This is a genomic window from Variovorax sp. RCC_210 (genome assembly GCF_041355175.1).
In the GTDB taxonomy this organism is placed as follows: domain Bacteria; phylum Pseudomonadota; class Gammaproteobacteria; order Burkholderiales; family Burkholderiaceae_C; genus Variovorax.
In genome coordinates this window covers 1-109,297 of record NZ_JBFUPJ010000014.1, presented here as the reverse complement: position 1 = coordinate 109,297, position 109,297 = coordinate 1, and the positions used below count along the sequence as shown (strand labels likewise).

General features: G+C 68.5%; 112 protein-coding genes and 1 pseudogene (1 of these 113 cut by a window edge). 47 read left to right on the top strand and 66 right to left on the bottom strand.

The window, feature by feature from the left end:
• A protein-coding gene (locus AB6807_RS30245; protein ID WP_371087451.1) for an amino acid ABC transporter substrate-binding protein crosses the window boundary here: on the bottom strand, positions 1 to 886 show its 5' portion. 20 nt of this gene lie to the left of the window's left edge; 886 of the gene's 906 nt are visible here — the first part of the coding sequence; the start codon lies at positions 884 to 886; the stop codon falls past the left edge of the window.
• A gap of 20 nt (positions 887 to 906) precedes the next feature.
• Entirely contained in the window at positions 907 to 1,695 is a 789-nt protein-coding gene (locus AB6807_RS30240; RefSeq protein WP_371087450.1) for an aldolase, read from the bottom strand.
• A 167-nt stretch (positions 1,696 to 1,862) separates the two neighbouring features.
• Between AB6807_RS30240 and AB6807_RS30235 the strand changes: the two genes are divergently transcribed.
• Both AB6807_RS30235 and AB6807_RS30230 read left to right on the top strand, forming a co-directional pair.
• Positions 1,863 to 2,771 (top strand): LysR family transcriptional regulator, encoded by a 909-nt coding sequence (locus AB6807_RS30235; protein WP_371087449.1) that lies wholly within the window; start codon positions 1,863 to 1,865, stop codon positions 2,769 to 2,771.
• Between the two features lie 254 nt (positions 2,772 to 3,025).
• Entirely contained in the window at positions 3,026 to 3,952 is a 927-nt protein-coding gene (locus tag AB6807_RS30230) for a DUF2272 domain-containing protein (RefSeq protein WP_371087448.1), read from the top strand.
• 15 nt (positions 3,953 to 3,967) lie between these two features.
• Here the strand turns inward: AB6807_RS30230 and AB6807_RS30225 are convergent, their stop codons facing one another.
• The 6 genes from AB6807_RS30225 to AB6807_RS30200 all read right to left on the bottom strand — a co-directional run bounded on the left by AB6807_RS30225 (position 3,968) and on the right by AB6807_RS30200 (position 8,637).
• Entirely contained in the window at positions 3,968 to 4,216 is a 249-nt protein-coding gene (locus AB6807_RS30225; RefSeq protein ID WP_116912020.1) for a DUF3297 family protein, read from the bottom strand.
• 111 nt (positions 4,217 to 4,327) lie between these two features.
• Positions 4,328 to 4,834, bottom strand: a complete 507-nt coding sequence (locus tag AB6807_RS30220) for a ribonuclease HI family protein (protein WP_371087447.1) — start codon at positions 4,832 to 4,834, stop codon at positions 4,328 to 4,330.
• Between the two features lie 7 nt (positions 4,835 to 4,841).
• Positions 4,842 to 5,327: a hypothetical protein gene (locus AB6807_RS30215; protein WP_371087446.1), complete on the bottom strand. Its 486-nt coding sequence runs from the start codon at positions 5,325 to 5,327 to the stop codon at positions 4,842 to 4,844.
• Positions 5,328 to 5,444: 117 nt separating this feature from the next.
• Entirely contained in the window at positions 5,445 to 6,443 is a 999-nt protein-coding gene (locus AB6807_RS30210) for a Bug family tripartite tricarboxylate transporter substrate binding protein (protein ID WP_371087445.1), read from the bottom strand.
• A 57-nt stretch (positions 6,444 to 6,500) separates the two neighbouring features.
• The gene (locus tag AB6807_RS30205) at positions 6,501 to 7,445 is read right to left on the bottom strand and encodes a hydroxymethylglutaryl-CoA lyase (protein WP_371087444.1); all 945 of its coding nucleotides are present in this window, start codon (positions 7,443 to 7,445) and stop codon (positions 6,501 to 6,503) included.
• Positions 7,438 to 8,637 (bottom strand): CaiB/BaiF CoA transferase family protein, encoded by a 1,200-nt coding sequence (locus AB6807_RS30200; RefSeq protein WP_371087443.1) that lies wholly within the window; start codon positions 8,635 to 8,637, stop codon positions 7,438 to 7,440. The genes AB6807_RS30205 and AB6807_RS30200 overlap by 8 nt, the downstream gene beginning before the upstream one ends.
• 142 nt (positions 8,638 to 8,779) lie before the next feature.
• Here AB6807_RS30200 and AB6807_RS30195 point away from each other — a divergent pair, with 142 nt between their 5' ends.
• The 8 genes from AB6807_RS30195 (at position 8,780) to AB6807_RS30160 (ending at position 16,516) form a co-directional block, all read left to right on the top strand.
• A complete protein-coding gene (locus AB6807_RS30195) occupies positions 8,780 to 9,679 on the top strand; it encodes a LysR family transcriptional regulator (protein WP_132748931.1) in 900 nt (299 codons plus the stop codon).
• A gap of 34 nt (positions 9,680 to 9,713) precedes the next feature.
• Positions 9,714 to 10,502, top strand: coding sequence for a glutamine amidotransferase (locus AB6807_RS30190; protein ID WP_371087442.1), 789 nt, complete (start codon positions 9,714 to 9,716; stop codon positions 10,500 to 10,502).
• Positions 10,503 to 10,646: 144 nt separating this feature from the next.
• Positions 10,647 to 11,279, top strand: a complete 633-nt coding sequence (locus AB6807_RS30185) for a phosphatidylcholine/phosphatidylserine synthase (protein WP_286516637.1) — start codon at positions 10,647 to 10,649, stop codon at positions 11,277 to 11,279.
• Between the two features lie 75 nt (positions 11,280 to 11,354).
• Entirely contained in the window at positions 11,355 to 11,930 is a 576-nt protein-coding gene (locus AB6807_RS30180; RefSeq protein WP_116912026.1) for a glutathione S-transferase family protein, read from the top strand.
• 96 nt (positions 11,931 to 12,026) lie between these two features.
• Positions 12,027 to 14,486 carry a penicillin acylase family protein gene (locus AB6807_RS30175; protein ID WP_371087441.1) on the top strand — a complete coding sequence of 820 codons (2,460 nt, stop codon included), beginning with the start codon at positions 12,027 to 12,029 and terminating at the stop codon, positions 14,484 to 14,486.
• A gap of 15 nt (positions 14,487 to 14,501) precedes the next feature.
• Complete coding sequence (locus AB6807_RS30170) at positions 14,502 to 15,152, top strand: histidine phosphatase family protein (protein WP_371087440.1); 651 nt, start codon at positions 14,502 to 14,504, stop codon at positions 15,150 to 15,152.
• Between the two features lie 81 nt (positions 15,153 to 15,233).
• A complete protein-coding gene (locus AB6807_RS30165; protein WP_116912028.1) occupies positions 15,234 to 16,196 on the top strand; it encodes a DnaJ C-terminal domain-containing protein in 963 nt (320 codons plus the stop codon).
• A 2-nt stretch (positions 16,197 to 16,198) separates the two neighbouring features.
• Positions 16,199 to 16,516: a chaperone modulator CbpM gene (locus AB6807_RS30160; RefSeq protein ID WP_371087439.1), complete on the top strand. Its 318-nt coding sequence runs from the start codon at positions 16,199 to 16,201 to the stop codon at positions 16,514 to 16,516.
• Positions 16,517 to 16,562: 46 nt separating this feature from the next.
• Here the strand turns inward: AB6807_RS30160 and AB6807_RS30155 are convergent, their stop codons facing one another.
• Positions 16,563 to 18,314: a dipeptidase gene (locus AB6807_RS30155; protein ID WP_371087557.1), complete on the bottom strand. Its 1,752-nt coding sequence runs from the start codon at positions 18,312 to 18,314 to the stop codon at positions 16,563 to 16,565.
• A 105-nt stretch (positions 18,315 to 18,419) separates the two neighbouring features.
• Between AB6807_RS30155 and AB6807_RS30150 the strand changes: the two genes are divergently transcribed.
• Positions 18,420 to 18,995 carry a DNA-3-methyladenine glycosylase I gene (locus AB6807_RS30150; RefSeq protein WP_371087438.1) on the top strand — a complete coding sequence of 192 codons (576 nt, stop codon included), beginning with the start codon at positions 18,420 to 18,422 and terminating at the stop codon, positions 18,993 to 18,995.
• 31 nt (positions 18,996 to 19,026) lie between these two features.
• Here the strand turns inward: AB6807_RS30150 and AB6807_RS30145 are convergent, their stop codons facing one another.
• Positions 19,027 to 20,193 carry a serine hydrolase domain-containing protein gene (locus AB6807_RS30145; protein WP_371087437.1) on the bottom strand — a complete coding sequence of 389 codons (1,167 nt, stop codon included), beginning with the start codon at positions 20,191 to 20,193 and terminating at the stop codon, positions 19,027 to 19,029.
• Positions 20,194 to 20,201: 8 nt separating this feature from the next.
• Entirely contained in the window at positions 20,202 to 21,185 is a 984-nt protein-coding gene (locus AB6807_RS30140; protein ID WP_371087436.1) for a Bug family tripartite tricarboxylate transporter substrate binding protein, read from the bottom strand.
• Between the two features lie 117 nt (positions 21,186 to 21,302).
• Here AB6807_RS30140 and AB6807_RS30135 point away from each other — a divergent pair, with 117 nt between their 5' ends.
• Positions 21,303 to 22,211, top strand: coding sequence for a LysR family transcriptional regulator (locus AB6807_RS30135; protein WP_116912034.1), 909 nt, complete (start codon positions 21,303 to 21,305; stop codon positions 22,209 to 22,211).
• A 122-nt stretch (positions 22,212 to 22,333) separates the two neighbouring features.
• On the opposite strand, the gene AB6807_RS30130 is transcribed toward AB6807_RS30135, so the two are convergent.
• From AB6807_RS30130 to gcvA, 6 genes are all read right to left on the bottom strand, one after another.
• Positions 22,334 to 22,681 (bottom strand): alpha/beta hydrolase, encoded by a 348-nt coding sequence (locus tag AB6807_RS30130; RefSeq protein ID WP_371087435.1) that lies wholly within the window; start codon positions 22,679 to 22,681, stop codon positions 22,334 to 22,336.
• 280 nt (positions 22,682 to 22,961) lie between these two features.
• On the bottom strand, positions 22,962 to 23,945 hold the full coding sequence (locus AB6807_RS30125; RefSeq protein ID WP_371087434.1) for a tripartite tricarboxylate transporter substrate binding protein: 984 nt from the start codon (positions 23,943 to 23,945) through the stop codon (positions 22,962 to 22,964).
• Between the two features lie 144 nt (positions 23,946 to 24,089).
• On the bottom strand, positions 24,090 to 24,911 hold the full coding sequence (locus AB6807_RS30120) for a hypothetical protein (protein ID WP_371087433.1): 822 nt from the start codon (positions 24,909 to 24,911) through the stop codon (positions 24,090 to 24,092).
• 153 nt (positions 24,912 to 25,064) lie between these two features.
• Positions 25,065 to 25,805: a hypothetical protein gene (locus AB6807_RS30115; protein WP_371087432.1), complete on the bottom strand. Its 741-nt coding sequence runs from the start codon at positions 25,803 to 25,805 to the stop codon at positions 25,065 to 25,067.
• Between the two features lie 14 nt (positions 25,806 to 25,819).
• On the bottom strand, positions 25,820 to 26,491 hold the full coding sequence (locus AB6807_RS30110; protein ID WP_286516648.1) for a DUF1345 domain-containing protein: 672 nt from the start codon (positions 26,489 to 26,491) through the stop codon (positions 25,820 to 25,822).
• The gene (gcvA, locus tag AB6807_RS30105) at positions 26,488 to 27,492 is read right to left on the bottom strand and encodes a transcriptional regulator GcvA (protein ID WP_371087431.1); all 1,005 of its coding nucleotides are present in this window, start codon (positions 27,490 to 27,492) and stop codon (positions 26,488 to 26,490) included. Before gcvA ends, AB6807_RS30110 begins: the two co-directional genes overlap by 4 nt.
• Positions 27,493 to 27,590: 98 nt before the next feature.
• On the opposite strand from gcvA, the gene AB6807_RS30100 reads away from it, so the two are divergent.
• On the top strand, positions 27,591 to 28,850 hold the full coding sequence (locus AB6807_RS30100; RefSeq protein ID WP_371087430.1) for an MFS transporter: 1,260 nt from the start codon (positions 27,591 to 27,593) through the stop codon (positions 28,848 to 28,850).
• A gap of 250 nt (positions 28,851 to 29,100) precedes the next feature.
• Here the strand turns inward: AB6807_RS30100 and mmsB are convergent, their stop codons facing one another.
• From mmsB to AB6807_RS30075, 5 genes are read right to left on the bottom strand one after another with little or no spacing between them, the layout of a single operon-like run.
• Complete coding sequence (gene mmsB, locus AB6807_RS30095) at positions 29,101 to 29,997, bottom strand: 3-hydroxyisobutyrate dehydrogenase (protein ID WP_371087429.1); 897 nt, start codon at positions 29,995 to 29,997, stop codon at positions 29,101 to 29,103.
• Positions 29,998 to 30,054: 57 nt separating this feature from the next.
• The gene (locus AB6807_RS30090; protein WP_371087428.1) at positions 30,055 to 31,170 is read right to left on the bottom strand and encodes an enoyl-CoA hydratase/isomerase family protein; all 1,116 of its coding nucleotides are present in this window, start codon (positions 31,168 to 31,170) and stop codon (positions 30,055 to 30,057) included.
• A gap of 37 nt (positions 31,171 to 31,207) precedes the next feature.
• The gene (locus AB6807_RS30085; protein WP_116912043.1) at positions 31,208 to 32,362 is read right to left on the bottom strand and encodes an acyl-CoA dehydrogenase family protein; all 1,155 of its coding nucleotides are present in this window, start codon (positions 32,360 to 32,362) and stop codon (positions 31,208 to 31,210) included.
• The gene (locus AB6807_RS30080; RefSeq protein WP_371087427.1) at positions 32,359 to 32,772 is read right to left on the bottom strand and encodes a lysozyme inhibitor LprI family protein; all 414 of its coding nucleotides are present in this window, start codon (positions 32,770 to 32,772) and stop codon (positions 32,359 to 32,361) included. The genes AB6807_RS30085 and AB6807_RS30080 overlap by 4 nt, the downstream gene beginning before the upstream one ends.
• A complete protein-coding gene (locus AB6807_RS30075; RefSeq protein ID WP_116912045.1) occupies positions 32,769 to 34,292 on the bottom strand; it encodes a CoA-acylating methylmalonate-semialdehyde dehydrogenase in 1,524 nt (507 codons plus the stop codon). Before AB6807_RS30075 ends, AB6807_RS30080 begins: the two co-directional genes overlap by 4 nt.
• Before the next feature lie 187 nt (positions 34,293 to 34,479).
• On the opposite strand from AB6807_RS30075, the gene AB6807_RS30070 reads away from it, so the two are divergent.
• Entirely contained in the window at positions 34,480 to 35,373 is an 894-nt protein-coding gene (locus tag AB6807_RS30070; protein ID WP_371087426.1) for a LysR substrate-binding domain-containing protein, read from the top strand.
• Positions 35,374 to 35,391: 18 nt separating this feature from the next.
• On the opposite strand, the gene AB6807_RS30065 is transcribed toward AB6807_RS30070, so the two are convergent.
• A complete protein-coding gene (locus AB6807_RS30065; protein ID WP_116912047.1) occupies positions 35,392 to 35,715 on the bottom strand; it encodes a hypothetical protein in 324 nt (107 codons plus the stop codon).
• 50 nt (positions 35,716 to 35,765) lie between these two features.
• Positions 35,766 to 36,782 carry a LysR family transcriptional regulator gene (locus AB6807_RS30060; protein ID WP_371087425.1) on the bottom strand — a complete coding sequence of 339 codons (1,017 nt, stop codon included), beginning with the start codon at positions 36,780 to 36,782 and terminating at the stop codon, positions 35,766 to 35,768.
• Positions 36,783 to 36,956: 174 nt separating this feature from the next.
• Here AB6807_RS30060 and AB6807_RS30055 point away from each other — a divergent pair, with 174 nt between their 5' ends.
• The 3 genes from AB6807_RS30055 to AB6807_RS30045 all read left to right on the top strand — a co-directional run bounded on the left by AB6807_RS30055 (position 36,957) and on the right by AB6807_RS30045 (position 39,268).
• A complete protein-coding gene (locus AB6807_RS30055) occupies positions 36,957 to 38,234 on the top strand; it encodes an aminotransferase class V-fold PLP-dependent enzyme (RefSeq protein ID WP_371087424.1) in 1,278 nt (425 codons plus the stop codon).
• Positions 38,235 to 38,357: 123 nt separating this feature from the next.
• Positions 38,358 to 38,966, top strand: coding sequence for a hypothetical protein (locus tag AB6807_RS30050; RefSeq protein ID WP_371087423.1), 609 nt, complete (start codon positions 38,358 to 38,360; stop codon positions 38,964 to 38,966).
• Positions 38,963 to 39,268 (top strand): hypothetical protein, encoded by a 306-nt coding sequence (locus AB6807_RS30045; RefSeq protein ID WP_371087422.1) that lies wholly within the window; start codon positions 38,963 to 38,965, stop codon positions 39,266 to 39,268. Before AB6807_RS30050 ends, AB6807_RS30045 begins: the two co-directional genes overlap by 4 nt.
• A 9-nt stretch (positions 39,269 to 39,277) precedes the next feature.
• On the opposite strand, the gene AB6807_RS30040 is transcribed toward AB6807_RS30045, so the two are convergent.
• The 4 genes from AB6807_RS30040 to AB6807_RS30025 all read right to left on the bottom strand — a co-directional run bounded on the left by AB6807_RS30040 (position 39,278) and on the right by AB6807_RS30025 (position 43,283).
• Positions 39,278 to 40,333 carry a DUF4241 domain-containing protein gene (locus tag AB6807_RS30040; protein WP_371087421.1) on the bottom strand — a complete coding sequence of 352 codons (1,056 nt, stop codon included), beginning with the start codon at positions 40,331 to 40,333 and terminating at the stop codon, positions 39,278 to 39,280.
• A 12-nt stretch (positions 40,334 to 40,345) separates the two neighbouring features.
• On the bottom strand, positions 40,346 to 41,740 hold the full coding sequence (locus tag AB6807_RS30035; RefSeq protein WP_371087420.1) for a CoA transferase: 1,395 nt from the start codon (positions 41,738 to 41,740) through the stop codon (positions 40,346 to 40,348).
• A gap of 90 nt (positions 41,741 to 41,830) precedes the next feature.
• Positions 41,831 to 42,469 carry a 3-oxoacid CoA-transferase subunit B gene (locus AB6807_RS30030; RefSeq protein WP_116912053.1) on the bottom strand — a complete coding sequence of 213 codons (639 nt, stop codon included), beginning with the start codon at positions 42,467 to 42,469 and terminating at the stop codon, positions 41,831 to 41,833.
• A gap of 1 nt (position 42,470) precedes the next feature.
• Complete coding sequence (locus tag AB6807_RS30025) at positions 42,471 to 43,283, bottom strand: CoA transferase subunit A (RefSeq protein WP_116912054.1); 813 nt, start codon at positions 43,281 to 43,283, stop codon at positions 42,471 to 42,473.
• Between the two features lie 94 nt (positions 43,284 to 43,377).
• Here AB6807_RS30025 and AB6807_RS30020 point away from each other — a divergent pair, with 94 nt between their 5' ends.
• Positions 43,378 to 43,944: a LuxR C-terminal-related transcriptional regulator gene (locus tag AB6807_RS30020; protein WP_116912055.1), complete on the top strand. Its 567-nt coding sequence runs from the start codon at positions 43,378 to 43,380 to the stop codon at positions 43,942 to 43,944.
• Between the two features lie 44 nt (positions 43,945 to 43,988).
• Here AB6807_RS30020 and AB6807_RS30015 read toward each other — a convergent pair whose 3' ends face one another.
• Complete coding sequence (locus tag AB6807_RS30015) at positions 43,989 to 44,963, bottom strand: AraC family transcriptional regulator N-terminal domain-containing protein (RefSeq protein WP_371087419.1); 975 nt, start codon at positions 44,961 to 44,963, stop codon at positions 43,989 to 43,991.
• Positions 44,964 to 45,120: 157 nt separating this feature from the next.
• Between AB6807_RS30015 and AB6807_RS30010 the strand changes: the two genes are divergently transcribed.
• Positions 45,121 to 45,963 carry an oxidoreductase gene (locus tag AB6807_RS30010; protein ID WP_371087418.1) on the top strand — a complete coding sequence of 281 codons (843 nt, stop codon included), beginning with the start codon at positions 45,121 to 45,123 and terminating at the stop codon, positions 45,961 to 45,963.
• Between the two features lie 160 nt (positions 45,964 to 46,123).
• Positions 46,124 to 46,270 (top strand): hypothetical protein, encoded by a 147-nt coding sequence (locus tag AB6807_RS30005; RefSeq protein ID WP_371087417.1) that lies wholly within the window; start codon positions 46,124 to 46,126, stop codon positions 46,268 to 46,270.
• Here AB6807_RS30005 and AB6807_RS30000 read toward each other — a convergent pair.
• Entirely contained in the window at positions 46,260 to 47,270 is a 1,011-nt protein-coding gene (locus tag AB6807_RS30000; RefSeq protein WP_371087556.1) for an AraC family transcriptional regulator, read from the bottom strand. The two genes, AB6807_RS30005 and AB6807_RS30000, sit on opposite strands and share 11 nt — an antisense overlap.
• Before the next feature lie 7 nt (positions 47,271 to 47,277).
• Here AB6807_RS30000 and AB6807_RS29995 point away from each other — a divergent pair, with 7 nt between their 5' ends.
• Positions 47,278 to 48,201: an SDR family NAD(P)-dependent oxidoreductase gene (locus AB6807_RS29995; RefSeq protein ID WP_371087416.1), complete on the top strand. Its 924-nt coding sequence runs from the start codon at positions 47,278 to 47,280 to the stop codon at positions 48,199 to 48,201.
• 84 nt (positions 48,202 to 48,285) lie between these two features.
• Here the strand turns inward: AB6807_RS29995 and AB6807_RS29990 are convergent, their stop codons facing one another.
• The 4 genes from AB6807_RS29990 to adh form a co-directional block, all read right to left on the bottom strand.
• Positions 48,286 to 49,038 (bottom strand): competence protein CoiA, encoded by a 753-nt coding sequence (locus AB6807_RS29990; protein WP_371087415.1) that lies wholly within the window; start codon positions 49,036 to 49,038, stop codon positions 48,286 to 48,288.
• A 177-nt stretch (positions 49,039 to 49,215) separates the two neighbouring features.
• The gene (locus AB6807_RS29985) at positions 49,216 to 49,596 is read right to left on the bottom strand and encodes a VOC family protein (RefSeq protein ID WP_371087414.1); all 381 of its coding nucleotides are present in this window, start codon (positions 49,594 to 49,596) and stop codon (positions 49,216 to 49,218) included.
• Positions 49,597 to 49,881: 285 nt separating this feature from the next.
• Positions 49,882 to 50,259 (bottom strand): DUF779 domain-containing protein, encoded by a 378-nt coding sequence (locus AB6807_RS29980; RefSeq protein WP_371087413.1) that lies wholly within the window; start codon positions 50,257 to 50,259, stop codon positions 49,882 to 49,884.
• A complete protein-coding gene (adh, locus tag AB6807_RS29975; protein WP_371087412.1) occupies positions 50,259 to 51,779 on the bottom strand; it encodes an aldehyde dehydrogenase in 1,521 nt (506 codons plus the stop codon). Before adh ends, AB6807_RS29980 begins: the two co-directional genes overlap by 1 nt.
• Before the next feature lie 225 nt (positions 51,780 to 52,004).
• Here adh and AB6807_RS29970 point away from each other — a divergent pair, with 225 nt between their 5' ends.
• The 5 genes from AB6807_RS29970 to AB6807_RS29950 all read left to right on the top strand — a co-directional run bounded on the left by AB6807_RS29970 (position 52,005) and on the right by AB6807_RS29950 (position 58,867).
• Positions 52,005 to 53,930 (top strand): sigma-54-dependent Fis family transcriptional regulator, encoded by a 1,926-nt coding sequence (locus AB6807_RS29970; RefSeq protein WP_371087411.1) that lies wholly within the window; start codon positions 52,005 to 52,007, stop codon positions 53,928 to 53,930.
• Positions 53,931 to 54,078: 148 nt separating this feature from the next.
• Entirely contained in the window at positions 54,079 to 54,996 is a 918-nt protein-coding gene (locus AB6807_RS29965) for a nitroreductase family protein (protein ID WP_371087410.1), read from the top strand.
• A gap of 15 nt (positions 54,997 to 55,011) precedes the next feature.
• Positions 55,012 to 56,097, top strand: coding sequence for a M24 family metallopeptidase (locus AB6807_RS29960; protein ID WP_371087409.1), 1,086 nt, complete (start codon positions 55,012 to 55,014; stop codon positions 56,095 to 56,097).
• A 66-nt stretch (positions 56,098 to 56,163) separates the two neighbouring features.
• Positions 56,164 to 57,006, top strand: a complete 843-nt coding sequence (locus AB6807_RS29955; RefSeq protein WP_371087408.1) for a class I SAM-dependent methyltransferase — start codon at positions 56,164 to 56,166, stop codon at positions 57,004 to 57,006.
• Between the two features lie 262 nt (positions 57,007 to 57,268).
• On the top strand, positions 57,269 to 58,867 hold the full coding sequence (locus AB6807_RS29950) for a glucan biosynthesis protein (RefSeq protein WP_286516674.1): 1,599 nt from the start codon (positions 57,269 to 57,271) through the stop codon (positions 58,865 to 58,867).
• 7 nt (positions 58,868 to 58,874) lie between these two features.
• Here the strand turns inward: AB6807_RS29950 and AB6807_RS29945 are convergent, their stop codons facing one another.
• Positions 58,875 to 59,792 carry a LysR substrate-binding domain-containing protein gene (locus tag AB6807_RS29945; protein ID WP_371087407.1) on the bottom strand — a complete coding sequence of 306 codons (918 nt, stop codon included), beginning with the start codon at positions 59,790 to 59,792 and terminating at the stop codon, positions 58,875 to 58,877.
• Between the two features lie 124 nt (positions 59,793 to 59,916).
• Here AB6807_RS29945 and AB6807_RS29940 point away from each other — a divergent pair, with 124 nt between their 5' ends.
• Positions 59,917 to 60,669, top strand: a complete 753-nt coding sequence (locus tag AB6807_RS29940) for a glucose 1-dehydrogenase (protein WP_116912067.1) — start codon at positions 59,917 to 59,919, stop codon at positions 60,667 to 60,669.
• Positions 60,670 to 60,672: 3 nt separating this feature from the next.
• Here AB6807_RS29940 and AB6807_RS29935 read toward each other — a convergent pair whose 3' ends face one another.
• On the bottom strand, positions 60,673 to 61,083 hold the full coding sequence (locus AB6807_RS29935; RefSeq protein WP_116912068.1) for an FKBP-type peptidyl-prolyl cis-trans isomerase: 411 nt from the start codon (positions 61,081 to 61,083) through the stop codon (positions 60,673 to 60,675).
• 168 nt (positions 61,084 to 61,251) lie between these two features.
• Between AB6807_RS29935 and eat the strand changes: the two genes are divergently transcribed.
• From eat to AB6807_RS29910, 5 genes are all read left to right on the top strand, one after another.
• Positions 61,252 to 62,685 carry an ethanolamine permease gene (eat, locus tag AB6807_RS29930; protein WP_371087406.1) on the top strand — a complete coding sequence of 478 codons (1,434 nt, stop codon included), beginning with the start codon at positions 61,252 to 61,254 and terminating at the stop codon, positions 62,683 to 62,685.
• A 16-nt stretch (positions 62,686 to 62,701) separates the two neighbouring features.
• Positions 62,702 to 64,096, top strand: coding sequence for an ethanolamine ammonia-lyase subunit EutB (locus tag AB6807_RS29925; protein WP_371087405.1), 1,395 nt, complete (start codon positions 62,702 to 62,704; stop codon positions 64,094 to 64,096).
• The gene (gene eutC / locus AB6807_RS29920) at positions 64,093 to 64,914 is read left to right on the top strand and encodes an ethanolamine ammonia-lyase subunit EutC (RefSeq protein WP_371087404.1); all 822 of its coding nucleotides are present in this window, start codon (positions 64,093 to 64,095) and stop codon (positions 64,912 to 64,914) included. Before AB6807_RS29925 ends, eutC begins: the two co-directional genes overlap by 4 nt.
• Positions 64,915 to 65,015: 101 nt before the next feature.
• The gene (locus tag AB6807_RS29915) at positions 65,016 to 65,312 is read left to right on the top strand and encodes a helix-turn-helix transcriptional regulator (RefSeq protein WP_371087403.1); all 297 of its coding nucleotides are present in this window, start codon (positions 65,016 to 65,018) and stop codon (positions 65,310 to 65,312) included.
• Entirely contained in the window at positions 65,302 to 66,555 is a 1,254-nt protein-coding gene (locus AB6807_RS29910) for a type II toxin-antitoxin system HipA family toxin (protein WP_371087402.1), read from the top strand. Before AB6807_RS29915 ends, AB6807_RS29910 begins: the two co-directional genes overlap by 11 nt.
• 75 nt (positions 66,556 to 66,630) lie before the next feature.
• Here the strand turns inward: AB6807_RS29910 and AB6807_RS29905 are convergent, their stop codons facing one another.
• Positions 66,631 to 67,332, bottom strand: coding sequence for a phosphatase PAP2 family protein (locus tag AB6807_RS29905; RefSeq protein WP_371087401.1), 702 nt, complete (start codon positions 67,330 to 67,332; stop codon positions 66,631 to 66,633).
• Between the two features lie 346 nt (positions 67,333 to 67,678).
• Between AB6807_RS29905 and AB6807_RS29900 the strand changes: the two genes are divergently transcribed.
• Positions 67,679 to 67,933, top strand: coding sequence for a hypothetical protein (locus AB6807_RS29900; protein WP_371087400.1), 255 nt, complete (start codon positions 67,679 to 67,681; stop codon positions 67,931 to 67,933).
• A gap of 64 nt (positions 67,934 to 67,997) precedes the next feature.
• On the opposite strand, the gene AB6807_RS29895 is transcribed toward AB6807_RS29900, so the two are convergent.
• A complete protein-coding gene (locus AB6807_RS29895) occupies positions 67,998 to 68,579 on the bottom strand; it encodes a dihydrofolate reductase family protein (RefSeq protein WP_371087399.1) in 582 nt (193 codons plus the stop codon).
• Between the two features lie 194 nt (positions 68,580 to 68,773).
• Between AB6807_RS29895 and AB6807_RS29890 the strand changes: the two genes are divergently transcribed.
• The gene (locus AB6807_RS29890; RefSeq protein WP_116912077.1) at positions 68,774 to 69,043 is read left to right on the top strand and encodes a hypothetical protein; all 270 of its coding nucleotides are present in this window, start codon (positions 68,774 to 68,776) and stop codon (positions 69,041 to 69,043) included.
• A gap of 57 nt (positions 69,044 to 69,100) precedes the next feature.
• Here the strand turns inward: AB6807_RS29890 and AB6807_RS29885 are convergent, their stop codons facing one another.
• From AB6807_RS29885 to AB6807_RS29850, 8 genes are all read right to left on the bottom strand, one after another.
• A complete protein-coding gene (locus AB6807_RS29885) occupies positions 69,101 to 69,457 on the bottom strand; it encodes a hypothetical protein (protein WP_371087398.1) in 357 nt (118 codons plus the stop codon).
• 117 nt (positions 69,458 to 69,574) lie between these two features.
• Complete coding sequence (locus AB6807_RS29880) at positions 69,575 to 69,859, bottom strand: hypothetical protein (RefSeq protein WP_371087397.1); 285 nt, start codon at positions 69,857 to 69,859, stop codon at positions 69,575 to 69,577.
• Between the two features lie 376 nt (positions 69,860 to 70,235).
• The gene (locus AB6807_RS29875; protein WP_165840432.1) at positions 70,236 to 70,712 is read right to left on the bottom strand and encodes a Fur family transcriptional regulator; all 477 of its coding nucleotides are present in this window, start codon (positions 70,710 to 70,712) and stop codon (positions 70,236 to 70,238) included.
• Positions 70,709 to 72,109 (bottom strand): efflux transporter outer membrane subunit, encoded by a 1,401-nt coding sequence (locus AB6807_RS29870; RefSeq protein WP_371087396.1) that lies wholly within the window; start codon positions 72,107 to 72,109, stop codon positions 70,709 to 70,711. The genes AB6807_RS29875 and AB6807_RS29870 overlap by 4 nt, the downstream gene beginning before the upstream one ends.
• 8 nt (positions 72,110 to 72,117) lie before the next feature.
• Positions 72,118 to 74,127 carry an ABC transporter permease gene (locus AB6807_RS29865; protein WP_371087395.1) on the bottom strand — a complete coding sequence of 670 codons (2,010 nt, stop codon included), beginning with the start codon at positions 74,125 to 74,127 and terminating at the stop codon, positions 72,118 to 72,120.
• Complete coding sequence (locus AB6807_RS29860) at positions 74,121 to 75,326, bottom strand: efflux RND transporter periplasmic adaptor subunit (protein WP_371087394.1); 1,206 nt, start codon at positions 75,324 to 75,326, stop codon at positions 74,121 to 74,123. Before AB6807_RS29860 ends, AB6807_RS29865 begins: the two co-directional genes overlap by 7 nt.
• Positions 75,326 to 75,982, bottom strand: coding sequence for a hypothetical protein (locus tag AB6807_RS29855; protein ID WP_371087393.1), 657 nt, complete (start codon positions 75,980 to 75,982; stop codon positions 75,326 to 75,328). Before AB6807_RS29855 ends, AB6807_RS29860 begins: the two co-directional genes overlap by 1 nt.
• Positions 75,983 to 76,098: 116 nt before the next feature.
• The gene (locus tag AB6807_RS29850; RefSeq protein ID WP_371087392.1) at positions 76,099 to 76,776 is read right to left on the bottom strand and encodes a nickel uptake transporter family protein; all 678 of its coding nucleotides are present in this window, start codon (positions 76,774 to 76,776) and stop codon (positions 76,099 to 76,101) included.
• 367 nt (positions 76,777 to 77,143) lie between these two features.
• Here AB6807_RS29850 and AB6807_RS29845 point away from each other — a divergent pair, with 367 nt between their 5' ends.
• Together AB6807_RS29845 and AB6807_RS29840 are read left to right on the top strand one after the other, a co-directional pair.
• Positions 77,144 to 77,677 carry an RNA polymerase sigma factor gene (locus AB6807_RS29845; RefSeq protein WP_371087555.1) on the top strand — a complete coding sequence of 178 codons (534 nt, stop codon included), beginning with the start codon at positions 77,144 to 77,146 and terminating at the stop codon, positions 77,675 to 77,677.
• A 73-nt stretch (positions 77,678 to 77,750) separates the two neighbouring features.
• Complete coding sequence (locus AB6807_RS29840) at positions 77,751 to 78,965, top strand: FecR domain-containing protein (RefSeq protein ID WP_371087391.1); 1,215 nt, start codon at positions 77,751 to 77,753, stop codon at positions 78,963 to 78,965.
• Between the two features lie 33 nt (positions 78,966 to 78,998).
• Here AB6807_RS29840 and AB6807_RS29835 read toward each other — a convergent pair whose 3' ends face one another.
• The 3 genes from AB6807_RS29835 to AB6807_RS29825 are packed head-to-tail and all read right to left on the bottom strand — an operon-like array spanning position 78,999 to position 82,971.
• Positions 78,999 to 80,441, bottom strand: coding sequence for a cytochrome c (locus AB6807_RS29835; RefSeq protein WP_371087390.1), 1,443 nt, complete (start codon positions 80,439 to 80,441; stop codon positions 78,999 to 79,001).
• On the bottom strand, positions 80,438 to 82,210 hold the full coding sequence (locus tag AB6807_RS29830; RefSeq protein WP_371087389.1) for a GMC family oxidoreductase: 1,773 nt from the start codon (positions 82,208 to 82,210) through the stop codon (positions 80,438 to 80,440). Before AB6807_RS29830 ends, AB6807_RS29835 begins: the two co-directional genes overlap by 4 nt.
• A gap of 14 nt (positions 82,211 to 82,224) precedes the next feature.
• Positions 82,225 to 82,971 (bottom strand): gluconate 2-dehydrogenase subunit 3 family protein, encoded by a 747-nt coding sequence (locus AB6807_RS29825; protein ID WP_371087388.1) that lies wholly within the window; start codon positions 82,969 to 82,971, stop codon positions 82,225 to 82,227.
• Positions 82,972 to 83,157: 186 nt separating this feature from the next.
• Between AB6807_RS29825 and AB6807_RS29820 the strand changes: the two genes are divergently transcribed.
• Entirely contained in the window at positions 83,158 to 83,739 is a 582-nt protein-coding gene (locus tag AB6807_RS29820; protein WP_116912088.1) for a peroxidase-related enzyme, read from the top strand.
• 126 nt (positions 83,740 to 83,865) lie between these two features.
• Here AB6807_RS29820 and AB6807_RS29815 read toward each other — a convergent pair whose 3' ends face one another.
• From AB6807_RS29815 to AB6807_RS29800, 4 genes are all read right to left on the bottom strand, one after another.
• Positions 83,866 to 85,617 (bottom strand): phosphoethanolamine transferase, encoded by a 1,752-nt coding sequence (locus tag AB6807_RS29815; RefSeq protein WP_371087387.1) that lies wholly within the window; start codon positions 85,615 to 85,617, stop codon positions 83,866 to 83,868.
• Between the two features lie 111 nt (positions 85,618 to 85,728).
• Positions 85,729 to 86,106 (bottom strand): phosphatase PAP2 family protein, encoded by a 378-nt coding sequence (locus AB6807_RS29810; protein WP_371087386.1) that lies wholly within the window; start codon positions 86,104 to 86,106, stop codon positions 85,729 to 85,731.
• Between the two features lie 6 nt (positions 86,107 to 86,112).
• A complete protein-coding gene (locus AB6807_RS29805) occupies positions 86,113 to 86,310 on the bottom strand; it encodes a hypothetical protein (RefSeq protein WP_371087385.1) in 198 nt (65 codons plus the stop codon).
• The gene (locus AB6807_RS29800; protein ID WP_371087384.1) at positions 86,297 to 87,013 is read right to left on the bottom strand and encodes a phosphatase PAP2 family protein; all 717 of its coding nucleotides are present in this window, start codon (positions 87,011 to 87,013) and stop codon (positions 86,297 to 86,299) included. Before AB6807_RS29800 ends, AB6807_RS29805 begins: the two co-directional genes overlap by 14 nt.
• Before the next feature lie 163 nt (positions 87,014 to 87,176).
• Here AB6807_RS29800 and AB6807_RS29795 point away from each other — a divergent pair, with 163 nt between their 5' ends.
• Positions 87,177 to 87,851 carry a response regulator transcription factor gene (locus AB6807_RS29795; RefSeq protein WP_116912092.1) on the top strand — a complete coding sequence of 225 codons (675 nt, stop codon included), beginning with the start codon at positions 87,177 to 87,179 and terminating at the stop codon, positions 87,849 to 87,851.
• Positions 87,848 to 89,260, top strand: coding sequence for an ATP-binding protein (locus AB6807_RS29790; RefSeq protein WP_371087383.1), 1,413 nt, complete (start codon positions 87,848 to 87,850; stop codon positions 89,258 to 89,260). The genes AB6807_RS29795 and AB6807_RS29790 overlap by 4 nt, the downstream gene beginning before the upstream one ends.
• A gap of 47 nt (positions 89,261 to 89,307) precedes the next feature.
• Here AB6807_RS29790 and AB6807_RS29785 read toward each other — a convergent pair whose 3' ends face one another.
• The 6 genes from AB6807_RS29785 to AB6807_RS29760 form a co-directional block, all read right to left on the bottom strand.
• On the bottom strand, positions 89,308 to 89,949 hold the full coding sequence (locus AB6807_RS29785) for a LysE/ArgO family amino acid transporter (RefSeq protein ID WP_371087382.1): 642 nt from the start codon (positions 89,947 to 89,949) through the stop codon (positions 89,308 to 89,310).
• Between the two features lie 62 nt (positions 89,950 to 90,011).
• A complete protein-coding gene (locus AB6807_RS29780; RefSeq protein ID WP_371087381.1) occupies positions 90,012 to 90,851 on the bottom strand; it encodes a 2OG-Fe(II) oxygenase in 840 nt (279 codons plus the stop codon).
• Positions 90,852 to 91,222: 371 nt separating this feature from the next.
• Positions 91,223 to 91,627 (bottom strand): hypothetical protein, encoded by a 405-nt coding sequence (locus tag AB6807_RS29775; protein ID WP_371087380.1) that lies wholly within the window; start codon positions 91,625 to 91,627, stop codon positions 91,223 to 91,225.
• Between the two features lie 76 nt (positions 91,628 to 91,703).
• A complete protein-coding gene (locus AB6807_RS29770) occupies positions 91,704 to 92,126 on the bottom strand; it encodes an acyl-CoA thioesterase (protein WP_116912095.1) in 423 nt (140 codons plus the stop codon).
• Positions 92,123 to 93,016, bottom strand: coding sequence for a DMT family transporter (locus AB6807_RS29765; RefSeq protein WP_371087554.1), 894 nt, complete (start codon positions 93,014 to 93,016; stop codon positions 92,123 to 92,125). The genes AB6807_RS29770 and AB6807_RS29765 overlap by 4 nt, the downstream gene beginning before the upstream one ends.
• 14 nt (positions 93,017 to 93,030) lie before the next feature.
• Positions 93,031 to 93,813, bottom strand: coding sequence for an SDR family oxidoreductase (locus AB6807_RS29760; RefSeq protein WP_286516703.1), 783 nt, complete (start codon positions 93,811 to 93,813; stop codon positions 93,031 to 93,033).
• 145 nt (positions 93,814 to 93,958) lie between these two features.
• On the opposite strand from AB6807_RS29760, the gene AB6807_RS29755 reads away from it, so the two are divergent.
• The 5 genes from AB6807_RS29755 (at position 93,959) to AB6807_RS29735 (ending at position 99,824) form a co-directional block, all read left to right on the top strand.
• Positions 93,959 to 95,656 (top strand): electron transfer flavoprotein-ubiquinone oxidoreductase, encoded by a 1,698-nt coding sequence (locus AB6807_RS29755; protein ID WP_371087379.1) that lies wholly within the window; start codon positions 93,959 to 93,961, stop codon positions 95,654 to 95,656.
• Between the two features lie 157 nt (positions 95,657 to 95,813).
• The gene (gene denD, locus AB6807_RS29750) at positions 95,814 to 96,851 is read left to right on the top strand and encodes a D-erythronate dehydrogenase (RefSeq protein WP_371087378.1); all 1,038 of its coding nucleotides are present in this window, start codon (positions 95,814 to 95,816) and stop codon (positions 96,849 to 96,851) included.
• A gap of 43 nt (positions 96,852 to 96,894) precedes the next feature.
• The gene (locus AB6807_RS29745) at positions 96,895 to 97,881 is read left to right on the top strand and encodes a TRAP transporter substrate-binding protein (protein ID WP_116912099.1); all 987 of its coding nucleotides are present in this window, start codon (positions 96,895 to 96,897) and stop codon (positions 97,879 to 97,881) included.
• 127 nt (positions 97,882 to 98,008) lie between these two features.
• Positions 98,009 to 98,521, top strand: a complete 513-nt coding sequence (locus AB6807_RS29740; protein ID WP_286516709.1) for a TRAP transporter small permease — start codon at positions 98,009 to 98,011, stop codon at positions 98,519 to 98,521.
• A 10-nt stretch (positions 98,522 to 98,531) separates the two neighbouring features.
• Positions 98,532 to 99,824 carry a TRAP transporter large permease gene (locus AB6807_RS29735; RefSeq protein ID WP_371087377.1) on the top strand — a complete coding sequence of 431 codons (1,293 nt, stop codon included), beginning with the start codon at positions 98,532 to 98,534 and terminating at the stop codon, positions 99,822 to 99,824.
• An 81-nt stretch (positions 99,825 to 99,905) separates the two neighbouring features.
• Here the strand turns inward: AB6807_RS29735 and AB6807_RS29730 are convergent, their stop codons facing one another.
• The 5 genes from AB6807_RS29730 to AB6807_RS29710 all read right to left on the bottom strand — a co-directional run bounded on the left by AB6807_RS29730 (position 99,906) and on the right by AB6807_RS29710 (position 105,569).
• Entirely contained in the window at positions 99,906 to 100,424 is a 519-nt protein-coding gene (locus AB6807_RS29730; protein ID WP_371087376.1) for a hypothetical protein, read from the bottom strand.
• A gap of 229 nt (positions 100,425 to 100,653) precedes the next feature.
• Positions 100,654 to 101,388, bottom strand: a complete 735-nt coding sequence (locus AB6807_RS29725) for a DUF4198 domain-containing protein (protein ID WP_371087375.1) — start codon at positions 101,386 to 101,388, stop codon at positions 100,654 to 100,656.
• Positions 101,389 to 101,399: 11 nt separating this feature from the next.
• On the bottom strand, positions 101,400 to 103,841 hold the full coding sequence (locus AB6807_RS29720) for a TonB-dependent siderophore receptor (protein ID WP_371087374.1): 2,442 nt from the start codon (positions 103,839 to 103,841) through the stop codon (positions 101,400 to 101,402).
• A 170-nt stretch (positions 103,842 to 104,011) separates the two neighbouring features.
• On the bottom strand, positions 104,012 to 105,070 hold the full coding sequence (locus AB6807_RS29715; protein ID WP_371087373.1) for a FecR domain-containing protein: 1,059 nt from the start codon (positions 105,068 to 105,070) through the stop codon (positions 104,012 to 104,014).
• Positions 105,060 to 105,569, bottom strand: coding sequence for a sigma-70 family RNA polymerase sigma factor (locus AB6807_RS29710; protein ID WP_371087372.1), 510 nt, complete (start codon positions 105,567 to 105,569; stop codon positions 105,060 to 105,062). The genes AB6807_RS29715 and AB6807_RS29710 overlap by 11 nt, the downstream gene beginning before the upstream one ends.
• A gap of 133 nt (positions 105,570 to 105,702) precedes the next feature.
• On the opposite strand from AB6807_RS29710, the gene AB6807_RS29705 reads away from it, so the two are divergent.
• The 3 genes from AB6807_RS29705 (at position 105,703) to AB6807_RS29695 (ending at position 108,648) form a co-directional block, all read left to right on the top strand.
• Positions 105,703 to 106,263 carry a hypothetical protein gene (locus AB6807_RS29705; protein ID WP_371087371.1) on the top strand — a complete coding sequence of 187 codons (561 nt, stop codon included), beginning with the start codon at positions 105,703 to 105,705 and terminating at the stop codon, positions 106,261 to 106,263.
• A 178-nt stretch (positions 106,264 to 106,441) separates the two neighbouring features.
• Complete coding sequence (locus tag AB6807_RS29700; RefSeq protein WP_371087370.1) at positions 106,442 to 107,026, top strand: phosphatase PAP2 family protein; 585 nt, start codon at positions 106,442 to 106,444, stop codon at positions 107,024 to 107,026.
• A complete protein-coding gene (locus AB6807_RS29695) occupies positions 107,023 to 108,648 on the top strand; it encodes an ArnT family glycosyltransferase (RefSeq protein WP_371087369.1) in 1,626 nt (541 codons plus the stop codon). The genes AB6807_RS29700 and AB6807_RS29695 overlap by 4 nt, the downstream gene beginning before the upstream one ends.
• Positions 108,649 to 108,705: 57 nt before the next feature.
• On the opposite strand, the gene AB6807_RS29690 is transcribed toward AB6807_RS29695, so the two are convergent.
• A complete protein-coding gene (locus tag AB6807_RS29690) occupies positions 108,706 to 108,849 on the bottom strand; it encodes a hypothetical protein (protein ID WP_371087368.1) in 144 nt (47 codons plus the stop codon).
• A gap of 70 nt (positions 108,850 to 108,919) precedes the next feature.
• Positions 108,920 to 109,297 (bottom strand): annotated as a pseudogene (locus AB6807_RS29685) (iron ABC transporter substrate-binding protein); the annotation flags it as partial.

The window sequence follows — 109,297 nt, the reverse complement described above, 5'->3', positions numbered from 1 at the left end:
GTGAATCGGTCGGCTTGGCTATCACCTTTGCCAGCGCTTCGCTCATCGGGAAGTGCAGGTTCACGCCACGCGGGGGGATCGGCGACTGGAACCACTTGTCGTACAGCGCTTTTATTTCTCCGCTTGCAAACAATTTGGCAATGGCTTTGTCGGCAATGGCTTTGAATTCAGGCTCGCCACGGGGCAACATCACTGCATAGGGGTCGCGGCTCAATGCGTCGGAACTCAGAGAAAAATCGGCGGGGTTTTGTGAGAACGAAATTTGCCCGACGAGATTGATGTCGTCTTCGAAAAACACATCGGCTCGGCCTGATGTGAAGGTCAGCATGCTGTCTGAGAAATCTTTGGCCTGAATGAGGTTGAGGCTTAGATTATCTTTTTTGTCTAGCGCTCGGAGTTTCAGAACCGTGTTTGAGCCGGTGGTCGCGACGACCGTTTTTCCTTTCAGGTCCTTGATTGCGTTGAGCTTGTCTGACTTGCGCGACACGAATTTGGTGCCGACCACAAAATACGTATTGCTGAAACTCACCAGCGCTTGGCGTTCCGGGTTATTGACCGTCGTGCCGCATTCGAGGTCTATGGTTCCATTCTGAATCAGCGGAATTCTGTTCTGCGATGTGACTGCCTGCCTTTTGACAGACAGATTGGGGCTGCCGATGGCGGTCTTGACGTCTTCTACAATTTTCTGGCAAATGTCTTGCGCATAGCCGATGGGCTGGCCGTTTCCGCCGAGGTAAGAAAACGGAATCGAAGATTCGCGGTACGCGACTGTGATGAAGTTTCTTTCCTTGATCTCTTTCAATCGTCCGGTCAATTCGGCTGCGTTCGACTGAATGGAGACGAGCGAACAGGCGGCTGCGGCAATGCAAACAATAAGGGGCTTCATTTTTTATTGGGGTATGGAGTTCAAGAAGAAAAATCCGGGTCGGTTTTCTGGAGCCTTCGCTTCACGCTCTCCAGATGCTGTACGGCGCTCTCGTCTCCCCCGGCACGCATCTGGGCGTAGGTGGCCGCGGCCACCTTCGGGTGAACGGGAACGAGTTTTCTGCCCGTCGACTCCGCCAGCACCTGCACTTCGCATGCCCGTTCGAGGTAATACAGGTCGTTCCAGGCCTGCGCAATGGTTTTGCCGACGACCATCACGCCGTGATTTCGCATGAACACGACATCGGCATCGCCAATTGCAGCCGCAATTCGGTCGCCCTCCTGCGCATCGAGCGCCAAGCCGTTGAACTCATCGACGGCGGTGCGTCCGTAGAATTTCAGCGAGGTCTGGCCGGCCCATTGAAGCGGCTGGCCCTCGACCATTGCAAGGCTTGTGGCGTAAGGCATGTGGGTGTGAAATGCCACCCGGGCACGCGGCAGGTTCTTGTGAACCCGGGCATGAATGTAGTAGGCGGTAATTTCAGGTGCCCTGTCGCCTTGAACGACATTGCCTTCGAAATCGCAAATGATCAGGTCGGACGCGCGAATTTCTTCGAATGCCAGGCCGAACGGGTTGACCAAAAAATAATCGTCGATGCCGGGCACCACGGCTGAAAAATGGTTGCAAATTCCCTCTTCCATGCCAAGATTCGATGCCATGCGAAAGCAGGCGGCCAAATCGATACGGGCTTGCTGCACCTCGAAATTCTCGAACATGCGGGGGTCAGCTTTTTTCGGTGCGGTGTTGCCTGCCGCCAATGAGTGGGCCATTTTTTAATTCAGGATTTAATTCGAGAGTCCGGCTGAAATTTCATTCGTTGCGTCGTGGATCGCTCAAGAAATGGAGGTTTCTTGACGCAATGAAGTCTGCGGCCGCGCCGTTTGACCGTCAAATTAGAAGATGACGGAACGCGATAAGCTTTTCTTATGGGTTCGCTATGAGGCTCAAACACATCGAAGTTTTCAACGCCATCATGCTGTCGGGCAGCGTGAGCGCCGCGGCGCGCATCCTCAACGTCACGCAACCTGCGGTCACGCAAACGCTCAAGCACGCGGAGCAGCAACTCGGCTACGCGCTGTTCCTGCGAGAAAAAGGAGGGCTGAAGCCGACGCCGGAAGCGCGGCATCTGTATCTCCGCTCGAAGGAAATATTCGAGCAGGTAGACGAACTGAGGCGCTTGGCGCAGTCTTTGAAGACAAGCAACCTGTCGCAATTTCGAATCGCCATCGTGCCGTCGCTGTCCACCAAATGCCTGTCCACCGCCTTGAGCCTTTTCAAGACGCGGCATCCAAACAGCGCGGTGTCCATCAAGATCCTTCATTCCGACGAAATCGCCAGGGCGGTGGCGTTGCAGGAATTCGACCTGGGTATCGCCTACGGCGAAATTGACTTGCCTTCGGTGGATTCCGAAGTGCTGGGGGTCGGCCATCTGGTCTGGGTCGAGGCCGCGCCTGCCGGGACGGCCGGGCACGTCGAGACCACCGACATATCGATTGCCGAAATGGCCAGCCGCGAGTTCATCGGCATCGACAAGGACGACCCGGTCGGCAAGGTGCTGCTCGGGCACCTGTCCGAGAGCGCGGTGTTCTCGCAGATTCGCCTTTCGGCGCAGACCTACCAGTCGGCCTTGCTGCTGACGCTCGATGGTTTCGGCCCGTGTGTGATCGACTCTTTCACCGCCGGCTTTTCGCGCGACCCGACGCTGTCATGCCGAAGCGTCTCGCCGCGCATTCCGGTGGCGGTGTCGGCGGTGTCCGTTGCCCAAGGGCGGCAACGCGGAGATTTCGACGACTTCTTGCAGGCCTTCAAAACAGCGTTGATTGGGGGCGGGGACAACGCACCCTAGTGGCGGCAACCGCACGCTGCAACGCGCACGGTCGACCGATCGCGGTGCGGCGTGGGCTCGGTAGGCCCACGGCTATGCTCGCGCCCATGCCGCCCTACGACACGACTTTCAGCGCGCGACGCTGCTTCGCCACCCTTGCCTGCACCCTCGTTCTCACCGCGGCTTTTCCCGCCCTCGCGTCCCCCTCGTCACCGTCCTCGTCTTCCTGCATCGACACCGCCACCCAGCTCCCCTCCCCCGCCCGCGCCCTCGCGATGGCCACCTACGCCACGCAGGAGCACCAGGCCTTCGGCGGCCAGGCCATGGACGCCGAAGGCCGCATGACCGAGGCGGGCGACTCCGAAGCCGAAGACACGCGCCACACCATTCCCAGCCTCGCCCCGTGGCAGCGCGTGCTCGCCTATTGGCAGGCGGTCGACCCGCGCCTGCCCACGCAGGTGCGCTACGGCGGGCTGCGCCCGGCCAACCGGCACCTGCTGCTGCAGGCGCTGAACGAGGCGACGGCCGGGCGGCTGCAAGGCATGGGCGTGGGGCCCGACGAGGGGCTGGCGTCCGACGAGCTGCGCGCGGTGCAGGTGGCGCTGGCGCGCGTGTCCATCGTCGACACGCCGTGGTCGGCCGCCTTCATCAGCTGGCTGGCGCGGCAGGCCGGGCTGGCGGACGACGAGTTCGTGTTTTCCGAAGCGCATGTGGACTACGCGGGCGCCGCGTGGCAAGCCGGCACCGACGAGGCCGCCGGCCGGCCGACGCGCTACGCGATGCGCGCCTGCGACCTGATGCGCACGCCGCCGCGCGTGGGCGACCTGGTGTGCCAGGCGCGCGGCGCGGGCGCCGAGCTGAACACCTTCGACAAGATCGGCGAGGTGCTGGCCACGCGCGACACCGGCGGCGACGCGCTGCCCATGCATTGCGATGTGGTGGTGAACGTGGAGGCCGCGGGCTTCGACACGGTGGGCGGCAACGTGCTGCAGTCGGTCACCCGGCGCCGGCTCGACTTCGCGCCGGGCACGCGGCTGCTGGACCCGAGCTACCTGCCGGAGGGGTGCGCGCCGGCGTCTGGCGCACCTGGTGCACCTGGTGCATCCGGCACATCAAGCGCCTCTGGTGCATCTGGCGCGGCCGGCTGCATCGATCGCCACATGAGCCGGCAGCCTTGGTCGCTGCTGCTGCAGTGGCGCTGATCTCAAAAAGAAAGATTACTTGTAGAAGGCCTCGACGGTGCCCTTGAGCTTGAGCAGCAGGGGCTTGCCCTTGCGGTCGAGGGTCTTGCCGGCGGGCACCTTGATCCAGCCTTCGCTGATGCAGTATTCCTCAACGTCGAGGCGTTCCTTGCCGTTGAAGCGAATGCCGATGTCGTGCTCGAAAGCGGCAGCCAGGTGGTGCGGGCTGCGCGAATCGCTGGAGAGGTGGTCGGGGAGTGGGGGGCGGGGAGTGGCTTCTGTCATGGCGCGTGATGATAGGGGCTCCGCGCGGCCCTGGGGCTGACTCCGGGCCTGGCCCCGGGTTGCGGTGGGCCCGGCGCCGCTTCTCTGACGCCGCTTTCTAACGCCGCAGCTCTAGCGCCGCTTCTTCTTCGCCGGGCGCGCGGGCGGCTTGGGCGCGAAGCCCAGCGCGGCCCGCGCGAGCGCGTCGGCCTCGCCGTTGCGGTGCCGCGGAATCCACTGCACGCGCGCGTCGTCGAAGCTGCCGAGCAAGGCCCGCGCATCGTCGAACAGGCCGGCCAGCCGCGCGATGGGCTTGGCCCGCGCGGGGCCGAGCTGCTCTACCAGGATGCTGTTGTCGCTGTACGCCCGCACGGCGCTCACGCCGCGTTCGCGCAGGTCTTGCAGCGCCAGGGTGAGCGCCCGCAGCTCGGCCTCGTTGTTGCAGCCGGTGGTGTGCGTGGCCTGCGACAGGGTGTGGCGCGTGCCGTCGGGCGCGGTGATGACGGCGCCGATGCCCATGCGCCCGGGGTTGGGCATGGCGCTGCCGTCGCAGTGCACGGTCCAGGGTACGGGGCCGGTCTGCAGGTCGATCGGCAGGCCCACCGGTGCGCCGATGCCCACGCTGTCGTTCAGGCTCATCGCGCGCTCAGCAGTTGTTGCGCTTGATGCCTGCCAGGTTGCAGGGCCGCTGGCCGGGCGGCGGGCCGGGGTCGCGCACCTGGTGCGGCGGGCGGCGAATGGGGCGGGCGCCGTCGTAGTACGGGTCGTCGGGGCCGAGGATGTAGACCGGCGGGTCGCTCGCCGGCCGCTGCTGCGTGTCGGCGGGGTAGCGCGGGATGATGGCCGGGCCCGAGGGCGGATTGGCGGCCTGCTGGGTCGCCGCAGGTGGTATGGACTGGGTGGACTGGGTGGATTGCGCAGGTGCCGCGCCGGCCGGCGGGGTGTACGCGCGCCGCGTTTCATCGACCGGCGGCGACTCCAGGATCTGCACCTGCGCCGCGCGCTTGCTGCCCGGCGGGCAGGCGACGTTGGTGTACGAGATGGCCCCGCTGGCGTCGGTGCAGCGCACGACTTCCGCGTGCGCACCCAGGGCGACGGTGAAGATCGACAGGAACAGGGCCAGGGAGCGCATCGGGTGAAATCTGTGGACGAGCCGGAAGGAAGAGCCGTGGGAAAGAATGTGGCCCCACTGTAGCCGCAGCGCCCGCGCCCGGCGAGCCCCGCGCGCACGCCCCCACTCACCGCGTCGTCATTCGGGCTCGATGCCCGCCGCGCGAATCACCCGTCCCCACTTCTGCGACTCGGCCGCCTGGAACTGCGCCAGCCCCTCGGGCGTGCTGGTGACGGCCTCGCCGCTGGTGGTGGCCTGGTAGGCCACGACCGAGGGCGCGGCCGACACCTTGATCATCATGTCGTTCAGCTTCTGCGTGATGGCCGCGGGCGCGCCGGGCGGCAGGTACACGGCCGTCCAGTAGGACATGTCGTAGCCCTTCACGCCGGCCTCTTCCACGGTGGGCAGCGCGGGCACGGCGGCCAGGCGCTTGTTGCCGCTGACGGCCAGCGCGCGCAGCTTGCCGCTCTTCACCTGCGGCAGCGCGGTGGGCGCGTCGGCGAACATGAAGTCGACCTGCGCGCCCAGCAGGTCGGTGATGGCCAGCGGGTTGCTCTTGTAGGGCACGTTGACCACGTCGATGCCCGCCATCTGCTTGAGCAACTCGCTGGCCACGCGGCTCGACGAACTGCCGCTGCCGAAGTTGAGCTTGCCCGGCGCCCTCTTCGCGGCGGCCACCAGGTCGGCCACCGACTTGATGGGCGATTCGGCATTCACCAGCAGCAGCATGTGGCCCTTGGACAGCAGCGCGACCGGGGTGAAGTCTTTCACCGGGTCGTAGGGCAGCTTCTTGAACAGGTGCTCGTTGGCCGCGTGCGTGGTGTTGGTGGTCATGAGCATCGTGTAGCCGTCGGGCGCGGCCTTGGCCACGTACTGCGCGGCAATGAAGCCGCTGGCGCCGGCCCGGTTGTCCACGATGACGGGCACCTTGTATTCCGCGCCCAGCGCCTGCGCCATGCTGCGCGCCTGCTGGTCGGTGCCGCTGCCCGCGCCGAAGGGCACGACGATGGTGATGGGCTTGCTCGGGTAGGTCTGCGCGTGCGCGGGAACGGCCGCCGCGGCAACGGCCAGCAGGGCCGCGCACAGCGTGGCTGACAAAGCCAGTGGCGCGCGAAGTCGATGGAAGAAGGGGGGCACGGTGTTGTCTCCTGTGGAATGTTCTTTGTGTGCGCGTCGTGGGCCGCTCGGCGGGCCTCAGTGCCGGAACCTGGCCAGCGTGCCGGCCCGCATGAGCTTGCCCGGCAGCGGGTGGCCGACGATGCCCTCGGCCATCTGCGCGCAGTCGATGAGCGCATCGAGGTCCACGCCGGTTTCGATGCCCATCTCTTCGCACATGAAGGCCAGGTCTTCGGTGCAGATGTTGCCGGCCGCGCCGGTGTGGCCCGCGAAGGGGCAGCCGCCCAGGCCGGCGCAGGCGCTGTCGAAGGTGTCGATGCCCATCTGCAGGCCCATGAGCGCGTTGGCCATGGCGGTGCCGCGCGTGTCGTGCAGGTGCAGGCCCAGGCGCAGCGCGGGCCAGCGCTCGCGCACGGCGCCCACCACCGCGGCAATGGCGTTGGGCTGGGCCCAGCCCACGGTGTCGGCCAGCCTCAGGATGGGCAGGCGCAGGTTGAACTCGGCCATCACCTCGAACATCTGCGCCACCCGCTCGACCACGGTGGCCGGGGCAATGGCGCCTTCGAGGTTGCAGCCGAAGGCGGTGGTGACGATGCCGCGCGTGACCGCGATGCCGTGGTCGACGCAGAAGGCCAGCGTTTCCCGCTGGGCCTCGCGCAGCGCGGCCAGGCTCTTGCCGCTGTTGCGCACCGAGAAGGCCTCGGACGCGTTGGTGCCGATGGTGCCTTCGATGTCCAGCTGGGTGCGCATGGCGCGCTGCATGCCGCGCAGGTTGAGCCAAAGACCGGTGTAGCGCACGCCGTCGCGCCTGCGTATCGACTGCGCGACCAGCTCGGCGTCGGCCATGCCGGGCACGCGCTCGGGGTTGACGAAGGACACGCACTGCACCTCCTGCAGCCCGGTGCCGGCCAGCGCCTCGATCAGGCGCACCTTCTCGGTCGATGCGATGTGGCGCGTCTCGATCTGGAAGCCCTCGCGCGGGCCCTCCTCGTGCAGGTGAACGCGGCGGGGCAGGTCAGACATCGGCATCTCCTTGGGACTGTGCTTGGGGCTGTGCTTGGGGCTGTTGCGGTGCCTCGGTGGCTTGAACCGGCGCCCCGAACTCCGCGTTGTGCTGGCCCAGCCGCGGCGCGACCGAGCGGTGCGCGGGCCGCTGGCCGTCGATCGACAGCGGCAGCGCGGTCAGCCTGAAGTCTTCGCCCGGCACGGCCTGCAGCATGCCCAGCGCCTCGACCTGCGGGTGCGCGATGGCCTCGGGCACGGTGTGCACGGGCGCGCAGGGCACGCCGGCAGCAGCGAAGCGCGCGCTCCAGTGCGCGCGGCCGTGCGCGCGCAGCAGCGGCACGATCTGCTCGAACAGCGCGGCCTTGTGCTGCAACCGCAGCCGGTTGGTGGCAAAGCGCGCGTCGGTGGTCCAGTCGTCGCGGCCGAGTTCGTGCGCGAACTTGGCGAACAGGCGGTCGTTGCCGCAGCACACCAGCAAGGGCGCGTCGGCGGTGTCGAAAGACTCGTAGGGCACGAAGCCCGGGTGGCCCGAGCGGTGGCGCTCCGGCAGGCGGCCTTCGTTGGCGTAGGCATCGGCCTTCTGGCCGGTCCACACCAGCGCGGTTTCGAGCAACGACGCGCTCACCACCCCGCCCTTGCCCGTGGCATGGCGCCGCTGCAGCAGCGCGAGCGCGCCGATCACCGCCCACATGCCCGTGCCCTGGTCGCACACCGAGGCGCCGGTGCGCATCGGCGGATCGTCGGGCCCGCCGTTGATGCTCGACAGGCCGCTGAACGCCTGTATCAGCGGCTCGTAGCCCGGCTGCATGCCCAGCGGGCCGGTGTGGCCGAAGGCGGAAATCTCGCAGTAGATGAGGCGCGGGTGGCGCGCGCACAGCGCGGGCCCGTCGATGCCCATGGCGCGCGTGACGCCGGGGCGCAGGTTGTGGATGAGGATGTCCGACTCGCCCGCCAGCCGCTCGAACACGGCCATGCCTTCGGCGCTCTTCAGGTCGAGCGCGACCGACTTCTTGCCGCGGTTGAACACATGAAAGTTGAGCGCGTCGCCGTGCCTGAAGGCCGAGCCCATGTGGCGCGCGTCGTCGCCGCCTTCGGTGCGCTCCAGCTTGACGACGTCGGCGCCCAGGTCCGCCAGGATGGCGCCGGCAAAGGGGCCGGCCAGCACCTGTCCGAGTTCGAGCACCCGGATGCCTTCCAGTGTTTTTTGCATGTCCGCGGCCCGAGGGAACGGGCTTGTCTCTGTGGTGAGGGCGAGTCTGGCCCTCGGCCATTGATCTGGGAAGACGAATATTTCTATATCTGTGATAACTTGGCCGGATCAATCCCGACCGGGTCATGCCCGCGCCGTTCCCGTGCGAATCGACATCACCCTGCAGCAGCTGCAAGCCTTCGTGGAGGTCGCGAAAACCTCCAACTTCCGCGCGGCGGCGCATGCGCTGCATGTGTCGCAGCCGGCGCTGAGCCGCACCATCCGCATCGTCGAAGAACTGGCCGGCGCGCGGCTGTTCGACCGCGACACGCGGCATGTGGAGCTGACGCCCGCGGGCCGCGAGCTGCTGCCGATTGCGCTGCGCATCCTGGAGAACTTTCACAGCTCGTTCAGCGAGCTGTCGCAGTTCCTGGAAGGGCGCAGCGGGCACCTCACCATTGCCGCGCTGCCCTCCACCGGCTCGGCGATGCTGCCCAACGCCATCGCGGAATTTCGCGCGAGCCATCCGCAGGTGGCGTTCTCGTTCATCGAGGGGCCGGCGGAGCTGGTGCGCTCGGCTGTGGACGAAGGCCGGGCCGATTTCGGCATCAGCGTGCGCCCCGGCCCGCAGGAGCCGATGCAGTACCGCCACCTGATCGACGACCCCTTCGTGCTGCTGTGCCGGCGCGACGACGCGCTGGCGGGGCGGGCCTCGGTGGCGTGGTCGGTATTTGCCACGCGGCCCTTCATTGCCAGCGGTTTTCGCAGCAGCATCCGCCCGATCACCGACGCGGCCTTTCTGCAGCGCGGGCTGCAGGTGGTGCCGGCGCTGGAGTACCCGAGCGTGGCCGCGGCCGGCGCGCTGGTGGCGGCGGGGCTGGGCATCACGGCGCTGCCGCGGCTGGCGCTGCAACTCACGCGCAACGACGACCTGGTGACGGTGCCGCTGCAGCGCCCGGCCATGTCGCGCCCCATCGGGCTGGTGACGCGCGCGGGGCGCTCGCCCTCGCCGGTGGGGCGGGCCTTCATGGACCTGCTGCACCGCAGGGAGGCCGCGCGCTGAACCGGCTCTTTCGCGCTGCGGCATGATCGCGGCCATGCAAGAAAACGCCCCGGAAAAGGCTTTGAATGAAGCCTCGAACACAACCCTGAAAGCCCCCCCGCACCCGCTCGTCATCGTCAAGGTCGGCAGCACCTTCGAAGCCCTTCGCGCCCGCCGTGGCGACTTCGAACACTGGATTGCCGACGGGCTGGCCACGCAGTCGCTGCCGATCCTGGTGGTCGACCCGCGCCGGGGCGACACGCTGCCCGCAGTGGACGCGGTCTCCGGCGTGGTGGTGACGGGATCGCACGCGATGGTGTCGCACCGCGAACCCTGGAGCGAAACCACCGCCGCCTGGCTCGCGCAGCTGGTGGCGCGCCGCACGCCGGTGCTGGGCATCTGCTACGGCCACCAGCTGCTCGCGCATGCGCTGGGCGGCGAGGCGGGCGACCACCCGCAAGGCGCGGAGGTGGGCACCGTGAGCGTCACGCTCGACGCTGCCGCCGCCACCGACCCGCTGCTGCAGGGCCTGCCCGCGCAGTTTCCGGCGAACGTGGTGCACTGGCAAAGCGCGCTGCGGCTGCCCGAAGGGGCGGTGCGCCTGGCCGGCAACGACCACGAGCCGGTGCAGGCCTTTCGCGTGGGCGAGAGCGCCTGGGGCGTGCAGTTTCACCCCGAGTTCGACGACGAGGTGATGCGCGGCTACATCGACATGCTGGCCGACGGCCTGCGCAAGGAAGGCGCCGACCCGGCGGCGCTGCGCGAGCGCGTGGCCACCACGGGCGCGGCGGCGGGGTTGCTCGGGCGCTTCGCGCGCATCGTGGAAGCGCACGAAGGAGTTTGAGAGCGTTTAAGGGCGTTTGAGGGCAGCCCGGCGCCGGCCTTTCGTCGGAGCGCGACTACAAAAAGCGCCCCGCGCTTGGGTTAAGGTGCGGGCCATTCGTCGCTCGATCGTCGCCTTCAGAGACCGCCCCGTCTCCCCCTCTTCATGACCACGCCTTCACCCGCCCGCAAGCATTTCTCGATGATCCGGGAGTTCCACCTGGCCGACGTGTTCACGCTCGGCAACGCGGCATGCGGGGTGGGCGGGGTGTTCCTGGCCATGGCGTTCATGGCGAGCCAGTCGCTCACGCAATTTTTGTGGGCGGCGGCGCTGGCACCGGCGGCCTTCATCTTCGACGTGTTCGACGGGCGCATCGCGCGCTGGCGCCAGACGCAGTCGGCGCTGGGCCGCGAGCTCGACTCGCTGGCCGACGTGATTTCCTTCGGCGTGGCGCCGGCCGCGCTCGGCTTCGCGGCCGGCCTGAACGGCGGGTGGGACTGCGCCATCCTCATCTACTTCGTGTGCTGCGGCGTGAGCCGGCTCGCGCGCTACAACGTGACGGCCGAATCGCTGTCCGAAGGCGCCAACAAGGTGAAGTACTTCGAAGGCACGCCCATTCCCACCAGCGTGGTGCTGGTGGGCGTGCTGGCGTACGCGGCCTGGCATGGCCGCATCGGCGATGCGCTGTGGGGCGGCGCCTGGGTGGTCGGGCCGTGGCAGTTGCACCCGCTCACGCTGATGTTCGCGCTGTCGGGCACGCTCATGATCAGCAAGACGCTGCGCATCCCCAAGTTCTGAGTTGCTTCCCCACTGGTTTTTTCCCGGGTTTTTTTGAGTTTTTTCTGAGTTTTCAACGACGAAGGAGACTGGCTCATGAAGCTGTATTTCGACCCGCACAGCCGCTCGCAGGTGGCCAAGTGGATGCTCGACGAGGCGGGCGTCGACTACGAGATCGTCACCACCCTCATCAAGGACAAGGCGCACAAGAAGCCCGAGTACCTGAAGATCAACCCCGCCGGCAAGCTGCCCGCGCTGGTCGACGGGCGCACGCGCGTCTTCGAGAACGCGGCCATCTGCATGTACGTGGCCGAGAAGTTTCCCGGCAAGCAGCTCGCCCCGCCCGTGGGGTCGCCCGAGCGCGGGCGCTACCTGTCGCTGATGGTCTATTCGACCTCGCAGCTGGAGCCCGCAATGGGCGACAGCCTCATGAAGATTCGCAGCAACAACAGCGCGCGCGGCTGGACCGACTTCGAGCACGCCAAGGACGCGGTGGAGCGCGAACTGGGCGAAGGCCCTTACCTGTTCGGCGCGCGCTTCACCGCGGCGGATGTGATGATCGGCTCGATGTTCATCTGGCACCGCGCCTTCGGCGGGCACTCGAACCGGCCGAAGATCGATGCCTACATCAACCGGCTGCAAGCCCGGCCCAAGGGCATGAAGTTCGGCTGAGCAGCGCGCGGGCGTGCCGCGCCGGTGACAGACGCGGCAGCGGGCACGCCCTTTAATCGGCTTGCCGATTCACTCCAAGAACAACACGCCCGCACCATGACACCCAAGAAGACAGCTTCGTTCTCCCGGTTGCCCCTGACGGCCCGTTCCGCCCTTTTGGGTTTTCCGCCTCTTGCGCCCCTCGCGCTGGCCGCCGCCGCCCTGCTCACCGCCTGCGCCAGCGCGCCACCCCCCACCGGGCGCAGCGTGACCATCGAGCGCACCGCCTTCGGCATCGCGCACATCACCGCCCCCGACTACGAAGGCCTGGCCTACGGCAGCGCCTACGCGCACGCGCAGGACAACGTGTGCCAGACGGCCGAGCACCTGCTCACGCTGCGCGGCGAGCGCTCGCAGTTCCTGGGCGCGCAGAACATGGGCGAGCTGGGCCTGGGCCGCGTGCCGAACGCGCAGATCGACCTGTTCATCCGCTATCACATGGACGACGCCGCGCTCGCGCGCGCCGGCGCCACCACCAGCCCCGACGTGCAGGCCGCGCTGCGCGGCTACGTGGCCGGCTACAACCGCTATTTGCAGGACGCCGGCCCCAACGGCCTGCCCGCCGCCTGCCGCGGCAAGCCCTGGGTGCGCCCGATGACCATGGCCGACCTGTCGCGCGCCACCGAGCAATCGATGATCCAGGGCGGCCTGGGCGCGCTGGCGGGCGCGGTGCTGGCCGCCGTGCCGCCCTCGCCCAACGCCGCAGCTGCAGCAGGCGCCAAGACCAGCGCCGCGCCGGTCGACCTGAAGGACGCCGTCGCCGAAATCGGCCGCCACAGCTTCAACGCCAACCCCGAGGGCGGCGAGCTGGGCTCCAACGGCTGGGCTTTCGGGCGCAACGCCACGCCAGACGGCCGCGGGCTGCTGCTGGGCAACCCGCACTTTCCATGGACCGGCACCAACCGCTTCTGGGAAATGCACCTGACCATTCCCGGCCAGGTCGACGTGATGGGCGCCACCGGCGGCCTGAGCCCGGTGGTGTCCATCGGCTTCAACAAGGACGTGGCGTGGACGCACACGGTGTCCACCGGCAAGCGCTTCACGCTGTACGAGCTGAAGCTCGACCCCAGCGACCCGACCGTGTACTGGGTCGACGGGCAGCCCAAGAAGATGGTGGCGCGCACGGTGGTGCTGCCGGCGGCCGCAACCGGCGGCAACGGTCCGGCGGTGCAGCACACCTTCTACGCCACCGACTGGGGCCCCGTCATCTCGCTGCCGCGCGCCGGCCTGGGCTGGACCGCGCAGAAGGCCTACGCCATCCGCGACGCCAACACGCTGAACGTGCGCTCCGCCGAAAGCTGGATGAAGATGGCCCGCGCCCGCAACGTGGCCGAGCTGCGCGAGGCCATGGGCAACCAGGGCATGCCGTGGATCAACACCATCGCGGCCGACCGCGACGGCAACGCCATGTACGCCGACCTGTCGGTGGTGCCCGACGTGTCCGCCGACATGCTGCGCACCTGCGCGCCCTCGCCCGCCGCCGCGGCGCTGCTGAACGCGGCGGGCCTGCCGGTGCTCGACGGCTCGCGCAGCGCCTGCACCTGGAATCGCGACGCCACGGCGGCGGCGCCCGGCATCATCGCGCCGGCGCGCATGCCGGTGCTGGTAACGCCCGACTACGTGCAGAACAGCAACGACAGCTTCTGGCTCGCCAACCCGCGCGTGGCGCCCATGGCGGGCGTGTCGCCGCTGGTCGGCCCCATCGGCGTCGCGCAGCGGCTGCGCACGCGCAGCGCCATCATGGAAATCGAAGGCCGGCTCGCCGGCAGCGACGGCCTGCCGGGCAACCGCATGGGCGCGGCCGAGCTGCGCAGCGTGATCTTCCGCGACAAGAACCTGGCCGGCATGCTGGTGATGGACGACCTGAAGGCGGCCTGCGCGAACGCGGGTTCGACGCTCACCGTCGAGCAGGCGCACGGCTGCCGCGTGCTGGCCGCGTGGGACCGCACCAGCAACGCCGATTCGAAGGGCGCGCCGCTGTTCCGCGAGTTCTGGCGCAAGGCCAAGGACATTCCGAAGGTGTGGCGCCAGCCCTTCGACCCGGCGCAGCCCGTGACCACGCCGGCCGGCCTGGACATGGCCACGCCCGCTACGCGCGACGCCGTCTTCAAGGCCGTGGGCGACGCGGTGACCACGCTGCGCACGGCAGGCTACGCGGCCGACGTGCCGCTGGGCGTGCCGCAGTCGCGCCTGGTGCGCGGCCAGCAGATCGCGCTGCACGGCGGCGACGAGTTCGAGGGCGTGCTGAACAAGCTGGAGTCGCAGGGCCAGTCGCTCATCGACCCGAAGGGCTACAACGTCAACTACGGCAGCAGCTACATGCAGGTCGTGACCTTCGACGAGCGCGGCCCGGTCGCGCAGGGCCTGCTCACCTACGGGCAGAGCAGCGACCTGGCCTCGCCGCGCGCCTACGACCAGCTGCCGCTGTTCGCGGCCAAGCAGTGGCATCCGCTGCCCTTCCACCCGGCGGACGTGCAGGCGCAGCGCGAAGGCAAGCCGCTGCAGCTGGCGTACTGATCGATCATCGAAACCATGTCATCACCCACCCCTTCCACCCACACCGCCGCCGGCGGGCTCGCGCAGCTGGTGCAGCTGGCGCAGGCCCAGCCGCTCGCGCCGGCCTGCGACCACTTCTACTTTCTTCGCCACGGCCAGACCGGGCGCAACGCGCTGCGCGTGTTCCAGGCGCCCGACGAGCCGCTGAGCGAGCTGGGCCTGCAGCAGGCGGCGCGCGCGGCCGAGTTGCTGGCAGGCGAGCCCATTCGCACCCTGGTGTGCAGCGACGCGCGGCGCGCCTTCGACACGGCCCACACCGTGGGCGCGGCGCTGCGCCTCGTGCCCACGGCGCACGAGACGCTGCGCGAGCGCAACTTCGGCGCGCTGATCGGCACCTCGTCCGCCAACATCGACTGGGCCTGCGAGCCCGAGGGCGGCGAGACGCTGTCGCAGTTCGTGGCCCGCAAGCGCGCCGCGCTCGACGCGGCGCTGCGCCAGCCCGCGCCGGTGCTGGTGGTGGCGCACGGCGGCACGCTGTACGTGCTGGCGGCGCTGCTGGGCGTGCCGGTCGACGTGGGCATCATGGGCAACGCGCAGCCATTGCGTTTCGAGCGCAGCGGCCCCACCTGGGCCGTGAAGCCGCTGCTGCGGCCAGCAGACAACGACGGCGGGGCCGCACTGGCATAGCGCAGCCACCCGAAGCGCCCGAAAACGCCCGAAGGCTCCCGAAGCTGCCCCGCCGTCCCCCCCAAGGAAACGCCACACACCATGGAATTCAAGGACTACTACAGCGCACTGGGCATCGAGCGCACCGCGTCGGACGACGAGGTGCGCAAGGCCTACCGCAAGCTCGCACGCAAGTACCACCCCGACGTCAGCAAGGAGCCCGACGCCGAGGTGCGCATGCGTGACATCAACGAGGCCAAGGACGTGCTGGGCGACAAGGAGAAGCGCGCCGCCTACGACGCCCTGGCCGACCGCGTGGCCCGCGGCGGCCACCCCGAAGGCGGCTTCCAGCCGCCGCCGGGCTGGGACGAGGGCTACGAGTTCCACCGCGGCCCGCGCCAGGGGCCGGCCGACCACGCCGACTTCAGCGAGTTCTTCTCGTCGCTGTTCGGCGAGGCCGAGCGCCGCGGCGCCGCGCGGCAGAACTTTCGCGCGCGCGGCGAAGACCACCATGCGGCCATCGAGATCACGCTGGAAGACGCGCTGAACGGCGCCGAACGCGAGATCACGCTGCGCGCGCAGACCGTCGACGCGCAGGGCCAGCCGCAGTGGGAGAACCGCACGCTCAGCGTGAAGATCCCGCCGGGCGTGCACCCGGGCCAGTTCATCCGGCTGGCCGGCCAGGGCATGCCGGGCCACGGCGGCGAGGCTGCGGGCGACCTGTACCTCGAAGTGCGCATCGCGCCCCACAAGCTGTACCGCGTGGAGGCGCGCGACCTGTACATGACGCTGCCCGTCACGCCCGCCGAGGCCGCGCTGGGCGCGCAGGTGGAAGTGCCCACGCCCACCGGCGGCGTGGTCGAGGTGACCGTGCCGCGCAACGCGCGCAGCGGCCTGAAGCTGCGGCTGAAGGGGCGCGGGCTCGCGGGCAAGACGCCGGGCGACCTGTACCTGCTGATCGACATCGCGCTGGCGCCCGCCGACACCGACGACGCACGCCAGGCCTACGAGCAGCTGGCGAAAGCCACGGCATCGTTCAACCCACGCCAGCATCTGGGAGTCTGAGCATGGTGAATTTCACCCTCACAACCGCCACCGCCATCAGCGCCTCGCAGCCGCTGGCGGCCAACGAGCTCGCGCACGCCGTGGGCGCCGACACCGCCTGGGTGGTGCAACTGGTCGAGGTCGGCATCCTGCACATCGAGACCACCGAGACGCTGCCCGAGCGCTGGCAGTTCACCAGCGCCGACCTGCAGCATGCGCTGGAAGCGCGCCGGCTGGAGCGCGACTTCGGCGTGGGGCTGGACGCCGCCGCGCTCATCCTCGACCTGCAGCACGAGGTGCGGCGGCTGAAGGCGACGCTGCAGGCGCACGGGCTGCGCTGAGCCCTTCACGCCGCGTCGGTGGCGGCAGCGGCAGCGGCAGCGTCCGTTACTGCATCTGCCGCAGGTTGCCGATGCGCACCAGCATCTCGGTGAACATCTGCATGTCGGCGTCGAGGTCGGGCACCTCCTTGTATTCCTTGGCGTTGTGCGCGGTGTACTTCTTGCCGGGCATCGCGGGGCCGAAGTTGATGGCGTTGGGCATCAGCTTGGCCGTGGTGCTGCCGGCGGTGGGCACGGGCTTGGCCTCCAGCCCGGTGGTGTCGCCGTAGATGTTCAGCAGCGTGGAAAGCCACGCGCCCCTGGGGTCGCGCGCCATCCAGTTGCCCTGGTCGTAGGCCACTTCCAGCTTCACGCCGCTCGCGCCGGCCCAGGCGTCGATCTTCTCCTTCACCTGCGCCTTCAGCTCGTCGGGCGTGCGCCCGCGCGGCATGCGCACGTTGACCGTGACCTCGAGCCTGCCGTCCTTGTCCATGCGCACGAGGTTGGGCGAGAAGGTCAGCGGGCCCATGAAGTCGTCGGCGTAGCCCAGGCCCATCTTCTCGCCGAGGTAGCCGGTGCCGTAGAGCGCGTCGATGTACCTCGCGGCCTTCAGGTAGTGGTTGGGCGCCAGCTGGACGCCCGACTCCTGCAGGAACAGCGCCAGCCGCGGCAGCGGGTTCACACCCTCTTCGGGCCGCGAGCCATGGGCGGAAACACCCGTCACCTTGAGCTCGACGCCGTCGGCGCCGCGCGCGATGTCGATTGCGAACTTGCCGCCCTGGCCTTCGTACTTCTGCAGGAAGGCGGGCCTGGCGGCTTCGAGCCCTGCCACGGTTGCGGCGACATCGCCCCCCTTGAGCGTGGCGGTGGCCGTCTGCGAAATGGCGTTGGCCGACGCCGAGCCCGACATGGCCGTGATGGCAGTGGCGGCGCCATCGGCCGGCTCCGCCGGGAACAGCACCTTCAGCGCGCCCGAGCCCTTCTCGGCCACCACCGCGGGGTACTTGCTGTCGAGCACGATGTTGTAGGCCGGCAGTTCGGTCTTGGTGCGGTAGTACTGCATGGCGTCGCCGCCGGTTTCCTCGGTGGTCTCGATCATCAGGCGGATGCTGCGCGCCATGGGCAGGCCGCTCTCCTTCACGGCCTTCATGGCGTAGAGCACGGCGGCGATGGAGCCCTTGTCGTCGATGGTGCCGCGGCCGTACAGGAAGTCGCCCACGCGGGTCATCTGGAAGGGGTCGAGCCGGGTGCCGTCGTCGAGCACCCATTCGGAGAGCACGGCGGGCACCACGTCGGCGTGCGTGAGGATGCCGAACTCCTCGCTGCCGGTGCCGTTGCCGTTGCTGCTGCCGTTACTTTTGAGGCTCACTTCGAAGATGCGGTTGTCGACGTTGCGGTAGGCCAGGCCGAAGTCGCCCGCCATCTTCTCGACGAGCTTGCCGAACTCCACGATCTGCGGGCTTTCGTGCGGCGGCACCTGCACGTTGCGCACCGTCGGAATGGCCACCATGGCGCCGATGCTCGCAATCACGGCCTGCTGGTTGTGCAGGCGGTTGTACAGGCCGAGCAGGCGCGCGATGTCGACGAGCTCGTCGCCAGTCAGCGGCTTTTTCTTTGCGCGGTACGCGGCCACGGCCGGCCGCAGCGTGGGCTCGGCCTTGGCGGCCTGGGTGAGAAAGGCGTTGAAATTCGCGGGCGGCTTGCCGGCCTGCCATGCAGCCGCGAGCCGCTCGAGCTGGGGCTTCTTGAGCGTGTCGGCGTGCGCGGGCGTGCTGAAGCCCAAGGCCGAACTCAGGCCGAGCGTGGCCGCGACAACCATCGACAAGGCCGACAATGGAAATTGAAAATGCTGCGTCACAGTGACTCCCTTGTTCTGAAAAGCAGCCCGACGATAGCCCAGCCCTCCACCCGACGAACCGAAAAAATGAGCAACAGCCACGACAAGATCCGCTGCGCCTGGGCCCAAACCGACCCGCTGCTGGCGGCCTACCACGACGCCGAATGGGGCGTGCCCGAATACGACAGCCGCGCGCTGTGGGAGAAGCTGATGCTCGACGGCTTCCAGGCCGGCCTGTCGTGGCTCACCATCCTGCGCAAGCGCGACGCCTTCCGCAAGGCGTTCAAGGGCTTCGTGCCCGAGAAGATCGTCAAGTTCACCGAGGCCGACATCGAACGGCTCCTGCAGGACGCGGGCATCGTGCGCTCGCGCGCAAAGATCGAGGCCACCATCGGCAACGCGCGCGCCTACCTCGCGATGCAGGCCGCGGGCGAAGACTTTTCGGAGTTCGTCTGGGGCATGGCGGGCGGCAAGCCCATCGTCAACCGCACGGGCAGCGTGCCGACGAAGACGCCGCTGTCCGAGGAGATGTCGGCCGCGCTGAAGAAGCGCGGCTTCAAGTTCGTCGGGCCGGTGATCGTGTACGCATGGATGCAGGCCACGGGCATCGTGGACGACCACGCGCAGGATTGCCATCGGCACGGGGCCGCGAAGCGGCGGTAACGCGGAGGCCTCCGTCAGGAGGCCCAGGGCTTCAGCGCGTCAGCTCCCTGCACGCCCTGATGAAGCTGTTCAGCTCCGCGTCCCGGTCGTGCTCCGCCGCGCTCGCGTAGCGCGGCTCGGGGTACACGGCAAGGTTGACCACCACCAGGCGCTCTTCGCGGTGCACGTAGATGCGCTGGCCCGAATGGCCCAGCGCGAGCATCGCGCCGTCGTCGGTCAGCCACCAGCCGTAGCCGTAACCCGTCACCCCCAGCGACAGCCGCGACGGATGGAACTCCGCGGGAATGTCGAACGCCCGCCGCGAGGCCGACTGCACCCAGCCCGCGGGCAGCACCTGCGCGCCGTCGAGCACGCCGTCGGCGGCCACCAGCATCGCGAAGCGCGCCAGGTCGCGCAGCGACATGCCGGCGCGGCTGCCCGCTATTTCCTGCCCGCCTTCGGACTCCAGCGTGTAGAAGGCCTCGTCTTCCATGCCGCAGGGCTTCCACACGGTGCGGGCCATGAAGTCGGCCAGCGTCTGGCCGGTGGCCGCGCACAGCACGCAGCCGAGCAGGAAGGTGTCGCCGGTGTTGTAGTGCCAGTGCGTGCCGGGTTCGTGCAGCGCGGGCACGTCGCGCAGCATCTGCAGCACGCCGCCGGGCACCTTGTCGGCCAGAGACTTGCTGTAGCGGTTCACGTCGGAGTTCTTGTCGGTGTAGACCTCGGACCAGCCCACGCCCGACGACATGGTCATCAGGTGGCGCACCGTGGCGCGCGCGTAGCCGGAGCCTTCGAGCTGCGGCAGGTAGCGCACCACCGGATCGTCGATGGAGCCGATGGCCCCGTCGCGCACCGCCGCGCCCACCAGCATGCCGGTCATCGACTTGACGGTCGACATGGTGCTCCAGCGCTCCCCGGGCTGCAGGCCGAGCCCGTAGCGCTCGAGCAGCACCTGGCCGTCGCGCGCCACCAGCAGGCCGGCCACGCTGTTGCGGTCCATGAAGTCTTCGACGGTGCGCGCCTCGCCCGCGTGGCGGTAGCCGAGCTGCAGCTCGTGGCCGCGCCGCAAGGGCCGCGCGACGCCGCGCTCGATGGTGCGTGTGGCGAACAGCTTGTCGACGATGCGGTAGCCGTACGACTGCAGGCACGGCGACCACAGCAGAAAGTCTTCGCTGCGCGGCAGGTGGGTGCGGGGCAGCGCCAGGGCGGGTTCGGTCATGGCTTCTTTCAATCGTTCTGGATGCCCAGGCGCGTGATCACCGGGCCCCATACGGCGGCCTCCTTCTTCATGGTCTGCGCCAGGGGCTCGGGGCCGAGGGCGCTGGGCGGGTCCATGTAGAGCGCGTCCATGCGCTGCTTCACGCCGGGGTCGGCCCAGAACCTGGCGGTCTCGCTGTTCAGGCGCGCGACCACCTCCTTGGGCGTTCCCTTGGGCACCATCAGGCCGTACCAGCCGCCGGCGGGATAGTCGGTGAGCCCGGCCTCGAACACGGTGGGCACATCGGGGAAGGCCTTGGAACGCTCGCTGCCGAACACCAGCAGGGGCACCACGCGCCCGCCTTTCACCTGCGGCACCACGCTGACGACGGCGTCGGCAACCAGCTGGGTCTCGCCGCCGATCAGGCCGACCATGGCGGGCGCGGCGCCTTTGTAGGGCACGTGCGTCATCTTCAGGCCGTAGTGCTGCGCCAGGAACTCGACGTTGAGGTGGGTCGAGTTGCCCTTGCCGGCCGAGCCGAAGTCCAGCCCGCCGGGCTTGGTCTTCGCGGCCTTCACCAGGTCGTCGAGCGACCGGATGCCGGTGGCGGCGTTGGTCACCAGCACCTGCGAGGTGCCCGCCAGCATCAGCACGGGATCGAAGTCTTTCACCGGGTCGTACGACAGCGACTTGTACGAGAACGGGTTGAGCGACATGTTCGACGTGCTCGCGAACAGGACCGTGTAGCCGTTGGGCGGCTGCTTGGCCACGTAGCTCGCGGCGACGCTGCCGTTGGCCCCGGGCCGGTTGTCGACCACCACCGGCTGCCCCATCGCGGTGCCGACCCGCTCGGCCCAGGCGCGCGCCAGCGCGTCGGCCGCGCCGCCCGCGGCCACCGGCACCACGAGCGTGATCGCGCGGGACGGATACGCCGGCTGGGCCAGCGCAACCGCGCCCTGGGCGGCGAGCACGCACGCCACGATGGCGGTGAAACAGGAGGGTTTGCAGGTCATGGGCCGCTTTCGATGGATGAAAACGGTGGCGATGCTAGGCTTCGGCCCACGCAACGTCCAATGCATATTCAGCCGCATCGGCATTACCTGGACTTATGAAAATAAAGGGCGCGCACCATGAACCTTCAGCATTTCGAACACCTGCTGGCCGTGGTCGACACCGGCTCCTTCAGCCGCGCCGCCGAGCGCCTGCACCTCACGCAGCCGGCGCTGAGCCGCAGCATCCAGGCGATGGAAGAAGAGCTGGGCGGTGCGCTGGTCGATCGCACGGGCAAGCGCAAGGGGCTGACGCCGCTGGGCGCGCTGGTCGCTTCGCGCGCGCGCCGCGTGACCATCGAGGTGTCTGAAATGAAGCGCAGCGCCGCGTTGCTCGCCGACCTGGCGGTGGGCACGGTGCGGCTCGCGCTCGGCCCGGCGCCCACCGCGGTGCTGGCGTTGCCGCTGTTGCGCCACATCGCAGAAACCTATCCGCGCCTGAAGGTGCAGCTGATCGGCGGGCCGGCCGAGCACCAGTTGCTGGCGCTGCGCGACCGCGCGGTCGATGCGCTGGTGGTCCACAAGCGCCTGCTGCCGCTGGACGACAACCTCGATGTGCAGCTGCTGCCTGAAATGCGCATCGGCTTCGTCTGCCGCCGCGACCATCCGCTGTGCGGCACGGAGGCGGTGTCGCTGGCCAGGCTGCGCGACTACCCGCTGGCGGCGAGCGGCATCGGGCTGGGCCGCGACGTGGTGCAGAGCCTGGACGCGTACTTCGGCAACGCCATGCACTTCAACGACGCGGTGCGTTTCCAGTCCGACGAGGCCTCGTGCCTGCTCGAGCTTGTGCGCACCAGCGACACGGTGTTTCTGGGCGCGGTCGAAACCGCGCGCACGCTCATCGACGCGCGCGAACTCGTCGAACTGCGCATGCCCAAGCCGCTGCGCCTGACCTCGCAGTTCGCGTTCATCACGCTGGACGGGGTGACGAAGGCGCCGGCGCTGAAGATCGTGCATGCCTTCTGTGCGGAGCACATGCGCGACCGTTGAACCGGGGAAGCTGAAAGTCTCGGGAGAAAAGCGAAGCCCCCATGAAAAAACCGGACGCTGCTTTCGCAGGGTCCGGTTCTCGGCTTGGCGGTGTCACCGAAGCGGCTTGCGCCGCCTTCGGATCACAGGCCGGCTTGACGCGTGAAGGTCAGGCCCTTGGCTTGTGCGGGCACCACGCTGCCAGCGAACGATTCGCGGCGCAGGTTCTGGCCGGGAGCGTGGGCGGCGGCCACGGCTTCGCTGCGGATGGGGGCGCGGTCGGCCGATGCGGTCAGGGCGGGAGCCACGGTCGACGACACGCCGTCGCCGTACACGTTGCCAGCGCGGGCGGCGGCAACAGCTTGGGGGGCCACGTCGGCACGGCTGTAGCCGGAGGTCACGGCTTGCACGCCTTCGTAGGTTTCTGCGTGGGCGCCAGCGGCGGCGAGCAGGGAGAGAGCGGCGGCGGCGAGGATCTTCGAGGTCTTCATTTCAATTCCTTCTTTACTGGGCTTTTTAAGTGCCGCGAGTTTGCACCACGATTCCTAGGGAAAACCCTATTCAATCGAATCGCAGTGTTCATGAAATTGAAACAATGACGAGGAACTTTCTGACGCCGCTAAGTCAACTGCCCTTTCTGGTGCACAAACGCACGCGGTGTGCGTGCATCTTGTTGACAAGCACGTTGCATGCCACCCGAAATGCCCGCTGCCTCTGACGTCCCTTTAAAACGGCAGCCATCCTGTCTCCGTCGATGCCGCCGGTAGACGGCTATTCCGCCTTGATGCCCGCCTCCCGAATCACCTTGCCGTAGCGCACCAGCTCCGCGCGAATGAGCGCGCCGAACTCCTCGGGCGTGCCACCCGCCGCGCCGACGCCCGTGGGTTCCAGGCGGTCTTCGACGTCCTTGGCGCGCAGCATGGCGTTGAGCTCCGCGCTCAGCCTGGCGAGCACGGCCGGCGGCAGGCCCTTGGGCGCGACCAGCCCGTGCCAGGCCACGACGTCGTACTCGCTCAGGCCGCTCTCGGCGACCGACGGAATGTCGGGGTAGGCCGCGAGCCGTTTCGCCGTGCTCACCGCCAGCGCGCGCAGCTTGCCCGCCTTCACGTGCTGCATCAGCGCCTCGGTGCCGGCGAAGAGCATGTCGACGTTGCCGGCCAGCAAGTCGTTCACCGCCGGGCCGGTGCCCTTGTAGGGCACGTGCGTGGCCTTTGCCTTGGCCATCTCGAACATGTATTCGGTCACCACGTGCAGGTGGCCGCCAGCGCCGCTGGACGCGAAGGTGAGCTTGCCCGGCTCCTTGCGCGCGAGCGCCAGCAGCTCCTGCAGGTTGCGTGCTTCCACGCGCGGGTTCACGCACAGCACGTACGCGCCGCGCGACAGCTGCACCACCGGCGTGATGTCGGCCACCGGATCGAAGCTCAGCTTGTAGAGCGCCGGGTTCACCGTGTAGCTGCCCGCCACCAGCAGCAGCGTGTAGCCGTCGGGCGCGGCCTTGACGCCGATCTCGGTGCCCAGCACGCCGCCCGCGCCGGGCTTGTTGTCGACCAGCACTGTCTGGCCGACGCGCTCGCCGAGCTTGGCCGCGGCCAGCCGCGCGATGAAGTCCGAGCCCCCGCCCGGCGCGAACGGGCAGACGATGCGGATGGGCTTGGACGGAAAGGCCCCCGCCTGCGCCCGTGCCAACGAAGGCACGAGCGAGCCCAGCGCGAACGCGGGGCCCAGGGCCGAGAAGCTTCGACGGTCGATGTTCATGTTGTTTTTCCCGTGGATGAAGGGCGGTGCCACGCGCGCAGGGCACGGCGCATTGCACGCCCGTGCGCGTGTGAGCGCCCTCGGGATTTGTCCTAGCAGCGCGGCGGTGCGCGCGTTGCCCCTGCCCGGCTGCCGTGTGCCAGCTCAGGAACGCGGCCAGGCCCTTATCAGCGTGCGCAGCGCGACCCCGCCACTGCCCTTCACCTCGGCGCGGTAGGTGCCCACCAGCGCCTCGCGCTCGGCCGCCGCCTGCGGGTCGTTGCGCCAGGCCAGCAGCGCGGCCACGTCGGCGTCGGGCAGCGCCGCGAGGAGCGCCTGCGTGACCTGCCTTTCGAACTCGCGCGCCACGAGCATCAGGTTGCGCGGGCGCGTGGACGTCACGCCGCGCGACCACAGCGTGTCCAGCGCCATGCCCAGCGTGCTGTCGGGCAGGCCGCTGAGCTGGCCGCCGTTGCCGCGGGCCAGTTGCTTGACCACGGCGCTCATCAGCAACTGGCTCGAGAAATCGATGTCGCGCACGTCGCCCACGGCCATGCGCTCGAGCAGCTCGGTGCGCGCGGGGTCGGCGGGGCGCGCGCGTTCGCGGTTGAAGAACTCGGCCTTGCCGGCCTCGTTCATCGCGGCGTAGTCGGTGCGCAGCTTCACGAAGCGGCCCACCGCGGCCAGCACTTCGGCACTGGGCGCGGCGCCGCCGGTGCCCGCCGATGCCACTTCCTGCTGGATGGCCGCGACCGAGGCCTTGGTGTTGAAGGCGCGGCCCGCGGCCGTGTCCAGCGCCTTGAGCGCCTTGTCGGCAATGGCCGCGTCGTCAGGGTCCAGCAGCTCTTTCGCGCCGCGCGCCACGGCGCCCGGCGCGTACGAGGCCTGGTAGCGCGGCTGCACGCCTTCGAACTGCAGCAGCGCCTCGGCACGGCCCTGCGCCCAGCCCACCACGGGCGCCAGCAGCAACGCGGGCAACAACAGCAACAGGGAACAACGGGAAGCGGCGGACGGGGAAAGGCGGTTCAGGACAAGCATGGCGCCATTATTGGCGCCGCTCCCCTCCGGGCCGGATTAGCCCTGAGCCCGCCGTGGCGTCAGTCCAGCCATCGCCCGGGCCCGCCCCCAGCAGGGGAAAAACTAGAACCGCGTCCCGACCGACAACCGCACCATGTCCTGCGCCGTGAAGTTCACCTTCGGGTCATACGCCACCCGAACGAACCAGCGCGGCCAGTCGTAGGTCACGGTGAGCCCCGCGCGGCGGATGAACTGACCGTCCACCGTGCCCTGCTTGGCCAGCAGGTCGACGGTCAGGCGCTGCCGCTCGGGCAGCGGCAGCCGGTAGACGAGGTGCACGTCCTGCTGGTCGGGGTTGAGCCGGTTGTCGCGAATCAGCGAGAGCGACAGCGCCGTGCCGTCGCTCCACTTGTAGCCGCCGTACACCGTGTACGAATCGTTCGGGTCGAAGTTCAGGTTGGCGTAGTTGCGCAGGTTGGTGCGCCCCAGCCCCGTGCCCACGAACCAGCTGTCGCCCGTTTCCACCGCGAGGCTGCCGCCGACGAAGCCGCCGGAGGCCACCTGCAGCGACGGCAGCACGCGCACCGGTCCCAGCGTGAAGGTGTGGTCCCAGCCGGCGCGCGGCTGCGCGAAGTCGAGCACCGGCGAGCGGAACCAGCCGATCCACACGTTGCCGTCGCCGTAGGTGTAGCGCAGGTTCAGGTCCAGCCCCGGTCCGGCGGGCAGGCCGCCGCCCGACACGCGGTAGGCGCCCACGGTGAGCTTGAACGGCAGCTCGGCCGCGTCGTCGTCCGCGCGGGCGGCAGGCGCGAAGGCCAGCAGCGCGAGCCCGAGCAGCCCAGGAGCGGCGAACAGCGGTTGCATGCGTGCCGTGGCGCTCAGAACAGGCTCGCGCCGATGTTGATGAGCAAGGCCAGCACCGTCGTGTTGAACAGGTACGCCAGGATGCAATGCACCGAGCCGATGCGCCGCATGGGCTTGGACACGAAGGACACGTCCGCCGTCTGGCCCGAGGTGCCGATCACCGCCGAGAAATAGAAGAAGTCGCCGTAGGTGGGCGGCTCCTCGTCCGGAAACTGGATGCCCGCCTTGAGCCCCTTGCTGGTCGAGGCGTAGTAGTCGTGCGCGTAGTGCAGCGTGAACATCACCTGCGTGAAGGCCCACGACGACACCACCGTGAGCCCGGCCAGCGCGACATGCGCGATCTTCTCGAGCCCGTGCATGTCCTTCACCACCGCCAGTTCGCCGCCGATGGCCGCCAGGCTCGCGATGGCCGAGACCACCACCAGCACCAGGATCACGCCCTGCCCCTCGTCCTGCACCTTGGCGCGCACGCGCATGAGCTGCTGCGACGAGCGCGTCATCATCACCGCGGCCAGCAGCACGTACAGGCAGGCGCCGGTGTTCCAGGCGATGAGCAGGCGCGTGACCAGGTGCGCTTCCACGGCCGAAGGCAGCAGCACGCCCACCGCGATGGCGATGGCCGCGGCAATGAACAGGCGCGGGCGCACGACCATCTGGCGCAGGAGTCGGTGTCTGGGGAGTTTCATCGGGACTTGGTGGCGGGCTTGGCGGCGAGGCTGCGCATGGGCTCGCGCTTTGTGTTCTGGCCTGCGACTGTCGGCGAAGCTCTCTTGCGGCTACCTGACGAAGACGGCTTCGCGCGGCTTTCTTGCGCCGTTTCGAGCAGCCAGTCACGAAATGCCGACACCTTGGGCCGGTCGCGCCCGGCCTCGGGGCACACGAGGTAGTACGCGAAGTCTTCGAGCCAGCTCGCGCGGCTGAGCGCCACCAGCCGGCCCTCGGCGATGTCCGGCGCCATCATCGCGGCGGGCAGCAGCGCGGCGCCTTGTCCCGCGAGCACGGCCTTCAGCAGCAGGCCCGCGTCGTCGAACGAAGGGCCGCGCGCGGGGCCCGCGTCCTGCACGCCCTGGGCCTCGAACCACGCGCGCCAGCCCTTGCGCTCGGCATCGTTCACGCGCGGCCAGTGCAGCAGGTCGGCCGGCTGCTTCGGCTTGCCGCGTTCCGCCACCAAGGCGGGCGCCGCGACCGCCACCATCTCGACCGTGAGCACGCGCTGGCTCGCGAGGCCGGGGTACTGGCCCATGCCGTGGCGAATGGCCACGTCCACGCCGTCGCGCGAGAAGTCGGCCAGCGCGTGGCCGGTCTGCAGCTGCAGGTCGATGTCGGGGTGCGCGTCCTGGAAGGACTTCAGCCGCGGCACCAGCCACGCCGACGCGAAGAACGGCGTGGCGCTGACGGTGAGAAGACCGGTCTCCGCCGGCACCGCCACCCTCTGCGTCGCATCGCTGATCTGGCGGAACGCATTGCGCACCGGCGGCAGGTAGCCCTGGCCCGCATCGGTCAGGAAGATGCCGCGGTTGACGCGGCGAAACAGCGGCACGCCCAGGTGCTGCTCCAGCGTCTTGAGCAACTGGCTCACGGCGCCGGGCGTGACGCACAGCTCGTCGGCCGCGTTCTTCACCGAGAGGTGGCGTGCGGCGGCCTCGAAGGCGCGCAATGCGTTGAGCGGTGGGAGCTGGTGTTCCATGCGTTAGCAAATCTGATCTGGATCGACGAGTTTTTCTGGCTTGCGCATCGGCGCCCCCAGGAAGACCATTTAGGCATTCTGAACCCAGGCTCCACCCGATGTCGAACAGGAACACCTCGCACACACAACTGCCAGCGCACTTCGCCGCCCAGCGCACAGGCCTCTTCCGCGGCTGGCTGGTGGTCGCGGGCGCGTTCACCGTCACCTTCGTCGGCTTCGGCAGCGCCTACACCTTCAGCGCGTTTCTCGAATCGCTGCAGAAGGACTTCGGCGCCTCGCGCGGCTCGGTGTCGCTGGTGTTCTCGCTGGCCGGCTTCCTGTATTTCGGCCTCGGCGTGCTCAGCGGCCCCTTGGCCGACCGCTGGGGCGCGCGGCGCCTGGCGGTGGCGGGCATGGTGCTGGTGGGGCTGGGCCTGGCGCTGGCGGGCCAGGCGCGCAGCCTCACGCAGGTGTACCTGGCGTACGGGCTGGGCGTGGGCCTGGGCGTCGGGGCGTCCTACGTGCCGGTGCTGGGCGCGGTGCAGCGCTGGTTCGTGCGGCGGCGCGGCTTCGCGTCGGGGCTGGCCGTGAGCGGCATCGGCGTGGGCACGCTGGCGATGCCGCCGCTGGCGGCGTACCTCATCACGACGCTGGGCTGGCGACACGCCTACCTGGCGCTGGGCATCGTCGCGATGGTGCTGGGCGTGGGCATGGCGCTGCTGATTGCGAACGACCCGCGCGACCACGGCCTGGCACCCGACGGCGATGCGCCGCAGCCATCGATTGCAGCCGATGCGCCCACAGGTTTCACGCTGCGCGAAGCCGTGCGCTCGCGGCGCTTCGCGGGCCTGTACGCGGCCTGCCTGGTGTGCTCGTTCGGGCTGTTCGTGCCCTTCGTGCACCTGGTGCCGTACGCGCTCGACCACGGCGTGCGCGCACCCTCTGCCGTGCTGTTGCTGGGCGCCATCGGCGTCGGCAGCGCGGCGGGGCGCTTCTTTCTCGGCGGGCTCGCCGACCGCATGGGGCGCGCGCCGGCCATGGTGCTGATGGTCGTGGGCATGGCGCTGTCGCAGCTCGTGTGGGCGGCGTCCAGCGGGTTCTGGGGGCTGGCCGTGTTCGCGTTTTTTTACGGCGCGTTCTACGGCGGCTTCGTGGCGCTGCTGCCGGCGCTGGTGATGGACTTTTTTGGCGGGCGCAGCATCGGCGCGATCCTGGGCGTGCTCTACACCAGCGTGGCCTTCGGCACGCTGGTCGGGCCGGCCGCGGCGGGCTTCGCGTTCGACGCCAGCGGCAGCTACCTGTGGCCGATCCTGTTCGGCGCGGGTGCGAATGGGGTGGCGGCCGGCATCCTGTGGCCGATGGCGCGTCGGGGCCAGTGACCCAGTGATCTGACAACCCGGTGACCTGACAGCCCGCCACGCAGACCGGGGAGTACAGTCGGGAATGACCCAACCAACGCCCTCCGTTACCAGCCCGCCCCCCGTGGCTGCCGCCCCAGAGATCACGGAGACCCAGGCGTTCACGCGTGCCTGGGTTCTCTTCTTCGTGCTGTTCGTCGTGGTGATCGGGCTTCTGTGGGGCCTGAAGGCTCACTTCGGCTGATCACCCTCCCCCCGCGACGCAAGACGCTCAAGAAGCCTTCTGCACCAGCTTCAGCACGCTCGAGAAATCGAGCGCGCCATGGCCCGCGAGGCTGTGCGCCGCATACAGGCTGCGTGCCAGCCCGCCCAAGGGCGTGGCCGCGCGCACGGCGGTGGCGTTTTCCTGCGCCAGGCCCAGGTCCTTCAGCATCAGGTCGGTGCCGAAGCCGCCCGCATAGTTCTTCGAGGCGGGCGACGTTTCCATCACGCCCGGCATCGGGTTGTACTTTTCCAGCGCCCAGTTGCCGCCCGAGCTGCGGCGCATGATTTCGCTGAGCACCTTCGGGTCGAGCCCGTTGGCCACGCCCAGCGCCAGCGCCTCCGAGGTGCCGATCATCAAGATGCCGAGCAGCATGTTGTTGCAGATCTTCGCGGTCTGGCCCGCACCGGCGGCGCCGGCGTGGAAGATGTTGGCGCCCATCTTCTCGAGCACGGGGCGCGCGCGCTCCAGGTCCTTGGTGTCGCCGCCGACCATGAAGGTCAGCGTGCCGGCAATCGCGCCGCCGGTGCCGCCCGACACGGGCGCATCGATCATCGCCACGCCCTTGGCCGCGGCCGCCTCGGCCACCTTGCGCGACGTGGCCGCGGCGATGGTGCTGCTGTCGATCACCAGCGTGCCGGCCTTGATGCTCTCCAGCAGGCCGGGCTTGCCCGCGCCGCCGAGGAACAGGCCCTCGACGTGCGCGCTGGCCGGCAGCATGCTGACGACCACCTCGGCGTCGGCCACCGCCTCGGCGGCCGAGCCGGCGATGGGCAGCCCTTCGGCGGCGAACTTCCTGCAGGCGTCGGCCGACAGGTCGAAGGCGCTGAGCGTGTGGCCGGCCTTGAGCAGGTTCAGGGCCATGGGGCCGCCCATGTTGCCCAGGCCGATGAATGCGATCTTCATGTGTCTTGTCTCCGTGGTGCTGTGCAGGAAATTCTTGTCAGGGAATGAAGCCGTCGCTCAGGCCAGCGACCCCAGCTCGGCCGGCATCTCGCCGCGCGGGCGCAGGTGGTCTTCGATGAAGGCGGGCGTGATCTCTTCGAGCGTGGCCGGGCTCCAGCGCGGGTTGCGGTCCTTGTCGACGAGCACCGCGCGAATGCCTTCGGCGAAGTCCTTGTGCGCGCAGAAACCCAGCGAGGCCCAGTACTCCAGGCGGAACACCTCGGCCAGCGACATGCGGTACACGCGCTGCCACAGCTCGAAGCTCAGCGCGGCCGAACTCGGCGCGCCCTTGGCGAAGGTCTTGGCCGCGGTCTGCAGCCAGGCGTCGTCGCTCTGCAGCTCGCGCAGGCGTTTCGCGATGTCGAGCAGGTCGTCGCCCGCCATCAGCGCGTTGATGGTGTCGTAGTGCTCGCGCACCTTCGACGGCGGCAGCTCCGCGCCTTCGCCGGCCTTGGCCAGAATGCGCGACAGCGTGGCGCGGTCGGCCTTGTTGTCGCCGGCCCAGGTGGTCGATGCAATGGCGTCCAGCACGTCGGCCTTGCGCTCCTGCGGCACCAGCACGTCGGCCAGGCCGCAGAAGATGGTGTCGTGCGCGTTGATGTTGGCGGCCGTCAATGCCAGGAACAGGCCGGTGCGCCCCGGCGTGCGGCGCAGGAACCAGCTGCCGCCCACGTCGGGGTACAGGCCGATGTTGATCTCGGGCATGGCGATGCGGCTCTGCAGCGTCATCACGCGGTGCGAGGCGCCGGCCAGCAGGCCCACGCCGCCGCCCATCACGATGCCGTGGCCCCAGCACAGGAAGGGCTTGGGAAAGGTGTGGATCAGGTGGTCGAGCTCGTACTCTTCGCGAAAGAAATCTTCGGCGTAGGTGTTGCGCTCGGGGCCGCAGTCGAGCAACGTCTGGTAGAGCTGGCGCAGGTCGCCGCCGGCGCAGAAGGCCTTCTCGCCCGCGGCCTGCAGCAGCACGCCGACGATGCCCGCGTCTTGCGCCCATTCGCGCAGCTTGGGTGTCAGCAGCCGCACCATCGCCACGGAAAGCGAGTTGAGCGAGGCCGGCGAATTGAGCGTGGCCACGCCGAAGCGCTGGCCACCGGTGGTCTTGATTTCGTCGAAGAGAACTACGTTGTCGGTCATTGTTTTTTCAGGTCCTGGATGACGGGTTGACGGCCGTTCAGCGGATGTCGCTGTCGCCTTCCAGCAATTTTCGCGCAACGATGACGCGCATGATTTCGTTGGTGCCTTCAAGAATCTGGTGCACGCGCGCGTCGCGCACCAGGCGCTCCAGCGGGAACTCGCTGAGGTAGCCGTAGCCGCCGTGCAGCTGCAGTGCGTCGTTGCACACGTTGAAGCCCGCATCGGTCGCGAAGCGCTTGGCCATCGCGCAATAGGTGCTCGCGTCGGCATGGCCCGCGTCCAGCTTGCTGGCCGCCAGCCGCACCATCTGCCGCGCCGCGACCAGCTCGGTCGCCATGTCGGCCAGCTTGAACTGCAGCGCCTGGAAACTGGCGAGCGGCTTGCCGAACTGCTGGCGCTCGTGCAGGTAGCGGCGCGCCGCGTCGAGCGCGCCCTGCGCCGCGCCCACGGAGCAGGTCGCGATGTTGATGCGCCCGCCGTCGAGCCCCTTCATGGCAATGCGAAAGCCTTCGCCTTCCTTGCCCAGCAGGTTCTGCGCGGGCACGCGCACGTTGTCGAAGTTGATGGTGCGCGTGGGCTGGCTGTTCCAGCCCATCTTGTGTTCCTTCTTGCCGTAGCTGATGCCCGGCGCATCGGCCGGCACGGCAAAGGCCGAGATGCCGCTGGCGCCCGCGCCGCCCGTGCGCGCCATCAGCACCAGCACGTCGGTGGCGCCCGCCCCCGAAATGAACGCTTTGCCGCCGTTGATGACGTATTCGGTGCCCTGCAATTCGGCACGCGTCTTCAGCGAGCCCGCGTCCGAGCCGGCACCCGGTTCCGTGAGGCAATACGACGCCAGCTTGCGCCCGCTCGTCAGGTCTTCGCCCCACTGCTGCGCCACCGCGTCGGTCGCCCAGGTGCCGAGCATCCACGTGGCCATGTTGTGGATCGTGATGAAGGCCGTGGTCGAAGGGTCGACCGCGGCCATCTCCTCGAACACCAGCGCCGCGTCGAGCCGCGGCAGGCCGAGCCCGCCGACGCGCTCGGGCGCGTACAGGCCGCAGAAGCCCAGCTCGCCGGCCTTGGCGATGGCTTCTTTCGGAAAGATGGCCTCCGCGTCCCACTGGGCCGCGTGCGGCGCGAACTCGGCCTGGGCAAAGTCGCGCGCGGTCTGGGCGAAAGCGTTCTGTTCTTCTGACAGTTCGAAGTTCATTGTTGGCGACCCTTCCAGCGGTCCAGTTCGGCGGTCCGCTTGCGGGTCGATTTCTCCAGGCAAGAGTTGAACACCAGCGGCCAGATGGAGCCGCCTTCGTTCGCTTTGGAAGCACGCTTGCAGGCGGGGTCGCGGCCCTTGAGCCAGGCCCGCTGCTCGTTGCGCAGCGCCACGCGCATCTGCGGCGACAGCGTGTTCATCACCTCGCCATAGCGGATGTTGAGCACGGCATCGGCCGCGCGAAAGTCGCGCACCGCGCAGTCGTTCATCTGCAGCTGGTTGCCGTTCGGGTTGCAGTCGACCGGCTCGTCGGCGCCGGCCGCCTGCGCCACGCCGGCGAACAACGCAAGCGCCGCCACCGCGCCCCAGGCCGCGGCAAGAAACCCCTGCCCGCGAAGCCCGCGCCTCATTTCAGGCTGATGGTGGTGTTGACGCCGTGCGAAACGGTGCTGTCGTCGAACCAGCGTGCGGTCACGGTCTTGGTCTGCGTGTAGAACATGATGACCTGCTTGCCGTACGGGCCCAGGTCGCCGAGCTTGGACGCGCGCGAGCCGGTGAACGAGAACATGGGCACGGGCACCGGAATCGGCACGTTGATACCGACCTGGCCCACGTCGATGTCTTCCTGGAAGCGGCGCGCCGCGGCACCCGACTGCGTGAAGATGGCCGTGCCGTTGCCGTTCGGGTTGCTGTTGATCAGCTCGATGGCCTCGTCGATGGTCTCGGCATCGGCAATGCACAGCACGGGGCCGAACACTTCCTGGTCATAGATGGTCATGCCGGGCTTCACGCCGGTGAAGATGGTCGGGCCGACGAAGTTGCCCTTCTCGTAGCCGGGCACGGTGGGCTTGCGGCCGTCGAGCACCAGCTTGGCGCCGTCGGCTTCGCCGCGTTCGATCAGGCCGTTCACGCGGTCGAAGGCGGCGCACGACACGAGCGGGCCCACGTCCACGCCCTTTTCGGTGCCGGCACCGATCTTCAGCGTCTTCGCCTTCTCGATGAGCTCGGGCACCCAGTTGCGCGCGTCGCCCACCAGCACCGCCACCGACACCGCCATGCAGCGCTGGCCCGCGGCACCGAAGCTGGCGCCGGCCAGCGCGTTGAGCGTCTGCTCCTTGTTGGCGTCGGGCATCACGATGGCGTGGTTCTTCGCGCCCATCATGCATTGCGCGCGCTTGCCGGCCAGCGTGGCGCGGTTGTAGACGTGCGTGCCGACCTTGGTCGAGCCCACGAAGCTGATCGCCTTGATGTCCTTGTGGTCGCAGATGCCGTTGACGATGGCTTCGCCGCCGTGCACCACGTTCAGCACGCCGGGCGGAATGCCGGCCTCGAGCGCCAGTTCGCACAGGCGCATGGTGACCATCGGGTCTTGCTCGGAAGGCTTCAGCACGAAGGTGTTGCCGGTGACGATGGCCATCGGGAACATCCACAGCGGGATCATCGCGGGGAAGTTGAACGGCGTGATGCCGGCGCACACGCCCAGCGGCTGCAGCAGGGTGTACGTGTCGACGCCGTTGGCCACGTTGTTGGCCAGCTCGCCGAGCTGCAGGTTGCCGATGTTGGACGCGTGCTCGACCACTTCGAGGCCGCGGAACACGTCACCCTCGGCATCCGGCAGCGTCTTGCCCTGTTCGGCCGTGAGGATGGCGGCCAGCTCGCCCATGTTCTCGCGAATGAGCTGCTGCAGCTTCAGGAAGATGCGCGCGCGCGTGCCGATGGGGGTCTTGCGCCAGGTCTTGAAGGCTTCCTTGGCCGAGGCGACGGCGGCATCGAGCTCGGCCGGCGTGGCGAAGGGCACGCGGGCCAGCACCTGCTGCGTGGCCGGGTTGACGACGTCGCGCCATTCGGTGGTCTTGGATTCGACCAGCTTGCCGCCGATCAAGAGCTTGACGGTGGCGACCTGGGTCGAGGGGGTGGTGGTGGCGTCCATGAGGGTTTGTCTCCTGTGAATCCTGGGGGGCCCTGCGGCGGGCAGGTACCGTGGGTCTACCGGTCTGGCCGGTTCAGCCCCGCATCCTAGCTTTGCGAATTTGCCATGACAATAGACAAATATGCGCGGCGGCTTTGCAAAAATGCAGACTGTTCGCGGGCAGCGAACACAGCAGACACGGGCACACATGGACTGGGACAACCTGCGCTACTTTCTGGAGCTGGCCCGCTCGGGCACGCTGATGAGCGCGGCACGCCGGCTCGAGGTCGACCACACCACCGTGGCGCGGCGCATCCAGGCGCTCGAAAAGGAAGTGGGCGCCCCGCTGTTCTCGCGCGAATCGGGCGGCCACCGGCTCACCGAAGCGGGCCGCCGGCTGCAGCCGCAGGTCGAGGCGATGGAAAGCGCCTTCCAGGCCGTGGAGAGCACCGCGCCAGCCTCGCAGGAAGGCCTGTCGGGCCTGGTGCGCATCGGCGCGACCGAGGGTTTCGGCACCGTGGTGCTGGCACCGCAGCTGGCGCTGTTCGCGGTGCAGCACCCCAAGCTGACCATCGACCTGCTGGCCATGCCGCGGCTGGTGCACCTGTCGCGGCGCGAGGCCGACATCGTCATCTCGCTGGAGCGCCCCGCGCGCGGGCCGGTGGTCGTCACCAAGCTCACCGACTACACGCTGCGGCTCTACGCGTCGAAAAAATACCTGGCCGCGCACAAGCCCATCAAGACGCGCGAAGACCTGCGCGGCCACACCTTCATCAGCTACGTGGACGACCTGCTGTTCAGCAAGGAGCTGCAGTACCTGGACGAACTGCACCGCCCCGACAGCTTCGCGCTGCGCAGCACCAGCGTGCTGGCGCAGCACAGCGCGGTGGCGGCGGGCGCCGGCATTGCGGTGCTGCCGGCCTTTATTGCGGACAAGGACAGCGCGCTGAAGCCGGTGCTGCCCGGCCAGGCGAACTTCACGCGCACGTTCTGGATGTCGATGCCCGCGGAAACCAAGCACCTGCTGCGCATGCAGGCGGTGTGGGAGTTCCTGCGCGAGACGGCGCAGGCGCAGCGGGCGCTGCTGCTGCAGGAGGCCTGAAGACCGGCCGCGCCGGTTTCAGCGCCGCGGCGGCGCGATGTCGGGAAAGTTCTGCGCCACGAAGTCGACCACGAAGGCCTGCGCGTCGACACGCTCGTTGTGCTTTTCCGCATGGTCGAGGTAGCGCCGCCAGAAGTGGCGGATCTTGTCGGGCACGTCGTCGGCAAAGCCCATCTGGGCGCTGATCATTTCCTGCCAGGTGCCGCTGGCCATGAACGTCTGCGCGAGCCGGGGCTCCAGCGCTTCGAGCGTCTCGCGCTTCGTGTCGTCGAGCTGCTCGATGGCGTCGAGCACCAGGCAATCCACCAGCCGCAGCAACGGCCTTCCTTCGTATCTGCTCATCGTCGTGTCGCCGCCTTTGCGTCGGCTCTGTGTCGTTGTCGTCGGTTGGTTCAGCCGGCAAGTGCCGGGGCATGGAGTGTCGCAGGCGCGGGCACTTGCGAGGGCATTTCCTTGGCGGCCAGGCCGGCGGGTATCGGAGGACTGGCCTGCGCGAGATCGCTAAGGTAGCGCCACAGCCGCTCGGCCTGCGTGGCCAGCGCATCGGGGCGCCGCAGCAGCGTGAAGCGCAAGGCAACGTCGAACGCCGCCTCGCCGGCCCGCACCAGCCGCCCGGCATGCATGTCTTCGCGGACCAGCGCGTGCGGCAACCATGCCACGCCCAGGCCCGACAACGCCATGAACCGCAGCCCGTCGGCCAGGCTCGCGCCGTGGTCCTGCCGCAGCCGCAGTTCGCCGTAGCGCTGCAGCAAGGGCTGCAGCGACCAGCCCAGGTGGCACTCGTCGGCATAGCCCAGGAAAGAAATCGGCTCACCCGTGCAGTCGTGAAGGTCGAAACGCGGCCGGCCGGCCGCGTTGGGCGCGCTCACAGGCACCAGGCGTTCGTGCCCGAGTTCGAGCATGCGGAAATCGCCCGCATCGAAGGCGGTGCCCAGCCGGGCCGCCACGGCGCCGGCCTCGTCGAACAGCGCCACCGCATAGTCCGCGGAGCCGTCGCGCAGCATTTCCACGCATTCGGGCAGGTTGTCGGAGTCGACGCTGAACCGGGCGCTCTTGAAGTCGTTGTGCAGGCGCGGCACCCAGTCGGGGAAGAACACCGCCGACATGATGTGCGGCGCCGCGAATCGGATGCGCGATTGCCGGTCTTCCCCGTCGGCCTTGATGGACTTGCGCAGCCCTTCGAGCGCATAGACCACCTCGGACGACACCGCCAGCAGCCGCTGCCCGGGCTCGGTGAGCTCCAGCGCCGCCTTGCGCCTGTCGAACACCGGCGCGCCCAGCCACTGCTCCAGGCCCTGGATGCGCCGGCTCAGCCCCGACACCGACACATGGCATCGCTCGGCGGCGCGGCTGAAGCTGCGCACCTGGCACAGGACAAGGAAGTCCTTGAGGGTGACCAAGTCGATCATGTTGCGGATTTCTCAAATGTTGAAGCCACGAAAAGTCTACATCTCAGAGGTCAAACGACGATGGGTCAAAAGACCACGCTGTTTGCGGATTTCGCAAACCGTTCGCCGAACAAATCATCACGCGCAGGTCAGCAAAAACACACACTTGCAGCACCGTCCAACCTCGAGTCGCCCATGCCGCTGCCCCCGCAACAACCTTTTGGCGGCGTTGCCGCCCCCTTCACCGAAGCCGAACTGGCGCGCCTGCGCCGCGACACGCCGGCCTGGGGCCGGCACGCGCACTTCGCCCACGGGTCGGCCAGCCAGCCGCCCGACGCGGTGTATGCCGCATCGCAGGCGTGGGTGGACACCGAGCGGCAGATGGGCGCGCAGCGCGCCGCCGAACACCATGCCCGCGCGTTGCAGGGCGTGCGCGCCAGCGTCGCGCGGCTCGTGAACGCGCAACCCCGCCAGATCGCCTTTCTCGGTTCCGCCAGCCACGCCTGGTCCGCCGCGATGAGCGCCACGCTGACGGCCGCGCAGCCGGTGCACGTCATCACCACGCACGACGAGTACGGCGCCAACGCGCTGGCGCTGATCAACGCGGCGCAACGCGGGCGGCTGGCGTTCTCTGTCATATCGTCGCGGCCCGCGCAGCGGTCGTTGCTCGAACGGCTGGACGACGAGTTGCAGCGCGTGCCCGATGGGCACATGCCTGTGGTGTCGCTGTGCGTGGTGCCGACCGCGTGGGGCGTCGCCACGCCGCTGCAAGGCATGGCGCAGCGCGTGCATGCGCGCGGCGGCCTGCTGATGCTGGACGCCAGCCACGCCGTGGGCCAGTTGCCCGTCGACGTTCGCGCGCTGGGCTGTGACATGCTCGTGTTCCCGTCGCGCAAGTGGCTGCGCGGGCCCAAGGGCCTGGGCGTGCTGTGCCTCTCAGACCGCGCGCTGGCCCGGCTCGGCGTGCCGGACACGCTCGACGTGGCCGGCGCCACGTGGCTGGCCGACGGGCGCATGCAGCCGCATGCAGACGCTCGCCGCTTCGAAGGCAACGAATTCAACCCGGGCCTGCGGCTGGCACTCGGCGCGGCCAGCGACTGCGCGATGGCCATCGGTATCGAGCGCATCGCCAGCCATAACGCGCAGGTCCGTGCCCAGGTCGCGCGCACGCTGGAGGCCCGCTTCGGCTGGCAAGCGATGGAGGCGGGCCATGCCGATGCCACCGCGCTCATGACCTACGCCCTGCCCGCTGCGGCCGGTAACGCGGATGCTTTCGTGCGCCGCCTGTGGGAGGCGGGCGTGAACGCCTCGGTCGTCGGCACCCAGCATGCGCGCTGGGCGATGGAGGCGACCGGCGCGAGCGCGTTGCTGCGGCTGACGCCGCACTACCTCACCGACGACGACGAGATCGAGCGTCTTGCGCTTGCCATGGCGGGGGCGATGCCTCGGCGCGGAACTCCTCAACGAAGCTGAAGGCGACGAACGTGCCTTCGTTCACGCAAGCGGTCCCGGCGCGAACCAGAACGACCGGGATCGGCAGCGCCGTTGCGGCACCATTTCTTCCAGCGGCCATCAAGGTCCAAAAGGGAGAGAAAAATGACAGTTCAAAAGAACACCATCCGCAAGACTGCCACGACACCCGGCAGCTCGACTGCCATGAGCGCTGGCCCGACCACGATCGCACACGCGCAGCACTCGGAACCCAACGTCACCCTCTACGGGCGAATCGCAGCGGGTCCGGTCGGGTACGTCAGTTGGCCCGATCCGCCAGACCTACATTTTTCGATCATCGTCGACGACGCCTACAACGGCATCATCGTGCTCGACGGCCAACCGAGCCTTTGGGAGACCGGACTTCGAAACATGGCGCTGATCAGAACCAATCGATATGAAAACTTGACGCCTGGCGGCGTCAGGGTTCGCATTCCTCTTCACGCCCCGGCAGGCATGAGCCAACGGGAGTTCGCACGCCAGATCGTCGCCAACTCGCAGAAGTTCGTGAGCTACGTTGCGCCTTACAGCGCACCGAAGAACATCCGTGGATCGCGGATGCGCTCCGGCGAATACAACAGCAGCTCGTATGTGGCAGGCCTTCTTTCGAGCGTCATGGGATACGCGCCGTCCATATCGACGCCGGGCTTCCAGGCCCCCGGCTGGGAAAATCCGATGCCCGGTCACTTCTTCAAGGGCGAGGCCATTCGATGAGCATCAAGGCTCGCCTGGCGGTCCATGTCCTCGCATGGACGGCATCGATCCCGGTGCTCAGCGTTCTTCTTACCGACCTGGACCGCCGTGGGACCCTGTCGCTCGCGAAGCATGGTGTCGAGGTTGCGGCGATGGCGCTCGTCGCCTGGGCCGCGTGGATCTACTGGCGCCGCGTTCCGCACGCCGCGCGGCTGCTCGAACGCAGCGCGCGTTTCGCGATTTTTGTGCTCGCCATGCTGATGGCCGCGGCAGTTGCGCTCTATGCGACCTTCTGGCTCATCGTCGCGCTCTACGGCCTCTGACAGCAACGCTCAGGAAAACAGTCGCTTCAAAAGCCCAGGCTTCGCAACCGGCGCCGACGCTTTCTCCAGCAGCTCGACCAGCCCCTCGACGCGCGGCTTCCTGAGCCGCCGCGCATACGCGAGGTAGCTTTCTTCGTCGTCCCCCGTGTAGAGCTGCGGCGGCATCGGCAGGCCCGACACGCCGCCCAGCAGCGCGCGCAGCGCGTCGAGCCGGTTCATGCGAATGGCGCTCATCAGCGCGGTTTCGCCGAGCGATGGAACGATCTCGTTCGCGCCGGCAACGCCCCCCGCCAGCAGCGGACCGATGGCGGCCGCGTCGCCGCTCACCGCCGCCGCGCCCAGCGCCTCGAGCGCCGCGAGCTTCTCCGGCGACAGGCAGGCCTTGTAGGCATCGCCGCGCTTGTCGTTCTCGTCGCGCGCGTCGCCGCCGGTGATGGTCATGAAGTCGGTCACCAGCGCCACGGGCTCGCCCGCTGCGTCGAGCGCCCAGAAGCTGGGGTAGCTGCCGTCGCCCCAGCCGGAGCGGAAGATCACGGTGTTGTTCGCCGAGCCCGGGCCCAGCGGCCAGTGGTCGGCGGTGTCGGCGTCGCCCATCTCGCCGGCGATCACGTCGTCGTAGTAGCTGACGTAGTCGGGGTTCTCGGCTTCGCGCCTGTCGCGCTCGGCCATGGCGGCCGCGCCGTCGATGTCCATGAAGCAGCCGACACCCGCGTCCACCGGGTAGCCGTAGAACTCGTCGTCGCCCAGCGTGTCAGGCGACTCGCCATCGATCAGCGCCATCTCCCAGCGCAGGTCGGCGGCGCGCACGGCCGCGCGCTCGCGCAGCCACAGCACGGCCAGCGCGATGCGGCCGCTGTCGTGCAGCGTTTCGACCGCGAAGGCGCCGCGCGCCTGCAGCTCACGCGCGAAGGGTTGGCGCTCGGGCTGCACCAGCGGGTCGCAGGCCACGATGCGGCCACTGGTGATGCTCAGCGTGCCGCAGGGCTGGCGTTGCAGGTGATGGGCGCGCAGCGCCTCGTCGTCCAGGAAGATGGCGTTCAGGTTGTCGGTGTCTAGATAGGGCATGCGCCCAGTTTCTCATTCCGTCGGATGACCTGGCCACACCAGCGCGTGGCTGCCCGGCGGCATCGACGGTCGCGGCCAGGCGGCGGGCGTGCGAGACAGCTGCGCGGCGTGGCGCAGCGCGGCCAGTTCACCGAAGCCCGAGGGCCCGGTTTCGACGTACGGCTGCAGGTCGGGCTTGGCGATGGACAACCCGCCCGGCACGCGCCCCAGCCCGCGCAGCCACTGCCCCGTTTGCGCCAGCGACACCTGCACATGCCAGCTGCCGCCTTCGCGCTGCTGGCGCCACAGCGCGGCTGCGGCGCCGAAGGCGATGAGGTAGCCCGTGGCCTCGTCGAGGATCTGCATCGGCAGCGGCCTGGGCTTGCCGTCGCCGGCCGCTTCGCCTTCCGCCTGGTTGAAGCCCATGGCCGTCTGCACCAGCGAATCGAAGCCGCGCCGGTTCGCCCAGGGCCCCTGCGTGCCGTAGGCGGTGAGCGACACGCACACGATGCCGGGCCGCAGCCGCACCAGTTCGGCCGCACCGAAACCCAGCGACGCCACGCCGCCCGGCCGGTAGCCTTGCACGAAGACATGCGCGTCGGCCGCGAGCCGGCGCAGCGCGGCGCGGCCTTCTTCCGTGCGCAGGTCAGCGTGCGCCGACAGCTTGCCGCGGCTGGTGTCGGCGATGGACTCGATGTTCGGCAGGTGCGGCGAATTGACGAGCATCACGTCGGCGCCATAGGCGGCGAGCGCGCGGCCGCCGACAGGCCCGGCGAGGATTCGCGTGAGGTCGAGCACGCGCACGCCGGTCAGGGGGCGCTGGTCTTCGCGCAGCGGCGGCAGCGCGAGTGGAGCGCCGTCGCCGATGCGCTCGATGGTGAAAAGCGGTTGCGCGGCAATGGCCTGCGCCTGCGGCGTGGCGTCCCACGCGTCGAAGCTGCGCAGCGCGGTGGCCACCAGGCCTTGCGCGGCGGCGGCGTCTTCGAAGTCGTGCGCGCGCCAGAGGGCCATCGCGGCATCGGCATCGGCGCGGGTGGCCGTGGCGGGGTCCAGCTTCATCAGCCGCAACGCGCCGTCGCGGTGGTGCGCGAAGTTGGCATGAACGCGCACCCAGCCGTCGGCGCAGCAGTACAGGCCCGAGAAGGCCTCCCACTGCGCCGGCACGCGCCCGTCGAGGCTGAACCAGCCGCAGCAGTCGAGCGCCGCGTGTCGCATGTCGACGCCGACCTGCTGGCGCGCCGTGCCGCGCAAATGCCCCAGCTCGCAGGCCGCGAGCGCGGCCGCCGCGATGGTGCTCTGCGCCGCGGTGCCGACCGCGAAGGACGACGGCAGCACCGGGTCGGCGCCCGTGAGATGGGCGCAGGCCAATGCGTCGTTCGGCAACCCCGCCTGCCGCCAGATACCGGCCAGGACTTCGCTCGCGTTCATGTCGTTTCTCCAGGCAATGCAGATAGTGCAAACAAAAAAGCAGGGCCCGCTTTCGCGGCCCTGCCCTTGGTGGTGTGCGCGTTCGCTGCCTTACTGGATCAGCTTGGCGCCGGTCTTGGCCTGCAGCGCGTCGAAGCTCACGCCCGGTGCCAGCTCGACGACCTTCAGGCCCTCGGGCACCACGTCCATCACGGCCAGGTCGGTGATGATGCGGTCGACCACGCCCACGCCGGTCAGCGGCAGTGTGCAGGCCTCGAGGATCTTCAGGTCCTCGGTGCCGTCCTTCTTCTTGGCCACGTGTTCCATCAGCACGATCACGCGCTTCACGCCGGCCACCAGGTCCATGGCGCCGCCCATGCCCTTGACCATCTTGCCGGGGATCATCCAGTTGGCCAGATCGCCCTTCGCGCTGACTTGCATCGCGCCCAGGATCGACAGGTTGATCTTGCCGCCGCGAATCATCGCGAAGCTGTCATGGCTGCCGAAGATGGCCGAGCCGGGCAGCGTGGTGACGGTCTGCTTGCCGGCGTTGATCAGGTCGGCGTCGACGTTGTCTTCGGTAGGGAAGGGGCCGATGCCGAGCATGCCGTTCTCGCTCTGCAGCCACACTTCCTTCGTGCCGGTGTGGTTGGCCACCAGCGTCGGAATGCCGATGCCCAGGTTGACGTAGAAGCCGTCTTCGAGTTCTTGTGCGGCACGGGCCGCCATCTGGTCTTGGGTCCAGGGCATCTCAGGCTCCTTCTTTCTTGTTGGCGGGCACCGTCGGCACGGGCACGTCGGAGGTGGCGGCGGCCTGCGCGATCACGGCCTGGGCCTCGACCTTGGCGGCGGCGGCGTCCACCGGCGCGGCCGCGCTCACGGTGCGCTTCTCGATGCGCTTCTCGGGGTTGGCGTTGAGCACGATGCGGTGCACGTAGATGCCCGGCAGGTGAATGTCGTCGGGGGCCAGCTCGCCCACTTCGACGATCTTCTCGACCTCGACGATGCAGACCTTGCCGGCCATGGCGGCGGCCGGGTTGAAGTTGCGCGCCGTGAGGCGGAAGCGCAGGTTGCCCGACTTGTCGGCCACGTCGGCCTTCACCAGCGCCACGTCGGGCACCAGCGAATGCTCCATCACGTAGGTCTCGCCGTTGAACTCGCGCAGCTCCTTGCCTTCGGCCACTTGCGTGCCCACGCCGGTCTTGGTGAAGAAGGCCGGAATGCCCGCGCCGCCGGCGCGCAGCTTCTCGGCCAGCGTGCCCTGGGGCGTGAATTCGAGCGCGAGTTCGCCGGCCAGGTACTGGCGCTCGAACTCCTTGTTCTCGCCCACGTAGGAGGCGACCATCTTCTTGATCTGCCGCGTTTCGAGCAGCTTGCCGAGGCCGAAGCCGTCGACGCCGGCGTTGTTCGACACCACGGTGAGGTTCTGCACGCCGCTGTCCTTCAGCGCGTCGATCAGCGCCTCGGGAATGCCGCAAAGGCCGAAGCCGCCGACCGCGAGCATCTGCCCGTCGGCCACGACTCCCTTGAGTGCCGCGTCTGCGGAGGGATAGATCTTGTTCACTCGGGCTCCTTGATGGATGAATGGAGAGTGGGTGGGAAAGCCCTGAACGATACTACGTACCCGCATACGTAGTATTTCGTAATGGTGACCCCCGATGCCCGAGATCGATTACCGGTTGGCTTTTGAACACGCGCCGGTCGGCATGGTCGTCTCGAGCAACCGCACCATCGTCGCCTGCAACCTGCGCGTGTGCGAAATCTTCGGTGCAACGCCCCCGGCGCTGGTGGGGCATTCGTTCAGCATCCTGTACCCCAGCGTGGCCGAGTTCGAGCGCATCGGCAAGCGCATGGAGCCCTTTCTGAATGCCAGCGGGCACTACGCCGACAACCGCATGATGAAGCGGCTGGGCGGGCTGCACGGCGCCATCGCGGGCGAGACCTTCTGGTGCCACGTGACCGGCCACGCCATGAACCGTGCGGCGCCGCACGAGGCCGGCATCTGGACCTTCGAGGACCTGGGTTCGCGCCGCGCCGTGAAGGCCGAGCTCACGCCGCGCGAGCGCGAGGTGGCCGCGCAGGTGATGCGCGGGCTCACGTCGAAAGAAATCGGCAAGGCGCTGGGCATCAGCCACCGCACGGTGGAGCTGCACCGGGCGCGGCTGATGCGCAAGTACGCGGCGGCGACGACGGCGGAGCTGGTGCAGAAGCTGATCGCGGGATGATCGCGGATTGATTGCGGAATGAGCGGTGGCACGCCCCGCCGTTTTCAGTGCGAGCTGACGAATGCCGACGACGGCCCGGGGTACGGCAGCGCAAAGGCCTTCTTCATGCGCGCCACCTCCTCCACCGGGCTCAGGCCGAACAGCCGCTTGAACTCCCGGCTGAACTGCGAGGGGCTCTCGTAGCCCACCCGGTCGCAGGCGGCCGCCGCCGTCATGCCGTCGCGCAACATCAGCAGCCGGGCCTGGTGCAGGCGGGTCGACTTCAGGTACTGCATGGGCGAGGTGCCCGTCACGGTCTTGAAATGCGCATGCAGCGACGGCGCGCTCATGCCGGCCTCGCGTGCCAGCAGGTCGATGTCCAGCGCGTCGTGGAAGGCCGCGTGGATGCGGCGGATCGCCTTGCCCACCTTGCCGAAGTGGCCCTGCCGCGCGAGCGCCGTGCGCAGCACCGCGCCCTGCTCGCCGCCCAGCACGCGAAAGTAGAGCTCGCGCACCAGCGAGGGCCCGAGGACGCCGGCCTCCAGCGGCGACGCCAGCGCCTCCAGCAGCCGCAGCACCGAGAGTGCGAGCCGCGCGTCCATGGGCGTGGACACCATCGCCTTTGCTTTGGCGCTTGACTTCGCTCGCACGGCGTTCGCACCGCCATCGTCGAACTCGTCCAGCCGCAGCATCAGCTCCGCGGCCACGCTGAAATCGAGCCGCAGGTAGATGGCCAGCAGCGGCTCCTTCTCGCTGGCGTCCGTCTCCATGGTGAAGGGCACGGGCACCGCCACCGCCAGGTAGTGCTGCGCGTCGTACAGGTACACCTCGCCGCCGAAGAAGCCGCGCTTGCGCCCCTGGCAGACGATGACGATGCCCGGCTCGTACAGCACCGGCGCGCGCGCCAGCGGCCGGTTGGCGCGCAGCAGGCGCACGTCGGGCAGCGGCGTCGGGTTGTAGCCGTCGAGCGGGGCCAGTCGGGCCAGCAGCGCGAGCGTGCGCTGCTGCACGCTCGGCTCGGATGCGGGGCGGGAGGTCACGGGTTCTGGTCAGATGAGGTTGGGCATGGCAATGTGCCATGGGCTGGCCGGAATGTCTGCTCGCTCATAGTTTCAGGCAAGCACCGCAGAGGGCCGGATATTCACGTTCCGGCGGCCCAAACCTAGCATTCATGGCACTCACTCACAGGACTTCGCCATGACCGCATTCGCCCCCAAGACCCTTCTCATCACCGGCGTCAGCTCGGGCTTCGGCCGCGCCTTCGCAAGCGCCGCGCTCGCGGCGGGCCACACCGTCGTCGGCACGCTGCGCGACGCAGGCGCATGCGCCGACTTCCAGGCGCAGGCGCCCGGCCGCGCCCACGCCGTGGTGCTCGACGTGACCGACAGCGCCGCCATCGAACCCGCCCTGGCAGGCGTTCTTCGCAAGGTCGGCCAAATCGACGTGCTGGTCAACAACGCGGGCTACGGGCACGAAGGCACGCTCGAGGAATCGAGCCTGGCCGACATGCGCCACCAGTTCGACGTCAACGTGTTCGGCGCGGTCGCCATGACCAAGGCCGTGCTGCCCGCCATGCGCGAGCGGCGCAGCGGGCATATCGTCAACATCACCTCGATGGGCGGCTTCATCACCATGCCGGGCATTGCGTACTACTGCGGCAGCAAGTTCGCGCTCGAAGGCATCTCCGAAGTGCTGGCCAAGGAGGTCGCGGCCTTCGGCGTGCATGTGACGGCGATCGCGCCGGGGTCGTTCCGCACCGACTGGGCGGGCCGCTCGATGGTGCGCGCCGAGCGGCGCGTGAGCGACTACGACACCGTGTTCGACCCCATTCGCGAAGCACGCCAGGCCAAGGACGGCCGGCAGGCCGGCGACCCGGCCAAGGCCGCGCAGGCCCTGCTGAAAGTGATCGCGGCCGAGAAGCCGCCGGTGCACCTGCTGCTGGGCAAGGACGCGCTCGCGCTGGTGCGCGCCAAGCTCGCGTCGATGAGCGAGGAGATCGACGCGTGGGAAGCCGTGTCGGCCTCCACCGACCACGATTGAAAGGCGGCTGAAGCTCGGCACGCGAGCCGGCGATGCCGCGCCGCATCGTTGCAAAAACGGAAACGCCGCGTCCGCGAAACCTGCGCTTCATCGGGCGCATTGAGGCCTATCTTTGGAGGCATGCGGGCAAGCCGCCCGCACATCGTTCAAGGAGCCTGCCATGTCCACATCCCTTCATTCCGAAAAGAGCCTGCTGCTGCAAACGCAAGTGACGGTCGCGCGCGCCCACGCGCTGGCCGTGCAGAAGCTGCCGGTCGCGCTCACGCTGTCGGCCATCATTCTTTCGATCATCAACGTCAAGCTGTAGGCTGCGCCGGCGCACGTGCCGCTGCGCTCTTGAAGTGCATCGGCGCGGCACCCATCACGCGCTTGAACGCGTGGCTGAAAGCGCTCTCCGATTCGTAGCCCAGCGACAGCGCCACCGCGGAAACGGTCTTGCGCCCGCCGCGCAGTTCGCGCGCCGCGAGCCGCATGCGCCAGCGCAGCAGATAGTCGAGCGGCGCCACGCCCACGGCGGACTTGAAGTGCCCGGCGAAGGTCGAGCGCGACATGCCCGCCGCGCTCGCGAGTGCGTCCACCGTCCATCGCTGCGCGGGCGCGCCGTGCATCAGCCCCAGCGCCTTGGCGAGCCGCGGCTCCGACAGCGCACCGAGCCAGCCCACCGCCTGCGCACCACCCGACGCCGCATGCGCGCGCAAGGCCTGCACGAACAATATGTGCGCCAGGTGGTCAGCCATCAGCGTGGCGCCCATGGCCGGCTGCGACACCTCGTCGGCCAGCCGCGCGAGCACCCACTGGATGACCCCTGCGTGCGCCGATGCAGCAGGCACGTGCACCACCGGCGGCAGCGCGTCGAGCAGCATCGCGGCATGGGCCTCGTCGAACGCGAAGCGCCCGCCCATGAGCATCACGTCGGCGGTGTCGCCCACCTGCGCGACGCCGCCGGTGGCGCGTGCGAAATACGGCGCCGCTTCTTCCGTGGGCAGCGCCAGGTCGCTCGCCAGGCGGTAGTGCCGGCCGTCGGTCAGCAGGTAGCAGTCGCCGGCCTGCAGCGCGACGGGATGTTCCACACCCTCCACCGCCAACCAGCAACGGCCCTGCAGCACGGCGTTGAACTTCACGCCTTCGTAGCCGTTGAAGCGCAGCGCCCAGTCGCCGCCGGCAGACAGCCGCGCGGAGAGAAAACCCTTCGGGTTCAGCAGCGCGAGCACATCGGAAAACGGGTCGATGGGGGCGTCAACTCCAGAGCATCGCGCATGAAATGCGGCGAATCTTGCATGGATTGACGGCGCCGCACAAGCCACCATCGCCTGCATGACCTTCTCACCGCATCAAAAACCCCTGCCCTCCGGCTTCGGCCCGACCACCACCGCGCAAGAGGCCCTGGGCGGGCGCGACCTGCGCGGCAAGACCGCCCTCGTGACCGGTGGCTACTCCGGCCTCGGGCTCGAAACAGTGCGCGTGCTGGCCGGCGCGGGCGCCCATGTGCTCGTGCCCGCACGCAGTGCGGACAAGGCTCGCGCCGCGCTCGCGGGCATCGACGGCGCCACGCTCGGCGCCATCGACCTGATGGACCCGGCCTCCATCGACGCCTTTGCCGAAGCCTTCCTGGCCAGCGGCCGCGCGCTCGACATCCTGGTGAACAGCGCCGGCGTGATGGCCGCGCCGTTGTCACGCGATGCGCAAGGCCACGAGTCGCAGTTCTCGTCGAACCACCTGGGGCACTTTCGGCTCACGGCGCGGCTGTGGCCGGCGCTGCGGCAAGCCCATGGGGCGCGGGTGGTGTCGGTGTCGTCGCGCGGGCACCGCATCACGGGCATCGATTTCGAAGACCCCGATTTCGAGCGCCGGCCCTACGACCCATGGCTGGCCTACGGGCAGTCGAAGACGGCCAACGCGCTGTTCGCCGTGGGCCTGGACGCGCGCGGCGAGGCCCACGGCGTGCGCGCGTTTTCGGTGCACCCCGGCTCCATCCTCACCGACCTCGCGCGCCACATTCCAGACGACGATCTGGCCAGGCGCTTCAACATGACCCGCGCGGACCCCGACCGCCTGCCGCCGGGCCAGTCCGCGGCCGAGGGTGGAGACTTCAAGACCGTGGCGCAGGGCTCGGCCACCTCCGTGTGGTGCGCGGCGAGCACGCAGCTCGACGGCATCGGCGGCGTGTACTGCGAGAACGTCGACGTGGCGCCCATCGTGCCCGCCGACCATCCGGCAACGACCGGCGTGCGTGCCTAGGCCATCGACCCCGCGCTGGCCGAGCGGCTGTGGCAGCTCAGCGAACGGTTGACGGGCGTGCGCCTCGAGGCCTGAGACGGCCGCTCAACAGGGGTCGGTGCCCTGCGTCCACCATGCCGGTTGCCGGTCGATGAACAGCGTGCAATCGGGCACCACCATCTTGCCGCCCGACCACGCCGGGCGCACCCAGCGCTGGAAGTGCGCCGACAGCGACACCGGCTCGCCCGCGTGCGGCCGCACCCAAAGCCGGGAGCGCCGGTCGTAGCCACCGGCGCTGAGGTCGCGCCCCGCCTTGCGCCACGTCTGCTGCGGCACGTGCAGGCTCACGGGTGCGTAGTGCACCGGCCGCAGCCACTGGCCCTGCGCCCAGTAATACACCCGCCCGAAGCAGGCCGCGTGGCACCAGCGCTCCCAGGCGCTGGGGCTGTACCTGCTGAAGCCGAGCTCGCCGTCCGGCAGCGCCACCCAGACCACCGCGATGCCCAGCCGGTGGTAGTTGGCCGTGCGCGCCGCAACGTCGGCAATGCCCAGCACGCTGCGCTGCACCTCGATGGCCACGGGCACGCCCGAGATGACCGCGAACACATCGGCCACCGCGCCAGGCAGGCGCCTTTCGAGCTCCAGGTTGGCGACGTTGGCTTCTTCGCGCAAGGCATCGTGGATGGCGAGCTTGACGAGGAAGTGGTCCTCCGTTTCACCGACCGACAGGCGGCATGCGGTCGGGGCCTTGTGGGCGAAATGGTGGACGCGGATCGGGCCTTTTCTGAGCGTCATTTCCGCTGCGCAGCCCGCGCAGGAGAACGGTGCGTCGACCCGCTGGGCATCGCGGGCGACCATCTTGGAACCGTCGGATTGGCGCAGGGCTGTAAGCACGGCGGCGATCGTAGTGCGGGCTCGAAGAACGAAGCGAGCCTTGCATAAGCCGGAGCTACGGAAAGTGCCTCTTCACAGTGAATTTTTCGCGCCTGCCGGCGATTTCTTCAAGCGCCCGGTGCTTCCAACCGGTCAGCCCCTTCAGGGCGCCTGCTCCGAGATCTCGATCAGGTTCTGGTCCGGGTCGCGCACGTACACCGAACGAATGCGCGACGTCGCGCCCGTGCGCATCACCGGCCCTTCGAGCACGGGCACCTCGTGCGCCTTCAAGCGAGCGACGACCGCTTCGAGCGGCACGCTGGCAATGAAGCACAGGTCCAGCGAGCCCGGCGTGGGCAGCTGCGCCTTGGGCTCGAACTCGTGGCCCTTCACGTGCAGGTTGATCTTCTGGTTGCCGAAGCGAAAGGCCTTGCGGCCGGCGCCGAAGCTCTCCAGCGCCATGCCGAGCACGTCGGTGTAGAAGCGGATGCACGCGTCTTCGTGCGCGGTGGTGAGCACGAGATGGTCCAGGTGATCGATCATGGGGTGAGGTCCTTGTGGTCGCGCACGCGTGCCGTTGCGCGATGTCGTCGAGATCCGATGGGGCGGCGCTTGCCACGACCCGGTGGCATGCGACCCCGTCCTTCGGGCGCAAGCCCGACTCTAGGACCAGATCGTTCGACACGGAATTTCTTTGACGGCAGCAGCCCCTTCGCAGAACGCGATGGCCGCATGCAGGGCACATGCGTCCGCGCCCGACTTGAAAGTGACGCGGCTGCGCGGCACCCGGCCGCGCAGCCTCTTCAGCAACTGCTGTTCGAGCAGCCGCTACTTCGCTTCTTCAGCCTCCAGCACCGCCCACTCCTCGTCCGTGAACAGCCGCGAGCGCGTCAGGAACCGCACGCCCTCCGGCCCTTCCAGCGAGAACATGCCGCCGCGCCCCGGCACCACGTCGATGATCAGCTGCGTGTGCTGCCAGTACTCGAACTGCGGCCCGCTGATGTAGAACGGCATGCCGCCGATGTGCCCCAGCAGCCTGTCGTAGTCGCCGACGATGAACTCGTCGCGGCCGTAGCACATGGGCGCGCTCCCGTCGCAGCAGCCGCCCGACTGATGGAACATCAGCGGGCCATGCTTGGCGGCGAGCCTGTCGATCAACGCGATCGCGGCTTCGGTCGCGGTGACGCGCAGGACCTCGCCGGCCATCAGAAGAAGCCCAGCTTGTTCTCGCTGTAGCTCACGAGCAGGTTCTTGGTCTGCTGGTAGTGGTCGAGCATCATCTTGTGGTTCTCGCGCCCGATGCCCGACTGCTTGTAGCCACCGAAGGCCGCATGCGCCGGGTAGTGGTGATAGCAGTTGGTCCACACGCGTCCCGCCTGGATGCCCTTGCCCATGCGGAAGGCGCGGTTCATGTCGCGGCTCCACACGCCGGCGCCCAGCCCGTAGAGCGTGTCGTTGGCGATGGAAAGCGCCTCTTCCTCGTCCTTGAAGGTGGTGACCGACACCACGGGGCCGAAGATTTCTTCCTGGAAGATGCGCATCTTGTTGTGGCCCTTGAACACGGTGGGCTGCACGTAGTAGCCGTCGGCCAGGTCGCCTTCGAGCTTCTGGCGTTCGCCGCCGATGAGCACCTTGGCGCCTTCCTGCTTGCCGATGTCGAGGTACGACAGGATCTTCTCGAGCTGCTCGCTCGATGCCTGCGCGCCGATCATGGTGGCCATGTCCAGCGGGCTGCCCTGCTTGATGGCGGCCACGCGCTTGAGCGCGCGTTCCATGAAGCGGTCGTAGATCGACTCCTGGATGAGCGCGCGCGACGGGCAGGTGCACACCTCGCCCTGGTTCAGCGCGAACATCGCGAAGCCTTCGAGCGCCTTGTCGAAGAAGGCGTCGTCGCGGTCCATCACGTCTTCGAAGAAGATGTTGGGCGACTTGCCGCCCAGCTCCAGCGTGACCGGAATCAGGTTCTGGCTCGCGTACTGCGAAATGAGCCGGCCCGTGGTGGTCTCGCCGGTGAAGGCGATCTTGCCGATGCGGTTGCTCGACGCCAGCGGCTTGCCGGCCTCCACGCCGAAGCCGTTCACCACGTTCAGCACGCCCGGCGGCAGCAGGTCGCCGATGATTTCCATCAGCACCAGGATCGACACCGGCGTTTGCTCCGCGGGCTTCAGCACCACGCAGTTGCCGGCGGCCAGCGCGGGCGCCAGCTTCCACACGGCCATCAGGATGGGAAAGTTCCACGGAATGATCTGGCCGACCACGCCGAGCGGTTCATGGAAGTGGTACGCGAAGGTCTCGTGGTCGATCTCGCTGATGCCGCCTTCCTGCGAGCGAATGCACGAGGCGAAATAGCGGAAATGGTCCACGGCCAGCGGCAGGTCGGCCGCGGTGGTCTCGCGGATGGGCTTGCCGTTGTCCCAGGTCTCGGCGGCCGCCAGCAGCGCCAGGTTTTCCTGCATGCGGTCGGCGATCTTGTTCAGGATGTTGGCGCGTTCGGTGGTCGACGTGCGCCCCCAGGCGGCCTTGGCCTTGTGGGCAGCGTCCAGCGCACGGTCGATGTCGGCGGCGGTCGAGCGCGGCACCTCGCAGAAGACCTTGCCGGTGACGGGCGTGATGTTCTCGAAGTACTGGTTGTCCACCGGCGCGACCCATTCGCCGCCGATGTAGTTGCCGTAGCGCTTCTTGAACGGCACCGCGGTACCGAATTTGCCCGGTTCGAGCATGTCCATGTCTTTGTCTCCATTTGCAGGCTGGTGGCACCGCGACATGCGGCGTCCCGCATGGGCATTTGCAAGCCACGTACCCGCGCGGATCGGGACATTCCCTGAGAACTTCCGCGCAGCAACAGGCCGTGGCGGCGGGTTTCGCAGGGTTTCCATTCGCAATCTGCGACATGCATGCGCGAACACAGCGACTACGATGTCGCACAAGGCGAAAACCCGTCGGAGACACCCATGAGCGAAGCGCAGTTGCCATCGGTCGGAGTGGAGCAGGCCCGCGAGCTGTTCTTCAGGCAGGGCCGCGACCCGGCCCCCTGGATCGCGCCGCACATTTCCCGCTCGTGGCAGCGCAGCCGCCCGGTCGACCACCGCGCCATCGACCCCGAACCCATGGCGCTCGCCCTGCTGCGCGAACGGCGCGAACAGGCCATGCGCCTGCTGACCTGCGCGCAGCCCGAGCTCGACGGGCTGGCCGAGCATGCGGTGGGCAACGGCTGCGTGGTGGTGCTGTCGGACGCCAGCGGACTCATTCTTGAAGAGGTCGGCAGCCCCGATTTCCTGCCCAAGGCCCAGCGCATCGCGCTGCAGCCCGGCGTGGAATGGTCGGAAGACCACCGCGGCACCAACGCCATCGGCACCGCGCTTGCCGAGCGCGAGGCGCTGATGGTGCTCGGCGGCGAACACTACCTGTCGCAGAACGGCGCGCTGGGCTGCGCGGCGGCGCCCATCTTCACCGGGCGCGGCGAGGTGGCCGGCGCGCTCGACATCTCGGGCGAAACGCAGCGTGTGAACCCGCATGCGCTGGGGCTGGTGCGCATGGCGGCGCAGCAGGTGGAGCACCGCATGCTGCTGGCCGAGGCCAATGGGCACGTGCTGCGCTTTCATGCGCGGCCGGCGTTGATCGGCACCGCGCGCGAAGGGCTGATGGTGATCGAGGGCGGGCGCATCGTGGCCGCCAACCGGGTGGCGCTGGAGCTCTTCGGCCGCTCGTGGAACGGGCTGCTCGACCTGGACGCCGAAGTCTTCCTCGGCGAGAACTGGCCACGCATGGCCCACCGGCGCAGCCTGCTCACGCTGCCGGGCGGACGGCAGATTGCCACGGTGATGGAGCGCTCGACCGCGCCGGGCAGCGCACGCCAGCCGGCAATGCAAACGGCCGAAGCGCGCACTTCCGGTTCGCATCCAGGCCCCGAGGCCGACGACGTGCAGCCGCTGCTGGCCAAGGCCGTGCGCGTGCTGAACGAAGGCGTGTCGGTGCTGGTGAACGGCGAGACCGGCAGCGGCAAGGAAGTGTTCTCGCGCAGGTTGCATGCCGCGAGCCGGCGCAGCACGGGGCCCTTCGTGGCGGTCGATTGCGCTTCGCTGCCCGAGACGCTGATCGAGTCGGAGCTGTTCGGCTACGACGAGGGCGCCTTCACCGGCGCACGGCGCAAGGGCATGGCGGGCCGCATTCGCGAGGCGCACGGTGGCGTGCTGTTCCTCGACGAGATCGCGGAGATTCCGCTGGCCCTGCAGACACGGTTGCTGCGCGTGCTCGAAGAGCGCGTGGTCACGCCGCTGGGCGGCGGCCAGGGCGTGGCGGTGGACTTCGACCTGGTCTGCGCCACGCACGGCCACCTGCCGGCACTGGTGCAAGCGGGGCGGTTCCGCGCCGACCTGATGTACCGCGTGGCGGGCTTTACCGTGGCGCTGCCATCGTTGAGCCAGCGCAGCGACAGGCATGCGCTGATAGAGCGGTTGTTCATGGAATCGGGCGGCGCGGCCAAGCACCTGCGGCTGGAGCGCGATGCGCTGGCCGTGCTGGCGGTCTACCGGTGGCCAGGCAATGTGCGGGAGCTGCGCAGCACGCTGCGCGCCGTGGTGGCGCTGGCCGACGTCGGCGACTCGGTGACGGCCGCGGCGTTGCCGGCGCACCTGCATGGGACTCACGCGGCATGCACAGCGCACGCCGACCATGCCGACCGCTCACACGACTTAGCCGCTGCCTTCACACATCCGCCGCAGTCCGAGCCCCTGCTGGCCATCACGCGCCACGCCATCGACGAGGCGCTCAAAGCCTGCGACCACGACGTGGCCAAGGCTGCGCGCAGGCTGGGGGTTCACCGCAGCACGGTCTACCGCCACATCGCGCGGGAACGCGGCAAGCCCGCCGGGCGCTGAACAAGACCCCGAGGAACAAGCGTGCCGCAAGGCGCTTCGCTGCCAGGAATGCAACGCTTCGCTATGCTTCGTAAAATATAGCGAAGCATCGCCACTGCCCCTCCGCCCCCAGCGCCCCCAGCGCCCCCGCATTCCACCACCCGCATCCATGGTCACCAGTCAACTTCGCTGCCTCGTCGCGCTCGGCGAGACGCGGCACGTCGGGCGGGCCGCCCAGGCCGTCCAGGTTTCGCAGCTCGAGCTAATGGAGGCCATTCGCGCGCTCGAAGCCGAATACGGCCGGCCGCTGATCTCGCCCCTCACGACCGGCTCGCGCTTCGAGGGCCTCACGCCCCAGGGCGAACAGGTGCTGGCCTGGGCGCGCAGCTTTCTGCAAGGCAGCGCCGACCTGCACCGCGAGCTGCAGTCCGCCCGGCAGGAGAGCGCCATCGCCCCGCTGCTGGAGCGCCGCTCGGTCTCGCCCAAGCGCCTGCGGGCGCCGGGGCCCAGCCCCGAGCAGATCGACCTGATCCTGCAGGCCGCGTTGCGCGCGCCCGACCACGGCGGGCTGCACCCCTGGCGCGTGCTCGAGTTTCGCGACGGCCAGCGCGCCGCCCTGGCCGACCGCTTCGAGGAAGAAAAGCGTCGCCGCGACCCGCTCGCGTCGAGCACCGACCTGCGCCGCGCACGCGAGCACGCCACGCGCCCGCCGGTGCTGCTGGCCTTCGTGGTGGTGCCGCGCGCCCGCAGCAAGGTGCCGGGGCGCGAGCAATGGCTGGCGGCCGGCGCGGCGCTGGGCAACCTGCTGAACGCGGCTCACCAGCTCGGCTTCGGCGCGATCATGCTCAGCGGCGAGCGCTGCTTCGACCCGGTGCTGGGGGCCGAGCTGGGCATCAAGCCCGACGAGTTCCTCGCGGGCTTCGTGAGCCTGGGCAGCGTGGCCGAGGCGCCGCCGGCACGCAGCCACGCGCTGCCGGGCCAGGTGTGGTCCGCATGGATACCGCCGGCCTCTTCCGCCACCCCCGCCACCCCCGCCACCGCCGCCGCCCCCGCCCCCGCCCCGCTTGAATTCCCGCAGACCCCCTGAACCTGGACATTGCCAATGACAACAGCTGAAGCCGGTCGCACCGAGGCCACCGGCGCCAAGTTTTCCCTGTGCTCGATGCAGACCGCGCGGGCCTTCTCCCAGCTCGCGGTGCGCCGCATCGCCTCGGGCATGCGCCCGGGCATGACGCATGCGCAGGCGCACGAGCTGGCGATGGCCACGCTGCAGAAGCTGGAAATGGAGCGCAACTGGCACCCCATCGTCATCCGCTTCGGCGAAGACACGCTGAAGACCTTCCGCGAAATCTCCGACCCCGAGCGCGTGCTGGGCGCGCAGGACATCTTCTTCGTCGACATCGGCCCCGTGTGGGAAGGCCACGAGGGCGATGCCGGCGACACCTTCGTGACCGGCGACGACCCGCAGATGCATGCCTGCGCCGAAGCCGCGCGCGCGCTGTGGCACGACGTGGCCGCGCGCTGGCGCGCAGACAAGCTCAGCGGCCAGGCGCTGTACGCCTATGCCGCCGAACGCGCCGAGGCCATGGGCTGGCGGCTCAACCTCGACATCAAGGGCCACCGGGTGTGCGACTTTCCGCATGCCATCTACCAGGCCGGCAAGCTGGGCGACTTCGGCCTGTGCCCGACCACGGGCATCTGGATCCTGGAGATACAGATCGCGCATCCCACGCGGCCCTTCGGCGCCTTCTACGAAGACCTGTTGATGGAAGACGACGTGCGGCCCGAAGACGGCGTGGCGGACGCAGTGGCTTCCGGCGCGGCCACGGAGCAGCTCTTTTCGTACGGCACGCTGCAGCTCCCTTCGGTGCAGCTCGCCACCTTCCGGCGCAGGCTGGCCGGCCACGCCGACCGCCTGCCGGGCTACCGGCTCGGGCAGCTCGCCATCCAGGACGCCGAGGTGGTCGCGACCAGCGGCAAGACGCACCACCCGATCGTCGCGCCGGCCGCGGACGCCAGCGAAGGCGTCGACGGCGCGGTCTTTGCCCTTACGCCCGCCGAGCTGGCGCATGCCGATGCCTACGAGGTGGCCGACTACCGCCGCGAGCGCGTCACGCTGGCCTCGGGGCTGCAAGCCTGGGCCTACGTCGATGCGCGCCCCGCGCCGTCGGGCACGACTAAAGATTGACTTGCCCCGGGGTGCCGCAGGCGCGAGACTTTGAGCCTGGCTTCAGCCAGGTTTCGCACCCCTTACATGACCCTTCCCAAACCTGCGCAGGGCCTGTCGGCCGTACCTTCCACCTTGCGGATCCCGCTGGCCGCGCGCGCATCGGGCGACCGCATGTTTCCCCAGGTCGCGGTGCGCGATGCCTACGCGGCGGGCATCCTGGAGCAGATTCGCGACGACGGCCAGGCGCTGCCCGAAGACCGGTCGACCATCTACAGCATCCTCTCGCGCACGCGCCGGCTGCGCAGCCTGGCGCAGGAGTTTCTCGAGCGCCATCCGGGCGGCCGCGTGGTCAATATGGGGTGCGGCCTGAGCCATTACTTCCAGTGGCTGGACGACGACAGGTGCCGCATGACCGACGCCGACCTGCCCGAGGTGCTCGAGCTGCGCCGCCAGCTCATCCCCGAGATCAACCCGCGCCACGACCTGCGCGAACTCGACCTGACCGCGCCCGACTGGTGGGAGCAGCTGAAGCTGCCGGCAACCCGCGACGACGCGCCCGTGTTCCTCTTCACCGAAGGCGTGCTGATGTACCTCACGCCCGAGCAGGTGCGCGCCGTGTTCGCCACCTTCGGCGAGCGCGCGCCCGCGGGCTCGGTGCTGGCCTTCGATGCCATGTGCTGGCTGGGCGTCGGCCGCGCGAAGCAGCACCCGTCCGTGCGCACCACGGGCGCTGAATTCCAGTGGGGCATCCGGCGCGCCGCCGAGCTGACGCAGCCGCACCCGCGCCTGCGGCTGGACAGCAGCTACCGCGTGCTGCAGGGCATCGGGCCGGCCTACACGCTGTTCGCGCCGCTGGTCCTGCTGGTGCTGGGGGTGTCGTTGTATGCGGTGTACGCGCTGCGGGCGGCGGACGAAGGCGATACATAAACGCACAATTTCCCGCCAGATCAGCACATTGGCGGCTTTGTCCGGCCCGGGGTGCGCGGAATGGCTGACGCCGCCGGGGCGTGGCGCAGGCGAAGCTGCTCGCTGTTCCCGATGGTGGAAAGTCCCTGCGGCCTCGTGCTGCATTAGGATCGTTCCAGACCGTTTTGCAGCCTGCCCGGCAGGCGGACCGCATCGTTCCTGCCCTCTTTCCGCCTCTTTCCTTTTCCCCAGACTCGCAAGATTCGCAACCCTCAAGAACCACATGCTTGATCGCCGATCCTTCCTTGCCGCCGGTGGCGCCGCCGCCGCCCTCGCCGCCCTCGGCCTGCCCGCGGAGGCGCTGGCCGCCAACGGCCTGCAGCTGAGCCAGCCCACGCCCTTCTCCTTCGACGCGCTGCTCGCGCAGGCCAAGGCGCTCGCCGCCAAGCCCTACGTCGCGGCCGTGCCGCTGGCCCCCGAGGTGCTCGAGCGCATCGACTACGACGCGCACGGCAAGATCAAGTTCGACCCCGCCAACGCGCTCTTCCGCGACGGCCCCGGTGCGTTCCCCGTCACCTTCTTTCACCTGGGCCGCTTCTTCCAGACGCCCGTGCGCATGCACGTGCTGGAAAACGCCGACGGCGATGCCTTTTCGCGCGAGGTGCTCTACAACGCCTCGTACTTCTCGATGCCGCCCGACAGCCCCGCGCGCGCGTTGCCGCCCGGCGCCGGCTTCGCGGGTTTCCGCCTTCAGGAAAGCCGCCTGGGCGACCAGGGCAAGCTCGACTGGCAGAAGAACGACTGGGTCGCCTTCCTGGGGGCCTCGTACTTCCGTGCCATCGGCGAGCTCTACCAGTACGGCCTGTCGGCGCGCGGCGTCGCGCTCGACGTGGCGGTGCCCGACAAGGCCGAGGAATTCCCGACCTTCACCCGCTTCTACTTCGAGACGCCGGCGGCCAACAACACCACCTCGATGACCGTCTACGCCCTGCTCGAAGGGCCGAGCGTGACGGGCGTGTTCAAGTTCGTCATGCAGCGCAACAAGGCCGTCATCATGGACATCGACGCGCGCATGTTCCTGCGCCGCGACGTGTCGCGCCTGGGCCTGGTGCCGCTCACGTCGATGTACTGGTACTCGGAAACCATCAAGCCCACCGCCATCGACTGGCGCCCCGAGGTGCACGACTCCGACGGGCTGGCCATCTGGAACGGTGCGGGCGAGCGCATCTGGCGCCCGCTGAACAACCCGACGCAAACGCGCGCCTCGGCCTTCGCCGACACCAGGCCGCGCGGCTTCGGCCTGCTGCAGCGCGACCGCGCCTTCGACCACTACCAGGACGGCGTCAACTACGAGAAGCGCCCCAGCCTGTGGATCGAACCGCTGGGCGACTGGGGCGAGGGCTCGGTGCAGCTCATCGAGATTCCGACCGACGACGAAATTCACGACAACATCGTCGCCTTCTGGGTGCCGAAGGCGGACGCCAAGGCGGGCTCGAGCTACAGCCTGCAGTACCGCCTGCACTGGACCGACCAGGAGCCCTTTCCGTCACCGCTCGCGCGCTGCGTGGCCACGCGCATCGGCCGCGGTGGCCAGCCGGGGCAGCCACGGCCGCAGGGCGTGCGCAAGTTCATGGTCGAGTTCATTGGCCAGCCGCTGCAGTCCGTGCCTTTCGGCGTGAAGCCCGAGGTGGTGCTGACGGCGGCGCGCGGAAAGTTCTCGTACGTCTTCGCGGAGGCCGTGCCGAACGGCGTGCCGGGCCACTGGCGCGCGCAGTTCGACTTCACGCCCGAGGGCAATGAGCCGATCGACATGCGGCTTTATCTGAAGAACGGGGACCAGACGTTGACAGAGACGTGGCTGTACCAATACCAGCCAGGCTGAAAGCGCTTCAGCGCATGCCCGTCTTGTTGTAAGGCGCAAAAAGCGCCACCGCCCAATCGACGAACACACGCAGCTTCGCGCTCAGGTGCCGGTTTGTCGGGTACACCACATGCAGCGGGTACGGCTCGGGCGCCCAGCCCTGCAGCACTTCGACCAAAGCGCCGCTGGCGAGGTAGGGCGCGGCCATTACATCGAAGGTCTGCGCCACGCCCATGCCGGTGAGCATCGCGCTCAGGTGCGCGGTGCTCTCGTTCACGCTCATCACCGCGTGGCCGTGGATTTCAACGCGCTCCTCGCCCCGCCCGTAGCGCAACGGGATCGGCCGGTTGCTCAACGACGAGAAGTAGCCCAGCACCCGGTGCGTGCCGTTGCCCAGTTCGGCAGGCGTCTTCGGCACGCCATGGCGCTTCAGGTACTCGGGCGTGGCGCAGGTCACGAAGGGCAAGGTCGCGATGCGGCGCGCCACCAGCGACTGGTCGTTCAGCTCGCCGGCGCGAATCACGCAATCGACCGCGTCGCCGATCAGGTTCACCGGCCGGTCGCTCACGCCGATCTCGAGCTCGATCTCGGGGTAGCGCGCATGAAAAGCCGGCAGCTGCGGAATCAGGATCATGTTGGCCAGCGACGAGCCGACGTCCACCCGCAGCCGCCCGCGCGGGTTGGCTTGCGCGTTGCTCAGGTCCGACTCGATGTCTTCCAGCTCGGCCAGCACGCGCGCGGTGCGTTCGTAGTAGGCCGCGCCTTCAGGCGTGACGGTCACGCGCCGCGTGGTGCGCTGCAGCAGCTTCACGCGCAGGCGCGTCTCCAGCTGCTGCACCAGCTTCGTCACGGTGGGCTTGGGCATTTGCAGCGAGTCGGCGGCGCGGGTGAAGGTGCCGGCCTCGACCACGCGGGCAAACACGCGCATGGCGGTGATCTGGTCCATGGCCGGATTATTGGTGAATCGTGAATAAACAAGTTCCGCCCGGGCCCTTGGTGCGGCAGGGGGTCGCGCCCAAACTCCCCTCCATCAACAACGCTGCATCGCAGCATCCACCAAGGAAGAAATCATGACCCTCAAGCTCGACGACAAGATCGCCCTCGTCACCGGCGGCACCAGCGGCATCGGCCTGGCCACCGCGCAACGCTTCGTGGCCGAAGGCGCGCACGTGTTCATCACCGGGCGCCGTCAGGCCGAGCTCGACGCGGCCGTGAAGGCCATCGGCCGCAACGTGACGGGCGTGCTGGGCGACGTGTCGAAGCTCGAAGACCTCGACCGGCTCTACGCCACCATCCAGCAACAAAAGGGCCGCCTCGACGTGCTGTTCGCCAACGCGGGCGGCGGCAGCCTGCTGCCGCTGGGGCAGATCACCGAGGAGCATTTCGACAAGATCTTCAACACCAACGTGCGCGGCCTGCTCTTCACCGTGCAGAAGGCGTTGCCGCTGATGCCCAAGGGCGCGTCGATCGTGCTCAACGCGTCCATCACCAGCATCAAGGGCAACCCGGCCTTCAGCGTCTACAGCGCCACCAAGGCGGCGGTGCGCAGCTTTGCGCGCAGCTGGACGGTCGACCTGAAGGATGCCGGCATCCGCGTCAACGCGGTCAGCCCCGGCGTGGTGCCGACGCCTGCCTACGAGCTGCTGGGCCTGACGCCGGAACAGGTGAAGGGCTTCATCGACGGGCAGGCGCAGAACATTCCGCTGGGCCGTGTCGGCACGCCCGATGAAATCGCCAAGGCCGTGGTGTTCCTGGCCTCGGACGACAGCAGCTTCGTCAACGGAGTGGAGCTCTTCGTCGACGGCGGCATGGCCCAGATCTGACGCTCAGCGCTTGGCGACCGAGACCAGTTCCACTTCGAAGTTCAGCGTGGCGTTCGGCGGAATCACGCCGCCCGCGCCCCGCGCGCCGTAGGCGATCGATGGCGGGCAGGTCAGCTTGGCCTTGCCGCCGGGCTTCATCTTCTGCACGCCTTCGGTCCAGCACGGGATCACGCCGTTGAGCGGGAACTCGGTCGGTTCGCCACGCTTGTAAGAGCTGTCGAATTCCTTGCCGGTGTCCGGGAAGGTGCCGCGGTAGTGCACCTTGACCACGTCGGTGGCCAGCGGCGAGGTGCCGGTGCCTTCCTTCAGCGACTGGTAGATCAGGCCGCTGGGCGTGGTCACCGGGGCAGACTGCGCGAAGGCAGCGGGAACAGCAAGAACGGACACGAGCGCGGCACAGAAAAAAGACTTCACGAAACACCTCGAAGGTTGAGAGGCCCCGATTATGGCCAGCGCCTGTGAAGGGCCTGTAAGGGGATATGCGGGGCGCACGCGGGGCTTTGGACACGCGTTTTTCTCGGTGGAACAGCCCTTGCTTTGCTGAATGTGCACTGTCACCATTCACGAAGAGAGGAAAGCCCCATGCATTCCACAGAAGCCACGCAGGCCGCCACGTCGACGGGGGCCGCGCATGCGGGCACGGGCCACCTGAAGAAGGTGCTCGGCCCGTTCCAGCTCTGGGGCATCGCCGTGGGCCTTGTCATCTCGGGTGAGTACTTTGGTTGGAGCTACGGCTGGAACACCGCCGGCACGCTCGGCTTCCTGGTCGCCACGGTGCTGGTGGCCACCATGTACACCACCTTCATCTTCAGCTTCACCGAACTGTCGACCGCCATTCCGCACGCGGGCGGCCCCTTCGCGTATGCGCGGCGTGCCTTCGGGCCCCACGGCGGTTTCGTCGCGGGCTTTGCCACGCTGGTCGAATTCGTGTTCGCGCCGCCGGCCATCGCGCTGGCCATCGGCGCCTACCTCAACGTGCAGTTCCCGGGCATCAACCCGAAGTGGTTCGCGCTCGGCGCGTACGTGATCTTCATCGGCCTGAACTGGATCGGCGTGGGCATTGCCGCGGCCTTCGAGCTGTTCGTCACGGTGCTGGCCATCGTGGAGCTGCTGGTGTTCATGGGCGTGGTCACGCCGGGCTGGACGCTGGCCAACTTCACCGCCAACGGCTGGGCCGGTGGCAGCGTGCTGAACGGCGCGGCCATCTCGGGCATCTTCGCGTCGATACCGTTCGCCATCTGGTTCTTCCTGGCCATCGAGGGCGCGGCCATGGCGGCCGAAGAGGCGCGCGAGCCGCACCGCACCATACCCATCGCGTACACCACGGGCATCGTCACGCTGGTGGTGCTGGCCTTCGGCGTGATGATCTTCGCGGGCGGCGTGGGCGACTGGCGCAAGCTCGCCAACATCAACGACCCGCTTCCCCAGGCCATGAAAGCGGTGGTGGGCGAAAACAGCGGCTGGCTGCACATGCTGGTGTGGATCGGCCTGTTCGGGCTGATTGCGTCGTTCCACGGAATCATCATGGGCTACTCGCGCCAGATCTTCGCGCTGGCGCGCGCGGGCTACCTGCCGCGCTGGTTCGCGGGGCTGAGCCCGCGCTTCGACACGCCGCACCGCGCGCTGCTGGCCGGCGGCGTGGTGGGCGTCGTCGCCATCTTCAGCGACGAGTGGGTGCAGTTCGGCGGGCAGACGCTCACGGCCAACATCGTGACCATGGCGGTGCTGGGCGCCATCGTCATGTACCTCGTCTCGATGGCCGCGCTGTTCAAGCTGCGCCGCAGCGAGCCGAACCTGCTGCGCACCTACCGCGCGCCCTTCTACCCCGTGTTCCCGGCCATTGCGCTCGGCCTTGGCGTGGTGTGCCTGGGCGCGATGGTGTGGTTCAACTTTATGCTCACCGTGCTGTTCGCGGTGCTGATGGCCGCAGCCTACGGCTACTTCCTGATGACCTCGGCGCAACGCAAGTCCGCCGCGCCCGACGACATGCTGTCGTCGTCGCCCACCAACGCGTGACCACCCCCGAAGAAAGATGCTCTACCGCACCACCATCGACCACCAGGTGTTCGCCTTCGACGACCTGCGCCAGGTCATGGCCTTCGCGAGCCCCGCGCGCTCGGGCGACTACCTGGCGGGCATCGGCGCTTCCACCGCGCAGCAGCGCATGGCCGCGCGCCATGTGCTGGCGGACACGCCGCTCAAGCAGTTCCTGACCGAAGCGCTGGTTCCCTACGAGCGCGACAACATCACGCGGCTCATCATCGACAGCCACGACGCGCAGGCCTTCGCGCCCGTCTCGCACCTGACGGTCGGCGACTTTCGCAACTGGCTGCTGTCCGACGCGGCCACCACCGCCACGCTCACCGCGCTGGCGCCGGGCCTCACGCCCGAGATGGTGGCGGCCGTGTCCAAGCTCATGCGCAACCAGGACCTGGTGTCGGTCGCGAAAAAGTGCTGCGTGGTCACGCGCTTTCGCGACACCATCGGGCTGCCCGGCCACCTGGCGGTGCGGCTGCAGCCCAACCACCCGACCGACGACCTGCGCGGCGTGGCCGCCTCCACGCTCGACGGCCTGCTCTACGGCGCGGGCGATGCGGTGATCGGCCTCAACCCCGCTTCGGACAGCATGCCCGTGCTCGGCCAGTTGCTGCGCATGCTCGACGAGGTCATCCAGCGCTTCGAGATTCCCACGCAAAGCTGCGTGCTCACCCACGTGACCAACACGCTCAAGCTGGCAGAGGCCGGGGCGCCGGTCGACCTGGTGTTCCAGTCCATCGCGGGCACCGAGAAGGCCAACCTGTCTTTCGGCGTGACGCCCGAGCTGCTCGACGAGGCCTATGCCGCGGCGCTGTCGCTCAAGCGCGGCACCATCGGCGACAACGTCATGTACTTCGAGACCGGCCAGGGCAGCGCGCTGTCGGCCAACGCCAACTTCGGCGTCGACCAGCAGACCTGCGAGGTGCGCGCGTATGCACTGGCGCGGCGCTACAAGCCCTTCCTGATCAACACCGTGGTCGGCTTCATCGGGCCGGAGTACCTGTACGACGGCAAGCAGATCATTCGCGCCGGGCTGGAGGACCACTTCAGCGGCAAGCTGCTGGGCCTGCCCATTGGCTGCGACATCTGCTACACCAACCACGCCGAGGCCGACCAGGACGACATGGACACGCTGCTCGTGCTGCTGGGCACCGCGGGCATCAACTTCATCATGGGCATTCCGGGCGCGGACGACGTGATGCTCAACTACCAGAGCACCTCTTTCCACGACGCGCTCTTTTTGCGCGACACGCTGGGCCTCCAGCGCGCGCCCGAGTTCGAGGCCTGGCTGCAGCGCATGCACATCACCGACGCGGCGGGCCGGCTCGCGCCGCCTTCGTCGAACCGGCTGCTGGCCGACATGGGCGGGCTGGCCGCGCTGGCGCCATGAGCGACGACTCGGTCACCCCCAACCCCTGGGCGCAATGGCGCGCCGCCACCCCGGCACGGCTCGCGCTGGGCCGCGCCGGCGCCGGCATGCCGACCGACGAAACGCTGCGCTTCGGCTGGGCGCACGCCATGGCGCGCGACGCGATCCACGCGGCGCTGGACGTCGACGCGCTCGAAGCCGCGTTGACCGCGCAGCACTGGCAAGTGGCCCGCGCGTGCAGCCAGGCCGCGGACCGCACCGAATACCTGCGCCGCCCCGACCTCGGCCGGCAGCTCGACGAAGGCGCCGCCACGCGCCTGCTCGCCGACCGTCGCTACGGCTGCGATGTGTGCATCGTGGTCGGCGACGGCCTCTCGTCGCTTGCCGTCGCGCGCCATGCCGCGCCCCTGCTCGCGGCGCTGCGCGCGCAGCTGCCGGCCGACACCAGCTTCGCGCCGGTGGTCGTCGCCACGCAGGCGCGCGTGGCGCTGGCCGACGAGGTGGGTGAGCTCTTCGGCGCGGCGCTGTCGGTGATGCTCATCGGAGAGCGGCCCGGCCTGAGCTCGCCGGACAGCCTGGGCATCTACCTGACGCACTCGCCGAAACGCGGGCGGCACGACGCCGAGCGCAACTGCATTTCGAACGTGCGGCCCGAAGGCCTGCCTTACGAAACTGCCGCGTTCAAGCTGGCCTGGCTGATGCGCGAATCGCTGCGGCGGGGGCTGACCGGCGTGGGGCTGAAGGACGAGAGCGATGTCGCGGTGCTGCAGCAGCGGGACGTGCCTGGGTCGGGTCGAATAAACAGCCAGACCAGCGGGCGGGCCAGCGGCCTTCCCTGATTCATAAATACGCAATAAAATGACTCTTAAGCCGTTTAATAGTCATTTTATTGATGCCAAAAAACAGTCACAGCCTTTCCGCCCTGCCCTCGCCGACCCTGTTGCCCCTTGAACAACTGGGGCTGCGCCTGCGCGCGCACAGGGTGCACCGCGAATGGACGGTCGCGGAAATGGCCGAGCGGCTGCTGTGCGCGCCCAACACGCTGCGCGCGCTCGAATCGGGCAAACCCACCACCAGCATCGGCCTGCTCGCGCACGCGCTCTGGCTCTTCGGCGAAATCGATTCGCTGGACAGCCTCGCACCGGCGCCCGCGGAAATGGCGGCGACACGGCGCGTGCGCAAGTCGGCGACACGCAGCGCCGCAGGCGTGATCGCGGAGGACGAGCGTGACTTCTGACAGCGACGAAGTCGAGCGCCGCGTCTACGTCGGCCTCGCGCACCGCACGGGCGAGCAGGTGCAACCCGCCGGCCTGCTGAAGCTGCTTCGCCGCGGCGTGGTGGAGTCCGGCGAGTTCGCCTACGGCCGGCGCTATCTCGAAGACCCGGCGGCCGCGGCGCTCAACCCCGCGCACCTGCCGCTGCGCGACGCCGCCTTCGTGCTGGCCGAGGGCCGCATCCGCGACGGTGGCGCCATGCCGCTCACGTTGCGCGACGCATTGCCTGACAGCTGGGGCCGCAAGGTGCTCGAAATACGCCAGGGCCGGCCGCTGTCGGACATCGACACGCTGCTGCTGACCAACGAAGACCGGGTCGGTGCAATGGTGTTCGCAGAAAACCTGCCCATTCGCAGTGACGAGCCGCCCGTGGCGCTCAGGTCGCTGCAAAAACTCTCCGAGGCCTCTCGCCGCGTCGAGGAAGGCATGGAGATCGGTCCCGACATGCACCTGCTGCTGCGTGGCGGCAGCCTGGGCGGCGCGCGGCCCAAGGCGGCCTTAGTGCACGAAGGCCGGCGCTGCATCGCCAAGTTCGCCTCGCGCGGCGACGACCACGACGTGGAAGTCGTCGAGGCCGCCACGCTGTGGTTGGCCGATGCCTGCGGCATCGATGTGCCGCCCTTCCTGCTGCACCGCCTGGCGTCGGGGCACGCCCTGCTGGTGCAGCGCTTCGACCGCGCGGGCCCGGTGACCGACGAGCGGCGTTTTCACTACCTCTCGGCCTCGGCGCTGCTCGACGTGCCCTATGCGTCCAGCCGGGGTAGCTATGTGGAACTGGCGCAGCTGCTGCGGCGCATTTCCGCGCAGCCGCAGCAAGACCTGGCCGAGCTGTTCAGGCGGCTGGTGTTCAATTTGGCGGTGGGCAACAGCGACGACCACGTGAAGAACCATGGCGCGTTGCGGGGCGAAGACGGGCAGTGGCGGCTGGCCCCCGCCTTCGACCTCGTCATGCAGCTGGGCGGCCACACGGGCTACCAGGAGCTGGCCATTCTGGCGGGCCAGCACGCGTCGAGCCTGGCGCTGGCGCGCGAGGCCGCGCCGCACTTCGGGCTGACGGCTGCGGCGGCGGAGGCGGTCATTCTTTCCATCGGCGAGACCGTCGCACTGCACGCCGCGGCCAGCGTGGCGTCGGCGGGCGGCAACCAGGCGCTCGTGCAGCGGGTGGCGGCGTTCATTGCGCAGCAGTCGGAACGCATCGAGGCGTAAGGGGCGGCATGAGGGGCGGCGTAGCCGAGAGCCTTCGCCTGGTGGTGAAACCCCGTCAGCCCGGCGAACACGATGTCACTCGGCCGCCTCCTGCGGCCTGCCCACCCCGTCGCTCCCTTGCAGCCCTTGCGGCCCTTGCTTCGCACGCCAAGCCACCGAAGTCGCAAGCATTTCATCGCGCGTGCAGGGGCGCTCCCTGCCCGACAGCTTCACGGCGATGAGCGCCAGCGCGTCCTGCGTCGGGGCGGGCCGGCCGTGCGACACCAGCGCCATCAGCACGACCGCGGCCGCGAGCGGCCATCGCCGGCCCCGCATGGGCGCCGGCGTTGGCCCCTGCAACCACAGGAAGCCGGCGCTCACCAGGGTGCCGAGCATGGCACCGGCGACCACCTCCGAGACCGAGTGCGCCTCCAGCGCCAGCCGCGAGATGCCGATGCCGACGGCCAGGCACCACCCCAGCACCGCGGCTGCCAGCCGCCAATGGCGCGAGGCGCGCGACGTCGCCACCCACAGCAGCACGGGCCACACGCTGGTCGCCAGCGCGGTGTGGCCGCTGAAGCCGGTGAAGTTGAGCGCCGCGCTGCCGATGCCCCAGCCCATGAAGGCGATCTTCGACACCATGACCACGAAGCCGCAGGCGCCGAACATCAGCGCCCATTGCCACGCGGCCGTGCGTGTATGCCGGTGAATGAACAGCCACAGCCCGACGAGCAACGCAGCGGGCAGCAGAAAGCCGCTGTCGCCCAGTGACGTGAAGGAGTGCCAGAAACGGTGCATGTGAATGACTGAGGTGCGGCTTGGGGTTTCGGTTCCGCCGAATCGGCCAGGGCTCCGCAGCAATGCCTGTGCCGGGCTGATGGTCGCGAGCTGCACGCGTGTCGAAAAAGGCGGCCGCGCAGCCACCTGTCAAACCCGGAAGCTGCGGCGAGCGAGTGGCTGGCTTTGGTGGGTGGGAGGCGTCTTGAAGCGTGAAATAAGTCTCAAATTTCAAAAATCGCCTCGCCAAATGTAATCCATTGGTATTGGTATTGCGTAATCTGGGCTCGGCTTCGGTTTCGAAGCACATGCGCTTCACAAGGGCGCCAAACCAGGAAAGCACCGTCAAAAGACGGTCCAAAGACCAATGACACACGAAGACCATCTATTGGCAGCGGAGGCTGCGGGGCGCCTCGGCGACATCGACGTACTGGGCACGCAGATTTCCGGCATCTGCTCGATGCTCCATGCCCTCTACATGGCGCATCCCGCACCGGACCAGGTGCGCCGCCAGTTCGATCGGCTTCTGAAGAACCTGCTCGACTCGGCCTACGTGATGGACGAACCCGACCGCGCGATCGTCCTGCAGGCAACGGCTTCGGCCCTGCTCACGAACCGCTGAAAGCGCAAAGTCCCGGGCTGGCGGCGGCTGCCAACCGCGGCCGAGAGCCGCAATGTCCCGCGCCCTAGCTTCGGTTTTCCAACGGCCCTGCCACCCTGAACGCATTCAGCACGATGCCCGACGGCATCGCCTTCGTGCTGACGATTTCGAGCGAACGCGCCGGCGTGCCCTGTGCGAAGAAGCGCTTGCCGGTGCCCACCAGCACGGGGTAGACGATGAGCAACAGCTCGTCCACGAGCCCGTGTTCGAGCAGCGTCGACGCCAGCGTGGAGCTGCCCCAGAGCACCAGGTTCGGCCCCGCCTGCGACTTGATGCGGCGAACGCCCTCGACGATGTCCGGCCCGACGCCCTCGAAGGGGCCCCATTGCAAGGTTTCAGGGTGGTGCGTGGCGACGTACTTGGTCGCCGCGTTCAGGCTGTCGGCCATCGGGCCGCCCGGTGCCTTGGGCCAATAGGCCGACCACATGTCGTAGGTGCGGCGGCCCAGCAGCAGATCGAATTGCGCGCCCTGCGCGGCGATCACCTCGCCCAGGCCGGCGGGGGTGCGGTAGGGGGCGGTCCAGTCGGCGTAGGGGAAGCCGTCTTCGGCGGAACTCTGCATCACGCCGTCCAGCGAGATGTGCGCCATGATCTTGAGCGTTTTCATGCGGGTCTCCGTGCTTGGGCTTCGGGAATGGTAGTGGCGCGCGCTGCCCGCGTCGACCCACCGACCTGGCTACCCGTCGCTCCACCGGCGGCGAAACGCGCCTACAGCGCAAGGCATCCGCCGCGTACGCCGGCCTGTGCGCAAGCGCCCTACCGTGGATGGCACAAAACCATCAACAACACGAAGGACGTTTCATGAAGCTCTCTCGCACTTTGCTCGCGCTCGCTGCGGCCGGCGCATTTCTCACCATGGCCGGCGCTGCGGAAGCCAAGGGCTGCATCAAGGGCGCGGTGGTCGGCGGTGTCGGCGGCCACGTCGCGGGGCATCACGGCCTGATCGGCGCGGCGGGCGGCTGCGTGGTCGGCCGGCACATGGCGAACAAGAAGGACAAGGAGGCCGAAGCTGCCGCCGCCGCGCAGCGGGCGCCGGCAGACGGCGCGGCGCACGCTCCGGTCAAGCAGTAAAAGAGCAAGGGCCGACGCTGGGGAAGCGCACCAAGCGCAGTGCGCGCGATTGGCGAGTCAGGCGCGAAACCAGATCCTGGCCGTCACGTACAGCCCGTACCCCAGGGCCAGCACGATCCACAGCAGGAAGAACATGTTGGCCCAGTACTCCCCGGCGTTCGCGGCCAGGGTATAGATCTGCGACCTGCAGCCTTTGCCCACGCAAGGCACTTCGCCGCGAACCAGCGCGCGCAAGAAGGCGAACAGCAGGTAGACCGAGATGCCGGCCGTCATCACGAATCCGAAGGGCCCGACGAACCCTTCGGTGCGTTGGTCGTTCTCGTCGCGGTAGCCCTTGTTCAACCGGTTCTGGCCAAAGCGATACCAGGCGAATCCGAGCAGCAGCATCGATGAGTAGTAAATGATTTCGCGCATGACGGTGATTTTCCACGGCGCGCAAATCACGGGCGGGAATCACGCGCGGTATGAATCAGGCACGAGCAGCTCAAGGACAGGCCACGAAAAATTCGCAGCCCGTCAGACCGGCCGCTGCTAGGCGACGGTGCCGGCCTCAGGCGCATGGCGTCGCGCCTTCTCGTTCAACTGGAACAGCTCACCCGCCCTGCGCGCCATGTCGGCCGCGAGCCAGAGCAGGTTGTCCAGTTGACGTGGCCCCTCACCGCTGCACCAGTCGACGTCTTCGCCGTGGCAAACCCACAGCAATGCCTCGAGTTGGGAGAGGGTGTTTTCAAGCAAGTCCGCCGGATGCTGGGTGTCCTGGGCGTTTGCTTCGGGGGATACCGGCGTGCGAGGCCGGGCTATAGTCTTGGTAGCCATTTTTGTGCGGTCCTTTGAAGGTTGTTGCACTTCTTTGGTTAGACGGTCGGGGTGCTTCTTACACCCCGGCCGTCGCCTTTTGATACCTCGCTTTTGCATCGGTGCTTTCACACCGACAACCTGCCGCGAGGCAAGCAGCCCTTCAAGAATCGATGAGGTTGTGCGTGACGCCTTTCTGTGTTCCCTTGATGGGAAATTGAGTGACTGGGGCGTTCACTTTAGGCAAGAGCAGGTGCCGTGTGGCAAGGCACGCAGCACGAATTCTTGATTCGCGCCAACAAATACAACTTCCGTCGAAGGACTTGCGCAAGACACGCGAACGCGCGCCGTGCCGCAGCGGCGCGACGACAACACGGGCGCGTGACCGCCTCTTCTTTCAGGTGCGCACAGCACTGGCCGCGTCGGCGGGCAAGGCGCTGAAGTAGCGGCCCGTGCCGCCGGGGCTGGGCTGCACTTCGAGCACGAGCCCGGCCAGGTCGAAACCTTCGCGCTCCGCCGCGGCCAGCAGGCGCGCGCCCAGGTCGGCGTCGTCCAGCACCACGCGGCGGCCGGTGCGCTGGCACACCAGCTGCAGGCCCAATGCACCGCGCTCGGTGCGCCGCAGCCAGTACAGCGCCTTGCGATCGCTGCCCCAGCCGCGCAGCAGCACCTGCCGCGTTTCCAGCTCGTGGATCAGCCGGTAGACGGTGCCCAGGCTCACGCGCGTGCCGCGTACGCTCATTCGCCGGAACACCTCTTCGGCGGGCAAGGGCGTTTCGCCCGCCGCATCGATGACCTGCAGCACGCCGATGCGCGCGCTGGTGGGCCGCAGCCCTGCGGCGCGCAGGCGCTGCATCACGTTGGTACCGCTCATGGCGATGTCTCCCTGTTGTGTGTGGTTGCCACCTGCTGTTGCTGCGCCCATCCGCCACCCAGCGCGCGGTACAGCGCCACGCTGGCCTGCAGGCGCTGTGCCTTCAGTTGCACCGCGGCGTCTTGCGCGGCATAGAGCGTGCGCTGCGCGTCGAGCAGCACCAGCAGCGTTTCGGCCCCGGCCTTGTAGCGCGACTGCGCGAGCGTGAACGCGCGCTGGGCCTGGCGGAGTTCTTCCGCCTGCGCATCGCGTTGCCGGTCGATACCCGCCACCGCGTCGAGCGCGGTGGCCGCGTCACCGAAGGCCGCGACCACGGCGGCGCGGTAGCCAGCCAGCAGCTCTTCGCGCCGCGCCACGGCCAGGTCGCGCCCCGCGGCCAGCCGGCCGGCGTCGAAGATGGGCGCGGCCAGCCCGGCGGCCAGCGAATACACGGGGCTGTCGAACAGCGCGCGCAACCGGCCGGCGCTCCAGCCCACGCCGGCGCCCAGCGTCACGCGCGGCAGCATGGCGGCGCGCGCCACGGCAATGTCTGCGTCGGCCGCGTCGAGCAAGGCTTCGGCACGCGCGATGTCGGGGCGCCGCGCGAGCAGGTCCGACGGCAGGCCCGCGCCGATGCCGGGCTCGCGCAGGCCGTCGAGGCTGGCGGCGGCAAAGCCGAAGGCCGATTGGCCCGACAGCACGGCCAGCGCGGTGCGCGCGTCGTCGGCCTGCTGGTGCAGCGCGGCCAGCGTGCGTTGCTGGCTTGCGACCAGGCCGCGCTGTTGCGCGAGTTCGAGCGGCGTGGCCGCGCCCGCGCGGGCGCGCGAGTCGACCAGCGCCAGCACGCGCTGCGCGTTGTCGAGGTTGCGCGTGCCGATGGCCGCGCGCTCGCGCAGCGACACGGCCTGCAGCCATGCGTTGGCAACGCCCGCCGTGGTGGTCAGGCGCACGGTGTCGCGCGCGAAGGCGCTGGCACGCAGGCCGGCCAGCGCGCTGTGCTGGGCGGCCCGGTTGCCGCCCCAGAAGTCGAGCTCGTAGCTGGCGCCGAGGCTGGCCGCGAAGCTGTCGCCCGCGACCTGCGCCTCGCCTCCCATGCGGCCTTGCCGCGCGGCATCGAGCCCCGCCGTCACGCCCGGCCACAGGGCCGCGCCGGCCATGCGCGCGGACGCCTCGGCCTGCCGCACGCGCGCGGCGGCGGCGGCCACGTCGAGGCTCTGCGTGGCGGCCTGCTCGACCAGCGCGTCGAGCTCGGTGCTGCCGAAGCTGCGCCACCACGGGGCGTCGCGCCGTGCCGCCGCGTCGGGCGCGGCCGCAACGGGCGTGGTGGTCGGCGGCGACGCGGTCGCGCAACCCGACACCAGCCACGCCGCGGCCACCGTTGCAGCCGTGGCCACCAGCGGTTGAAAGAACCTGCGCATCGTCATCCTCACTCCCCTGCCAGCGCCACGACCGGCGCCAGCCGCGCGGCCGTCGTCGCGGGCATGTAGCCGAAGATCAATCCGGTCGCGACGGCGCAGCCGAAGGCACCCGCCATCGCCGTCACTGAAAACACCATGGGCACGCCGCTGAAGATCAGCACGGCACCCACGGCCAGCCCCGCGAGCACGCCCACCACGCCGCCGGTGAGCGTGAGCAGCGTGGCCTCGGTCAGAAACTGCCGCAGGATGTCGCGCTGCCGCGCCCCCGTGGCCATGCGAATGCCGATTTCGCGCGTGCGCTCGCGCACGGTCATCAGCATCACGTTCATCACGCCGATGCCGCCGACCACCAGCGACACGGCGGCGATCAGGCCCAGCATCAGCGTCATGCTGCGCCGCGTCTGCGCCTCGGCCTGCAGCTTGGCGGCGGCGTTGCCGATGGCGAAGTCTTCCCTGCCGTGGCGCGCCAGCAGCAGCTTGCGAATGCCCGCCTCCGCCGCGAGCACCTGGGCCGACGAGGCGGCGGAAACGACGGTGTAGTCGGGCTGGGTCTGCACCTGGTACACGCGCGCCCTGCCCGCCTGGTAGGGGATGAACACCATGTCGTCGTAGCTCTGCGCGCCCGATTCGGCACCGCGCTCGGCCATGACGCCGATGACCTCGAAGGGCGAATTGCCGATGAGCAACTGCCGCCCGCGCGGGTCTTCGATGGCGGGAAAGAAATGCGCGCGCGCCTTGTGGCCCAGCACCACCAGCGGCGCCAGGCCACGGTCTTCCTCGTCGCTGAAGTAGCGGCCCAGCGCCACGGGCCACTGGTGCACCACGGGCATGGCGTTGCTGCTGGCGAACACGTACACCTCGCGGTCGGCATTGCCGTGGCGCACGGTGATCGGGTCGCCGATGACGGGCATCACATGGCCCACCTCGGGCAGCGCGGCCACGGCGTCCAGGTCGTCCTGCGTGAGCGGTCGCGCGGGGCCGCCGCTGGCGGGAGCGCGGCTGCCCAGGTACATGATGGTGGTGCCCAGCGTGCCCATCTGCTGCACCACGCGCTGGCGTGCACCTTCACCCACCGCGAGCATCACGATGACCGAGGCCACGCCGATGACGATGCCCAGCAGCGTGAGGCCGGTGCGCGAGCGGTTCAGCCGCATGCCGCGCCAGGCGGTGCGCGCGGCCTCGCGCAGGTCGGCCGCAAATGAGGCGCCGCTGTCGCCGGCGGCGCGCGACATGTCGAAGGCGGGCAGCACGGCTACGGCGTGTTCCTTTTCGGGTGCCTTTTTGTTTTCCCTTTCCTTTTTTTCATGCCCCGGCTCGCTGCCGCTGTCGGCCACGATGGCGCCGTCGCAAATCTCGATGACGCGCCGCGCCTGCGCGGCCACGCCGCGGTCGTGCGTGATCAGCACGATGGTGTGGCCCGCGTCGGCCAGCTCGTTCAGCAGCGCCATCACCTCGGCGCCGCTCTTGCTGTCGAGCGCGCCGGTGGGCTCGTCGGCCAGGATGATGCGGCCGCCGTTCATCAGCGCGCGCGCGATCGACACGCGCTGCTGCTGCCCGCCGGAGAGCTGCGCAGGCCGGTTGTCGAGCTTGTCGGCCATGCCCAGGCGCGCCAGCAGCGCGGTGGCGCGCCTGGCCCGCTCGCTTGCGGAGGCACCGGCGTAGATGGCCGGCACCTCGACGTTCTCGCGCGCCGATTCGGTGGCGATCAGGTGGTAGCCCTGGAACACGAAGCCGAAGGCCTCGCGGCGCAGCCAGGCCAGCTCGTCGGCGCCCAGGGCCGACACGTCCTTGCCGGCGAAGCGGTAGCTGCCTTCGCTGGGCCGGTCGAGGCAGCCGAGCAGGTTCATGAGCGTGGACTTGCCCGAGCCCGAGGCACCGACGATGGCGACGAACTCTCCCGCGCGAATGTCCAGGTCGATGCCGCGCAGCACCTCGACCGCGGGCTGCGCGCCGCCGCCATAGCGCTTGCGGATGCCGCGCAACTCGATGAGCGCGGGAACGGTCGCGGTGTTCACCATTGCAGCCATCCGAGGCCGGTGACCGGCTTCGCCTCGCCGAGCACCAGGCGCTCGCCTTCTTTCAGGCCCTCGAGCACTTCGGCGTGGTGGCGGCTGCGTGCGCCCACGCGCAGCGTGCGCAGTTCGGGGCGGCCGTTGCTGGCGAGCACGCGCGCGGTGTGGGAGCCGCGTGCGCCGGTGGCACCGCCCGCGGCGGTGACGCTGGTGATGGCCGCCAGCGGCACGGCGATCGCGTTGCTGGCGCTCGCGGTCACGAAGGCGACCTGCGCCGTCATCTGCGGCATGAGCTCGCCGTCGGCGTTGTCCACGTCGAACAACACGGTGTAGGCCACGGCCTTGGTGGCGGTGGCCGGCGTGGCGGTGGTGGCGCCCTTGTTCTCGGCCACGGGCGGCGCGGGCAGCACCTGGCGCACGACGCCCTGCCAGCGCCGCGGCACCTCATCGCCGCGGCCGTCGCCGTGCCCGCCCAAAGTGGTGAAGTACACGGGCATGGCCGGCTTCACGCGGCGCACGTCGGCCTCGCTCACCTCGGTCCACACCGTCATGGCGCCCAGGTCGGCAATGCGCAGGATGTTGGGCGTCTGGTAGGTGGCGTTCAGCGTCTGGCCTTCGCGCGCCTCCACCGACACCACGGTGCCCGCCATCGAGGCGTAGATGCGGGTGTAGCCCAGCCGGGCCTCGTCGGCCTTGAGGGTGGCCTGGGTCTGGTCGATCTGGGCGCGGAGGTTGTCGCTCTTCGCGCCTGCGGAGGCGAAGGCGGCTTCGGCGGCCTGCAGGTCTTCGAGCCGCGTGGCCTCGTCTTGCGCCATCTGCCTTTGCCGCGCCAGCTGCTGGCCCGCGAGGCGGTGCTGGGCCTGCTGGTCGGCCAGCTGCGCGCGCAGGCCGGCGAGCGATGCGCGTCCCGCGTCGACCGTGGCCTGCTGCACGCTGGGGTCGATCTCGACCAGCAGCTGCCCCTTCTTCACCGTGTCGCCGGCCTGCACGTGCAGCCGGTTGACCTGGCCCGACACCTGCGCGCCCACGTCCACGTACTTGCGCGGCTGCAGCGTGCCGATGGCGGTGACGGTGGCCTCGATGTCGGCGCGGGCCACGGGCACGGTGTCGTACGCGGGCGCGCCGCGGTCTGGCCACCAGAAGGCGATGCCCGCGACCACGGCAACGAGCAGCACGGCGGCGCCCGCGCGCGAAGGCGCATTCATCAGGGCTTGACCTCGAAGCTCAGCGTGGCGGTGTGGCGCACGTCGTCGTACTTCTTGCCGTCGAGCGTGACGGCGCCGTTGTCTACCCGCGCGGTCACCTCCAGCACATACAGGCCCGGAAACGGCGTGCCCAGCGTGACGCTGCCGTCGGCCGCCGGCGCGAGCTGGCGGCGCCAGCCTTCGGCGGTGTCGACGTTGACCTGGCTGGCCGACACCACGCGGCCCTTGAACATGAGCTTGAAGGTGTTGCCGCCGGGCTCGGTGGGCACCAGCTCCAGGTCGTTCACGGCCTGCGTGCCGGCGCGGCCGAAGCGTGACTGGTAGTAGGTGAGCACGCCCTTGTCGCCGGTGCGGGTGGCGGTGAAGCGAAGGTCGCCATTCGCCGCCTCCGCGGGCAGCGCCACGTCGAAACGGTCGGCGCGGGCCTCGACGGGCAAGGGCTTGCCGTCAGGCAGCACGGCCTTGGGTTGCTGCAGCGCGGGCAGCGCGGCGAGGGGCTTGCGCAGCTCGCCGGCGCGGATGCTGAAGTACGCGCTGGTGTTTGTGTTGTCACCGCTGGTGGCAGGCTCTTTCTGCAGCCACAGGTAGTCGGCATGGGCGGTGCCTGCCAGCAGCAAGGCGGCGGCCGCGAGCGCGGCGTGGAATCGGGTGTTCATGAAAATTCTGGCTCTCTCTTCTTGTCTCTGTTCACGCTGCGGGGCACGACGCGCGTGCCCCGCAGCGCCCTCCCCTCGGCACTCTGGCCATGGGGCGAATGGCGTGCTTGCGGCGCTTACCTGGCCACGAAGCTCAGCGTGGCCGTGTAGCCCAGCTTCTGCACCTTCTGGCCCGCGATTTCGAGCTCGCCCACCGGGTCGGCGTCGTGCGCGCTCACGAGGATGTAGCGGCCCTTTTCCTTCACCGGCACGTCGATGCGGCCGGCCTTGTCGGTCTTGAAGTGCTTGCTCCACTTCTCGGGGTTGATGACGGTCACGGCCTTGTCCGCCACGGGCTGGCCGCGGAAGAACAGCGTGAAGGTGTCGCCGCCGGCCTTCACGGGCACCAGCTCGTAGTCGAGCACGGCGTGGGTGTCGGTGCGGCCCGCGCGTGCGTTGAACACGGCGGCCTTGGTGTGGCCCTCTTTGGTCTTCCAGGGCTTCCACACCTGGTCGTTGACCAGGCGCACATCGCCGGTTCCGCCCGTTGCACCCGTCGCACCTGTGTCTGCCACGGCCGCTTCGAGGTGGTCCGGCTTCACCACGAGCTTCGCGGGCTGCGCGCGGTCGGTGGTGAACACCTGCGTGGTGGCGGCGAGCTTGGCGACTTCTTCGCCGCTGTCGTGCGCGCTGTCGGCATCGCCGACGTACACGCGCACGGGGCCGCTGGCGTCGCGCTCCAGCCAGAGCTGGTGCGCCTGGGCGCCGATGGCGGCCGCCGACAAGGCGAGCGCGAGCAGGGATTGCTTGAACATGAGAGTGCTCCTTGGATACACGGTTGAAAAAACGAAGGTCTGTGGCGGCGCTGCCCGGCGAAGCTGGCTACGTGGGCGAAGCGGGCGAATAACAAAGACTCTCATTCATATAGACGCACGAGGCCGCCGGGCCCTGACGTGCCACCACCACTTTTTTTCAACTTTTTTTCCGCCGGCAAGAACGCCGACCAACGAGGGCGCGCAATGCGTCCGCGCAATGGGGCCGCAGGCCGAGGGGCCAACAGGCCCGATGCCATAATCCGCGCCCTACGCCCTCGGCCCGTTTCGCCTGTACAGATCAGCCGCCGCCACATCTGCCGCATGCCCGAGGGAGGCTTCCCCTGCCGGATGTCTTGCCTTGTCTTCCGTGGTCGCGCGCTATTACCGGGAACTGCATTCCCTCCTCACCCGCACGTTGAAGGACCGCCACGCGGCCGACGACGTCGTGCAGGAGGCGTTCACGCGCGTGCTGGCCTTGCGCCATGCCGGGCGCCCCGTGGAAAAGCTGCGCTCCGTGCTGCACCGCACCGCCTACAACCTGGTGATCGACGCGAGCCGGCGCAACAAGCTGCGCGACCACGACGACCTGGACGCGCTGCCCGAACACACGCAGCCCGCCGCCGCGCGCTCCTCGCAGCCCGAGGAGCGGCTGTGCGCGGCGCAGCGCGCGCAGGCGATGCTGGCCACCATCGAGGCGCTGCCGCCGCGTTGCCGCGAAGCCTTCGTGCTCTACAAGATCGACGGCGTCGACCAGGCCGAGATCGCGCGGCGCATGGGCATTTCCGTGAACATGGTGGAGCGCCACGTGATGCGCGGCATGGACGCCTGCCGCGCCTGCCGCGACCGGCTGGACGGTGAAGGCGAAAAAGACAGCGACAGCAGCGAAGGCCGCGTGCCATGACACGGCTTTTTTGCGCAACGGCATCAGGATGGCGGCGCCTCGTGCGTCCATACATGCAGACAGCCTTCGTGCCATGAACCGCCTTCTGCCACCTTCCCCGGACCGCCCCGACCTCGCGCCTGCGCGCGAGGACGAGCTGCGCGACGAACGCGAGCTGGCGGGGTACGAGCCCACGGGCGATGCGGTCGACGAGCAGGCCGCCGCGTGGTTGCTGCGCCGCCGGCGCGGGCTGGGCGCGCAGGCGGAGGCGCAGTTCCAGGCGTGGCTGTCCGAAAGCCCCGCGCACCATGCCGCGTTCATGCGGCACCAGGCGACATGGGCCGAGCTCGACGCGCTGCCAGCGCAAGCCGTCGAGCGGCTGCGCGACGGCTTGCCGCGCGCGCTGCCGCCAAACCCTGCGCTAACACCGCCAACACCGACAACACCGACAACAACCAAGAGGCCGACGCAACCGCAACGCCCTCGCGCCACCGCATGGCTCTCCGCGCACGCCCTGCGCGGCCTGGTGCCCCAGGCCGCGGGCGCCGCGTTCGCCGTGGTGGTGGCCGCCGGCACCTGGCTGGGCTACGACCAGTGGCAGAACCGCGCGCTGTTCAGCCAGACCTTCGTGACCGCGCGCGGCCAGTTGCTCGACGTGACGCTGCCCGACGGCAGCAACCTGCAGCTGGACACGGCCACGCGCGCCGAGGTCAGCCTCTACCGCCAGCGGCGCGAGGTGCGCCTGCCGCAGGGCCAGAGCGCCTTCCAGGTGCAGGCCGACCCGGGCAGGCCGTTCGACGTGCTGGCCGGGCCGCTGCGCATCACGGTGCTGGGCACGCGCTTCTCGGTGCGCTACACGGCTGACGCAGCCGTGCCCGGCGGTGTAAGGGTGGCGGTGGAAGAAGGCCGCGTGAAGGTGGCGCCGGCCAGCGCACCCGTCGATGCCGACGACCCGCTGGCGGGCGGCGCCGGCGTGCTGCTCACGGCCGGCCAAGCCGTGAATGCCGACAGCAGCGGCCACATCGATACGGTGTCTCAGGTGAGCACCGCGGCCTTCGCGCCGTGGCGCGACGGGCGCATCGCGTTCGACAACACGCCGTTGTCAGACGTGCTGGCCGAGTTCGAGCGCTATGGCGACACGCACCTGCGCATCGCCGACCCGGCCATCGCGCGCATGCGCATCAGCGGCAGCGTCGATGCGCGCAAGGTCGAGAACTTTGCGCTGGCCCTGCCGCGCGCGCTGCCGGTGGTGCTGCGCGACGCGGGCAACGGCGAGCGCGAGATCGTGCCCGTGCCCGTGCTGCCTTGACTTGCAAGCGGCCGCGGGCTGCCCGCGAACGCGCTACGGGTTCTTCGCCACCGGCTTGAGCGTGTCGCGCACCTTGGCCACCTGCGCTGGCGTGACCGCGTCGCCCTCGTTGCCCCAGCTGCTGCGCGCAAAGCTCAGCACGCTCGCCACGTCGGCGTCGGTCAGGCGCCAGCCGAAGTCGGGCATGGCGATGGGCGACGGCGCCTTGGCGGTGCTGGGCATGGCGGAGCCCGCGAGCACCAGGCGAATCAGCGAGGTCGGGTCTTTCGCGTTCACCACGCTGTTGCCGGCCAGCGCGGGAAAGGTCTTGTCCGCGCCCGTGCCGTCGGAGCGGTGGCAGGCGTTGCAGTTGTTCAGGTACACCATGGCGCCGCTGTTGCCTTCGACGGTGCCGTTGCGCAGGGCCAGCGCGCTCGGGTGCTGGGGGGCTGCTGCCAGCAACGACGCTTGGGTGGCTTGAGGCGTCGACGGTGACGACGCCTGTGCCCCGTCTTTCGCGCCCAGCGACTGCAGGTACACCGCCACCGCCTGCAGGTCTTGCGTGGACAGGTGCTGCGTGCTGTTCTGCACCACGTCGACCATGGCGCCGAAGGCGGCCGTGTGGCTGGTGCGGCCGCTCTGCAGGTACTGCACGATGTCTTCGGACGACCACTGCGCCATGGTCGGGCGGTCGGTATGGCGCAGCGGCTGCGCGTACCAGCCGTCGATGACCGCGCCCGACAAGTACACCTCGCCCTTGCGCTCGCTGGCCGCCTTCACGCCGCCGAGCATGCTGCGCGGGGTGTGGCAGTCGCCGCAGTGGCCCAGGCCCTGCACCAGGTAGGCGCCGCGGTTCCATTCGGCGCTGCGCGCGGCATCGCCCTGGTACACGCCCTTGTCGAGGTAGATCCAGTTCCAGCCGATCATCAGGCTGCGCATGCTGAAGGGCCATGGCAGGTCGGTGGCCGGCGGCTTCTGCGCCACGGGCTGCACGCCGTTGCGAAAGAAGGTGAACAGCGCGTGCATGTCCTCGTCGTTCACGCGGGCGAACGAGGGGTACGGCATGGCGGGGTAGAGGCGGTGGCCGTCGCGGGCGATGCCTTCGCGCAGCGCGCGGGCGAACTCGGCCTCGGTATAGGCGCCGATGCCGGCCTGCGGGTCGGGCGAGATGTTGGTGGAGACGATGGTGCCGAACGGCGTCTTCATCGGCAGCCCGCCGCCGAAGGCCGGCTTGCCCGGCGCGGTGTGGCAGCTGACGCAGTCGCCCGCGCGGGCGAGGTAGCGGCCGTGTTCGAGCACGGGGTCCGCGGAGGCGGCGGGGGCCGGCGCAGCGGCTGCCGCGGCAACGGGTGCGGACGCCGGTGCAGCCATCGATGCAGACGCGGCTGCCGCAGGCGCCTCACTCTGCTCACCGCTCTTCTGCGCCACGGCCCATGCCCCCGCGCCCAGCAACACCACGGCCGCGGCGATGCCGCCGTACACACGACGCGCGCTCATGCCAGCGCTCCCGGGTTCTTCAGGTACTGCTCGCGAATGGCCTTGGCCGACCAGTACGCCAGCGCGCCCACCATGCCGGTCGGGTTGTAGCCGAAGTTCTGCGGGAAGGCGCTCGCACCCATCACGAACACATTGGGGACGTCCCACACCTGCAGGAAGCGGTTCACCGCGCTGGTGCTCGGGTCGGTGCCCATTGGCGCGCCGCCGGTGTTGTGGGTCGACTGGTAGAAGCGCACGTCGTAGTGGGCGTCGGGCTTCTGGAAGTTCATCTTCATCTGCTTCGGCCCCATGGCCTTGGCGATCTGCTCGACCTTGGTGCCGATGAACTGCGTCATCGCGAGGTCGTTGGCCTTCCAGTCGAAGGTCATGCGCAGCAGCGGCTGGCCGTGCACGTCCTTGTAGGTCGGGTCCAGGTCGAGATAGTTGTCGCGGTAGGCCATCACCGAGCCCTGGCTGCCCACGCTGGCCATGTACAGGTAGTTGTCCTTCACGGCCTTCTTCCAGTCTGCGCCCCATGCGGGCGCGCCGGGCGGCAGGCTCATCTGCTGGATGGGGCGCCCGCCGGTGTTGATGCTGTTGATGGTGGCCCCGCCGATGAAGCCCAGCGGCCCGTGGTCGAAGTTGTCGCCGTCGAAGTCGTCGATCACGGTGCCGCTGGCGCCCGCGCCCACGAAGGGGTTCATCGGCTGTTCCTTGTCGAAGAACAGGCTCGCGCCGCCGTTGAGCTGGTAGGCGTAGTTGCGGCCCACCACGCCTTCGCCGGTGGCGGGGTCGTAGCGCTTGCCGATGTTCGACAGCATGAGCAGGCGCACGTTGTGGAACTGGTAGGCGCACAGCACCACCAGGTCGGCGGGCTGCTCGACCTCGTTGCCTTCGGCGTCCACATAGGTCACGCCGGTGGCGCGCTTGCCGTCGGGCGACATGTTCACGCGCAGCACGTGCGAGCGGGTTCGCAGCTCGAAGTTGGGCCGCTTCATCAGCACCGGCAGCAGCGTGGTCTGCGGCGAGGCCTTGGAGTACATGTAGCAGCCGTAGCGCTCGCAGAAGCCGCAGAAATTGCACGGCCCCAGCTGCGCGCCGTGCGGGTTGGTGTACGCGCGAGAGGCATTGGCCGCGGCCTGCGGGAACGGGTGGTAGCCGAGCTCGCGCGCGGCCTTCTCGAACAGCCTGGCGCTGTTGACCGAAGCCAGCGGCGGCAGCGGAAACTCGTTGGCGCGCGCGCCTTCGAAGGGGTTGCCGCCCGCCTGGATCTTGCCGCCGATGTTGCCGGCCTTGCCCGAGGTGCCGCAGATTTTCTCGAACTGGTCGAAGTGCGGTTCCAGCTCTTCGTAGCTCACGCCGAAGTCCTGGATGGTCATGCCTTCGGGGATGAACTTCTTGCCGTAGCGCTCTTCGTAGGTGCTGCGAATGCGCAGGTCGCTGGGCAGCGGGCGCCAGTGGTGGCCGTTCCAGTGCACGCCCGCGCCGCCCACGCCATCGCCTGGCAGGAACGAGGCGAGCTGCCGGTAGGGCACGGCAATCTCGGCCGGCGTGTGGCGGATGGTGACGGTCTCGCGCGAGAGGTTCTGGAAGAGCTTGCCGCGGATGCCGTAGCTCAGCTCGTCGGTGATGCGCGGGTAGGCGAAGTCGGGCTGGGTGTCGCGGTTTTCGCCGCGCTCCAGCGCCAGCACTTTCAGGCCTGCGGCGGTGAGCTCCATGCCCATGATGGCGCCGGTCCAGCCGAAGCCGACCAGCACGGCGTCGACGCCGGGTTTCTTGATGTTTGCCATGGTGGTGCGCCCCTTCAGCCCTGCGGGCCGGCGATGCTCACAGGCGGCAGGTTGTACTTGACGCCCGGGCGGTCGACCCAGTCGGCGTAGTCGGCGCGCGCGCCGGGAAAACCGATCATCTTCCAGGCCGCGGCGTTCTTGTTGCCGCCGTGGATGGGGTCGCTGAAATAGCCCTCCTTGGTGTTCTGCAGCAGAAAGCCGAAGAAGTCCGTCGCGCCCACGCCGTCGAGCTTGACGCTGCCGGCCTCCAGGCCCTTGAGCACCTCGTCTTGCTGCGCCGCACCGAGCTGCGCGAAGGGCTTGTCCGCGAACTGCTTGCGGCAGTAGGCGTCGGTGGCGGCGATGCCGGCGCGGTACACCTCGCGCGGCGGCATCTTCTTCTGGTAGCCGAACAGCGGCGACACCTCGACGAAGGGGCCCTGCATGTACCAGGTGGCCGCATGGCCGAAGGCGCCTTCCATCTGCCGGTCGATGAACTCGGGCACGCCTGCCTCGATGGCGCCGGGGCCGGCGTCGTCGGAGGGAATGAGCCGGGCGACGGCGGCCTGCACGAACTTCCATTCGTCGGCGTTGAAGTAGACCGGGGTGTAAGGGGCGGGGGGAGCGCTTGATGCGGCGGGCGCGGCAGCGGGTGCGGGTGTGGTGGCCTGGGCCAGCGCGGCCCCGGTGACGCCACCGGCGCCGAAGGCCGTGGCGGCCGGCACGATGGCGATGGACCGGCGCAGGAAGCCCCGCCGGTCGGAATGCGACACGTCTTTCATCGCGTTATGTGCGGCTTTGCGCCGCGTGTTGTTGTGCGAACCTTCATCATCGCGACACCGTGCGCAACATCTTGTAGGAAAGTGTCCTGCCTATCATGGAAGCCGCAATGCGCCTTTCAAGTGGCTTTCAAGTGGCTTTCAAGCGGCTTGTAAAACGCTTTCGAACACACAACCGAAGGAGACGACATGACCGCCACCCGCTACCCGCTCGCCGAACTGAAAGACCTGCCCGAGGACATTCGCACCGCCATCCTCGCGGTGCAGGAGAAGGCCGGCTTCGTGCCCAACGTGTTCCTGGGCCTGGCACGCCGCCCGGCCGAGTGGCGCGCCTTCTTCGCGTACCACGACGCGCTGATGCTCAAGGAAGAAGGCTCGCTCACCAAGGGCGACCGCGAGATGATCGTCACCACCACCAGCGCGGCCAACCAGTGCCTGTACTGCGTGGTGGCGCACGGTGCGCTGCTGCGCATCTACGAGAAGAAGCCGCTGGTGGCCGACCAGGTGGCGGTGAACTACCGCAAGGCCGACATCACGCCGCGCCAGCGCGCGATGCTCGACTTTGCAATGAAGGTCTGCGACCGCTCGCACGAGATCGACGACAGCGACTTTCCGCCGCTGCACGCGCACGGCTTCGACGACGAAGACATCTGGGACATCGCGGCCATCACCGCGTTCTTCGGGCTGAGCAACCGGCTGGCCAGCTTCAGCGGCATGCAGCCGAACAACGAGTTCTTCCTGATGGGGCGGGTGCCGCGCGAGAAGAAGTGAACGAGCCTTGGTGAGCCGCGCAGTTCGTTGCGCGGCACGCTGCCGGTTCGCGTTCGATCAACCACCACCGTTGATCGCACCCTGAACAAAGGCCCGACGCTCAGCCCCTGCGCTCAGCCCCGACGCTCAACCCTTGGCGCGGCACGAAGCCAACGCATCGAGCGCCGGCTTGTAGGTGGGCGTGGTGACGTCCATCACGCCGAGCACCGTGTGGTACAGGTTGTCGTGCGTCAGCGGCGCGTCGAGCCCCGCTTCCATGCACGAGCGCGACAGCTTGCGCCGCTCGGTCATGCCTTCGCTGAACCACGTGACCATGGGCACGTGCTTCTGCGCCTCGGGCGCGAAGCTGTAGGGCACGCCGTGCAGGAACAGGCCGTACTCGCCGAGCGACTCGCCGTGGTCGCTCACGTAGAGCATCGCGGGGTCGTAGGTCTTCGACTGGGCCTTGAGCCAGTCGATGGTCTCGCCCAGGAAGCGGTCGGTCTGCGCGATGGAGTTGTCGTACACGTTCATCAACTCGTTGTGGCCGCACTCGGCCAGCGCGTTGGTCTTGCACTCGGGCTGGAAGCGCTTCACGTCGGGGGCGGAACGCTTGTAGTAGGCCGGGCCGTGGCTGCCCATCTGGTGCATGACCAGCACGATGCCCTTGGCGCGGCGCTCGGCCGGCAGCGCGGCGATGCGCTCGTCCAGGTTCTTCAGCATCACGTCGTCCAGGCACTCGTCGCCGTCGCACAGCGCCTTCTTGGTGGCGGCGTCGAGGCCGTCGAAGGCCGAGGCATTGGGCACGCGCACGCACACGCCCTTGCAACCGGCCTGGTTGTCGAGCCAGAACACGGCCAGCCCGGAGGCCTGAAGCACGTCCATGAGCGACTCGTAGTCGTCCTTGCGGGATTCGTAGCCCTGCTTGCCCAGCGGCGAGAACATGCACGGCACCGAGGCCAGCGTGTTGGTGCCGCAGGAGTGCACGTCGCGGTAGCTCAGCACGCCGCGCTTGGCGAGCTCGGGCGTGGTGTCGCGGGCGTAGCCGTTCAGCGCGAAGTGGTCGGCGCGCGCCGTCTCGCCCACCACCACCACGAACAGCGGCGGCTTGGTCTGCGACGCGTAGCTCGCGCCCAGCGCGGTGCCGGCGGTGATGGGAATGAGCTTGCCGCTGCGCTTGAACATCGGCTTGATCAACAGCGACCCCGTGGAGTACAGCGTGGCGATCGGGTTCATCATGTAGCGCAGGTGCACGTTGTTGCGCATCAGCGGTGCCAGCTCGCGGTTCATGGACACGGCCGCGGCCAGCGCCACCACCACGGCCAGCACCAGCAGCGCGACGTTGCGCCACAGCTTCGACAGGAAGCGCATCGGCACGATGCGCACGCGCCACAGCGCCCAGCCCGCGGGCAGCGCGACGACCAGCACGTTGAAGGCCATGCGCCAGCTGAGCAGGTCGCGCGCTTCATTCGGGTCGGTCTGCATCGCGTTGGCGATCATGGTCGGGTCCATGACGACGCGGTACTCGAGCATGTAGTGCTGCACCACGGCCGCGAGTACCACCACGGCGAACCACAGCGGCTTCATCCAGCGCGACCAGGCGGTGAACGACAGCATGGCCACGGTGCCGCACAGCGTGAGCAGGCTCATGACGGCGACGGTCGGCAGGTAGGTGCTGGGGGCGCCGCCGATGCGGGCCAGGTCGTTCCACAGCGGCCAGTTGGTGGTCAGCACCAGGTACAGGCCGAGCCACAGCACGACCGAGGCGGCGGAGCGCGGTTGCGCCAGCCACAGGTTGAAACGGGTCCAGGGGTTTGCGTCCACCGGCGGAAGCTCGGCCGGAGACTCAGGGACACCCGCACGCTGCAATGGCGTGGAGGCGGTTCGCGAAACAGACATGTGACGAATGTAAATCGGCCGCCTGAAGGGAGGCTGAACTGATTCGTTCAGTCTCCGTTCAGTCTTGGTCCGACCTCCGGTTCAGCCCCCGGCTCGGACCCTGGTTCGGTGTCAGGCCAGGCCGGCCTTGCGCAGGCGTGCCCGGCGACGCGCCGCCACGGACACCCCGGTGGCGGCCCGGCCCACCGGCCGGCTCAAGCCCCGCTCGACCATGATCGACACCAGCGCGCCCAGCATGACGGCGGCCGCGATGTCGGAGGGAAAATGCAAACCCAGGTACACACGGCTCCAGGCCACCACGGCGGCCACCACCAATGCCGCATACATCGGCAAGCGCGAGGGCAGGCTCCACAGCGAGAAGGCCACGGCGAAGGTGCCGGCCGCATGCATGCTAGGAAAGCCCGGCCGCGCGCCCTGCGGCACCCACTGGATGCCCAGGCCGTAGAACGCCGGCCGCGGAATGGGCGCGACCGCGCGAATCAGGTTCACGAGCAGCTACGCCGCCAGCAGGCTCACCAGCGCGGTGAACAGGGCGTAGCGCCAGCGCCGGCTGGCCAGCGCGCACGCCCCTATGGCGAGCAGCAGCAGCGCAGGCAGCAGGTTCGAGGCGAATTCGGCGAACTGCAAGGTCCACGGCGGCACCGAGGCGCTCGCGTTGACCAGCCCGAACAGCGCGACGTCAAGACCCTGCATGGGCGGGCACGGCCTGTTCCGGCGCCGGCGCGAGAACGCGCGGGCTGCGGCGCGTGAGCGCCAGCTCGATGGCGAAGCCGACCGTCCAGCAGACCCAGGCCGTCCACAGCGTGTGGCTCATGTAGTGCGCGCCGCGCAGTTGCTGCGCCACGCCCAGTACCAACCCGGCCACCACCGCCACGCCCAGCCAGATGGCCGCGACGCGGGGCGACACCCGGCGCAGCACGAAGTACCCGCCCACGTAGGCGAAGGCCGCCGAGGCATGGCCGGCCGGGAAGCAGCCGCCGGGGCCGCCGTCGTTGACGCCCCACGACCAGTGCGACACGTAGCGCGCCACGCCGCCGAACTCCTGCAGGTCCCAGGGGCAGCTGGTCTGGCTCAGGTTCTTGAGAATGCTGACGGCGATGACCGAGGCCAGCACCGTCACGGCCAGCTGGGCCCGCTCGGGGGTGCCCAGGCGGCGCAGGAAGGCGAAGGGCCAGCGGATGGCGGCGAACAGGCCGATCACCAGCACCCAGCTCAGGTCGCGCGCGCCTTCATGCATGACGTGCACCATGAAGGGGTTCGAACGCAAGGGAAAACCCATGGCCGAGCCCGCCATGCGTGCCAGCAACAGGTCTCCGCCGGTCGCGTCCCATGCCATTACCGCGGCAAGCGCTACGAGGGTCAGTACCCCCAGGCGAAAATTCGGGAAACGTGTCATGAACGAAGGCAGGACGGGAAAACAGCCGCGAGCCTACGTTCGCGGCATGAACCCAGCCTGAAGCCACATGAACCGAAGCTGACTGGCGTCGGTGCCCGGTGGGCTGGCGGCGCCACTGCAACCGCGTGGCGCTAGACTCGTTTTTTTGCGTAAAGGACATGGCGTGCGCATATTGCTCGTCGAAGATGACATTGCTCTTGCGGATGCCGTCTGCAGCTACCTGCTGGCCAAGGCCTTCGTGGTCGATGTCGCGCCCAGCCTCGCCGACGCGCGCGGCGCCCTGCTGTCGGTGCAGTACGCGGCCGTGCTGCTCGACCTGCACCTCGGCGACGGCGACGGCCTGTCGCTGCTGCCGCAGGTGCGCGCCCTGCCCGAGCGCCCCATCGTCATCGTGCTCACCGCGCGCGACCAGGTCACCGACCGCATCCGCGGGCTGGACGCCGGCGCGGACGACTACCTGACCAAGCCCTACGACCCGGCCGAGCTGCTCGCGCGCCTGCGCGCCGTGGAGCGCCGGCGCAGCGCCCACAGCTCGCCGGTGCTGAAGCTGGGCACGCTCGAGATCGACCTGGCCCACGACATGGTGCGCAAGGACGGCGCGCCCATCACGCTCACCCAGAAGGAATGGGCGCTGCTGCGCGTGATGGCCACGCGGCCCGAGCGCATCCACACGCGCGAGAACCTGGCCGACGCGCTCTACGGCTTCGGCGACGAGGCCGACAGCAACACGCTGGAGGTGTTCATCAGCCGCCTGCGGCGCAAGCTCGGGCGCAGCCACATCCAGACGCTGCGCGGCCTGGGCTACCGGCTGTCGACCTCCGCGGACGACGACGAATGAGCATCCGCTTGCCCGCGGGCGGGCGCGACTCGCTCGCCGGCCGCCTGACCCGCACGCTGATCCTGTGGGTCGGCGGCGTGTGGCTGCTGTGCGTGTTCGCGGTGGTGTGGTACGTCGACCGCGAGATCAACCACAACTTCGACAACGAGCTGGTCGAGGTGTCGCACCGCATGTTCGACATGGCCGTGCAGGAGCTCGACAAGCTGCAGCATGTGAGCGGCACCGGAAGTGGTTCGGGCAATGGCTCGAGCAACGGCACGGGCAACGGCACCGCCCCCGCCGCGCCCACCGAACCGCTGGTCGCGCCCAAGCAGCTGTTCTCCGAGGACGCGGTGATCTACCAGATCGTCGACCTGCACGAGCACGTGCTGCTGCGCTCGGCCGAGACACCGGCCGACACCTTCGACGTGCCGCTGGCCGCCGGCTTCGCCAACAACCCGACCTGGCGCATCTACACCGTGCGCCACCCGACGCTGGGCCTGTACTTCCAGGTGGCCGACCCGCTCGACGAGCGGCGCCGTGCGCTGAACCGCACGCTGTTCGGCCTGATCATTCCGCTGGGCGCCGTGCTGCCGCTGCTGGCGCTGGTGCTGCGCAACGTGGCGCGCACCGAGCTGCGCGTGCTGCAGCAGATGTCCGGCGAGATCGAGAAGCGCAGCGGCGCCGACCTGAGCCCCATTGCCCTGCCCGGCCTGCCGCGCGAGCTGCGCACCGTGGGCGACCACGTCAACCGGCTGCTGGAGCGGCTGTCGCAGTCGCTCGACGTGGAGCGCGCGCTGGCCGCCAACGCCGCGCACGAGCTGCGCACCCCGCTGGCCGCGGCGCGCCTGCGGCTGCAGACCGCGCTGGAACACGACCTGCGCCGCAACGACGTGCAGGCCGCGCTCGACGCCCTGCAGATGCTGAGCCACCGCGCCGAAAAGCTGCTGCAGCTGTCGCGCGCGGAGTCGGGTGCGTCGCTGGCGCGCGCGCGCATCGATCTGGTGCAGCTCGTGGGCACCGTGGCGCAGGAGTTCTGGCAAGACCCGCTCGTCAGCGAACGCCTGGCGCTCAAGGTGCCCGACAGCGCCGCGCCCATGGCGCGCGGCGACGTCGACGCGCTGGCCATCGCCCTGCGCAACCTGGTGGAGAACGCCTTGCGCTACGGCGGCGGCGGTCGCGTGGTGATGGAGGTGATGGCGCCCTGCACACTGGCCGTGCGCGACTTCGGCGCTGGCGTGAACGAAGCGCAACTGCGCACGCTGCAACAGCGCCACGTGCGCCACAGCTCGGACCGTGCGGGCTACGGGCTGGGGCTGTCGATCGTGGGGACCATCGTGGAGAAGCACGACGCGAAGCTGGTGCTGTCGTCGCCGCCGGTGGGGGCGGCGCATGGGTTCGAGGCGCGGATCGTGTTGCAGCCGGCCTGAGCTTCGGGCCGGTACCTTCTGCACAGCACGGTCTGCGGCCACCGCCGCTACACCGTCTGCCACGGATAGTCGGACAGGAGCTTCGCCGCCAGCACCATCATCGACAAGGCGACGGCCAGATCGAGCAGCTGCCATGCACGCCGCGCGCGAAGCAGCGACGCGGCCAGGCGGGAGCCCACCGTCAGGAAAACAAACCAGATGAAGGACGCAGACATTGCGCCGGCAGCAAACGCAAGCTTGGCTTCGCCTGCCTTGGTGGCGCTGACCGCGCCGATCACAAGCACCGTGTCGAGCCAGGCGTAAGGCGTCAGCAGTGAGTGGAAAAGCGCCATCCTGACCACGCTGGCGCCTGCCCCCGCGCCCTGCACGGTGTCGCCGGACGCTGCGGCGCCATCGAACGCGGTCACCGGCCTGAAGGCTGCCGCGAGCGCCTGCAGGCCGAAGTAGATGAGGTAGCCGATGCTGAAAACCATCGCCGACACCATCGCCCAACGGCTGGAAGCGACCAGCACGCCAAGGCCGGCGACACCCACGGCGATCAACAGCGCATCTGAAAGCGCACAGATGGCGACGAGCATGAGGACGCTGGATCCGCGGATGCTGCTTCTGATGACGAAGGCGTCTTTAGGCCCGATGGCGATCAAGAGCCCTGCGCCGAGCAGGAGCCCCTCCAGAAATGAGCCGTTCACGTCAGTCCCTTTTTTGTTTCGAGACGACGACACACAATTCGTCGCCTTTATAAAAAGGCACATCAGATCAGCGTCGAGTTTCCGAATGCCCGATGACTCTCATCAGCCAATTTTGAAATATCGATTTCATTTCGCGAGAAAAACGTTGTGTACGATTGAGAAAGATCTGGAATCGCAAAATAAACAATTGACTTTCTCATCATGCGTACAAATGGATTTCTCACAGCATGGTACATCGGAGGAATTTTTTCCTCTGAGATCGCCGTCAGAAGAGACCCTGTGATTGCGAGCAATTCATCATCTCGGAGAAACACAGAAACCTCAGGATTTTTTGGGCCGGCAGGAAAAATGACGAGTCCATCGCGGGTCGGCTTAATCAATGTAATCAGATGCCCGTCTTCATGGCAATCCTGCAAATAGTTTCGCTCGTCTTCCCGGTACTTATTTGCATAGACGCACACCTGCAGGTATGAATTCTCGCGAACCCTTACTTCATCGGCCCCGTTGAAAAAATTCCATATGCCCGAAATCAGTTGCTGTGCCATCGCATGCATTTCTTTTTCGCATGCCACGATGGCCGTATACAAATTCTCATTTGTAAATTCGTGACCCCGGTGGACATGCCTGTTTTTATACCAGTAGCAAAATCGATCGCACAAATCCAGATTGGTGGTGTATTTCGCATGCTCACCACCCATAGGCAGAAATCCGTCTGTCTCATTTGGAAAGGAGAAACTTCTTTTCAACTCGGATGACACTGCATCTATGCCATCAAGCGCAGTCCAGATAGCTGTCTGCGCAGACTTCGGAATTTTAGTTACTGCATACCCCTTCATGACAATCGAAGAAATCGAGTCCCGAAGCGATGCACCTACATCGTTAGTAGTACTGAGGTTTTTCATTTTTTGCTCCCTTTTTATTCCGGGAAAAACTCCCGGCCACAGATTTGATCACCAACAATCGAAGGCGCGGCGGTAAATTATTGCCAGGAAACAATTGAGGAGATGTGTCTCCACATCAACTCACACTTCATCAGGTGTGACGCAAAAATGTAATTTCAGGGAAATACAAATGCACATTTTTTGAAACGCTCTGTGCGAAGTACTGCGCTTCGGCGACGACTGCTAAGGCCAAACGTCCAGTCCCGTCTGAATTAGCGCAGACGTACTCACCACGGTGCTGTGCCGACATCGCAAGACATCCAAGCCAACGTGTGCAATTTTGGAGTGCCATAAACGACACATTGACAGGGCACGGCACTGCGGCCTCACCCTCAGCGCCCCGCGCGTTCCTTCCGCGGCTCGTACCCGTATGAGTTGTCGAACCCGAACTGCCCGGCCGCGTCCATCGCCGCCATCTTCTTCACCAGGTGCTGCTGCACCGGCTTCGGCAACGCGAAGTAGTTGCTGTTGGCCGTGGTCTTGCGCTCGCCGTCGAAGTGGCCGGTGACCGCGTGGATGGTGGCCTTGTTGCCCTTGTGGAAGGTCACCAGCTTGATGCGGCCCACGAAGTCGTCGTCGTCGATGTGCTCGGCGTCCTTCTGGTTGAAGAAGCGGTACACGAGCACCGGGTCGACCAGGCCGTCGCCGTCGATGTCCGCCAGCTCGATGAGCTTCGAGCGAAAGTTGACACCCGCCTCGTCCTTGCCCGCGAAGTCGCGGATCGACCACTCTTGCACAAGCGTGTTGTCGGAAGGGTTGCCAGTGCCACGAATGTCGCGAGCAAGAGGATCTTGCGTTGCATCGGCCCCCGCCCTACTCGCTCACCAGCGTGCGCAGCCAGTCGGGCAGCGCCAGCGCCTTCTGCTTCGGAAAGTCGACCCAGATGGTGGTCGCGCCACCGGCCGCGCTGATGACGTCGGGCGCCTCTTCGCGCGCCATGGTTCCCCAGGTCTCGAAGGTGGTGCGGCCCGGGTCGCTCACGTACATCTTCAGCAGCACGTTGCCCGGGTACTCGATCTGCCGGTAGAAGTTGCAGAAGGCGTTGACGATGACCATGCCCTCGCCGCCGGGCTCGGGCTCGAAGCCGATGGAGCGCATCCAGTCGATGCGCGCGGTTTCCAGGTAGCGAAAGTAGGTGCCGTTGTTCAGGTGGCCCATGGCGTCCATATCGCCCCAGCGGATGGGAATGGACGTTTCGTACACGAGCTTCTTCTTTTCGGGAATTTCGATTCTCATCGGTGCGCCTTGATGGATGCGAGGATGCCCAGCACGAACAGCAGCGCCGCCACCCACTCGGTGGCCTGCGGCCAGCGGCCGTCCCAGACGAAGGAATAGACGAGCGCGAACAGCGTCTCGCTGACGATCAGTTGCCCGCACAGGCTGGCCGACAGCCGCTGGCTCGCGACGTTCCAGAGAATGGTCGCCAGCCACGACGAGCCGAAGCCGCTGGCCAGCGCGACCCACACGAACAGCATGCCGTCGGGCCGGGCGCGCAGCGTGGCCAGGTCGCTGCCCGCCACCAGCCACAGCAGCAACGCGCCCAAGCCGGTCGCCACGCCGAGCCAGTTGGCCCAGTCGGTCGCGTTGAGTTCGGCGTGGCGCTGCAGCCAGGAGGCGTTGAGCAGGCCGTACACCGTCCAGCTGGCCATGGCGGCCAGCGCCAGCGCAATGCCCCAGCCGAAGCGAGCCCCGCCCTGCCCCGTGCCGTGCTGCGCGGACCACGCGCCCCAGATCATCAGCGCGATGCCCGCGCCCGTGAGCAGCAGCCCCGGCAGCAGCGTGCGCAGCCGCAGGCCCGCGGGGCGGCCCAGCAGCATCATCCAGACGGGAATGGTGCCGATGATGAGGCTGGGCACCTCGGTGCCCGCGGCCTGGATGCCGAAGGCCAGCAACAGGTAGTAGCCGCTGAAGCCCAGCACGCTGAGGCCGAGCGCCGCCAAAGCCTGCCGCCCCGTGGGCCAGCGCACGGCGGCCGGCCGCGCGAACACGGCAATGCCCGAGATGGCGCCGAACACCAGGAAGCGCGCGGCGGTGATGTCGACCATGCCGAAGTGGCCGACCATGCGCGGCACCACGAACACCAGCCCCCACAGCGCGCCCGCGGCCAGGCCGGCCGCGACGCCGATCCACGCCCTCGGGCTCAGAGCGCGAATCCGTCGTCGGCCGCGATGACGGCGCCGTTCACGAAATGGCTCTGGCCGCTGGCCAGCAGCACGATGAGGCCGTCGAGGTCTTCGGGCTTGCCCACGCGCTTGCGCGGCAGCATGCTCACCAGCTTGGCGCCGCCTTCGGTGCCCCAGTGCTCCTCGTTGAGCTCGGTGGTGATGTAGCCCGGGCACAGCGCGTTCACGTTGATGCCGAAGCGGCCCCACTCGAGCGCCATGGCTTTGGTCATCTGCACCACGGCGGCCTTGCTCATGCAGTAGGTGCCGATCTGCGGCATGACCTTCAGCGCCGCCGCCGAGGCGATGTTGATGATGCGCCCGCCGATGTAGGTGCCCGGCGCCCTGCCCTTGGCACGCGCCAGCATGCGCTTGCCCACCTCTTGCGCGACGAAGAACGAGCCCTTCACGTTGGTGTCGAAGATGTAGTCGTAGTCGTCGGGCGTCACGTCTTCCAGGCGCTGCGTGGTGCTCACGCCCGAGTTGTTGACCAGCACGTCGATGGGGCCGACCTCGGTCTCGGCGCGCGCCACGGCCGCCTTGATGCTGCCGAAGTCGGTCACGTCGAGCTCGACCACGTGGGCGTCGTGGCCCTCGCCCTCGATGCGCGCGCGCAGCTCCTTGAGCTTGTCGACGCGGCGGCTGGCCAGCACCACGGCGGCACCGGCGCGTGCCAGCGTTTTCGCGAACTGGGCCCCGAGCCCGCTGGAGGCGCCGGTGACGAGGGCCACGCGGCCGGAAAGATCGATGCTGTAGGCCATGAACTTGAATCCTGTGGAGTCGCGCAGGTGACGCTGAAGGCGCGCCCATGGACGACAGGGGCCGCCCACGGACGCCGCATAAAATGCCCCGCAATCCGCGATGCATGACCCCGCGCCTCGAAAAATCATTATCGACCCAACCCACATGACGCACGACGAAATCCTTGCCCAGTTCGGCCCTCGGGAAGCCATGGAATACGACGTGGTCGTGGTCGGCGGTGGCCCGGCCGGCCTCTCGACCGCGATCAGGCTGAAGCAGCTCGCCGCACAGCAGGACAAAGAAATCTCGGTGGTGGTGCTCGAGAAGGGCTCGGAGCCCGGCGCGCACATCCTGTCGGGCGCCATCATGGACCCGCGCGCGCTCAACGAACTGCTGCCCGACTGGAAGGAACTGGGCGCGCCGCTGAACCAGCCGGTGACCGACGACGCCATGGTGTTCCTGGGCGAGAAGGGCAGCCTGCGCACGCCCAACGCCTTCCTGCCGGCATGCTTCCAGAACCACGGCAACTACATCATCAGCCTGGGTGCGTTCACCAAGTGGCTGGCGCAGCAGGCCGAGAACCTGGGCGTGGAAATCTTCCCGGGCTTTCCGGCGGCCGAGGTGCTCTACAACGAGAACGGTTCGGTGCGCGGCGTGGCCACGGGCAACATGGGCGTGGGCAAGGACGGCGAGCCGACCGAGAACTTCCAGCTCGGCATGGAGCTGCTGGGCAAGTACACGGTGTTCGCCGAAGGCGCGCGCGGCCACCTGGGCCGCCAGCTCATCGCGAAGTACAAGCTCGACGAAGGCAGAGACCCGCAGACCTACGGCCTGGGTGTGAAGGAAGTGTGGGAAATCGACCCCAAGCGCCACGTGCCCGGCTTCGTGCTGCACACGGCCGGCTGGCCGATGAAGAGCGACACCTACGGCGGCGCGTTCCTGTATCACATGGAGGACAACAAGGTCACCATGGGCTTCATCACGGGGCTGGACTACAGCAACCCGTACCTGAGTCCCTTCGAGGAAATGCAGCGCTGGAAGCTGCACCCCAACATCCGCTGGTACCTGGAAGGCGACGAGGCCAAGGGCATCAAGCCGGCCAAGCGCATCGGCTACGGCGCGCGCGCCATCACCGCGGGCGGCCTGCAGTCGCTGCCCAAGACGGTGTTCCCGGGCGGTGCGCTGGTGGGCTGCGAGGCTGGCTACCTGAACGTGAGCCGCATCAAGGGCAGCCACGCGGCCATCAAGACGGGCATGCTGTGCGCCGAGGCCGCGTTCGACGCGGTGCAGGCCGGTCGCCAGCACGACGAGCTCACCGCCTACCCTGAAGCCTTCGAGAAGAGCTGGCTGCATGCCGAGCTGAAGAAGGCGCGCAACTTCAAGGCATGGTTCAAGAAGGGCCTGGGCATCGCGACGCTGATGAACGGCATCGAGCAATGGCTGCTGAAGGGCAACATTCCCTGGACGCTGCGCCGCACCAAGGCCGACCACCTGTACCTGAAGCCAGCGTCGGAGTGCAAGCCCATCGTCTATCCGAAGCCGGACGGCAAGCTCACCTTCGACCGGCTCTCCAGCGTGTTCATCAGCAACACCAACCACGAAGAGCAGCAGCCGGCCCACCTGACGTTGAAGGACCCGACGGTGCCGGTCAACGTCAACCTGGCCAAGTTCGCGGGGCCCGAGAGCCGCTACTGCCCGGCGGGCGTCTACGAATTCGTGGGCACCGAAGACGGCAAGGAGCGCCTGCAGATCAACGCGCAGAACTGCGTGCACTGCAAGACCTGCGACATCAAGGACCCGACGCAGAACATCGTGTGGGTAACGCCTGAAGGTGGCGGTGGACCTAACTACGTGGGGATGTAAGTCCCCCTGGTTTCTTGAAGCCCTCTTCGGAGGGCTTTTTCGTTTTTGGCTCTGTTGTTGTGCTTCGCGTTTTTGTTCCGGGGCGGCGATCGCACCCCGAATGGCGCCAGAACCCAGCCCCGAAGCTATTCTTGGGAGACAAAAGGAGACAAGACCCATGCACATCGTCATCACCGGCGGCGCCGGCTTCCTGGGCGCGCGCCTCGCCCGCACCCTGCTCGCGCAAGGCCGGCTCTCGCTCGCGGGCGCGCCGGCGCAAACCATCCGGCGCATCGCGCTGGTGGACCGCGCGCCGCCGCCCGCCGACCTCGCGGCCGACCCGCGCGTCGACGCCATCACCGGCGACCTGAACGCACAGCTCGGCGGTGATGGCGCTAATGGAGGTGTTGCGGACGACACCGTCTGGCGCGAGGCCCACGCCATCTTCCACCTGGCCGCCGCGGTCAGCGGCGAATGCGAGGCCGATTTCGACCTGGGCATGCGCAGCAACTTCGCGGCCACGCATGCCTTGCTCGAGAAGGTTCGCGCGCTCGGCACCAGGCCCGTGCTGGTGTTTTCCAGCTCGCTGGCGGTGTTCGGCGACTCGCCCGAGCAGCCGCTGCCCCAGATCATCGAAGACCATACGCTGCCTACGCCGCAGACCAGCTACGGCATCCAGAAATTCATCGGCGAACAGCTGGTGGCCGACTTCACGCGCAAGGGGTTCGTGCGCGGGCGCAGCGTGCGCCTCATGACGGTGAGCGTGCGCCCGGGCAAGCCGAACGGCGCCGCGTCGGGATTTTTCAGCGGGATGATTCGCGAGCCCCTGGCCGGCTTGCCCGCCGCGTGCCCGGTGCCCGACGCCACGCCTGTCGCCATTGCGTCACCCGCGCGCACCGTCGAGGGCCTTGTGCGCGCGGCCTCGGCGAGCGACGCCGAATGGGGCCCGCGCACGGCGCTGAACCTGCCGTCGCTAGCGACCACGGTCGGTGACATGGCCGCGGCGCTGGAGCGCGTGGCCGGCAAGGCGGCCACGGCACTGCTCGACCGCACGCCCGACGCGGCCATCCAGCGCATCGTGAAGACCTGGCCCGGCCACTTCGAAACCGCGCGGGCGCGGGCGCTGGGACTGGCGGCCGACGAGAGTTTCGAGGCGGTCATTCGTGAGTACGTCCGTGAAAATCCCGACGCGGTAAAGCTCCCGGGTGTTGCATAGTCCGGTGCGCCTGACGCGCACCTGACCAAAACCCGGAGACACCATGAAACTCGGCCACACCGCCGCCGCCTGCCTTTCGCTCGCCCTGGGCGCCACGCTCGGCGCTTCCGCCTTCGCCCAGGCCCCGACCGTCCTGAAGATCGGCTACGCGACCTCCAAGGAGTCGCACTACGGCGTGGGCTCCACGGTGTTCTGCGACGAGATCGAGAAGGGCACGCAAGGCCGCTTCAAGTGCCAGCACTTCGCCAACTCGGCGCTGGGCGGCGAGCGCGAGCAGATCGAGGCCATCCAGCTGGGCACGCAGGACCTGGTGAACACCTCGACCGGCCCGGTGGGCAACTTCGTGCCCGAGGTCAAGATCGTGGACATTCCGTTCCTGTTCCGCGACTACGACCATGCGCGCAAGGTGATGGACGGCCCGATCGGGCAGGACATCCTGACCAAGTTCCCGAGCAAGGGGATCATCGCGCTGGCCTGGACCGAAAACGGCTTTCGCCACATGACGAACAGCAAGCGCGACATCGTCAAGCCGACCGACGCGGCCGGCCTGAAGATGCGCACCATGGAGAACAAGGTGCACATGGACGGCTACCGCACCTTCGGCATCCTGCCGACGCCCATGGCCTTCCCCGAGCTGTTCGGCGCGCTGCAGCAAGGCACGGTCGACGGCCAGGAGAACCCGATTCCGGTGATCCTGGCGTCGAAGTTCTCTCAGGTGCAAAAGCACCTCTCGCTCACCGGCCACGTGTATTCGCCCGCACTGCTGCTGCTGTCGCCCAAGGTGTGGAACAAGCTGTCGGACGCCGACAAGAAGGTGTTCACCGAGGCCGCGAAGAAGGCCGCCATCGCCCAGCGCAAGAAGGTGAACGACGACGAGAACAACGGCATCGCGCAGCTCGAGAAAGACGGCATGAAGGTCACGCGCACGGTCGACGGCGCCGCCTTCCGCGACGCGCTGAAGCCCGCCTACGTGAGCTACGCGAAGGAGTTCGGCGCGGACAACATCAAGAAGATCACGGACGTCAAGTAAGCCAAGTTCACGGCATCACGGCCATACGGCTACACGCACCGCTTGACCCCGCGCCCGGCACGCCTCTGTGCGCCGGGCGCTTCGCTTTTTCGCCCGCCTCCCCCGACCGAACCCCGAGACTCTTACCGTGCAAGCCTTCGAGCGCTACTTTCTCGCCGCCAACCGCTGGGCGCTGATTCTTCTGCTGGCCGCCATGTCGGTCATCATCTTCACCAACGTCGTGCTGCGCTACACCACGAGCCAGTCGCTCGAATGGGCCGAAGAGGTGTCGCGCCACATGATGATCTGGCTCACCTTCCTGGGCGCCGGGCCGGTGCTGCGCTACGGCGGCCACATCGCCGTGGAAAACCTGCAGGACGCCCTGCCGCACGCGGGCGCCGTCGCGGTGCGCGCCTTTGTCGCCGCGCTGCTGTTCGCCTTCTTCGGCTTCATGGTGTGGTACGGGTGGCTGTACATGCAGCGCACCATGTTCCAGCTGACGGCCGTCACGCAGATTCCGTTCGCCTACATCTACAGCGCCATGCTCATCGGCGGCGTGCTGCTGATCGTGCACTGGGCGCTGGTGGTGCGCGGCTACGTGCTGCGGCGCGAGTTCGCCTCCGACGACCACTTCGACGCCAACGCGTCGGCGTCGCTGTAAGGAGCCGACCATGGACGCCAGCATTGTTCTGATCGTTTCCGCCTGCGTGTTCCTGGCCATCGGCGTGCCCGTGGCCTTCGCGCTGGGCCTGTCGACCGCCGCCACGCTGATCCTCGCGGAGAACTACCCGCTGATGGTGCTGCTGAAGGAAACCTTCACCGGCATCGACAGCTTTCCGCTGATGGCGGTGCCCTTCTTCATCCTGGCCGCCGAGCTGATGAGCGGCGGCTCGCTCACCGAGGTGCTGCTGCGCTTCGCGGGCCAGTTCGTGGGCCACCGGCGCGGCGGGCTGGGCTACACCAACGTGGTGTCGCTGACCTTCTTCTCGGGCATCTCGGGCTCGGCGCTGGCCGACGCGGCGGGGCCGGGGTCGATGCTCATCAAGATGATGGACAAGGCCGGCTACGACCGCTCGTACGCGGCGGCGCTCACCGCGTCGACGGCCATCGTGGGGCCGATCATTCCGCCGTCGATCATCATGATCATCTATGCGCTGCAGGACGAGACGGTGTCCGTCGGCCAGCTGTTCGTGGCCGGCATCCTGCCGGGCATCCTGATTGCGGTGGCGATGTGCATCGTGAACTTCTACGTGTCGAAGAAGCGCAACTACAAGGGCGAAGGCCGCACGCCGCCGCTGCGCGACATCCTCATTACCACGTGGAAGGCGATTCCCGCGATATTGCTGCCGGTGGTCATCCTGGGCGGCATGCGCGCGGGCTGGTTCACCCCGACAGAAGCGTCGGTGGTGGCGGTGTTCTATGCGCTGGTGTGCGGCAAGTTCGTGTACCGCACGCTGGAGTGGAAGGCGCTGCCCGACATTCTTTCGCGCTCGGCGCTGCTGTCGGCCTCGGTGCTGATCATCATCGGCCTGTCGGCGTCGTTCGCGTGGGTGCTCACCATCGAGGGCATTCCCCAGCAGATGGCCGAGTGGCTGGTGAGCATGAACCTGTCGCCGTGGATGTTCCTGATCATCGTCAACGTGTTCCTGCTGCTGTTCGGCATCTTCATCGAGCCGCTGCCGGGCGTGATGGTGCTCGCGCCCATCCTCGCGCCGGTGGCCATGAAGCTGGGCGTGGACCCGGTGCACTTCGCGATGATCGTCATCTTCAACCTCACGCTGGGCATGATCACGCCGCCCGTGGGCGGGCTGCTGTTCGTGACCTGCAACGTGTCGAAGGTGCCGATGTCGGCGCTGGTGAAGGAGCTGGTGCCGTTCCTGTGGGCGCACGGCGTCGTGCTGCTGATACTGACCTTCGTGCCGGCGCTGAGCACCTGGATGCCGCGCGCGCTCGGGTTCAAGTAGCGCAAGAGCCGAGCGGCGCCCGGCCTTCAAAGGCTGGCGCCGGCCCCTTGCGCCCCTTTCACCACGGCCCTTCGCGCCGGGTCAGAGAATCGCCGTGAGCAGCGCCCGCAGTTCTTCGTGCAGCTTGCTGGCAGACACATAGGCGAACACGCCCTCGCCCTGCGCCGCCTCCACCGGCTGCGTTTCTTCCTTGGACTTGCGTGTCAGCACCGCCTGGCGACGGCCGAGGTCCGCCTCGACCTGGATGTAGCCGTCGTAGGTGTACGCATGGCCTTCCGAGCCGATGCAGAACCGGCACCGCGGGTTGGCCTGAGCGGCCTGGGCGCCCTGGGTGCCCTGAATGTCCTGGCCCGCCGGGAGCGCGTCGCCGCTGTCGTGCGCATGCTCGCGCTCGATGAAGCTCGCCATGCCCTTGCCCGCGAGAAAGCCCTTGAACTCCAGGAAGGTCGGGAGCACGACCGCATCGACGTGCTCCTCGAACCGCTGGCGAAATTCGGCGAGCTCCTGGCGCGCCCGGTCGGCCTCGGATTGCTGCTGCCGCCTGCGCCGCTGCGCGTGCGCGAACAGCGCCTCGAGCGCCTGCTTGTCCTGATCTCTCATGTCGTCCTCTGATTCATCTTTGCGACGCGTCGACGCCCCCTGCATCCGGCCTTTGTCGCGCTGCCGAATTGTCGCGCCTTGCGGGGGCGCTCATGTCGGTCGCACGCTCTATCGTGCAGGTGCAAACGCGTATTCCCAGCGAGAACATCTTCGCCTCGCCTTACACGATGGCGTTTTTCAATGGACATCCGCAAGGCGATCGAATAAACAAGTGCCGGCTCGGGCGCGCTCAATCGCCTGTCTTCGGCAACGCGAACGCCAGCGTCGCCTCCAGCCCGTCTTCGTCGGCTTCGGTCCTGTCGGCCCGCGGCCGCGTGAGCGACACCGCGATCACGTTCAGGCCGCTGCTGCCCAGCACCACGGTGGCGCGCCCCGTGCGGTCGGTCTTGACCCGTGGCCCCGACACATTGCCGACGAAGTCGCCGATGACGGCCGCACCCGCCACCGGCTTGCCGTTCGAGAGCACGCGAATGGCCAGCGGCTGGCCGCGGCGCAGCGCCATGGGGTCGGCCAGCGGCACGATCTCCAGGTCCATGCCCAGCGGCGCGAAGGGCATGTGCACCGGCTTGAGCAGGGTGGTGCCGTACTTCATGTAGTGGCCCGCCTTCTTCGCGCCGGGCACCTGCACGCGCGAGCCGCTCACCCACTTGCCGTCGGCGCCCTGCGACCAGAAGCCGTCTTCCACTGCCATCGACAGCACGGCCGCGTCGGCGTCGGGCTCGACGACGACATTGCGCGTGCGCGGCTGCTGCACGACGCCCGTCGGCGCGCCCCGCGCGGTGAAGGCCTTGACCTCGCGCACCTGCCGCGGCGCGTAGCTCTCGTCGAGCGCGCCCTCGCCGAGCACCAGCGCCAGTTCGCTCGCGCGCTGCGCGACCCATACGCCGTGCGCCTGCGCGAGTGCGCCGCCCGCCAACGCCGAAAACACGACCACCGCGCGAACCGAGGCATGGAGCTTGTTCATGGCGTCCGCTTTCAAAAATTGACCGTCGTCGCCAGGCGCACGATGCGCGGGTTGCCCTGCGTCACGCCGCCGTAGTTGACCGAGCTCCAGTAGCGCCGGTTGGCGACGTTCTCGATCGACAGGCGGATCACCGAGGCCTTGCCCATCAGCCTCGTGACATAGGCGGCGCCGAGGTCCCAGCGCGTGAAGCTGGGCACGATCATGGTGTTGGCGCGGTCCAGCGGGCGGTTGCCCACGTGGTACACGCCGGTGTTGAACGACAGCCCCGGCACGGCGCTCAGGCGGTAGTCCAGGAACACGTTGGCCTGGAAACGCGCCACGTTGCTGGGGCGGCGCCCTTCGAGCGCCGCGTCGCCGGTGTCGCGCTGCTCGGCGTCGAGCCACGACACGCCGGCGATGCCGCTGAGCTGCGGCGTGATCTCGCCGTTGGCGGTGAACTCCACGCCGCGGTGGCGCTGGCGGCCCTGCTGGCGAAAGATGTTGTCGGCCGGCGTCACGGCCTGCAGCGGCTTGTCCATGTCGAAGGCGGCGGCGGTGACCATGAGGCCGTCGAGCACGCGGCTCTTCACGCCGATTTCGTATTGCCGGCTCTTGATGGGGCCGAGCTTCTGCAGCGCGTTGTCGGCGTAGCTCGGCGCGTAGGCGCCCTGCTCGAAGCCTTCGCCGTAGGTGGCATAGACGGTGGTGCGCTCGGCCGGCTTGTACATGACGCTCAGCGTGGGCACGGTGACGCGCGTGGCGTAGCTGGGCGTGCCGTCGTACTTGCTGCCGATGTCGCTGCTGTAGGCGATGTGGCGCGCGCCCACCAACAGTTGCCACTGCGGCGCGAAGCTGATGGTGTCGCTCGCGAACACGCTGCTCTGCCGCGCGGAACTGGCGGGCAGGTGCGTGTTGTCGGGCAGGTACGGCGACGCGTAGGGAAACGGCCGGTAGACGTTGCCGATGAGTTGCGCAAAGCGCAGGTAGTCGCCGTCGGGCGACTCGAGCCGCGAGTACGAATAGCCGACCACGGCCTCGTGGTCGATCGACCCTGTCTTGAAGCGCCCGGTGGCGAACACCTGGCCCGCCGCGGTGGGATAGGGCTCGCCCTCGTAGCGCGTGTTGCCCTTGAGCACGTCGCCGTTCGCGGCCACCTGCGAGGCGTTGAAGAACAACGCGTTGCGCTGGGTGCGGCTGAAGCCCAGTTGCGCGGTGAGGTTCCACTGGCTGTTGATGGCGTGGTCGAGCCGCGCGCCGATGTTCCATGCGTCGGTCTTGTACTGGCCCCATGGCTGCCCGACCAGGGTGCGCGGGTCGAAGCTGGACGCGGGCACCACGGTGGCGTCGCTGCGCGGGCCGATCATGCCGCTGGCGGCCAGCGACTTCTTCTGCCAGTCGAAGTCGAGCTGGAGCAGCGTGTCGCGGCCGAGCTTCACGTCCAGCGCACCGCTCAGAAAGTCTCGCTTCAGGTCGCCGAAATGGGTGAAGTCGCCGACCTTCTCGGTGGCCGCGTTGAAGCGGTAGCCGACGGTGCCTTCGGCGTCCAGCGGGCCGCCCGCGTCGATGGCGGCATAGCGCCCGCCGTAGCTGCGCACCTCGGCGGTCACGCTGGCGAAGCGCTCGCGCGTGGGCCGCTTCAATACGTAGTTGACGATGCCGCTGGGCTCGCCCACGCCGTACAGAAAGCCCGACAGGCCCTTGAGCACGTCGACGCGTTCCTTGTTCTCCAGTGGCACGTCGCTGTAGATGTTGGCCAGCAGGCCGTCGCGGCGCACGTTGTTGAACGAGTTGGCCGAGAAGCCGCGCACGGCCACGCCGTCGAAGGACGAGAAGCCCGAGGTGGGCGTGACCGACGGGTCGTTGCGCAGCACGTCGAGCGCGGTGCGGGCGCGCTGCGTCTCGATGGTGTCGACGGTGTAGGAGCCGACGGCGAACGGCAGGTCTTGCAGGGAGCGCACGCCGAGCGCGCCGGCGTTGACGTCCTGCACGTCGTAGAGCTTTTCGCGCTGCGCGCTGACGGTGACCGGTGCCAGGGTCGCGCCGGCGGCGGTGTCGGCCACAGGGGTCGGCGTGCGCGGGCCTGGCGCGCCCGCCGCCCCCTGGGCCTTGCGCAAGCGAAAGCCGCCGTTGCCCCCCGCGACGGCTTCGAGGCCGCTGTCCGCGAGCAGCCGTTCGAGCGCCTCCGGCACGGTGAAGCTGCCGCGCAGGCCCGGACTGCCGAGCCCCTGCGTGAGGGTCGGGTCGATGGCGATCATCACGTTGGCCTCGCGGCCGAAACGGCCCAGCACGCTGTCCAGCGTGCCCGCTTCGATGGCGTAGGGCCGGCTCGCGCCGACGGGTGGCGCGCTCTGCGCCCAAGCCGGTGCCGTGCCTGCGCCCAGGGCCGCGGCCAGGCAGCCGGCGCGCGCGACGAGCGCCAGCGAAGAGGGCCGTAGACGTCGTGTGCGTGGTCCGCGCCGTGCGATGAATGCCATGTGAAAAACTCTCTGTGATCGGGTGGAAGGAAGATCGCGTCGCGCTTGTTTTCGCGACACCTCCATCCGTTGATGCACGAGATTCCAAAAGCTGCCGGATATCTGCCGGATATCTTTCGAAGACCTGCCGAAAACTTTCAGCTTCGGGCTGAAAGATTCAGGAGCGCCCTTCAGCGACCGGCCACGCTCACCCAATACCGGCTCACGGAGCGCAGCCGCACGGGCAGCGTTTCTTCCAGCATGGCCAGCACGGCATCGGTGTCGGCGAGCGGAAAGGCGCCGCTCACGAGCAGGCCGGCCACGCCGGGGTCGCAACGCAGCACGCCAGCGCGGTAGCGGCCCAGCTCGCCCAGGAACTCGGCCAGCGGCATGCGCTCGACGACCAGCATGCCGTCGGTCCAGGCGGCGGCGCGCTCGTCGGCGCGGCCCGGCAGGCCGACACCGAGCGCGTCGAACCGCACGCGGCTTCCCGCCGCCACGCGCGTCGCCTGCGATTGCACGCCGGCGCTCACGTCGACCGCGCCTTCGAGCACCGCCAGCTCGCTGAAGGCAGCGTGCTGCGCGCCGCCCTCGAACTCGCGCACCAAGAAGCGGGTGCCGACCGGCACCAGCCGGCCGTCGCGGCCCAGCACGATGAAGGGGCGCCGCTCCGGGTCCTTGCCTGTGGTCACCATGATCTCGCCGCCCACCAGGCGCAGGGTGCGCGCCGCGGCGTCGAAGCGCACGTCGATGGCGCTGCGGGTGTTCATCACGACCTGGGTGCCGTCGGCAAGGACGACGCTGCGACGCTCGCCCGCGCCGGTGCGGTGGTCGGCGCCGAGCGCGGCGATGTCGTGCCGCAGCGTCCAGGCTCCCCACGCGCCCCATGCGCCAAATCCGGTGACCGCGACGCCCGCGACGGACTTGAGCACCCAGCGCCGCTGCGCGCGCTCGGCCCCGCGAAGCGCCGACCGCGCCAGCTGCGGCTGGAGGGCGCCGGTGCCTTCGCGCAGGTCACGGCCAAGGCCGCACAGCCGCAGCCATGCGCGCTCGTGGTCAGGGTGCGATCGGCGCCAGGCGTCGCAGGCCGCGCTGTCGGCGGACGACGCGCCGCCGGACTGGATCTTCACCAGCCATGCGACCGCCTCGTCGACGATGGCCGAGTCGATGGCCGAGTCGATGGTGCGTGGCGCGTCGGCGGCCGGCTTGAACAGCGGCTGGCCGAACCGCGCGCCGGACTCAATCGCCATACACGGCGTCGTAGCAGTGGCGGTAGGCCTTGCCCATCGCCTTCTGCACCACGTTGAGCGTCACGCCCAGTTGCTGCGCAATCTGCGCATAGCTCAGCCCGTCGAGCTGCGCCATCAGGAAGATCTCGCGCACCGCCGGCTTGAGCCCGTCGAGCACGCGGCTCACCGACGCCAGCGCCTCGAGCACCAGCAGGCGGGTTTCCGGCGACGGCGTGCTGGCCTCGGGCAGGTGCGCGATGGCGTCGAGATAGCTGCGCTCCAGCGCGAGCCGGCGGAAGTACTGCGCGGCGATGCGGCTCGCCACCGTCGTGAGATAGGCGCGCGGCTCGCGCAGCGGGCCTGCTTCGTTGGACGAGAGGATGCGCGCGAAGGTGTCATGCGCCAGGTCGGCCGCGTTGTCCAGGTTGCCCAGCTTGCGGCGCAGCATGTTCAGCAGCCAGGGATGATGCTCGCTGTAGAGCGTGTTCACGAGGCGGATGGAGGCGTCTGTAGCGGACATGGGGCTTGCAATGCGGTCGCGTCGCTTGTTGCGAACAATTCTCATTGTAGGGCGATGGTCGCGCGGCGCCAAGGCTGATTGCCAACGCACGAGCCCTTCCGCCGCAGCCGGTCCGCTCGACGGTTCAATGGGCGTGGGCGCCTCGCTCGCATGCAACGCCGGTGCACATTCCTTTCCCGAAGCTGAACGGCCGAATCAGCTTGTGTTCACTATCGGCTCCTACGATCGGCGCATGAATCCGGCGCGCATCCAACGCTTCGTCCTGTCCTGCCGAGCGCGCGTGTGCCTGGCCGGCGTGGCGTTGCTGTTGGTCATGCCGTTCATCGCGGTCCACTTCCGTTGCGACGGCCTCGAGGACGAACCGATGCTGCGCCTTCACGTGGTCGGCGACGCGGTGCAGTACGAGGCCGACGACCGCGCCGACCATCCGTCGGACCACGAAACCACGGTTTTCTCGCAGCTGCCGGCGAGCCTGGACCATCCCGATTTCTTCGCTGACGCGCTGGGCGCCTTCATGGCGCTGGTGCTCGCGATGCTGCCGCTCGCCATCGCGCTCGCGCGCCTGTCGGCACCCATCGTGCGCGAGGCTCCCGAGAGCGTGCCGCCGCTCGGCGGCGCGCCACCGCCGGGCCCTTGCCCGACCGCGCCCTGGCAACGGCTGCCGCCGACCGCCGCCCCACCCTTTTTCGCCTGAAGCAGACGACGCCTCGCGCGTCGTATCGCCCCGTCGCGCGACGTCGCATGACAGTCCGCGGCGCGGCCGTTCGTCTTCGTCGAAAGGTCCTGACCATGTTCAATTTTTTCGGGTGCGTAACGCGCGCCCCGGGCCGCCCTGCGCCCACGTTTCTCCGAGGCCTGCCCGGGGCGGCGTCATGAACGCGCCGAACCTCGCGCTGTTCCAGTGGCTCGCGGCAGGCACCCAGCCCACGCCGTGGGTGCTTTCAGTGGCGTCGGCCTTCGCGCTATGGGGCGCGTGGCTCAGCGCGATCGTTCTCGTGGTGGCGCTGTGGCGGCACCGCCCCGACCGCGCCTACCTGTGCGTCGTTGCAGCCGCGGCGGGCCTGGCCTCGCTGCTGTCGCATGCCATCGCGATGCAGCTCGACGTGCCTCGTCCCTTCGTGCTGGGGCTGGCGCCTGCCTACATCGCGCACGGGGGGCGCGGCTCGCTGCCGAGCACGCACGCCACGGTGATGTTCATGGTGGCCATCGCCTTCCTGCTGCGCCCCGGCCTGCGCCGGCCGGGCCTTCTGCTGCTGGCGGTGGCTGCCGTCACGGGATGGGCGCGCGTGTACGTGGGCGTTCATTTTCCGCTCGACATCCTCGCGGGGCTGCTGCTCGGCGCGGTGATCGCGGGTGCGCTCGCCCTCGGGCGCTGGGGCTTTCATCTTTTCGCAGCGCGAACAGCACGCGGCGACGCCCTCCAGCGAGCGGCTCGCTCGCCGTGGAGGCCTTCATGATTCCACCGCTCGCCGCGAGGCAATCGCGTTGGAACGCCCCCAACCCCACCTGGCTCTTAGCGGCGCTGCTCGCATGGCTGCTGGCCACGGCCTGGGCACGCCCGTTGATGTCGCCCGACGAAGGCCGCTACGGCGGCGTCGCGCTGGCCATGCTGCACTCCGGCGACTGGCTGGTGCCGCGGCTCGACGGGCTGCCCTTCTTCCACAAGCCGCCGCTCTTCTACTGGATCGGCGCGGCCGCGATGTCGGTGACGGGGCCGGTCGAATGGGCCGCGCGATTGCCCTCGGTGCTGGGTGCGAGCGCGGCCGCCGTGGCGCTCTACCTGTTCCTGCGCCGCTGGTCGAACGAGCGCGTGGCGTTGCTGTCGGCCTTGGTGCTGGTGACCACGCCCTTCTTCTTCATCGGCGCGCAGTTCGCCAACCTCGACATGCTGGTGGCCGGCTGCATCTCGTGCACCGTGCTGCTGGGCGCCGGCGCGGTGCTGGCCAGGGAGCGCGGGGAACCGTGGCGCGCCCTGCTCGCGGGCGCATGGCTGTTCGCCGCGGCCGGGTTGTTGGCCAAGGGCCTGATCGGCCTGGTGCTGCCTGCCATGGTGATCGTTGCGTGGTGCGCCGCCACGCGCAGGCCCGCGGCGCTGAAGCTCGCGCTGTGGCTGCCCGGCTGGGCCGTGCTGCTGGCGGTGGCCGGCCCGTGGTTCGTCGCGATGCAGATGAAGTACCCGGAGTTCTTCGACTACTTCGTCGTCACGCAGCACTTTCGCCGCTTCGCGTCGTCGGGCTTCAACAACGAGCACGGCTTCTGGTTCTACCTGCCGGTGATCGCGGGGCTCACGCTGCCGTGGTTCGCCTGGGTGCTGGTGCCTCAGGGCAAAAGCGCTGCACGCGCAGCAAGCAAGGAAAGCACGGAAGGCAGCGAAGCAGAGGCCGATGCGCTGCGTCACCGGCGTCTGCTTCGCGACGTCGACTGGCTCATGGTCATCTGGCTCGTGGTCGTCGTGGTGTTCTTCTCGCTGCCGCGCTCCAAGCTGGTGGGTTACGTGCTGCCCGCGCTGCCGCCGTTGGCCTACCTGATCGCCCGGCGCGTGTGCGCAGCCCGCGCGCTCGGGCTGAAGGTGCGAGCGACCGCCATGGGTTCCGCCGCGGTCTGCGTGGCGTGCGTGTTCGCCGTCGCGGCCTATCAACAGCCGCCGGGAACGCGCTTGCGCCTGCCGCCGGGCCAGGCCGTGGCGCCGGGCGAACGCGTGCTGATGCTCGACAGCTACTACTACGAGATTCCGTTCTACTGGAACCTGCGCGAGCCGGTGCTGGTATCCGACGACTGGCAGGCCGCGGCACGCGACCCGCGCGACAACTGGCGCAAGGAGATGTCGGACGCCGGCCGCTTCGAGCCCGCGCGCGCGGCGGCCACGCTGCTGCAACGCACCCGGCTCGCCGCCACGCTCTGCGTGCCGCGCACCACCTGGATCGTGGGCCCGAACACCGCGCACCTTGCGAACCCCTGGCTGCTGAAGGCGCAGCTGGTGGCGGTCAACGACGGCGCCGCGGCATGGCGCTTCGCGGGCAGCGCGACGAGCGACATGCATTGCCTCGACGCGCCAGCGGCAGCCGCCCCTTCGGATTGACGACGCACGCAACCTGCTCACGGAGCGACCGAAGCGCACGGCATCTTCGTGACGCGTTCAGCCTTCGCTGAACCAGTAGACGAGCCATGCAGCGACGGCCACGACGGCGAGCACGCCCATCGCGGTTTCCATGCGCGAGCGAAACCACCGACGCAGGTGCGCGCGCCTGCGTTTGGGGCCAGGGTTGGGCTTGGGGTTCACCCTGCGGTTCCTTCCTTTGCCGTGACGAACCAGCGTTCAGTCGCCGGCGAGGCGTGCCCGGCCCGCGTGGTCACTGGTCGAAGCCGACCTTGTCGACCAGCGCGCTGGCCTGCTTGCGGTACTTGGCGATGTCGGTGAGCGGCAGCGGGTCGACCTTCAGCTCGCCGATGGCCTGGCCGATGATCGGGTCCAGTGCCACGCCCTTGCGCACCGGGTATTCGAAGTTGGCCTGCGCGTACAGCGACTGCGCCGGCTCCGACACCAAAAACTCGAGCAGCTTGACCGCGTTGGCGCGCTGCGGCGCGTTTTTGGCCACCGACGCGCCGCTGATGTTCACGTGCGTGCCGCCGCTCTTGGCGAAGGTCGGGCGCACGACCTTGATGCCGTCGCCCCACTTGCGCGCGTCGGTGCCTTCCTTCGCGCTCTTCATCTGGCCCACGTAGTACGA

Excerpts from the sequence above, each read along its gene's own strand:
- AB6807_RS30240 (WP_371087450.1), bottom strand. The coding sequence starts at position 1,695 with ATGGCCCACTCATTGGCGGCAGGCAACACCGCACCGAAAAAAGCTGAC.
- AB6807_RS30235 (WP_371087449.1), top strand. The coding sequence starts at position 1,863 with ATGAGGCTCAAACACATCGAAGTTTTCAACGCCATCATGCTGTCGGGC.
- AB6807_RS30230 (WP_371087448.1), top strand. The coding sequence starts at position 3,026 with ATGGCCACCTACGCCACGCAGGAGCACCAGGCCTTCGGCGGCCAGGCC.
- AB6807_RS30225 (WP_116912020.1), bottom strand. The coding sequence starts at position 4,216 with ATGACAGAAGCCACTCCCCGCCCCCCACTCCCCGACCACCTCTCCAGC.
- AB6807_RS30220 (WP_371087447.1), bottom strand. The coding sequence starts at position 4,834 with ATGAGCCTGAACGACAGCGTGGGCATCGGCGCACCGGTGGGCCTGCCG.
- AB6807_RS30215 (WP_371087446.1), bottom strand. The coding sequence starts at position 5,327 with ATGCGCTCCCTGGCCCTGTTCCTGTCGATCTTCACCGTCGCCCTGGGT.
- AB6807_RS30205 (WP_371087444.1), bottom strand. The coding sequence starts at position 7,445 with ATGTCTGACCTGCCCCGCCGCGTTCACCTGCACGAGGAGGGCCCGCGC.
- AB6807_RS30200 (WP_371087443.1), bottom strand. The coding sequence starts at position 8,637 with ATGCAAAAAACACTGGAAGGCATCCGGGTGCTCGAACTCGGACAGGTG.
- AB6807_RS30190 (WP_371087442.1), top strand. The coding sequence starts at position 9,714 with ATGCAAGAAAACGCCCCGGAAAAGGCTTTGAATGAAGCCTCGAACACA.
- AB6807_RS30185 (WP_286516637.1), top strand. The coding sequence starts at position 10,647 with ATGACCACGCCTTCACCCGCCCGCAAGCATTTCTCGATGATCCGGGAG.
- AB6807_RS30180 (WP_116912026.1), top strand. The coding sequence starts at position 11,355 with ATGAAGCTGTATTTCGACCCGCACAGCCGCTCGCAGGTGGCCAAGTGG.
- AB6807_RS30175 (WP_371087441.1), top strand. The coding sequence starts at position 12,027 with ATGACACCCAAGAAGACAGCTTCGTTCTCCCGGTTGCCCCTGACGGCC.
- AB6807_RS30170 (WP_371087440.1), top strand. The coding sequence starts at position 14,502 with ATGTCATCACCCACCCCTTCCACCCACACCGCCGCCGGCGGGCTCGCG.
- AB6807_RS30165 (WP_116912028.1), top strand. The coding sequence starts at position 15,234 with ATGGAATTCAAGGACTACTACAGCGCACTGGGCATCGAGCGCACCGCG.
- AB6807_RS30160 (WP_371087439.1), top strand. The coding sequence starts at position 16,199 with ATGGTGAATTTCACCCTCACAACCGCCACCGCCATCAGCGCCTCGCAG.
- AB6807_RS30155 (WP_371087557.1), bottom strand. The coding sequence starts at position 18,314 with ATGGTTGTCGCGGCCACGCTCGGCCTGAGTTCGGCCTTGGGCTTCAGC.
- AB6807_RS30150 (WP_371087438.1), top strand. The coding sequence starts at position 18,420 with ATGAGCAACAGCCACGACAAGATCCGCTGCGCCTGGGCCCAAACCGAC.
- AB6807_RS30145 (WP_371087437.1), bottom strand. The coding sequence starts at position 20,193 with ATGACCGAACCCGCCCTGGCGCTGCCCCGCACCCACCTGCCGCGCAGC.
- AB6807_RS30140 (WP_371087436.1), bottom strand. The coding sequence starts at position 21,185 with ATGACCTGCAAACCCTCCTGTTTCACCGCCATCGTGGCGTGCGTGCTC.
- AB6807_RS30135 (WP_116912034.1), top strand. The coding sequence starts at position 21,303 with ATGAACCTTCAGCATTTCGAACACCTGCTGGCCGTGGTCGACACCGGC.
- AB6807_RS30130 (WP_371087435.1), bottom strand. The coding sequence starts at position 22,681 with ATGAAGACCTCGAAGATCCTCGCCGCCGCCGCTCTCTCCCTGCTCGCC.
- AB6807_RS30125 (WP_371087434.1), bottom strand. The coding sequence starts at position 23,945 with ATGAACATCGACCGTCGAAGCTTCTCGGCCCTGGGCCCCGCGTTCGCG.
- AB6807_RS30115 (WP_371087432.1), bottom strand. The coding sequence starts at position 25,805 with ATGCAACCGCTGTTCGCCGCTCCTGGGCTGCTCGGGCTCGCGCTGCTG.
- AB6807_RS30110 (WP_286516648.1), bottom strand. The coding sequence starts at position 26,491 with ATGAAACTCCCCAGACACCGACTCCTGCGCCAGATGGTCGTGCGCCCG.
- gcvA (WP_371087431.1), bottom strand. The coding sequence starts at position 27,492 with ATGGAACACCAGCTCCCACCGCTCAACGCATTGCGCGCCTTCGAGGCC.
- AB6807_RS30100 (WP_371087430.1), top strand. The coding sequence starts at position 27,591 with ATGTCGAACAGGAACACCTCGCACACACAACTGCCAGCGCACTTCGCC.
- mmsB (WP_371087429.1), bottom strand. The coding sequence starts at position 29,997 with ATGAAGATCGCATTCATCGGCCTGGGCAACATGGGCGGCCCCATGGCC.
- AB6807_RS30090 (WP_371087428.1), bottom strand. The coding sequence starts at position 31,170 with ATGACCGACAACGTAGTTCTCTTCGACGAAATCAAGACCACCGGTGGC.
- AB6807_RS30085 (WP_116912043.1), bottom strand. The coding sequence starts at position 32,362 with ATGAACTTCGAACTGTCAGAAGAACAGAACGCTTTCGCCCAGACCGCG.
- AB6807_RS30080 (WP_371087427.1), bottom strand. The coding sequence starts at position 32,772 with ATGAGGCGCGGGCTTCGCGGGCAGGGGTTTCTTGCCGCGGCCTGGGGC.
- AB6807_RS30075 (WP_116912045.1), bottom strand. The coding sequence starts at position 34,292 with ATGGACGCCACCACCACCCCCTCGACCCAGGTCGCCACCGTCAAGCTC.
- AB6807_RS30070 (WP_371087426.1), top strand. The coding sequence starts at position 34,480 with ATGGACTGGGACAACCTGCGCTACTTTCTGGAGCTGGCCCGCTCGGGC.
- AB6807_RS30065 (WP_116912047.1), bottom strand. The coding sequence starts at position 35,715 with ATGAGCAGATACGAAGGAAGGCCGTTGCTGCGGCTGGTGGATTGCCTG.
- AB6807_RS30060 (WP_371087425.1), bottom strand. The coding sequence starts at position 36,782 with ATGATCGACTTGGTCACCCTCAAGGACTTCCTTGTCCTGTGCCAGGTG.
- AB6807_RS30055 (WP_371087424.1), top strand. The coding sequence starts at position 36,957 with ATGCCGCTGCCCCCGCAACAACCTTTTGGCGGCGTTGCCGCCCCCTTC.
- AB6807_RS30050 (WP_371087423.1), top strand. The coding sequence starts at position 38,358 with ATGACAGTTCAAAAGAACACCATCCGCAAGACTGCCACGACACCCGGC.
- AB6807_RS30045 (WP_371087422.1), top strand. The coding sequence starts at position 38,963 with ATGAGCATCAAGGCTCGCCTGGCGGTCCATGTCCTCGCATGGACGGCA.
- AB6807_RS30040 (WP_371087421.1), bottom strand. The coding sequence starts at position 40,333 with ATGCCCTATCTAGACACCGACAACCTGAACGCCATCTTCCTGGACGAC.
- AB6807_RS30035 (WP_371087420.1), bottom strand. The coding sequence starts at position 41,740 with ATGAACGCGAGCGAAGTCCTGGCCGGTATCTGGCGGCAGGCGGGGTTG.
- AB6807_RS30030 (WP_116912053.1), bottom strand. The coding sequence starts at position 42,469 with ATGCCCTGGACCCAAGACCAGATGGCGGCCCGTGCCGCACAAGAACTC.
- AB6807_RS30020 (WP_116912055.1), top strand. The coding sequence starts at position 43,378 with ATGCCCGAGATCGATTACCGGTTGGCTTTTGAACACGCGCCGGTCGGC.
- AB6807_RS30010 (WP_371087418.1), top strand. The coding sequence starts at position 45,121 with ATGACCGCATTCGCCCCCAAGACCCTTCTCATCACCGGCGTCAGCTCG.
- AB6807_RS30005 (WP_371087417.1), top strand. The coding sequence starts at position 46,124 with ATGTCCACATCCCTTCATTCCGAAAAGAGCCTGCTGCTGCAAACGCAA.
- AB6807_RS30000 (WP_371087556.1), bottom strand. The coding sequence starts at position 47,270 with ATGGTGGCTTGTGCGGCGCCGTCAATCCATGCAAGATTCGCCGCATTT.
- AB6807_RS29995 (WP_371087416.1), top strand. The coding sequence starts at position 47,278 with ATGACCTTCTCACCGCATCAAAAACCCCTGCCCTCCGGCTTCGGCCCG.
- AB6807_RS29990 (WP_371087415.1), bottom strand. The coding sequence starts at position 49,038 with ATGGTCGCCCGCGATGCCCAGCGGGTCGACGCACCGTTCTCCTGCGCG.
- AB6807_RS29985 (WP_371087414.1), bottom strand. The coding sequence starts at position 49,596 with ATGATCGATCACCTGGACCATCTCGTGCTCACCACCGCGCACGAAGAC.
- AB6807_RS29980 (WP_371087413.1), bottom strand. The coding sequence starts at position 50,259 with ATGGCCGGCGAGGTCCTGCGCGTCACCGCGACCGAAGCCGCGATCGCG.
- adh (WP_371087412.1), bottom strand. The coding sequence starts at position 51,779 with ATGGACATGCTCGAACCGGGCAAATTCGGTACCGCGGTGCCGTTCAAG.
- AB6807_RS29970 (WP_371087411.1), top strand. The coding sequence starts at position 52,005 with ATGAGCGAAGCGCAGTTGCCATCGGTCGGAGTGGAGCAGGCCCGCGAG.
- AB6807_RS29965 (WP_371087410.1), top strand. The coding sequence starts at position 54,079 with ATGGTCACCAGTCAACTTCGCTGCCTCGTCGCGCTCGGCGAGACGCGG.
- AB6807_RS29960 (WP_371087409.1), top strand. The coding sequence starts at position 55,012 with ATGACAACAGCTGAAGCCGGTCGCACCGAGGCCACCGGCGCCAAGTTT.
- AB6807_RS29955 (WP_371087408.1), top strand. The coding sequence starts at position 56,164 with ATGACCCTTCCCAAACCTGCGCAGGGCCTGTCGGCCGTACCTTCCACC.
- AB6807_RS29950 (WP_286516674.1), top strand. The coding sequence starts at position 57,269 with ATGCTTGATCGCCGATCCTTCCTTGCCGCCGGTGGCGCCGCCGCCGCC.
- AB6807_RS29945 (WP_371087407.1), bottom strand. The coding sequence starts at position 59,792 with ATGGACCAGATCACCGCCATGCGCGTGTTTGCCCGCGTGGTCGAGGCC.
- AB6807_RS29940 (WP_116912067.1), top strand. The coding sequence starts at position 59,917 with ATGACCCTCAAGCTCGACGACAAGATCGCCCTCGTCACCGGCGGCACC.
- eat (WP_371087406.1), top strand. The coding sequence starts at position 61,252 with ATGCATTCCACAGAAGCCACGCAGGCCGCCACGTCGACGGGGGCCGCG.
- AB6807_RS29925 (WP_371087405.1), top strand. The coding sequence starts at position 62,702 with ATGCTCTACCGCACCACCATCGACCACCAGGTGTTCGCCTTCGACGAC.
- eutC (WP_371087404.1), top strand. The coding sequence starts at position 64,093 with ATGAGCGACGACTCGGTCACCCCCAACCCCTGGGCGCAATGGCGCGCC.
- AB6807_RS29905 (WP_371087401.1), bottom strand. The coding sequence starts at position 67,332 with ATGCACCGTTTCTGGCACTCCTTCACGTCACTGGGCGACAGCGGCTTT.
- AB6807_RS29900 (WP_371087400.1), top strand. The coding sequence starts at position 67,679 with ATGACACACGAAGACCATCTATTGGCAGCGGAGGCTGCGGGGCGCCTC.
- AB6807_RS29895 (WP_371087399.1), bottom strand. The coding sequence starts at position 68,579 with ATGAAAACGCTCAAGATCATGGCGCACATCTCGCTGGACGGCGTGATG.
- AB6807_RS29890 (WP_116912077.1), top strand. The coding sequence starts at position 68,774 with ATGAAGCTCTCTCGCACTTTGCTCGCGCTCGCTGCGGCCGGCGCATTT.
- AB6807_RS29885 (WP_371087398.1), bottom strand. The coding sequence starts at position 69,457 with ATGCGCGAAATCATTTACTACTCATCGATGCTGCTGCTCGGATTCGCC.
- AB6807_RS29880 (WP_371087397.1), bottom strand. The coding sequence starts at position 69,859 with ATGGCTACCAAGACTATAGCCCGGCCTCGCACGCCGGTATCCCCCGAA.
- AB6807_RS29875 (WP_165840432.1), bottom strand. The coding sequence starts at position 70,712 with ATGAGCGGTACCAACGTGATGCAGCGCCTGCGCGCCGCAGGGCTGCGG.
- AB6807_RS29870 (WP_371087396.1), bottom strand. The coding sequence starts at position 72,109 with ATGCGCAGGTTCTTTCAACCGCTGGTGGCCACGGCTGCAACGGTGGCC.
- AB6807_RS29865 (WP_371087395.1), bottom strand. The coding sequence starts at position 74,127 with ATGGTGAACACCGCGACCGTTCCCGCGCTCATCGAGTTGCGCGGCATC.
- AB6807_RS29860 (WP_371087394.1), bottom strand. The coding sequence starts at position 75,326 with ATGAATGCGCCTTCGCGCGCGGGCGCCGCCGTGCTGCTCGTTGCCGTG.
- AB6807_RS29855 (WP_371087393.1), bottom strand. The coding sequence starts at position 75,982 with ATGAACACCCGATTCCACGCCGCGCTCGCGGCCGCCGCCTTGCTGCTG.
- AB6807_RS29850 (WP_371087392.1), bottom strand. The coding sequence starts at position 76,776 with ATGTTCAAGCAATCCCTGCTCGCGCTCGCCTTGTCGGCGGCCGCCATC.
- AB6807_RS29840 (WP_371087391.1), top strand. The coding sequence starts at position 77,751 with ATGAACCGCCTTCTGCCACCTTCCCCGGACCGCCCCGACCTCGCGCCT.
- AB6807_RS29835 (WP_371087390.1), bottom strand. The coding sequence starts at position 80,441 with ATGAGCGCGCGTCGTGTGTACGGCGGCATCGCCGCGGCCGTGGTGTTG.
- AB6807_RS29830 (WP_371087389.1), bottom strand. The coding sequence starts at position 82,210 with ATGGCAAACATCAAGAAACCCGGCGTCGACGCCGTGCTGGTCGGCTTC.
- AB6807_RS29825 (WP_371087388.1), bottom strand. The coding sequence starts at position 82,971 with ATGAAAGACGTGTCGCATTCCGACCGGCGGGGCTTCCTGCGCCGGTCC.
- AB6807_RS29820 (WP_116912088.1), top strand. The coding sequence starts at position 83,158 with ATGACCGCCACCCGCTACCCGCTCGCCGAACTGAAAGACCTGCCCGAG.
- AB6807_RS29815 (WP_371087387.1), bottom strand. The coding sequence starts at position 85,617 with ATGTCTGTTTCGCGAACCGCCTCCACGCCATTGCAGCGTGCGGGTGTC.
- AB6807_RS29805 (WP_371087385.1), bottom strand. The coding sequence starts at position 86,310 with ATGCAGGGTCTTGACGTCGCGCTGTTCGGGCTGGTCAACGCGAGCGCC.
- AB6807_RS29800 (WP_371087384.1), bottom strand. The coding sequence starts at position 87,013 with ATGACACGTTTCCCGAATTTTCGCCTGGGGGTACTGACCCTCGTAGCG.
- AB6807_RS29790 (WP_371087383.1), top strand. The coding sequence starts at position 87,848 with ATGAGCATCCGCTTGCCCGCGGGCGGGCGCGACTCGCTCGCCGGCCGC.
- AB6807_RS29780 (WP_371087381.1), bottom strand. The coding sequence starts at position 90,851 with ATGAAAAACCTCAGTACTACTAACGATGTAGGTGCATCGCTTCGGGAC.
- AB6807_RS29770 (WP_116912095.1), bottom strand. The coding sequence starts at position 92,126 with ATGAGAATCGAAATTCCCGAAAAGAAGAAGCTCGTGTACGAAACGTCC.
- AB6807_RS29760 (WP_286516703.1), bottom strand. The coding sequence starts at position 93,813 with ATGGCCTACAGCATCGATCTTTCCGGCCGCGTGGCCCTCGTCACCGGC.
- AB6807_RS29755 (WP_371087379.1), top strand. The coding sequence starts at position 93,959 with ATGACGCACGACGAAATCCTTGCCCAGTTCGGCCCTCGGGAAGCCATG.
- denD (WP_371087378.1), top strand. The coding sequence starts at position 95,814 with ATGCACATCGTCATCACCGGCGGCGCCGGCTTCCTGGGCGCGCGCCTC.
- AB6807_RS29745 (WP_116912099.1), top strand. The coding sequence starts at position 96,895 with ATGAAACTCGGCCACACCGCCGCCGCCTGCCTTTCGCTCGCCCTGGGC.
- AB6807_RS29735 (WP_371087377.1), top strand. The coding sequence starts at position 98,532 with ATGGACGCCAGCATTGTTCTGATCGTTTCCGCCTGCGTGTTCCTGGCC.
- AB6807_RS29730 (WP_371087376.1), bottom strand. The coding sequence starts at position 100,424 with ATGAGAGATCAGGACAAGCAGGCGCTCGAGGCGCTGTTCGCGCACGCG.
- AB6807_RS29725 (WP_371087375.1), bottom strand. The coding sequence starts at position 101,388 with ATGAACAAGCTCCATGCCTCGGTTCGCGCGGTGGTCGTGTTTTCGGCG.
- AB6807_RS29720 (WP_371087374.1), bottom strand. The coding sequence starts at position 103,841 with ATGGCATTCATCGCACGGCGCGGACCACGCACACGACGTCTACGGCCC.
- AB6807_RS29715 (WP_371087373.1), bottom strand. The coding sequence starts at position 105,070 with ATGGCGATTGAGTCCGGCGCGCGGTTCGGCCAGCCGCTGTTCAAGCCG.
- AB6807_RS29710 (WP_371087372.1), bottom strand. The coding sequence starts at position 105,569 with ATGTCCGCTACAGACGCCTCCATCCGCCTCGTGAACACGCTCTACAGC.
- AB6807_RS29700 (WP_371087370.1), top strand. The coding sequence starts at position 106,442 with ATGAACGCGCCGAACCTCGCGCTGTTCCAGTGGCTCGCGGCAGGCACC.
- AB6807_RS29695 (WP_371087369.1), top strand. The coding sequence starts at position 107,023 with ATGATTCCACCGCTCGCCGCGAGGCAATCGCGTTGGAACGCCCCCAAC.